The following is a 113,364-nucleotide window of genomic DNA, read 5'->3' on the forward strand; positions in this document are numbered from 1 at the left end:
CGCGCGGTATTGCCGCCGCCAATCCAGCCTTTCTCGAGGATCGCGATGTTGCGCACACCGTGTTCTTTGGCGAGGTAATACGCTGTGGCGAGACCATGACCGCCGCCGCCGACGATCACCACGTCGTATTCGCGCTTCGGCTCCGGGCTTCTCCACTGCCGCTCCCAGTTCTCGTGATACGACAACCCGTTGCGGAACAAACTGAATATCGAATAGCGGCTCATGTCGCAGACCCTTTGGTTAGCATTCGATGACGTTCACGGCGAGACCACCGCGCGACGTCTCCTTGTATTTCGTCTTCATATCGGCGCCGGTTTCGCGCATCGTCTTGATCACGTTGTCGAGCGACACGTAGTGCACGCCGTCGCCCTTCAAGGCCATGCGCGAGGCGTTCAGCGCCTTGATCGCGCCCATTGCATTGCGCTCGATGCACGGAATCTGCACGAGGCCGCCGACCGGATCGCAGGTCATGCCCAGGTTGTGCTCCATACCGATCTCAGCCGCGTTCTCGACCTGGGTGGGCGTGCCGCCCATCACCGCAGCGAGCGCCGCGGCGGCCATCGAGCAGGCCACGCCCACTTCGCCCTGGCAGCCCACTTCCGCGCCGGAGATCGAGGCGGTTTCCTTGTAGATGATGCCGATGGCCGCCGCGGTCAGCAGGAAGGTGACGATGCCGTCGTCGTTCGAACCCGGCACGAACTTCACGTAGTAGTGCAGCACCGCCGGAATCACACCGGCCGCGCCGTTGGTCGGCGCCGTCACGACCCGGCCACCGGCGGCGTTTTCTTCGTTGACGGCCATCGCGTACAGATTGACCCAGTCGAGCATCGACAGGGGATCGCGCAACGATTCTTCCGAGCGCAGGCGCAGGTTGCTCGACAGATCGGCGGCGCGGCGCTTCACGCGCATCGGGCCGGGCAACTCGCCGCGCACCTTGCAGCCGCGCTCGACGCAGGCGGCCATGGTGCGCCAGATCGCCAGCAGGCCGTCGCGGACTTCCTGACGCGAGCGCGATGCGCACTCGTTCGCCATCGCCACCTCGGCGATCGACAGTCCGCTGTCGCGGCACACGCGCATCAGATCGTCGCCGGTGCGAAACGGAAACGGCACCTCGCCGCCTGCGCGCACGCCGTTGACCCGATCGCCTTCGCGATTCACCACGAAGCCGCCGCCGACCGAGTAATACTCTTTCTCCACCAGCAACTGACCGTTCTCGTCGAAGGCCTGAAAGCGCATCCCGTTCGGATGAGCCACGCCGGTGCCCGCCATCAGCTTGCGGAAGAACGACAGGTGTTCCTTCTCCTCGTACTGCACGCGATGCTTGCCGAGCAGCAGCAGCACCTTCTCCTGACGAATCTGCGCGAGGCGCGGCTCGATCAGGTCCGGGTCGATCGTATCGGGCAGATGGCCTTCGAGGCCGAGCAGTACCGCCTTGTCCGTGCCGTGGCCCTTGCCGGTGGCGCCGAGCGAGCCGTACAGCTCGATCTTGACGCGCCGCACGAAGGCGAGCAGGTTGGCGTCCTCGATATGCGACGCGAAGCGGCACGCCGCGATCATCGGGCCGACCGTGTGCGAACTCGACGGGCCGATGCCGATCTTGAACAGATCGAAGACGCTGACGTTCATGTGGGCTGCCTGGTCGTAATGGGGCGAAGGGTTCGAAGGGTTCGATGCGCCGGATCGGAGATCGCCGCCTGGATGGCGCAGACCGTTCGCTCCGGAGCATTCCACGTACTTTTCTGCATGGCGCAAGTACACCAAAGCGTAAAATCGGCTGATAGAACAAAAACGCCATCGACCTGGGACGGCAACGCCAACGCGGCACAAGGCGCGGCGGCCGTTCGTTTCTGCGATGGTTGATGGCGGAAAAGCGCAAGTCGGGGCGGCGCGGATCGGCGACGCTAGGGTCGTCGCGCGCATGCGCCCGCGCGTGTTGGCGGGTTGTTTCGCCGTGGTTGGCCCCGGCCGGCCCCTTGGAATCCCATTTGCCCCTATGACGCACCCTGGCGCCGTTGCACCATGAAAACCGCAGATTCGTTACCGCTGACTTCCATCGACGGCGTCCCCAAGGAGCGCATCCGTTTCGGCATCGTGCTGCTGCCGAATTTCACGCTGACGGCGTTCTCCGGCTTCGTCGACATGCTGCGGCTGTCCGCCGACGAAGGCGATTACAGCAAGCCGGTGCGCTGCTCGTGGAGCGTGATCGGCGACACGCTGGCGCCCGTGCGAGCCAGTTGCGGCATCCAGATCACGCCATGGGAGACCTTCGAGAACGCCGAGCCGTTCGATTACGTGGTGGTGGTGGGCGGCCTGCTGCACTCCGGCCCGCAGGCGAACGACGAGACGCTGCAGTTCATCCGCCAGGCCGCGCGCGGCAGTACCACGCTGGTCGGCATCTGCACCGGCGTGTTTGCGCTGATGCGCGCCGGCGTGCTGGACGAGCATCGCATCTGCGTAAGCTGGTTTCACTACTGGGATTTTGTCGAGCGCTTTCCGTCCGTGAATTCGGACGCGCTGATTGCCGACCGCCTGTTCGTGATCGACCGGCGGCGCATCACCTGCTCCGGCGGGCGGGCCTCCATCGACGTGGCCGCCGCGATCCTGCTGAGACATTTCGAACACGCGACGGTGCAGAAGGCGCTGCGCATCCTGCTGGTCGGCGAGATGCAGAAGGGCAATGCGCCGCAGCCGCATCCACCGGGCTTGGAGCCCGCCACGCATCCCAAGGTCAAGCGCGCGATCCTGCTGATGGAACAGCACGTCGGGCGCTCGCTACCGCTCGAAGAACTGGCCTGCAAGCTCGATATGTCGCCGCGGCAACTGGAGCGGCTCTTCAAGGCGGAGACCAGCAAGAGCCCGCAGGCCTTCGCCAAGCAGGTGCGTCTGCGGACCGCCGCATGGCTGCTGACGAGTTCGGATCGCACGGTGGCCGATATCGCGTCGAGCTGCGGCTTCTCGGACGCCTCGCACCTGGGACGCGAATTCCGCAAGCAGTTCGGCGTGCCGCCGGTGATGTTCCGCGAGCAACGCGGCGCCGTGCCGGCTGAAGATGCGGCGGTGTTCGACGAAACGTTTCCGGGGCGCGTGGATGTTTATTGATCGATGCTCACGGCTCGCCACCCGAGGCGGCGGCCAGGGCTAGCGTCAATGACTGATCATCCACGGCCTGCCCGCGGGATTGGTTTTTAGGCCGCCGGCTGTCGTCGAGCCAGAGGTCGCCTTCGCCCCACAACCGCAACCGGGTCCATGACGGTGCTGGTACTGGCCCGAGCGCTGCGGCGCATGCGCCGCGCGCTCGTTGACCTGGTGAGCGGTGCGGGTAGTCGCCTGCATCAGCGACAAGGCCGGCAGGCTAAGGGTGCGCGGCGCCTCGCTGCCGCAGGTGGGGCACGTGCAGACCGTATCGCGGTCCGCAACGCGGCGCAGCGCCGCAAATGGGCCGCAGTGGTCGCAGCGGTAATCGTAAGTCGGCATGGTGTTGTCCTCTCAGGTGCGCTGAATCGATGTGCCGCGCCGGAGTCCGTTCGCGAGGCAAACGCACTCCGGCTGCTACGCCTCAGACCCTCTCAAACTCTCAAACCCTCAAACCCGATCCGGCGACAACGGCAAATCCACCCCGCCGGCCGCAATATGCCTGACCGGCCCGGCCGCCGTGGGCCGGATATCGAAGTCGAAGATCTGGGTTGGCAACCACAAGGTCGCGCAGGCATTCGGCACGTCCACCACACCGCTGATATGCCCTTGCACCGGCGCGGTCCCCAGAATCGAATAGGCCTGCGCCCGCGAGTAGCCGAACTTCGTCAGATATTCGATCGCGTTCAGACAGGCTTGCCGGTAGGCGATGTGCACGTCGAGATAGTGCTGCTTGCCCTGCTCGTCCACCGAGATGCCTTCGAAGATCAGGTAGTCGTTGTAGTTCGGCGTAATCGGACTCGGTTTGAAAATCGGGTTCCTGATGCCGTATTTGGCCATGCCGCCTTTGATCAGCTCGACCTTCATATGCACCCAGCCGGCCATCTCGATGGCGCCGCAGAAGGTGATTTCGCCGTCGCCCTGGCTGAAGTGCAGGTCACCCACCGACAACCCCGCGCCGTCGACGTACACCGGGAAATACACCTTCGAACCGCGCGACAGGTCCTTGATGTCGCAGTTGCCGCCGTGCTCGCGCGGCGGCACCGTGCGGGCGCCCTCGGCAGCGGCCCTGGCATGCGCGTCGCCGCTCAGCCGCCCCATATGCGCAGTCGAAGCGAACGGCGGATTGGCGAGGCCGGGCACGCGCTGCGGATCGGTGGCGATGAGGGCCGCTTCGCGCTCGTTCCACGTCGCGAGCATGGCCGGGTCAGGCAGGCAGCCGATCAGTCCCGGATGGATCAGGCCGGCAAAGTTGACGCCCGGAATGTGGCGCGAACTGGTGTACAGGCCATGAAAATCCCAGATCGATTTCTGCGCGAGCGGGAAATGATCGGTCAGGAAGCCGCCGCCGTTTTTCTTCGAGAAGAAGCCGTTGAAGCCCCACTGACTCTCCTGCTTCGCGCCGATGTCGAGCAGATCGACCACCAGCAGGTCGCCCGGCTCCGCGCCCTTCACGCCCACCGGGCCGCTCAGGAAGTGCACGATCGACAGGTCGATGTCGCGCACGTCGTCGGCACTGTCGTTGTTCTTGATGAAGCCGCCGGTCCAGTCGTAGGTCTCGAGGATGAAGTCGTCGCCCGGATTGACCCAGCAGGCCATCGGAATGTCCGGATGCCAGCGGTTGTGGATGTTCTCGTTTTCGTAGGCCGACTGGTTCAGGTCGACCTTGATCAGCGTTTCAGCCATTGCACACTCTCCTGTTGGAAATGACGGACGGTCGGCTTACACCGACAGGTACTCGCGGATCTTCGCGGTGTCGGCGGCGCTGCGCGGACTCTCGTGCACCAGACGGCCGCCTTCGATGACGAACAGCCGGTCGGCCACATCGAGCGCGAAACTCAGCACCTGCTCCGAGACGACGATCGTGATGTCGCGCAGCTTGCGGATCTCGTTCAGCGCTTTGGCGATGTCCTTGATGATCGATGGCTGGATGCCTTCGGTCGGCTCGTCGAGCAGCAGCACCTTCGGTTCGGTGACAAGCGCACGGGCAATCGCAAGCTGTTGCTGCTGGCCGCCGGACAGGTTGCCGCCCTTGCGGGCGCGCATTTCGTAGAGCACCGGAAAGAGCGCGTAGATCTCCTCGGGCACGCGCTTGTCGCGTGCGTTCTCGAGGCCGGTCTGGATGTTTTCCTCCACCGTGAGCGTGGCGAAAATCTGCCGGCCTTGCGGCACGTAGGCGATGCCTTTGGCAACGCGCCGGAAACTCTCGTCGCGCGACACATCCTCGCCGTCCACGCGCACCGCGCCGCCTTTGAGCGGCAAGATGCCGATCAGCGACTTGAACAGCGTGGTCTTGCCCATGCCGTTGCGCCCCATGATCGCCACGGTTTCGTTTCTGGCCGCCTGGAAGCTGATTCCATGCAGCGCCTCGCTCTGGCCATAACTGACGAATACGTCGTCGACATTCAACATGCTGGGCTCCTCGTTCGCGGGTTCCGCAACCCATTCAATGGCGGGTGAACTGGCCAACTCAGTGGCCCAGATAGACATCGATCACCCGCGGATCCGCTTGCACCTGCTCCATCGCCCCTTCGGCGAGAATCTTTCCCTGGTGCATCACGGTGACCTTGTGAGCGATCTGCTCGACGAACGCCATGTCGTGTTCGATCACGATCATCGAGCGGTTCCGGCAGATCCGTTTGAGCAACTCGGCGGTCACCTCGCGCTCGCGCACGCTCATGCCGGCAATCGGTTCGTCGAGCATCAACAGCTCCGGCTCCTGCATCAGCAACATGCCGATCTCGAGCCACTGCTTCTGCCCGTGCGAGAGCAGGCCGGCTTCGAGGTCGAGCTGGCCGGCGAGACCAATCTCGCCGGCCACGCTGCGCACGCGGTCGAGCACGTCGCTGGTGCGGCGAAACGCCAGGGCGCCGAACACACCGCGCCCGCGCGGAAACGACACCTCCAGGTTCTGGAACACGGAGAGGTTTTCGTAGATCGACGGCGTCTGAAACTTGCGGCCAATCCCTTTGCGCACGCGGCGAAATTCCGGCAGCCGCGTCATCTCCTCGTTGCGGAACTTGATGCTGCCTTCGCTCGCCCGCGTCTTGCCGCAGATCAGATCGAGCAGCGTCGTCTTGCCCGCGCCGTTCGGGCCGATCACCACGCGCAGTTCACCACGGTCCACATACAGGTTCAGCGAATCGATGGCCTTGAAGCCGTCGAACGAGACGCTCAGCCCTTCCACGGCCAGGACGAAATCGGTATTGCTCATGGTGTGCTCCTCGCGCCGCGGCGCAGCAGCCACGGTTTCACATGACTGTCGTAGAGACCGGCGAGGCCGTTCGGAAACGCCATCACGACGCCGATAAAGAGCGCGGCCATCAGAAACAGCCACAGGTTCGGGAAACTTTCGGAGAACCACGTCTTGCCCAGGTTGACGAGCACCGCGCCATAGACCGCGCCCACCAGCGACATGCGTCCGCCCACCGCCGCGTAGATCACCATCTCGATGGACGGCACGATCCCCACGAACGACGGCGACATGAAGCCGACCTGCAACGTGAACATCGCGCCGCCGATAGCGGCCAGCACGGCGGCGACGCAAAACGCGAAAACCTTGAACATGGCGACGTCGTAGCCCGAGAAGCGCACCCGGTCTTCCTTGTCGCGCATGGCGAGCAACAAGGTGCCAAGCTTGCTGCGCTGGATGCGCCGGCAGCAGAGGATCGCCACCAGCAGCAGGACCGCGTTGGCGAAGTACAGGACCAGCTTGGCGCCGTCGCCGCGAATGTCCCAGCCGAGCAGCGTGCGCAGGTCGGTGATGCCGTTCACGCCGCCGGTATAGCCTTGCTGGCCGATGATGAGCACCGACAGGATCAGCGCCACCGCCTGGGTGATGATCGCGAAGTAAACGCCGCCCACGCGCCGCTTGAACATCGCAAAGCTGACCACGAAGGCCAGCGCGCAGGGCACCACCACCACCGCGGCGAGCGCGAACGGCAGCGAATGAAACGGCTTCCACCAGAACGGCAGCGCAGTGAGCTGATTCCAGTCCATGAAGTCAGGAATGCCAGGCGTCGACTGGATCTTCGTGCTGATCGGGTCCGACGCTTCGAGCTTCAGGAACATCGCCATGCAGTAACCGCCGAGGCCGAAGAACACGCCCTGCCCCAGGCTCAGCACGCCGCCGTAGCCCCACGCCATCACGAGGCCGACGGCGACAAACGCATAGGTCAGATACTTGCCCATCAGGTTGAGGCGGAACGCATCGAGCGCGAGCGGAAACACCACCAGAATCAGCAGCGCCAGCACGACGATGCTGCCGTAGCCGTCGCTCGTCAGCCAGCGCAGCAGCGCGGGCCGCAGGCCGCCGCGAACGGCCTCGCCATCGGTCTTGGGTGGCGCAGCAGCCGCGCCGGCGGAAGGGTTCAGCGGATCCATACGCGTTTCTCCGGGCTGAATCGATTAAAAGGACGGCTTGACGGCGCCGTCGAAAGACGGGGCTGCCGGACGCGCAAGCGGCCGTTGTCTGGAGCGTCAGGCACGGCGCACCTTCGAAGCGAAGAGACCTTGCGGCCGCAGCATCAGCACGATGACGATGGTGAGCAGCGTCACCACGCGCGCCGACGATCCGGTCATGAAGAACTCGCTGATCGACTGCATCTGGGCAATGCCGAATGCCGAGGCCACCGTGCCGAGCAGGCTCGCCGCGCCGCCGAACGTCACCACCAGAAACGAATCGACGATATAGAGCGAACCGCTGGTCGGCCCCGTCGAGCCGATCGCGGTAAATGCCGCCCCGGCCACGCCCGCCATCCCGCAGCCGATGGCGAAAGTCAAGCGGTCGGTCTTGCGCGTGTCGATGCCGGCCGCGTTCGCCATCTGCCGGTTTGCGACGGTGGCGCGTACCCGCAGTCCCCAGCGCGAGCGGTACAGCGCCAGCAGCACGCCACCCGTCATCAACACCGCGAGGCTCATCACGAACAGGCCGTTGATCGGGATGTCGAGGCCCGGCTTCGGCGACCACGAACCCATCAGCCAGTCCGGCAGCGTCGGGCTGACCTCCTTCGGGCCGAACACCGAGCGGAACACCTGCTGCATGCCGAGGCTCAGGCCCCAGGTCGCGAGCAGCGTGTCGAGCGGACGCCGGTACAGATGGCGGATCAACGCCCACTCCGCCACCCAGCCCGCCGCAAAGGCCAGCGCGAAAGCGGCGCAGATTGCCAGCGGAAAGTAGATCGGCGCGAACCCGTGCCAGTAGTTGTCGGCCACTTGCGAGAACATGTAGATCGTGTACGCCCCGATCGTCATGAACTCGCCGTGGGCCATGTTGATGACGCCCATCTGGCCGAAAATCACCGCCAGCCCGAGCCCCATCAGCAGCAGCACGCTGAACAGGCTCAAGCCGGCGAAGCCCTGCATCAGCGTGATGTTAAGAATGTCCGAAGCCGACATGCGTCTCTCCTCGAAATGACCGGCGCGCCGCTGTGGCGCGCCACGGATACCCGGCTTACTGGTAACCCTTGGGGAACGGATTCGGCTCGATCAGATTCGGCGACTCGGCCACCACCTTGAACTGGCCGTCCGCCTGCGCCTCGCCGATGCGCGTGCGGCTCCACAAGTGGTGATTCGCATGGATCTTCACGTAGCCTTCGGGCGCGGTCTTCAATTCGATGCCCGGCGACGCCGCCACGACCTTGTCCACGTCGAAGCTGCCGGCCTTCTCCACCGCCGCTTTCCACAACCATGGCCCGAGATACGCCGCCTGCGTGACGTCGCCGATCACCGACCTGGGTCCGTACTTCGCCTTGAACGCCGCGACGAATTTCTTGTTGTTGTCGTTGTCGAGCGATTCGAAGTACTTCATGGCCGAGTAGAAGCCCGCCACGTTTTCGCCGCCGATGCCCAGCACCTCGTCCTCGGTCACCGAGATGGTCAGCAGGAACTGCTTGTCCGCTGTGATGCCGGCCGCCTTGAGCTGCTTGTAGAACGCCACATTCGAACCGCCGACGATGATCGCGTAGATGCAATCGGGTTTGGCGATCTTGATCTTGTTGATGAGCGAGTTGAAGTTGGTGGTGCCGAGCGGGTAATACTCTTCGCCGACCACCTTGCAACCGGTCAGATGCTGTTCGATATGCTTGCGCGCAATCTTGCTCGAGGTGCGCGGCCAGATGTAATCGGAGCCGATCAGGAAGAAGCTCTTGGCGTTCTTCGTCTGGTTGGCCCAGTTCAACCCCCACAGAATCTGCTGGGTCGCTTCCTGGCCGGTATAGAACACGTTCTTCGATTGCTCGAGTCCTTCGTAGAACGTCGGGTAGTACAACAGGCCGTTGTCGCGTTCGAAGATCGGCAGCACTGCCTTGCGCGAGGCCGAGGTCCAGCAGCCGAACACGGCGGCCACGTGATCGTTCTCGAGCAGCTTCTTCGACTTTTCGGCGAACGTCGGCCAGTCGGAAGCGCCGTCTTCCTGAATGATCTTGATCTGGCGGCCGAGAATCCCGCCTGCCGCATTGATCTGCTCGATCGCGAGGCGCTCCGCCTGAATCGAGCCGGTTTCGGAGATCGCCATCGTGCCGGTCGCCGAGTGCAACTGGCCGACCGTCACTTCGGTGTCGGTCACGGCAAGGTGCGTGGTGTTGACCTTCGCGGTCGGAAACTGCTGGGCCCGTGCGATGCCGGACATGGCCAGGGCGGGCGCGGCAGCGAGACCCATCAGGAGTTTGCGCCGGAGCGCCGAAGGCATGCCTTGCTCGTTCTGATCGTCGTGTGACATCGAATTCTCCTTGGTCGTGGTCGGGCGACCCGCGCCGGCATTCCAGGTAACCGGCTGGCGGGATCGACGCCACGAAAGGTAGGTAGCCAATTTGCGCAGCCAAATACGTCACTTGACGTAGGGCGCGGCGAAATTGCGCTTTTTATAATCGCGCCGACACAGCCCCCACAGCGCACCCACAGCGCCTCGACTCATGCCGCTGCGCGCTCGCCGGCCGCCCTTCGCACGTGAACGGCAAAGGCCGGGCAAAGGCCAGGCAAAGGCCGGGCCGCGAGTGGAATGCAATTTGCATGGCCGCACGGCTAGCCCCCGAACCGGTCGACGAAAGGCCCCGATGCACCAAACGGAACCACAGACCCCGCGCTCCACCGGCCCGGCCACCCAAGCTGGGGCATCGCGCCCACCGGCCGGCGGTACCCAGCGCATCGTCAAGATTCGCCGCGACTACAACGCGTGGGTGGGCGACGAAACGCTCGAGGACTACGCGCTGCGCTTCACGCCGCGCACGTTCCGGCGCTGGTCCGAATTCCGCGTCGCCAACACGGCGATGGGCGCGGTGTCGTTCCTCGTGCTGGAGGCGATCGGCGGCGCGCTGGTGGTCAACTACGGGTTCACCAATGCGGTCTACGCGATCCTCGCCGTCTCGGTCCTGATCTTTTTGACCGGCATCCCGATCAGCTACTACGCGGCACGCTTCGGCGTCGACATGGACCTGCTCACGCGCGGCGCGGGCTTCGGCTATATGGGCTCGACGCTGACCTCGCTGATCTACGCGATCTTCACCTTCGTGTTCTTCGCGCTCGAAGCGGCCATCATGTCGCTCGCGCTGGAGCTGTATCTGAAGATCCCGCTATCGGTCGCCTACATCATCAGCGCGCTGGTGATCATTCCCGTGGTCACTTTCGGCATCACCTTCATCAATCGCCTGCAGGGCTGGACCCAGCCGTTGTGGCTCGTGCTGCTAGTCGTGCCGTACGCCGTGGTGCTGTGGCGCGAGCCGCACGTGCTGGCTGAGTGGGTCACCTTCGGCGGCCTGTCGGGCGATGGCCACGAGTTCAACCTGGTCGCCTTCGGAGCCGGCTGCACGGTGGTGTTTTCGCTGATCGTGCAGATCGGCGAACAGGTCGACTACCTGCGTTTCCTGCCGCCGCGCACGCACGCCAACCGGATTCGCTGGTGGGTCGCGCTGATCTCGGCGGGCCCCGGCTGGATCGTGCCGGGTGCGATGAAGATGCTCGGCGGCGCGTTCCTCGCCTTCCTCGCGATCCAGCACGAGATCGATCCGGTCAAGGCCGTCGAGCCGACCCAGATGTATCTGGTGGCCTATCACTACGTATTCCGCTCGCCCGAAGGCGCGCTCGCCGCGATGACGCTGTTCGTGATCGTGTCGCAGTTGAAGATCAACGTCACCAACGCGTACGCCGGCTCGCTCGCGTGGTCGAATTTCTTCGCGCGGCTCACGCACAGCCACCCGGGCCGCGTGGTCTGGCTCGTGTTCAACGTGCTGATCGCACTGCTGCTGGTCGAAATGGGCGTGTTTGAGGCCATCAGCAAAGTGCTCGCGCTGTATGCGAATGTGGCGATTGCCTGGATCGGCGCGGTGGTCGGCGACCTCGTGATCAACAAGCCGCTCGGCTATAGCCCGCGCTATGTGGAATTCAAGCGGGCGCATCTTTACGATGTCAATCCCGTTGGCGTGGGCGCCATGCTGATCGCCTCGGCGATCGCCGGACTCTCCCATGCGGGTCTGTTCGGCGCGAGCGCCGAAGCGCTGTCGTCGTTTATCGCGCTGCTGGTGGCGTTTGTCTGTGCGCCCTTGCTCGCCATCGCCACGCGTGGGCGGTTCTATCTGGCCCGCGACGGTCACGACCTCGAACACGGCGCGGTGTTGCGCTGCGTGATCTGCGAAAACACCTTCGAGCGCGAAGACATGGCGCACTGTCCGGCCTACGCCGGTTCGATCTGCTCGCTGTGCTGCTCGCTCGACTCGCGCTGCAACGACTCCTGCAAGCCGCACGCGCGGCTGCCCGCCCAGTTCGGCCAGTCGATGCGTACGCTGTTTCCGCGCCTCAAACTGGGGCCGGCCGGTCTGCGGCTCGCGCAGTACGCCGGTCTGCTGATCGTCGTGCTGGCGCTGCTCGGCGGCGTGCTGGCCGCACAGTGGTACCAGAGCGTGCGGACCCTGCCCGAGCTCGACACCACGGTTCACGACGTGCTGCTGCAGGGCTATCTGAAGGCGTTTTTTGCGCTGGCGCTGGTGGGCTGCATCGCCGCCTGGTGGCTGGTGCTCGCCAATGAAAACCGCAAGGTCACCCAGGAAGAATCGCAGCGGCAGGCGGAGTTGCTGATGCAGGAAATCGAGGCCCACCGCAAGACCGACGCGGCACTCCAGGCCGCGAGCGCCGCCGCCGAATCCGCGAACCGTGCGAAGAGCCGCTATGTGACGGGCCTGAGCCATGAACTACGCACGCCGCTCAACAGTATCCTCGGCTACGCTCAACTACTGCTGCAGGGCACCGACGAACTGCCGCCGGCCCGGCGCAATGCCGTGGCGACCATCTATCGCAGCGGCGAACATCTGCTGGCGCTTGTCGACGGGCTGCTCGACGTGGCCCGCATCGAGGCGGGCAAACTGCAGTTGAACGTGACGGAGAATTCACTGCCGGAGTTCGTCGCGCAGTTGTCTGCGATGCTCGAACCGCAGGCCACGGACAAGGGACTGCAGTTCGATTTCCAGACCAGCGGCCGCATCCCGGACGTGGTGCGCATCGACGAAAAGCGGGTCCGGCAGATTCTCATCAACCTGATCGGCAACGCAATCCGCTTCACCTCGCGCGGCTCGGTCAAGGTGCGCGCCGGTTATGCCTGGGAGACCGTCACGTTTGAGATCGCCGACACCGGTCCCGGCATCCCGGCCGCGGAACTGGAGCGCCTGTTCCTGCCATTCGAGCGGGGCGCCGCCGCGCGCGAGCACGACCATGGCGCCGGACTCGGCCTGACGATCTGCCGTCTGCTGACGGAACTGATGGGCGGCAATCTGGAGGTGCAGAGCGAGGTCGGCAAAGGCACGCGCTTTATCGTCAAGCTGTTCGCTCCCGAGGTGCGTGCGCCGCAGGTGCTGGCGAGCAGCCCGCGTCATCTGAAGGGCTATAGCGGCGCGCGCCGCACCGTGCTGGTGGTGGACGATCTCGCGGAGCAGCGGCGCATCGTCACGCAGACGCTCGCTCCGCTTGGCTTCACGGTGATCGAAGCCGCCAGCGGACCGGAGGCGCTGCAATGGCTCGGCACCGCCGCGGCCGATCTCATCGTGATGGACGTTTCCATGCCGGCCATGGACGGCTTCGAGGCGAGCCGGCTGATTCGCGACAACCAGTTGTCGGGCGCGCCGATCCTGATCCTCTCGGCCAACGCCTTCGCCGACGATCGCGACAAAGGCGCTGCGGCCGGTTGCGACGACTATCTGGCCAAACCGCTGCATATCCCACTGCTGCTCGACAAAATGGCGGCCCTGTTGCAACTGCACTGGATTGCCGAGACTATCGACCCGGCGCCCCCCGCAACCGGCGCCCCCTTGAGCGACGTGCCCGCAAAGCTGCCCGCCAGCTTGAAAGAGAAATTGCACGCCCAACTGGAAATGGGCTACGTGCAAGGCTTCATCGAACAACTGGACGCCGCCGAACACGGCGCGCCCGAACTCGCTACGCTGCTCGAACCGCTGCGTAGCCTCGCGAGCCGTTTCCGGCTGACTGAACTCGCGCAATTGCTCGCGCCTACCCAGCAGGTCAATCCCGATGCATGACGAATCCCTGCTTCTGCCTCCCGAGACACAACCGGAGTTGCCCGACGGCAAGCCGGTGGTGCTGATCGTCGACGATACGCCGGATAATCTCGCGCTGCTGTCGGACACGCTGCAGGCGGCCGGCTACGCCGTGCTGGTTGCGCTCGACGGACAATCCGCGCTGCAGCGTCTCGCGCGCATCACGCCCGACGCCGTGCTGCTCGACGCGCTGATGCCGGGTATGGACGGCTTCGAAACCTGCCTGCATATCAAGGCCGATCCGCGCAATCGCCATCTGCCGGTCATCTTCATGACCGCGTTGACGGACAGCGAGCATGTCGTACAAGGCTTCCGGGTGGGCGGCATCGACTATGTGACGAAGCCGGTGAAACCGAACGAGGTCAGCGCGCGCATTGCCGCGCACGTGCAGCGTTCGCGCCTGCAGCGCCAGGCCGACATGGTGCTCGAGATCGGCATGCGCGCCGCCCTCATCGCCGCGGCGAGCGGCGAGATCCAATGGCAGAGCGACCTCGCCCGCCAACGGCTCGCGCGCTACGCGGCGGGCGATGCGCATGGCGTGGCGAACGCGGACCGTGCGGACCGTGCGGATGATATGGATGGTGTAGGCGGTGTGGACGGTGCGATTGGCGCGCGCGGCGTGACGGGCGACACCCCTTGCTTGCCGGGTCCGCCGAGCGATTCCGGCTCACGCCTGCCGGCCGTGCTGGCTCAGTGGCTCACGCGCTGGATCGAAGCCGGCTGCGATCTGCAAACCGCGTTCGAGACGGCTGCGGGCGGCGTGCGCCGGGTCGCGCGCGTGCTGGGCCGTGCCACGCGCGGCGACTGGGTGATCCTGCTGGAAGAGTTCGACGATGCCGCGCATACCACGGCGCTCGCGGCGCAATTCGGCCTGACGGCGCGCGAAGCGGAAGTCCTGCTGTGGCTATCGCGCGGCAAAACCAACCGCGATATCGGCGATATCCTGGGGATGGCGCCGCGCACCGTCAACAAGCACCTGGAACATGTGTTCGGCAAGCTGCATGTCGAGACGCGCGCGGCGGCCGCCGCCATCGCAGCAAAGGCGAGTACGCGGTACTGAAGGGACTCGCTCTCTGCAAGCCGCCTGGCTTACTGCGACTCTTCCGCCCACACGGCATTGTCACGCGCCATCAAGGCGGTGGCCGCTGCCGGACCGAAGGTGCCGGCGGAATAGCTGCGCGGCCGTTCGCCCGATTTCGCCCAGCCGTCCAGAATCGGCTCCGCCCACGCCCATGCCGCTTCGAGTTCGTCGCGGCGCATGAAGTGCGTGAGACGTCCGCGAACCACGTCGATCAACAGACGCTCATACGCTTCCGCACGGCGCTCGGTGAAGGCCTGCTGCAGGTCGAGGTTCAGGTTCACCGGCAGCATGTGCATGCCGCTGCCCGGTTCCTTGGCGAGCATCTGCAACTGGATCGATTCTTCCGGCTGCAACTGGATCACGAGGCGGTTGCCGTAGTGATGCGGGCCGCTCGGAATGATCGAGAACGGCAGTTCGGAGAATTCGATGACGATCTCCGACACCTTCTTCTGCATGCGCTTGCCGGTGCGCAGGTAGAACGGCACGTTGGCCCAGCGCCAGTTGTTGATCTGCGCACGCAGCGCAACGAAGGTTTCGGCACGGCTGTTGGCCGGCACATTGTCTTCCTCGAGGTAGCCCTTGACCGCCTCGCCGTCCACCGCGCCGGCGGTGTACTGGCCGCGCACCGTGTCGCGCGCGATGTCTTCGGGCGTCATCGGACGCAGCGAGCGCAGCACCTTGAGCTTTTCGTCGCGCACCGCATCCGGGTCGAGCGATACCGGCGGCTCCATCGCCACGATGCACAGCAATTGCAGCAGGTGGTTCTGCACCATGTCGCGCAACGCGCCGGTCTTATCGTAGAAGCCCGCGCGAGTGCCCACGCCGACCGTCTCGGCCACCGTGATCTGCACGCTCTTGATATACGGCGCCTGCCACAGCGGCCCGAAGATCGCATTGCCGAAGCGCAGCACCATCAGGTTTTGCACCGTTTCCTTGCCGAGGTAGTGGTCGATGCGGTAGATCTGCGCTTCGCTGAAGTGCTGGCCGACGGCCGTGTTGATCTCCTGCGCCGAAGCCAGATCGTGACCGAGCGGCTTTTCCAGCACCACGCGCGCATGCTCGTCGATCAGGCCCGCGGCCGAGAGGTTGTCGCAGATGTTGGTGAACAGATCGGGCGAGGTGGCGAGATAGAACACGCGCCGCGCGTCGGGGCGCGACACTTCCTTCAGACGCTGATAATCTTCCGCCGAATCGACGTCCATACGCACGTACTCGAACATCGCGAGGAATTTGTCCCAGGCGGCGGCATCGAACGCTTTCTTTTCGATGAAGGGCTTCGCCTTCAATTCCATGAATTCGTTAATGTATTCGTCACGCGACCACGGCTTGCGGCCGATCGTGAGAATGCGGGTCTCCGGCGGCAGATTGCAGTGCAGATGCGCCATGTAAAGCGCGGGCAGCAGCTTGCGGAACGAGAGATCGCCGGTGCCGCCGAAGATGATCATATCGAGCGGCAGGTCTGGGGTGGCAGATGCGTGTTGGGTAATCATAGCGCGATGTCACCGTCGTAAAAGGCGTCGCGAAAGGCAACGCGAAAGGGCAAAAATGCCGTTGCCGACATTTTCTGACAAACGCCTATGGTGCAACGTTTTCGGATTGTTTGCACGCCGCACGCGGCCGACGGTGTAGAAAAACTACAGGTTCAGGCGCGTTGCAATGCCGCACGCGCGACCCGGCACGCGCCCAGATCCCACGCCGCGCAACCGACGCTCTTGAATAGCACGGGCGTGCTGGCCGCAAGCAGTGGCGCACGTCCCTCCAGCACCGTGGCGATGCCGGTGACGCCCGTCCAGTCCACGCCCGCCTGGATGAAATCGCCGGCTTCGTGTTGCGCGCCGGCCAGATCGTCGACGTAGAGCGCGCTGCCGTGCACGGTGCGCGCGCCGATTTCCAGCATGGCCGGCGTGAACGCCCCGACGCCGATCACCAGCCGCTCCGCGCGCGGCGCTTCGTCGTAGACCGCCTGCTTGCTGGTGGTGAGGGCGATCACGACATCGACCGCATCCGGCACCTGGGCGCTAGCGAGCGGCCGCAGGTTGCGCGCCTTGTCGCGCTGCGCGGCGCAAAACGCTTCGGCCTTCGCCGGCGCGCTGCCCTTGACCCATACGACGGCATCAGGGAACAGTTCGCCGATCGCCTCGGCATGGTTCGCCGCCTGCGTGCCGGTGCCGATCAGCAGAAACTCGCGCGCGGCCGGCCGGCCGGACGCGCCGCCTTTGAAGGTCTGCACGCCGAGCATCGACATCGCGGCGGTGCGCCGGCCGGTGACGGTCGGGCCGTCGAGGATGAACAGCGTCTCGCCGGTGTCCGCGTCGAACGCCATGACCTTGCCGTGGATCGTGGGCAGGCCGCGCGGACCGTTGGACGGACAGACGTTGACCAGCTTGTGGATGCCGAGGTCCGGCGCGGTGGCCGGCATCGACAGCATGATGCCGCCTTCGTTGAGCGGCACGACGAGGCGCTCCGGGCTCAGGATGCGCTGCTGGGCGTAATCGACGGACGCCGTTTTCAGGGCCTCCACGAGCGCCGCATAGGGTGTGAGCCGCGCGCTGGCGGCGGCGTCGAACATCTGCGTGGCCGGGTGTGTCATAAGCGGGTTTTCTCCATCGGCGTGCGCCGCCTAGCGCACGAGAAAGCCATACGTTAGCGGATCGCGTTCGTCGACAATCCAGTTCGCGAAGCCGCAGATATGCGCATCGCCCGCGATTTCGGGAATCACCGCATCGAAGCGCTCGAGCTTCGTCTCGGACAGCACCCGGCCGCGAAAAATCGTGCCGATCACCGATTCGTTGACGAGCGTCTCGTCGCGTCCCAGCTCGCCGCGCAGATACAGTTGCGCGACCCGTCCCGCGGTGCCCGAGCCGGTCGGCGAACGGTCCACCTCGCGATCGGCGAACACGCAGCAATTGGCCTGCGTCGAGCCTGGGTGACGCGGCGCGTTATCGATGATCGTGCCGTAAATATGGTTGATTTCGGGGATGTGCGGATGGACCACCTTGAACGCTTCATTGGCCGCGCGCTTCACTTCGGCGCCGAACTGGATCAGGCGATCCACCTCCGCTTCGCGCACGTTCAGATCGAACGGCTTGCCGGACGTGTAGAAATAAAACGCGCCGCCGAAGACGATATCGCCCTTCACCTCGCCGAAGCTCGGCGTGCTCACCGTGACGTCGCGCTGCCAGATGAACGAAGGCACGTTGACGAAGCGCACGCTGCCTACGTGATCGCCGTCCCACTTGACGAAGGCTTCGATGAAGCCGCACGGCGCGTCGATACCCACGCGCGTCTCCGGCTCGGTGCGCTCGACCCAGCCCAGCGACACGGCAGCGGTGGCGAGCGCGATCACGCCGTGGCCGCAATGGTCGCTGTAGCCTTCGTTGTGCACGAAGATGATGCCGAAGTCGGCGCCTTCGCTGACCGGCTCGGTCAGGTAGCCGCCGTACATGTCCGCATGGCCGCGCGGTTCGAGCATCAGCGCGCGGCGCAGGTGATCCTGATGTTCCTTGAGCCACGTGCGGCGCTCGACGATGGTCTTGCCTTGAAACTTCGGCAGCCCGCTCGTGACGAGCCGGAACGACTCGCCGCCGGTGTGCACTTCAACCGTGCTGATGACGCGATTCAATTTCATGATGCGTGGCCACCCTCTTCCGCTTGCGGCCCGCCGGCCGAAAATACCTTCCTGCACCGCATTCCGAAGTCTCCATCCTGTTCTATACTGGATCAAAATGTAGACCAGCTTTGGTTTCACATCAACCAATTTCAAAATTATTGCGGCAATCTGGTTCGAATTTGGATCAGCCCGCCCTCGCTATGGAAAGCACCTTTCGCCCCAAGCAGATTTACGAGCAGGTCTCCGAACGCATCCGCACCGAGATCCGCAGCGGGCAGTTCGCAGCGGATTCGCGTCTGCCCTCGGAGCGTGAATTGGCCGCGCGTTTTGGCGTGGGCCGCCCGGCGGTGCGCGAGGCGATCGGCGCGCTGCAGAACGAAGGGCTCGTAATCACGCGCCGCAACTCGGGTACTTATGTCTGCGCGGATGCCTTGCAGCGTCTCGCGGCGGCGCCGCTGCAACCGGCGTCGTTGGCCGATCCCGACTTCAGCCCGACCTCGACGCTCGACGTGCGCCTGATCCTCGAACCGGCCATCGCCCGGCGCGCGGCGGCGCACGGCCAGCGCGACGAACTGGCGGAGCACTATCTCGCGCAGATGGATTCGATCGTCGACTTGACCGACCCCGAGCAGCGGGTGCTATGGAACAACAGCGACCGCCTGTTTCACCGGCAACTGGCGGTGATGAGCGGCGACGCGTTGCTGGTGAAGATCGCCGACGAAGTGGCGAAGACCATGGACCAGCCGCTCTGGAAGCGGCTCAAGGACGACGGCATTTACGATACCGGCCGGATTCGCCTCTACGTGTCCGAGCACCGGCTGATCTACGAGGCAATCGTAGGCGGCGACGCGGATGCGGCGGCGTTCTACGTCGAGCAGCACATCATGCGCGTGCGGCGCGACATCGCGCCGAAGTGAGGGGAACGCGCGGCGACCAGGATCCGCCGCCGCGTCCCGAGCCGCGGCGCGCCGGCCTACTGCGCCGAGCCCTTGTTCGCGTCCGGGGCGTTGCCGGAAGAATGGCCGCCGTGTTTGAACATCGCCTGGCAGCCGGGGCTCAGTTCGCTCACGTGCTGCTTCATGCAGGCCGTGATCTTGTCCTTGTTGGGAATTTCCGCGCTGCAAAAATGGATCGCATCGCCACGGCAGGCCTTCTTCTGTTCATCGGGAGTGGCCGCCTGCGCCTCACTGACCGTGAGCAGCGCCAACAGCAATGCAAGTGCGCTAGCGGCATTCAGGGCGGGGTATCGGTTCATACGGGCTCCGGGTTGGCAAGTGGATCGAAGGCCGATACAGGGCATGGCAACCATACCGCCGGACTACGCCGCGCCGACGTGAAAGAATTTTTGCTGCACCGCACACTGCGATTTTTGACACACCTACAATGGAAAACACTTAGGCATTTACCCTTATTCACCCATTGAGCAGGTGCCGCGATGTCCAGCCAATCCGTGTCGTCCCGCGTCGTTCCCGTCACCGCCGGCGTGAAGGGTTCATCGTTGCGCGCAACGATAAGCCGCCTCGCCCGCCTCGTGTGGCGTTCCTACGAGCGTCATAGCCTGTATCAGGTGATGCTGGCGGCCGGTCACGACGAAGCACTGCCGGACACCCTCGTCCACGATCCCCGTCAAACCGGCCAGCACTGATCAGCAGCGGATTGCCCCGCTGCCCATCTGCCGCTCAGCAGAATTCGGACCCGGCAGACCGGCGCGACCGTCGCAGCGTTCAGCCGGCCGGACGGCCGCCAGGACGAGTCAGCGTCAAACCGCGGCCGGCATAAAAGCGCGCGACGGTCGAGAAAGGCATGTAGACGTCGCTCTGGTACGGCGCGATACCGGACGGATTGTGAAACCAGACGCCGTCGGCATCGCGCCCGTGCAGCAGGATCAGATGACCGCCGCGCTGCGCGTTCGGCGCGTCCGGGCGGCGGATTTCCGGGCTCACCGAAATGATCGCCAGCGTCTCGCTATCGATGCGCGCGGCGATCTCCTCAAGCGTTGCCTCGGGCAACACCTCCACCTGCAGACCAAAGGCCTGCTCGGTCCAACTGGCGAACGGCCGGTAAATCAGGCCGTCGACGCCCCCGTCTTCGCGCATCCGGTACACCTCATGGCGTAGCGCTTCGTCGAGCAGCGCGGCGCGCGGCGCATGCGCGATGCCCCAGAAGTCCAACGCGGATTCGAGACAGGTCAACCCGCACAGACGTTGCGCCCAGAAACGGTAACGCGCCTGCTCGGTGAAGCCGCTGCGTTGCCAGGCCGGGTCGTCGCACGGGTCGGCGTCCTCTTCGACGATCGGCTGTACCCATTCGGGGCTGCCCCATTGCGAGTAGTACGGCACACCGGTATGGCGAATCGCGGTCTTGTCTTTCATGGATGAGATAGGAGTGGTTGGAGCGTCATGGCAGACGAAACTCTGCCAGATCAACCGGGGACTTGTCTCGTCGAATCGCGCAAGCGCGTTCACAGTTCAGGCCGCATCCAACGAAAGACCACAATGGATCACATTTCATTACATGTCGGCGGGGGTTTCCTCGGTAAAATACGCCACGCGCATCGGCCATAACCCGGGCGCGGCATCGGCCCGGGGTACACCGATCAGGCAGACCCGCGACATCCTCGCGGTGGCGCCACAAAAGCAGCAACACCAGGTTTTTTTGCTGTACATTTGCTCTCCCATGCGTGGCCGGTCGGCTCGCAAAGAAGGCGGTGCGACCCATCGCCAGCCAGTCTTTTCGCGTCCTTCACCCGATACCATTTAAAAAGACGGACCTCCACGCAGCATGGCCAACGAAGCAACCTCACCTGACTCCATCGCAGTCGCGGAACGCGTGCGCGAGTTGATGAGCCGTCACGGCATCGGTAAGCGGCAACAGACCACGGAGCTGTGCCGCATTCTCGATCTGAGTTTTTCTCAAGGGCACCGCAAGCTGCGCGGCAACAGCCCATGGACGCTGTCGCAGATCAAGCGTGTAGCCGAGGTGTTCGGCGAACCGGCCGCGCAACTGTTCGGCGCGCAATCGCTCGACCCCGGCATGGTCGGCGCCATCGCTCAGGAAGCGGTGTTCTCGGTCGGCGGCGTCGAACTCGCGTGCACCGCCTGGGTGGGCGCGGCGCTCGAACCCGGCAGCCGCCCCGAATTCGTGGCCTATTCGAAGCTGGGACAATGGCGCGTCACGCGTCACGATGGCGCGCTGTATCAAAGCGCATTCGAAGTTCACAAGATCGAAATCTATCCGCGCCGCTCGGAGGCCGACAAGCCGCTGATCGCGGTGGTCGACGACGACCAGGCCTCCGCCGACAACCTGCGCGACTATCTCGAGCGCAGCGGCTTTGCCTCAGTCGCGATCTACGGCCTCGGCGCATTCGTCGAACAGTTGCAGACGCAGGTGTTCGACGGCGTCGTAATCGACTGGCTGTTCGGCAATCAGACCTCCGCGGCGGCGATTCGCGCCGTGCGCGCATCGGAGAACCCCGAGGCGCCGGTGTTCGTGCTGACCGGCGAGCTGCTGACCGGCAAGGCGAGCGAGTCGGAGATCAGCGAGATCATTCGCAACTACAACGTGGCCTGCTATGAAAAGCCGGCGCGTATGGCGATTCTCGTTGCGGATCTGTCCAAGCGTCTGAATCGGGCCTGAGCGGGACTGATGCGGGGCTGATGCGCTTCAAACCAGACTGCGCGCCGCCAGTGCGCGCTGCAACGCTGCGCGCAAATGCTCGTAGTGCACCGGCTTCACCAGATACTCGAAGAAGGGTGCGGTGTCGGTCGGCGGCGCTTCCGGCGCATAGGCGCTGATTGCAATCACCGGTGCGCCTGCGGACGGTCCGCTGCGCGCGGTGAATTCGGCGAAGAAGGTGTAGCCGTCCTGATCCGGCATATGCAGGTCGAGCAACAGCACGTCGCAACGGCGCGCGTCGAGCCATGCAAGCGCATCCTTGGCATTGGCGACTGCGGTCGCCTCATAGCCCATATGCGTGATCATTTCCAGCAGCGACTCGCGAATCAGGCCGTTATCGTCGACGATCAGCACCTGCGAGCGGCCGCCTTCCTGGGCGCTCGCAGCCTTCGCATCCGGCAGCTTGACAGGCTCGACCGGTCCCACCGGAATCGTCACGTTGAAGATGGTGCCTTCGCCCACCTTGCTTTCCACCGCGACGCTGCCGCCGAACAGTTTCAACAGACCCTGAACGATCGCGAGGCCCATGCCCGCCCCCTCGAAACGCCGCGTGCGCGAGCCGTCGAGCTGGGTAAATTCCTTGAACATCAACGGCAGTTGCTTGGGCGGCACACCCGGCCCGGTGTCGCTGACCTCGATGGTCAGCACCGCCAGCCGCTGCACGAGGCGCACCCGCACCGAGCCCTTCTCGGTATAGCGGATCGCGTTCGTCACGAGGTTGCTGACGATCTGGCGGATACGGTGCGGATCGGAGTCCACCGGCCCGGTCAGCCCGCTCGCTTCGCTGGCGAGCGTCAGCCCGCGCGCGAGCGCGGCCGGCGTGTGTTCGTCGACGATCGAAGCCAGCAGTTCGCGCGGCTCGAATTGCTCGTAGCGCAACTCGAGCTTGCCGGCGCCGAGCCGCGCGTAATCGGTGAGGTCGCGCATCTGCGCTTCCAGATGCCGTGCCGCGCTTTCGAGCCGCTGGATCACCTTGCGGTCCGCTTCGGATTGGAAATTGAAGCCGAGCAGTTCGATCGACGAGACGATCGCATGCAGCGGCGTGCGCAACTCGTGGCTGATCATGCCGAGAAAGGCGTCCTTCGCCAGACTCGCCTCACGCGCGGCGCGGGTGGCCTGGTGCTCGGCTTCGAGCGCGGCGCGTTGCTGGCGGATCAGGCGGCTGCGGCGGCGGCCGTTCACCACCAGCAGCAGCGTGGCCGCGGCGGAGAGCAGCACCAGCATGATGCCGGCGGCGAACAGCATGCGCCGCTTGTCGATGAAGTCGCGGCTCAGCGCTTCGCGGTCGGCGACGTCGGCGAAGCGCCGGGTCAAGGCCAGATCGTTGACCTCCTGCCAGTGCGCGCGCAGCGCCGCGACGATGCGGTCGGCCTGACCGGGATCCTGCGGCAGCGCGGCGAGATTGGGTTCGAGCTGGTCCAGCGTGTCTTCGAGCGAGCGGATCTCGCTGTCCTGGCGCTGCAGCAAGGCGATCTGGCCAACCAGCATGCGCGTCGAGCCGGCCATCACATGCAGCTTTGACTGCAGCACTTCGTAGCGCAACTGCAGGCGCGGGTAATCGACGTCCGTGCCGCTGCGGTACAGCAGCAACTGGTTTTCGAGCCGCGCGTAGGCAATCTGCAATTGCGCGGCGTCCCAGTAGAAGCCGTCGTACGTGCCCGTCAACAACTGCGTGGAGCGCGGGTTGAGCAGGTTGGCATACATCAGGTAGCCGATCGCCCCGACCGGTGCGGCGAGCGCGGTGACCCACACCGCCGCCAGCAGCCAGCGGCGTAGCCGATGCGGCATTACTTGACGATCAGGTCCTTGATTTGCCATACAAATTTCGAGTCCGCGGCAGATCCGGAGAGTTCCGTTGGGAACGCGTCGCGCGGATAGATGAGAAACAGCGGTCCGAAGTCGCTGACCTTTAAACGCTTGCCGTTCATGCTATATGCAACGATCACGCCGTAGCGATCGCTGTCCGATAGCGGGATCGTTTCCGTGTAGTCGTCGAGCGTATGCACTTCAATCTGGCTGCCATGCGCGCCGACCAGCTTCAGGATATCCGCGAGCGATGGGCCTGTGAAGGTCGTACGCGGCGTCCACGTCGTCGACGTGGTGATGGAATGAACCGGCAGCGCAAGAAGCTGCGCTTCCGTCAGGTGATAAACCGTGTGGGAGGGATCGTTGGTTGCGGCAATCTTGCCCCCGACGTCGAGCGACAGCGCGGCAGCTTGCGCGAACCCGGCTCCTGCTGTTCCCAGCGCCCCTAGTGCGACGGCGAGACACAAGATCCGGCGCGCGCCTTTCCTGATGGTGTGCATGTAACTGGCCTTCTTTTCATCTGTTTTGTTGTTTAGCCGTGACCCGCTTGCCCGCAACCGACCCGTTTCCTCCAGACGACCCGCAGGTATCCGGAAGCATCGCAGACCCGATCCCGACGTGCTCTCCGCCATCCATGCCCTCGTGGGGCTGAACGGCCAAACCGGACGCATCATATCGCCAAACCGGGGTGCATCAAAAAGCGCCGCCGGTGTGGTTCTGGTGGCCGTGGCCGTGCAGCCGGCCACCGCTTACACCTTGCCGTCCGCTGCCCGAAGATGAAGCGCCGCGCGCTGCGAGGCCACCACGATCAGCTTCATCGTCGCGCGCGTGGCGCCGACGAACAGCTTGCGGGCGCTACGCTCGTCGAACGTGTCGAAGTCCACCTCCGACAGGATCACGCACGGCGCCGATTGCCCCTTGAAGCGGTAGATCGACTCCAGCAACACGTCGCCCTCGCGATACTCCGGATTGCCGAACAGGTCGTACTTGCCGGTGAAGCTGCGCAGACGGTGCGGTCCGAGTTGATCGAGCGCGCTCAGCACCGAACCTTCGCGGCCGCGAAACGACAGCACCGCAATGTCCTGCTTGCGAAACCCCAGCGACAGCGCCTGGGTGATCGCCCGCTTGGTGGCGTCGATGCAGCCCTCGGCCGCGTACGCCTCGTCGTAGGTGGACAGCGACAGATCGGAGCCGTCGAACGGACTGCCCGAAGAGAGCGCCGCGGCAAGCGGCACCTCGGCGCCCACCACGTCGCGCACGAAGTCGAGAATGTCGCGCGGGCTGCGATAGTTGGTGGTTTCCTTGAGCGTGGTCCAGCCCGGCAGATCGACCGGCGCGCGCATGTACAGATTCTGCAGCGGGTCTTCGAGCCACCACCACGCCGCGCCCGGCCGCAACAGGCGTTCAAGCGCGCCGACCCAGGGCTGCTGGAAGTCCTGGCCTTCGTCGACGATCAAGACGTCGAATTGCCAGCGCGCGTCGATTGGCGTGTCGGCAAAGATCTTTTCGAGCTGGTCGAAAATGTCCGCAGCCTGGAAATCTGGCGTGCGGCCGCCGTCGCGGGCAATCCAGTCGCATAGCTGGTGGTAGTTGGCCACTTTCGCTTCGGGCGGCGCGACCCGTGCGATATGGTCGGCGAGCGGCCGGTTGAAGCACACGTACAAGGGCCGCTGGCCGCGTGCGACCGCATCCTTCATGACCTGCACGGCGAGTTGCGTCTTGCCGGAGCCCGCGGTGCCGGCGACACGCAGGCGAAACGGCGTGAACTCGAGCCGCCGCGCCCACGTGGCCAGCCCGCCGGCGAGACGCGTGACGAGCGTGCCCGCCTGGCCGACCAACGCACTGGCGTCGGGCGACAGCGCCAGTTCGTCGGCGAGAAAGTGGTGAATCTTCGCGGCGCAGGCGAGCCGCGGCTCGTCGGCCGGCAAGGCCTCGCGGATGATCGCGGCGAGACGCTCCTTGCGCGTTGCGTCGACGATCCGCGCCGGGTTCACGCCGGCAATCGCCGCGTCCTTCACGACGTGGTCCGGGCAGTACAGCAGTTCCTCGATGAAATAGGTGCCCGCGCCGAAGGCGGCGGTAAAGCGCCGGTGCATGCCTTCGATGGTGCGCGCCAGCGCGATCGCCACATTGCGTTCGGTCTGCAGATAGACCTTGACGAGCCCTTTGGGGGTCTCGCGCAGGAAACCGGTTTTCTGTTCGACGATCATCACGCGCCCCGAGGGACTGACGATCACGAAATCGGCCTCGCCGAATACCGAGAAGCCCTGGTTGAGCCGCGTCCAGTGCACGCCGTGATACACGGTGTAGTCGCTGGACAAGCCCTCTTCCAGCAGCGCCAGGGTTTCGCGTTCGCGCGCGGCGGCGCCGGTGGCAGCGAGATTTTTCCAGTCGTCAGGGACAATGCGGGCCATGCGGTGCCTCGTCGTCTTCAGGTGCGCCCATTGTACGCAAGGCCGATGTCATGCCGGCATCGGCCATTCGGCCGAATAGGTAATGACAGCCGCATCGTGTATCGTTACCGGTTGAACGCCACACACACGTGCGGCTTGCCAACCAGCAAAGAGGACCTACCGGATGATTACGATCTGGGGACGCGCCAACTCGGTCAACGTCCAGAAAGTGTTGTGGTGTTGCGACGAACTCGTGCTGCCGTACGAGCGTATCGATGCGGGCCTGCAATTCGGCCGCAACAACGAGCCGGAATATCTGGCCATGAATCCGAACGCCCGCGTGCCGACGCTGGTCGACGGCGATTTCGTGCTATGGGAATCGAATTCGATCCTGCGCTACCTGGTCATGCAATACGGCCCGTCGAGCCCGCTCTATCCGCCCGAGCCGCAGCCGCGCTCGAGCATCGACCGTTGGCTGGACTGGTCGCTGTCCACGCTGCAACCCGCCGAGCGTCCGGTGTTCTGGGCCATCGTCCGCACGCCGGATGCCGAGCGCGATACCGTCAAGCTCGCCACGGATCTCGCCGCCGTCACCGTGTTGTGGAAGCTCGTCGACACGCATCTGCAGGGCCGCTTTTTCCTCGAAGGCGAAAAGTGCACGCTGGCTGACATCGTGATCGGCGCGTTTGCGAAGCGCTGGTTCGGGCTGGACGGCATCGAACGCCCGTCGCTGCCGAATCTCGAACGCTGGTACTCGCGCCTCACCACGCGTACCGGCTTCAGGAAGTACGTCGATTTCCCGCTGACCTGAACGCCACAACGAGCTGAACGATATGACGATTACGCTCTACGCCTGGGGCACGCCGAACGGCCGCAAGGTCAGCGTCGCCCTGGAAGAAATGGAACTGCCGTACACGGTGGTTCCGGTCAACATCGGCAAGGCAGAGCAGTTCCAGCCCGAGTTTCTGCGCATCAGCCCGAACAACAAGATTCCGGCCATCGTCGATCCGGACGGCCCCGCCGCTGCGGGCGGCTCGGGTGGCGGGCCGATCAGCGTGTTCGAATCGGGCGCGATCCTGCTCTATCTGGGCGAAAAGACCGGCAAGTTCCTGCCGGCCAGTCTGCGCGAGCGCGTGCCGGTACTCGAATGGCTCATGTGGCAGATGGGCGGCTTCGGGCCGATGCCCGGCCAGGTGCACCACTTCGCCGCGCTGGAAGCGGAAGCCGACCGCCGTTACGGCCTGAAGCGCTTCTCGGACGAAACCCACCGCCTCTATGGCGTACTCGACCGGCGGCTGGCGGAGGTGGAGTTTGTGGCGGGCGAACTGTCGGTGGCGGATTTTGCGATTCTCGGTTGGGCGTGGCGGCACGAACGCCATAAGGTCGACCTCGCCACCTATCCCAACGTGCGGCGCTGGTATGAAACGCTGTTCGCGCGGCCGGGCGTGCAACGCGGCTTTGCGGTGAAACTCGACAGCCTATGACGGAGCCACACCGCGCAGCATCGAACATGAATCAGGACATCGCAAGCACGCTCGCCACGGCGCAGCAGAAATTCAGCGCAGGACATCTGGCCGAAGCGGCGGACCTGCTGCACGGCATCCTTCTGCTGCAACCGGAGCACGGCGAAGCGCTCGAAGGGCTCGGCTATATCGCCGCCAAAGAGGGCGACCATCCGCGCGCCGCCGACTATGTGACGCGCGCGCTGCAACACATGGCGGCCTCGCCCGAGCAGATTTACTTCGCCGCCCACGTATGCCAACTGGCAGGACGTCACGCTGAAGCCGTCGCGCTGTACGAGCGCTGCCTCGAACGCAACCCGGATCACGTGCAGTCGTTACACGGTGCGGCGCTGTCGCTCACGAAACTCGGCGAAAACGACCGCGCGCTGCGGTATTTCGAGCGCCTCAGCACACGCCATCCGCAACTCGCCGAAGTGCATTACAACAAGGGCAGCCTGCTCGGTGCGATAGGCCGCTACGACGAAGAACTCGCGGCGTATCGCAAGGCGATCGCGCTCAAACCGAACTTTGGGGCGGCTTATGTCAACGTCGGCGTCGCGCTGCGCGATCTGCACCGCTTCGACGACGCCTTGCAGCAGTTCAAGAAAGCCCTCTCGATCGACCCGAACGACGCCGGCGCGCGCACCAATCGTGCGCAGACCAACCTCTTGCTCGGCGAATTCGAGCACGGCTGGCGCGAGTACGAGTGGCGCTGGCGCGTCGGCACCGCCAGCCACGGCTTCGATGCGGCGACACTGTGGACCGGCGCGCAAGCCATTGCCGGCAAAACGGTATTCGTCCATCACGAGCAGGGGTTCGGCGACACGCTGCAATTCGTGCGCTTCACCGACCGGCTGACTGCCGCCGGTGCGCGCGTGGTGTTGCGGGTACAGGATGCGCTGCTGCCGCTGCTGCGCGGCTATCCGGGGGTGGCCGAGGTGATCGGCGAAAACGCGCCGGTGCCGCCGTTCGACTATCACTGTCCGACCATGAGCCTCGCGTTCGCGCTCAAGATCCGCGCCGCCGACCTCGCCACAGCGGGTCCCTATCTGAATGTCGACGCAGCCAAAATCGCGCAATGGAACACGCTGTTCGAGAGCGAGCATGGCAATGAGCGTGGCGAAAGCCGAGGCCGCACCGGTCGGCCCCGCGTCGGCATTGTGTGGTCCGGCAACCCGGGGCATGTCAACGACCGCAATCGCTCGATCCCGCTGGCGCAACTCGCCGCACTGCTCGACGCCGACGCGACCTTCGTGTCGTTGCAAAAAGCGCTCCGCGAAGACGACCGCGCGAGCTACGACCCGCTCGTGCAACGCGGCGCGCTGCTGGACGTAGCGGAGCGCCTCGACACCTTCGCTGACACGGCCGGACTGATTGCGCAACTCGACCTGGTCATCAGCGTGGATACCGCGGTCGCGCATCTGGCGGGAGCGCTTGGCAAGCCCGTCTGGGTTGCGCTGCCGTTTACGCCCGACTGGCGCTGGCAACTCAAGCGCAGCGACAGTCCCTGGTACCCGGGCGCGCGCCTGTTCCGCCAGGCGGTGCGCCGCGACTGGTCGAAGGTAACGGAAGAAATCCGCACGGCGCTCGATGTCTGGATAAGAGGCTGACGAAGGATCCGGCGCGGCGGCAACCCTGCCGCATAAACGGGTCATGGCCCGCTGCCACGTCGAAACGCGATGGACCTTATAATCTGGCTATGAAGAACGCAAAGCCTTCCACGGTCGCCGCAAAAGCCGCCCAAGCGCCAGCCACGGCTCACGAAAGTGCGCACGACCATCCGCATGGTCATGCGGACGATCATGGGCAAGATCATGGGCATCTCCTCGCCGCTTCGCCGGAAGCCGCGCTGGTGCTGGCAGAAGAGTATTGCCGCGAACGCGGCGAGAAACTCACGCCGATCCGGCGCAAGGTGCTGGAGCTGCTGTTGACCTCGGGCCGCGCCACCAAGGCTTATTCGCTGCTCGACGACATGCGGCAGATTCACCCCGGCTCCGCGCCGCCCACGGTTTACCGTGCGCTCGACTTCCTGCTCTCGGCCGGGCTCGTGCATCGGATCGAATCGATCAACGCGTTCACGGTGTGCCATGACCTGACCCAGTGTCAGCATGGCATTCTGGTGGTGTGCCAGCAGTGCGGCAACGTGACCGAATTGCACCAGCCGAAGCTGCGGCAGGCGCTGGTGGCGCAAATCGAAGACGCTGGCTACCGTCTTGCCAGCGAGGAAATCGAGCTGAAGGGCTTGTGTTCCGCATGCCAGGCCGCCGAGGCCAGCGCAGCCAAGGCCACCGCGAACGGCGCCTGAAGCGGCACCCGGTCCTCCGCCTGAGCCCCGATAGAAAACGCGGAACCACCCCAAGGTTTCACGGAAACCCGGGGACCTGAAGGACCGCTGCAAGGCCAGCGCCTCGCAGCAGCGCCCTGCACACCGCGCTCAGCCGGCTGCGCGGGCGTCGATTGCGTCGTGCAACAAGGCAACCAGCTCATCCGGCCTGGCCGGTTTGGTCATGAAATGCTGGAAGCCCTCACCGATGCTGCGTAATCGGTAGGCGTCGTCGGTGTGGCCGGTGAGCGCCACGGCAATCGCCGGCGCATGATCGCCACGAATCTCGTGATCGCGCAGCCGCTGGATCAGGTAAAAGCCGTCCATGCAAGGCAGTTCCAGATCGCACACCACCGCATCGGGTAACAATCGCAGCGCCGCTTCGACGCCCTCTTCCGCATCCGCCACCGCGACGACATGCGCACCCTCCGATTCAAGCAACAGCGTCAACGATTCCCGGCTTTGCAGGTCATCTTCGACGAGCACGATCGTTGCCTGATCGAGTCTCAACACTCCGTTCATTTTTGGGTTGTTGCTAAAAAGCAGGTTAGGCCCGATAAGGCGGCCATTGTATCGCGCTCAACGTCGCAAGCCGGTTGAAGCCCTTGTTCGCCATGCGCCGCTCGCAAGGTCCGACTCGGTTTCGCGCGCTGAGTTGCAATCGTCCGGTAACAAAAACCTCTGATGAGTCGTTCCGCCGCTGCAGGTTTGCCGCGGTGACGCGCGGTGCATCCTCGTGCACCGATAAGTCACATGCATGAAACAGGCCGGTTTAACGCGCCGCCCTGTGCCCGCGTGCGGCATTCTGCTCGAGCGTATTCGGACCAGGCTCCTCGTGAAGCCACCCATCCTTAGCACGCGGCGTGCCTTGCCACCTTGTGCGCGAGCCGCCGCCCGGGCGGATCGTGAAGCGCCGCCGCGGCTGGCGGCAGGACAACGCGTGAAGGCGGCACAGCCCGCCGCATCGCATCGAAACACACCGGGCACGCACGCATTCCAGCCCCGCTGCCGCCCCACGGCACTGCGCAAAATCTGCCACGCCATGCGATTTTTTGCCTGTCCGACTTAGGTGTAAACGATGACTTCAAAGCGCGACTATTTTCCGGGCAGGGCGAGCGGCCAGTGCTAAATTTCGATCCGGGCGACGACCGTGGCGCGCATCTGGGACACGGTGTTTCATTGCACCCGCGACCCGCGCGGAGTCCGGCCGGGCGCCCATAAGACAACAAACAAGAAAGAGACAACACACCGATCGGGCAGACCGTCCGTGGAGGAGCATCCGGCATGAAGATCAAGAAGGCGATTGACCGTATTCCCGGCGGGCTGATGCTCGTCCCCCTGCTGCTCGGTGCATGCGTGCATACCTTCGCGCCGCACGCCGGCAAGTTCCTCGGCTCCTTCTCCAATGCGTTGATCACGGGCACGCTGCCGATCCTCGCGGTCTGGTTCTTCTGCATGGGCGCCAGCATCAGCCTGAAGGCCACGCCGGTCGTGCTGCGCAAAAGCGGCGTGCTGGTCGTCACGAAAGTGTTGACGGCGGCCGTGGCTGGGGTGATCGCCTCGCATTTCCTGCCGCCGGGCGGCATCACCTCCGGCTTTCTCACCGGGCTCTCGGTGCTCACCGTCATCTGCGTGATGAACGAGAGCAACGGCGGTTTGTACATGGCGCTGATGCAGCAATACGGCACCAAGGAAGAAGCCGGCGCGTTCTGCCTGATGTCGCTCGAGTCCGGTCCGTTCATGACGATGGTGACCCTCGGCATTGCCGGGCTCGCGAGCTTTCCGTATGCGACCCTGCTCGGCGCGTTGCTGCCGTTTCTGATCGGCTTTCTCCTCGGCAATCTGGATAGCGAGTTGCGGCAGTTCTTCGGCCAGGCCGTGGCCGTCATGGTGCCGTTCTTTGCATTCGCACTCGGCAACAACCTCGACTTTCGCGTCATCCTCGATACGGGTCTGCTCGGCGTGCTGATCGGCGTCTGCGTGATTCTCGTGACCGGCACCACGCTCGTGCTGGCCGATATTTTCCTCGCGCGCGGCAACGGCACGGCGGGCATCGGCGCCGCGTCGACGGCAGGCGCAGCGGTCGCCGTGCCGCAGATCATCGCCGGCATCGAACCGCGCTATGCGGCCATCGCACCGGCGGCGACCGCGCTGGTCGCCACCTCGGTGGTGGTGACCTCGCTGCTCACGCCGATTCTCACCGCTATCTGGGCGCGCCGCTGGGGCGTGCTGTCGGCAAGCTACCAGCGCCAGCACCCGGCCTCGGCCGACCCGCTACCCGAGAGCCACGAAAGCCGCCACAATCACGACAGTCACGGACTCGAGCCGACGCTCCGTCCTCCGTTGAAGTAGTCTCTCCTTTTCAACCCGACACCTCCTGATCTCACGATGCAAGAACTCGATCCCGCTACGCTCGAAGCCCTCCGTCATGTCAGCACGGCCACGCTCACCACGCAGTTGTTCAAGCGCGGCTTGCGCAACACGTTCATGCAGGGTGTCGCGCCGCTGGCGACGCCGACCGGCGAAAATCTGGTGGGGCCCGCGTTCACCTTGCGCAATATCCCGTCGCGCGAGGACATTGACGTCCTCGAACTGTTTGCGAATCCGGAGTACGCGCAGCGCAAATGCGTCGAAACGATTCCCGCCGGCCACGTGCTGGTGCAGGACTGCCGCGGCGAGCGCAATAGCGCCTCGTTCGGTTCGATCCTGACGCAGCGCCTGAAGGTGCGCGGCGTCGCCGGCATGGTCTCGGACGGCCCGGTGCGCGACAGCATCACGATCGCCGCGCTCGGCCTGCCGGTGTTCTGCGCCGGTGCGAGCGCGCCGCCGAACCTGCTGCGCCATCATGCGATCGATATCAACGTGCCGATCGGTTGCGGCGGCGTCGCCGTGTTTCCGGGCGACGTGATCGTCGGCGATGCGGACGGCGTCGTGGTCATCCCGCGCGAGATGGCCGCCGATGTCGCCCAGGCGGCCGCCGAACAGGAGCAACTGGAAGAGTTTCTGACCGAACGCATTCGCGAAGGCGCGGCCTTGCCGGGAACGTATCCGCCCAACGACGCGACGAAGGCCGCATACGAAGCGTGGAAGAAAACACGTAACCCGTAATCGCTGCGGGCGATGCTGCAGAAGCATTCTTCTGCAGCATCGCCCGCCTCAGACGAATCGTCAGCGCCACGCTGTCTTGCGTTCAGCTTTCGATTCGTTCTCCGATATGTCCTCCCGTGCAGCCATCCCGGCTCGCACCGTCCCTCCCGCTCATTTCCGCATCTTTCCTTGTGTTACCACGCGGTTACATTCGAGTCGCCTCGAAACAACAGTGCGCGGACCGCGCTGTAATGTCCGGCCACTCCACCACGCCCCTCTGACGCCATCACCTTACAGGTCCGGCGCAATCGCACGCCCAACCTCTTCCCAAATATTTACTGGCGTAACAGGATGGAATATCTGCGCGTTGTCGTGCGCGTTCCGGTGGGCTGTAATGAACCCGGCCCTGCATTCCCGGCGTCTGCAAGCGACATCGCGGCGCCGTGTTCAGCCCTCGCAAGCTGGCCCACGGCGGCATGCTGTCTCGTTCGCCCTGACTACCTTTCACGACTCCCGCTGGGCACGCTACATTGGCTGACACACATCATTCCCAGGACGCATCCGGCAGCGGCTTCCAGCCCGCTCAAGGCAGCGCCGATCTCGCTCAAGGCGCGGCCACTCCGGCGCCAGGCAGCACCAACCCGTCATGGGACGTCGCCGACCTCGAAGCCGCTGCCGTGGCGCAAGCCGCCCTGAAGACCCGGGTCGTCGACGTCAGCCGTCAGTCGCTCACGGAGAGCGGTAATGCCATTTTCCGCGTGCAACTGGCCGATGGCCGGGCCGTTGCGGTGCGCATCAACCCGCGCCGCGGCATGTTCGGCTTTACGCAGCACAATCTCGACGCGCTGCGCCAACTGGGCTTGCCGGTGCCGCACGTATTGGCCTTGGGCACGACGGCCGCGCAGGGTTCGTTCATCATTCTCGAGTGGGTGCCCGGCCAGGATCTGCAGTACGAACTGGCCGGCCTGTCCGCGCAGCAGATGACACGCATTGCCGAGACGGTGGGCGACTATCAGAAGCGTGTCGCGAGCCTGCCCGAAAGCACAGGGTTCGGCTGGGCGCCGATTCGCCGGCATGCGACGACCGCCCATTGGACCGAGATCTTCGGCCTGCCCTCCACCGACGAGCCGGCCGCCGACGCGCCTGCGCTCGAGCACATCAGGGCACGCTTGCGGGCGCTGCGCCGCTCGGTCGAACCGTACTTCGCGTCGTTACGGCCAATCTGCTTTCTGGACGACATGACGGTCAAAAATGTGCTCGTCGAGCATGGCGACCTGCAGGGCATCATCGACGTCGACTTCGTCTGCTACGGCGATCCCTTGATGGCGATCGGCACGACGCTCGCGCACATTGCGGCCGACGTCGGCGAGGCCGGCCGTTTCTACGGAGACGAGCTGATTCGCCACGCGGCGCCGTCACCGGACGCGCATCGGGCCATCTACTTCTACAGCTCGCTGTGGATCACGGGCTTTCTCGCCGCGGCGCAAACCGCCGGACAGGCACAGCGCGCCGCGCAACTATTGCAGGCTGCGGACGGCATGCTGCGTGTGGCCGAGACCGACCTTCACGTCTGAGCCGGCGCGAGCCCGTGCACCAGCAACGCCACCGCGTGGCGGGCGATGTCGTCGGGCGTCAAGCTGCGCCGCACCGGATCGTTGCGCCACATCTTCGACGTGGCCAGCGGCAGGATAGTCAAACCCAGCAGCGTAAGAAACACCAGCGACGGCTCCAGATCCGCGTTGACGCGCCCCTCTTTCTGCCACTGCTCGATCCGCGCCAGGGAAGCCTTGTGATGCGTATGGCCGAAACGCTCGTGCATGCGCTGGCGTAGCAGCCCGCCCTCGCTGATCACCTCGCGCACCCACAGCGGCGGAAACCACGGATTCTCGACCGCGACCGCCACCATCCCGCGCGCCATTTGCGTGATCGCCGCCACCGGATCGTCCGGATTGGCCTCGAACGCCCCACCGATCGCCGTGCGCAACGGCAGAAAACGCTCGTCGATCAACACGTCGAGTAACTGGTCGCGCGTCTTGAAGTAGTAATGCACCATCGCCGGCGTGAAGCCGGCCTCACGGGCAATCGCCCCGAGCGAGGTATCGACGATGCCCTGGCGCGCGAACAGCGCGAGCGCCGCATCGAGCAGCCGGGCGCGCTGCTCCGGCCCGCGCGCGCTGCCGGTGGGCCGGCCGGGGCGCCGCGCGGCGAGCGGCGCAGCAGCCGGATCCTGCGTTGCAGCGGTCGGCGCGGCGCGTGCGGCAGACGCCGCACCGGCTGCGCGCGGCGCTTTTTTCTTGCCCCCCGCTGCGGCCGCTTTGGATGGGCGCTCATCGGACGGTGGAGTCGTCATTTCGTTTCCATTTGACCAATTCTGAGATGTGACATATATTAATCGCTGAGTTAATTAATTTCAACCTGTTCCACACGCTGCAGACACCGTTCGATAGGTCCCCAATCCATGGATCAACGTACCACCACCCCAGCCGAACTCGCGACCGGCGCGGAGCATCCGCCGATTCGCCTGCTATTCACCGCCCTCCTGCTGGTGATGCTGCTTGCCGCGCTCGATCAGACCATCGTGTCGACGGCGCTGCCCACCATCGTCGGCGAGCTTGGCGGTCTGAACAACCTGTCGTGGGTCGTCACCGCCTACCTGCTGACGTCGACCATCGTCGTGCCGCTATACGGCAAGTTCGGCGACCTGTTCGGCCGCAAGGTCGTGCTGCAGGCGGCCATCGTGCTGTTCCTCGTCGGCTCCGCGCTGTGCGGGATCGCGCAAAACATGGCCCAACTGATCGTGCTGCGCGCCCTGCAGGGTCTCGGCGGCGGCGGCCTGCTGGTGGTCACCATGGCGGCCATCGCCGACGTGATCCCGCCTGCCGAGCGCGGCCGCTATCAGGGCGTATTCGGCGGCGTGTTCGGTCTCGCCACGGTGATCGGTCCGCTGCTCGGCGGCTTTCTCGTCGAGCATCTGTCGTGGCGCTGGATCTTCTACATCAACCTGCCGCTCGGCGTGCTCGCGCTCGCTGTGATCGGTGCGGTGTTCAAGCCGCACACCGCGCATATCAAGCACACCATCGACTACATGGGCGCCGCGTTTCTGGCGGGCGCGCTCACCTGCATCATCCTGTTCACGAGCCAGGGTGGGACGATCCTGCCGTGGTCGTCGCCGCAATTGTGGTTCACGCTGGTGATGGGCTTCGTCTGCATCGGCGGTTTCATTTATGAAGAGCAGCGTGCGGTCGAGCCCATCATGCCACTCGAACTCTTCAGGCAACGCACCTTTTTGCTGAGCAGCCTGATCGGCTTCATCATCGGCGTTTCGCTGTTCGGCTCGGTGACGTTCATCCCGCTGTATCTGCAAGTGGTCAAAGGTTCGACGCCTTCGGAAGCCGGCATGCAGATGCTGCCGATGATGGGCGGCTTGCTGGTGATGTCGGTCGTCACCGGGCGCGTGATCAGCAAGATCGGCAAATACCGCATGTTCCCGATTGGCGGCACATTCCTTGTGGCCGTGGCGATGACCTTGCTCGCGCGCTTGCAGATCTCCACGCCGATTCATGTGATGTATCTCTACATGGGTCTCCTCGGCCTCGGTCTCGGCATGGTGATGCAGGTGTTGATTCTCGCCGTGCAGAACACCGTTGAATTCAGGCATATGGGTGTCGCCACCTCGGGGGCCACGCTGTTCCGCTCGATTGGCGGCTCGGTGGGTGTCGCGGGCTTCGGCGCGGTGTTCTCTAACGGCCTCGCCGCCCGTTTGCAAACCTTGCTTCCGCCCGACGCCGAACTGCCGCACGCACTCGGCCCTGCGGCTATCCACCAGTTGCCCACCGCATTGCGCGACGACTATCTGCAGGCCTTTGCCGGTGCACTGCATACGGTGTATCTGTCCGCCTCGTGCGTGGTCGTGCTGGCGTTCGCGCTTGCCTGGCTGCTCAAGGATCATCCGCTGCGCAAGCACTGAATCCTGCAAGATGCGAGGCTGCGTGCAGCGTGACCGGCCTCGCCAAGCGTTTCATCCGATCAAACTCCGCGCCGCTCTCTCGCCGCCGGCAGCCTGTAAAAAATCTCCCTTTCGTTCGTTCTGCAGACATATGCGGTTTTTCGCCCGTCGCAATGTGTGTCGTCGCACACGCGGTAAGGGCGAACGTCGATTGACGTTCACTCGGAAAGCTCACATATTGTTCATGGCGACGCCGCCATTTTTTACTGTGGCAGCGCCGAACTCCAGCGCATGTGGATCGTGATTCACGCAGACATTGCATGCTGCCTCGACCACGATCTGGAGCATGCCGTAATCGGCATAGCCTATCGCAGATGGGTCACAGCATGTCCACCCAAAGTACGCCTGGCCAGAGTTTCCCCGCGCCGTGCAAGCGCTGCGGTGGTGCGTTGTATCAGCACGCCGATCTATGTCCTTACTGTGGCGCGGCTCATCCGCTCGCAACGCCGGCCCATGCGCGCTTTGGCGGCGCGGACGGCCCGCTGCATCGTCCGTTGCAGACGGGCGCCCAACCGGAGCCGGCCGTGCCGAAACTCGCTTCGCCCGACACACCGATTCCGCCGCTCAGTCACCTGCCGCTCGGTGCGCCGCTCGTGTCGCACTGGCTGCTTACGCGTGGACTGATCGCGCTTGGCGTCGTCGTACTAGCTTATGGCGGATACACGCTATTGAGCGATCGCCACACCAGTGCGCCCGCTTACGATGAGCAGGACACCAAATCAACGGCGGGTTCGATTGCACCGTATGCCGCGGATCAGACAAGCAACACGCGGGCTAGCACGGGCACCGTCAATACCTCCGCGCCACCGGCGCCGGCTGCCGTCCAGCCGGTCGTCGTCCCGCACTATCGCGACCTGCCCGACAGCCTGCGCGCGGCGCACCAGCATGCGGACGCTCATGACCTCTCCGGCGCACAGGCCGCGGTTAACGCAGCGCTCTCGATGGACCCCGACAACGCCGATGCACGAGCGATCCAGCGCGAACTGGCGCCGCTCGAGCAACGCCGCGACGCCGCGCTGCAAACAGCCAACGTATGCATCAAGGACCGCTTGTGGAACTGCGTGGAGCATAGCGCCAGCGATGCCCTCGCGATCGATAGCGGCAGCCCCGCAGCAAGATCGCTGCTGCAACGGGCGATCGTCGAAACCGGGTGGGCGCCGCTCGGCGGTCGCGCCGCGCCGCCCGCGAAAACCGCTCGCGTACCTCAGCCTCCGCAGCCCGCTCCGGCCACTCAGGTTGCGCCGCCAACGGCGGCTGCCCCTGCGCCTGCCGCCCCTGCAGCAGACAGCGTCGACGCGCAGGTACGCGCCATCACGCAGTCCGGCTGGCGAAACTCGCCGGCATCGGCGGCAGCGCCGGCTCAATGAGCCGTTCATTGAGCGGCGCATTCAGCCGATCACGAAGCGCGCAAGCCTTTAGGCATCTCGCAAGACGCAAGACCTGGAAGTTGCAGCACCGACTCACCGACGCTTCGTCGCGGCACGCCGCGTGAAGCCCGTTCAAAACAGACCGATAGGTGGAACGACCATGCTCAAGATCATTCTGGCGGGATGGCTCGGACTGATGCTGACGTCTTCAATCGCGCTCGCGGACAATGCGCACTACAAGATCGTCACCGGCCCCGAACGCGGCACCTATATCCAGATCGGCGCGGATCTGGCGAAATGGGTGGCCGAGCCGGTCGGCATCGACCTCGAAGTCATGCCCTCGAAGGGCTCGGCGGAGAACGTCCAGCGCATGCGTTTCGAACCGGGCGTGAAACTCGCGCTGGTGCAATCGGACGTGTATCAGGCCTATGTCGACATGGCCAACGCCGGCAATGCCGACGCCGGTCAGGCCATCCGTCCGTTGCGGCTCATCATGCCGCTCTACGACGAGGAGATCAATTTCGTCGTGCGGGCCGACTCGCCGATCAAGACTATCAACGAGATCAAGGACAAGAACATTAGCGTGGGCCTGCTCGGCAGCGGCACGGCGCAGTCCGCCAATACGATTTATCACCTGATGTTCGGCCAGCCGATCGCCGATCAGAACGCCCAGCACCTCAGCAACGAAGATGCGCTTGCCGCGCTGATCGTCAAGAAGATCGACGTGGCGGTGATCGTGGTCGGCCAGCCCGCCAAGCTCTTCACCGACATGAACCCGGAGTTGCTGCAGCAGCTTCGTCTGCTGCGGGTCGATCCCAACGCGCCCGAATCGGCGCGCGCGAAACAGACTTATTTTCCGGCGACGATTCACACGGCCAGCTATCCGAACTGGCTGAAGGAAGACGTGCCGACCTTCACTGTGAAGGCCTTCCTCGTCACCTACGATTACGGACTGCGCGATACGGTCGTCAATCTCGATCGCTTCGCCGAGTCGTTATGTACGAACTTCGATAACCTGCAGGAGCACGGTCATCCGAAGTGGAAGCAGGTAAAGATGGAATTGCCGAGTCTCGGCAAAGGCTGGCAATACTATGCGCCGGTGGAAAAGCATCTGCGCGCCTGCGTCGCCCGCCGCGAGGCCGGCATGACGACGGCAGCGCCCGCGCAAACCGCGGACAAGGCGCCCGTCAAGTCGAATTGCACGGATGAGGCGCGAGTGCTGATGCTCTGCAAATGAGGCGGAGCAGCTCAAACTCAAACGGCCACCTGAGCGAGATCCATCGCACGTTGCAGTGCTTCGTAGGCCTTCGGCCGGTTGCACTGCGACACGTTAAAGCGCAGGAACCCCGTCGCCGATTGCGCGGCGCTAAACACATTGCCGGGCGCCAGCACCACGTTTTCCGTCAGCGCATGCCGCGCGATCTCCGCCGCATCCAGTTCAGCGGGCAAACGCGCCCAGACGAAGAGACCGGCGCGCGGCCGGGTCCACACCTCGAGGCCCGCCTGCGTCAGACGCCGGATGGTCTCGCCCATCGCGTCGGCCAGTTTCGCGCGCAGGCCTTCGAGATGCCGCCGGTACGTGCCGTCCACCAGCAGCCGATGCACCACGCTCGCCGCCAGTTGACCGTTGCCGAACGACGTCGCGAGCTTCAGGTCGATCAGCGGTTCGATCCAGTCGGCGCGTGCCGCGATGAAGCCGCAGCGCACCGCCGCCGAGAGCGTCTTCGAAAAACTGCCGATCGACACCACCCGCGCGAGTCCGTCGAAAGCCGCCAGACGCGGCGCGGGTTCGTCTTCGAAGTCGGCGAAGATGTCGTCCTCGACGATCAGCAGGTTGTGCTCGCCGGCCAGCTTCAGCAGCCGATGCGCGACCGCCGGCGCCAGCGTCGCGCCGGTCGGGTTGTGAATCGCCGAGTTCGTCACATAGAGGCGCGGGCGGTGCTCCACCAGCGCCCGCTCGAAGCTCGCCAGATCCGGCCCGGACGGCGTGTAGGGCACACTGACGATGCGGGCTCGATGCGCGCGCAGCAACGCATGGAAGTTGAAGTAGCACGGATCGTCGATCAGCACGGTATCGCCCGGTTCGAGCAGGAAGCGGCAGACGAGATCGAGCGCATGGGTGCCGCCGTCGGTGAGGACGATCTGCTCGGGCGGCGCCTCGACGCCGTGCTGGGCGAGACGCCAGGCGAGTTGCTGGCGCAGCGCGGGCAAGCCGGGCGGCGTGGCGTAATCCGCCAGCGCCGCATGCGGGTCGCGCGCCACCGCGCGCAACGCGCGGCGCACGCCGTCTTCCGGTAACCACGACGCCGGCAGCCAGCCGCAACCGGGCTTCAGCACCTTCTGCCCGGCTTCGAGCGATTGCCGCGTGAGCCACAGCGGATCGACCTGGCGGTCCAGACGCGGACCCAGATCGGCCAGCGCGAGCGGCGGCGCATGGCCGGAGACGAAAAACCCCGAACCGCGCCGCGCGACGACGGCGCCTTCCGCGACCAGCCGGTCATAGGCCTCGACCACCGTCGATTTCGACACGCCGAGCGTCTCCGTCATCATCCTGATCGACGGGACGCGGGCGCCGGGCATCAGCGAGCGGCTGGCAATGCGCTCGCGCAACGCGTCCATCACGACTTCGACGCGGGTGCGCGACGAAGCGCTGCTCGCTGGATTGTCTTTGCTGTTTTCCGCCATCTGTACTGCTCCACGTTCGGTACAGTTTGCACGAATTGTACTGATCCGTAGCTTACACTTTTGGCCGGCAAGGAGGATGCTGGATGCTTTACCCCGCAGACGGAAACTCCGATGATTCAACATTCCAAAAACAGCCAGCCAGGCCATAGCCGCGCCTCGAGTGGCTGGGTAAGCGGCCTCGTCGGCGTGCTGATCTTCAGCGGCTCGCTGCCGGCCACGCGCATCGCCGTGCAGGGGCTCGATCCGATCTTCCTGACCGTGGCGCGCGCAACGATTGCCGGCACGCTCGGCCTCATCCTGCTGCTCGTATTTCGCGAGACCCGTCCGGTGCGGCGCGACCTGCTGCCCTTGCTGATTGTCGCGCTCGGCGTGGTGGTCGGCTTTCCGTTGCTGACCGCCCTCGCCTTGCGCCATATCACCTCCGCGCATGCGGTCGTCTTCATCGGCCTGTTACCGCTGTCCACGGCGATCTTCGGCGTGCTGCGCGGCGGCGAGCGCCCGCAAGCGGCGTTCTGGCTGTTTTCGGCGCTCGGCAGTTGCGCGGTCGTCGCGTTTGCCGTGCGCAACGGACTGCATGCCTCGCCGCTCGGCGACGCCCTGATGCTCGCCGCGATCGTGGCATGCGGGCTCGGCTATGCCGAAGGCGCCAGGCTGTCGCGTCATCTCGGCGGCTGGCAGGTGATCTCGTGGGCGCTGGTGCTGTCGCTGCCGGTGATGGTGCCGCTCACGTGGTGGGCATGGCCCGCTTCGTTCGCGGGCGTCAGTCAGGCCGCGTTGTGGGGGCTCGCGTATGTGTCGCTCTTCAGCATGCTGATCGGCTTCGTGTTCTGGTACCGGGGGCTCGCGCTGGGCGGCATCGCCAGCGTCGGACAACTGCAATTGCTGCAGCCGTTCTTCGGACTCCTGCTGGCCGGCGTGCTGCTGCATGAGCAGGTGCCGCCGGTGATGATCGTCGTGACGGTGATCGTGGTGGCCTGCGTGGCGGGCGCACGGCGGTTTGCGCGGGCCGTGCCGGTGCGGCAGGCTGGTTAGCGGCGTGTGGGTGGCGGGCGGTATGCCCCGCTCGCACGCCCGCCGCTCCTGCCCTGTGCGGCGTCAGCCTAGGCAGCCGTACTCGCCGCCGCCTGTGCGTCGCCACCCAGGTACGCATCGCGAATCCGCTCGTCGCCGAGCAACGCCTGCGCCTCGCCCTGCAGCACGACGCGGCCCGTTTGCAGCACATAACCGTAGTGCGCGATCTCCAGCGCCAAGCTCGCGTTCTGCTCGACCATGAAGAAGGTCACGCCTTGCTGGTTGATGGTGTGGATCAGCTCCAGCACCTTGTCGACGTACAGCGGCGACAGGCCCATGGTTGGCTCGTCCATGCAGATCAGCTTCGGACGGCTCATCAATGCGCGCGCCATCGCCAGCATCTGCTGCTCGCCGCCGGACAAAGTCCCGGCGCGCTGCGCGAGACGCTCCTTCACGCGCGGAAACAGGTCGAGCACCCGCTCATAGTCCTCGTTGATCGCAGGCCGGTCACGGCGCGTATACGCCCCCATCAGCAGGTTCTCGCGCACCGTCATGTCGCCGAACAGCCGCCGCGCTTCCGGCACCGAACCGACGCCGCGCCGCACGATCTGCGGCGTGGCGAGCGCGGTGATCGACTCGCCCTCGAACGTCACGTTGCCCGAGCGCGGCTTGTGCAGACCGAGGATGAGCTTCATCGTAGTCGACTTGCCGCTCGCATTGCCGCCGAGCAGGCTGACGATCTGCCCGCGCCGCACTTCGAAATTGACGTCGAAATGCACCTGGACCGGACCGTAAAACGTCTCGATGTGCTCCAGTTTCAGTAATGCTTCGCTCATGGCCGCTCTTCCTGCAATTCAGTGCGGCGTGCGCTGATGGACTCCGAAGAGGCGCCGCCTACATTACGGTGTCCCAGGTACGCCTCGATCACGCGCGGGTCGTTGCGCACGTCGCGCGGCAACCCTTCGGCGATCTTCTTGCCGTTATCGAGCACGATCACACGGTCCGACAGTTGCATCACCATGTCGAGCTTGTGTTCGATCAGCAGGATGGTCAGGCCGCGCTCCTTCAGTTGCTGGATCAGCACCAGCATCTCGGCGGTTTCGGATTCGTTCATGCCCGCGGTGGGCTCGTCGAGCAGCAGAAGGCGTGGATGCAAGGCCAGCGCCCGGGCGATTTCGACGCGTCGACGGTTCGCATACGACAGGCTGTGAGCCGGTTGCTCCAGACGCGGCAGCAACCGCTCGCCAAAACCGGCGATGATCTCGCGCACCTCGGCGCGCAAAGCTTCATCTTCACGGCGCAGCGACGCCGGGCCGATCAGCGCGCGCGCCAGTTCCGCGATTGCACCGATGACGGGCCACCCGGCACGCGTCGCGCGTAGCCGGGAGTGCGCACCCACCAGCACGTTATCCAGCACGCTCAGATTGCCGAACACGCGTCCGTGCTGAAACGTGCGCGCCAGTCCAAGCGCCGCGAGTGCGTCCGGCTGCACACCGGTGACATCGCGGCCGTCGAATTGCACGCTGCCGCCATCGGGCCTGTCGAGGCCGGTAATCAGGTTGAAGAGCGTCGACTTGCCCGCGCCGTTCGGGCCGATCACGCTCACGAGTTGCCCGGCGGCGATCGACAGGTCGATCTGGTCCACGGCGGTCAGGCCGTCGAAGCGCCGCGTCACGCCGCGCACGTCGAGAAGGTTCTGGGTCATGGCGTTCTCCGTCATACGGTGCCGAGCAGGCCTTGCGGCCGGAACCGCACCAGCAGCAACAGCACGACGCCATAGATCAGCATGCGGTAGTCCGCAGCCCAGCGGAAAATCTCGGGCAGCCCGATCAACGCCACCGCGCCGACAATCCCGCCCAGCACATTGCCGAGGCCGCCGAGAATCACCATGGTCAGCGCCAGAATGGAGACTTGCGAATCGAAGGTCGTGTTGTTGATATAGCTGTACAGATGCGCGGAGATGCCACCGCTGATGCCCGCCGCGAGACCGCCGAACGCGAACGCCATCGCCTTGTAGCGATTCGGCCGGATGCCGTACGAGCGCGCCGCCACTTCATCCTCGCGGATAGCGCGCAGCGTGCGGCCCAGGTGCGAACTGAGCAGACGGGTCTGCAGCAACGCGAGCACGATCAGCACCGCGAGCGCAAACCAGTACACGGCGCGCGCACTATCCGGCGCCCAGCCGAACAGCGAGAGCGGCGCAATACCGCTGATGCCGAGCGGGCCGCGCGTCAGGCTGTCCCAGTTGAGAATTACGAGGCTCACCACCTCGCCGATCCCAAGCGTCGCGATCGACACATAGTGACCGCGCAAGCGGAACGCCGGATAAACCAGCAAGGTGCCGAGCGCGGCGGTAATCAACCCGGCGCAGAGAATCGTCACCGCGGGCGACCAGCCAAGATGCAGCGACAGCAACGCCGAGGCATACGCGCCGATCAGCAGCAACGCCGCATGGCCCAGCGAAATCTGACCGACTGTCCCTGCCACCAGCGTCAAGCTCAGCGCCAGCATTCCGTACAACCAGGCATTGGTGAGCGTTTGCAGGAGATACGACGAAGGTGCGACGAACGGCAGCGCAATTGCCGCCAGCGCGAGCGCCGCAAGCAGCGGACGCGGCAAGCGCAGCGCTTTGCCTGCCGCGAGGAAGGTGCCGGTCAACGGCTCGGACGGCAAGCGGCGGCTACGGCTGAAGAGGCCGTTAGGACGCCACACCAGAAACACCAGCAGCAGGACGAACGCAAACAGGTCGCGATAGCTGGTGCCGAAGATCGCCACACCGTAGCTTTCCACGAGACCCAGCAACAGGCTGCCCACGATCGCGCCCGGCACGTTGCCAAGGCCGCCGATCAGCAACGCGACCACGCCCTTGAGGGTGGCCTGAAAACCCATCGCGGGGTCGATGCTGTTGTAGTACATGCCCACCAGCAGACCGCTCACGCCGCCCAACGCGCAGGCAATCGCAAACACCGCCTGATTCACGCCGTTGACGTTGACGCCCATCTGCTGCGCGGCGTCGCGATCCTGCGCGGTGGCGCGCACGGCCCAGCCGAGCCGCGTGAAGCGCAGGAAGACATACAGCACCGCCGCCGCACCAATGCCAATGCCGGCGATCAGCAGATCCAGCGAGCCGATCGTCGCGCCGCCAACGCTCACGTGCCAATCCGGCAGCGTACTCGGGACGGCGCGCGGATCGGCGCCGAAGATCAACTGCGCGGACTGGTCGAGCACGAAGCTGATGCCGATGGTCGCCAGCAACGGCGCGATACGCGCCGAGCCTTGCAACGGCCGCAGACCGATCCGCTCGATCACGATCCCCAGCAGCCCGCAACCCGCCGCCACTGCCAGCAGCGCAAGCGGCAAGGGCAAACCGAGGTGCGTGAGACACAGCCAGCCGATAAAGCCGCCGATCATATACACCGAGCCGTGTGCAAAATTGATCAGATGCGACACGCCGAAGATCAAGGCCAGCCCGACCGCCAGCAACGCATAGATGTTGCCGACGATCAGTCCGTTGATCGTATAGTCAAGCCAGGACGCCATAGCGATTCATCCAGTGCAATACGCCGTCACGCACGCGTTATTTCGATGCAAGGACCGGCTTCACACCGTCCCATTGCGTGAACTGATTGTCCTTGACGACCAGATAGACGCTCGTCGCTCCCGCCACGCGCCGGGTCTGCGGATCGAATTTCATCTGGCCGAAGATCAGGCTCGGCACGTCGTGGATCTGGCTCAGGCCGTCATGCACGGCCTGGCGCGTCACGCCGTAGCGGCGCAACAGTTCCGCGGAGAGAATCATGGCGTCATAGGCGCGTGCCGCGAAGGTGTCGGGATCGGCGTTGTACTTGGCGCGGTAGCGCTGCACGAAGTCCTGCACGGCAGGACGCTTGTCGCCGGGGAAGAAATTCGATTCGGTGTACACACCGTTCACGGCCGCGCCACCCAGTTCGAGAAATTTCGGCGAGTAGATCGAACCCACCGCGGCAATCGGCTGGGTCAAGCCGGACGAGCGCGCCTGGCGCACAATCTGCGCGCCGTCCGCGTAGTACGAAATCAGCACGATCGAATCGGGTTTCGCTTCGTTCACACGCACGAGCGTGGCGCGGAAGTCTTTCTCGTTCGGCTGATACCCTTCCGCGGCGACCACCTGGGCGCCGTTTTCGGCGGCGGCCTTGGCGAAGATGTCCTTGCTGGTGCGGCCCCAGTCCGTGTTCAGATACAGCACCGCAATGCGCTTGAAGCCGAGATCCTTCGCGGCATAGCGCGCCAGCAGCGGCTGCTCTTCGGCCTGGCTCAGCGCCGTGCTCCACATATAGTCGCCGCCCTTCGTGAAGTCAGGATGCGAGTTGGTGAAGCCGAACTGCACCAGTTTGCCGCGCTGATAGATCGGCGAGGCGGCCATCGAGGTCGTGCTCGACAGGTCGCCCAGTTCCAGCAGGATGCGCGAGTCGCCTACAAACTTCTGCGCAATCGAAACGGCCTGCCCCGGATCGCCGCGGCTGTCCTCGAAGTCATACGCAAGCGGGCGGCCCTTGATGCCGCCCTGGCTGTTGATCTGGTCCAGCGCGAGATCGAAGCCGCGCTTCCATTGCGTGCCGTATTGGCCGTCCTGCCCCGTCAGCGGACCGCTCACGCCGACCAGATAGGGTTCGCCGGTCGCCGCTGCGGCATGCGCCGCAGTGCCGGCGGCGAGACCGGCGATGCCCCATGCCGCAGCGATCAGCGGCAGTGCCTTGAGCGCACGCAGCCACGTGCGGCGCGCCTGTTTTTTTACGTCCTTCATGATGCCCTCGACGATCGTCTTCAAAGTGCGGCCATCAAACCATGCTGAATTCCGGCTATCCAACGAAGTTTTGGGAATATGGTTATGACGTTGGGGACCAAAGGGCCTCGCCTGTGGTACGGCCTGACCAACGCCGCCAAACAACAGGCACGGCACACACGAACGCAAGCACCTGATTAAATGGGACTTTTCCGCCACCCGAACAACCGCGGCGCGGAAAAGCGCGCCATGCTTTCACACCCCGCGCCCATTCGCTTCGCATTTTTTCCACTGTCGATATCGGAATTGATTATATAAATCCCGCATTCAGACGCCCCTACAATGCGCAAACAGAATGGCTTGGGCGACTCATGGAGCTACATCAACTCGAAGCGTTTTCGGCGGTCATGTCTGCCGGCAGCATCACCGGTGCGGGCCGCTTGCTGGAGCGTTCGCAACCGGCGGTCACGCGGCAGATCCAGGAACTCGAAGCCGATCTCGGCTATGCGCTGTTCAACCGCAATGGACCGCGTGTCACGCCGACTCATCGCGCCTTCCTGTTGTACGAGGAAGTGGAGCGCTCGCTGATCGGCCTGAAGACCATCGAACAACGCGCTCGCGCAATCGGCCTCGGCGAAGCGGAACCCGTGCGCATTGCCGCGACGTCTGCGCTGGCTGCCGCCATCGTGCCTTCCGCGATCGCCGCCGTGCCGCCCGACGAGAAGGTGGCGCAATTCCAGTTACGCAGCCTGTCGGCGGAGCATGTGGTGCATGAAGTGCTGACGCGCACGGCCGATATCGGCCTCGTGACGCTGCCCATCGGTCACGCGGGCCTCGAGGTGCATTGGATCGCCGAGGCGCCGTGCGTGGCGATCTTTCCCGCCGGCGATCCGCTTGCCGCACAGCCGCGCATCGCGCTGCGCGATCTCGCGCAGCGGCGCATCGTCACGGTGGCGAACCGCTACCGTCTGCGTCATCGGATCGACGCCGCGTTCGCCGCCGCGCGCATTCACGCCGACGTGTTTCTGGAAACCAATGCGTCGCTCAACGCCGTGATGGCCGCTCGCGCGGGCGCCGGCGTCGCCATCGTCGATCCGGCAACGGGACTCGGACTCGCCATCGAAGGGGTGATCGCCCGGCCGCTCGAAAGCGTGATTCCGTTCTATTTCGGCGCCGTCACGCCGGCCGGCAAACCGCGCCGCCCGGCTGTCGACGCCCTCTTGCAAGCCATTCAGGACGCGACGCTCGCATTGCTCGAAGGCGTCGTGCTGCACGACGCCAGCCAGCACGATGCGCTGTTGCAGCGCGAACTGCGCGTGTCGCGTGCCCGCCCGAAATCTTTGGAGATTCCCGCATGACGTCACTCGACGCCCTCGAACACCGTCTGCGCGAAGACCTGCGCTGGCTCGAACTGCCGCCCGCGTCATGGGTGCCGCCGCGTTTCGTGGATCAAGCGCGCGTGCTCGACGTCGCGATCGTCGGCGGTGGCATGGCGGGCCTGACCGCTTCGGCGGAACTGCGCTGGCTCGGCATCGACAATCAGCAGGTATTCGACCGCGCGCCGACCGGCGGCGAAGGTCCATGGGTCACCTATGCACGCATGGAAACGCTGCGCTCGCCGAAGACGCTGACCGGTCCGGCGCTGCGCCTGCCGGCGCTGACCTTCCGCGCCTGGTACGAAGCGCAGTTCGGGCGCCCGGCATGGGACGCGCTCTACAAGATTCCCCGGACGCAGTGGATGGATTATCTGCGCTGGTATCGCAAGGTGCTGGCGCTGCCGGTGCAAAACCACACGGCGTTGGTCGCGTTGCGCACGCGCGACGACGGCCTGCTCGCGCTCGATCTCAACACGCAGGGCACGCAGCGCACGGTGCTGGCGCGGCATGTGGTGCTCGCCACCGGCCGCGACGGCCTTGGCGGTCCTTACGTACCGGACTTCGCGCAGCGCGTCGCGTCGCGCCTGTGGGCCCATTCCGCCGATGCGATCGATTTCGAGGCGCTACGTGGCAAGCGCGTCGGCGTCGTGGGCGCGGGCGCATCCGCCTTCGACAATGCGGCGACTGCGCTGGAAACGGGCGCTGCCAGCGTCGATCTGTTCATTCGCCGCAGCGATATTCCGCGTATCAACAAACTGACCGGCATCGGCAGTCCGGGGCTCGTGCACGGCTTCGCCGATCTCGACGACGCTTCGAAATGGCGCTTCCTGCATTACTCGCTGGCTTCGCAGACCCCGCCGCCGCGCGACAGCGTGCTACGGGTTTCGCGCCACGAGAACGCGCGCTTTCATCTCGGCAGTCCCGTCATTGCGCTGGAAGAGCACGCGGATGGGCTCGAAGTGACCACGCCGAAGGGCCGCTATACGCTCGACTTCCTGATCTTCGCCACCGGCTTTCATTCGGATATCTCGACGCGTCCCGAGTTCGCGCAGTTCGCGCCCTACGTGCGCCGCTGGAAAGACCGCTATCGCGCCGACCCGGCCTTGCCGATGGAGGAACTCGCGGAGTCGCCGGATCTCGGTGCCGCGTATGTGTTCCAGGAGCGCGAACCGGGCACCTGCGCCGCGCTTGCGCAGATCCACTGCTTCAATCATGCGGCGAGCCTGAGTCACGGCAAGCTGTCGGGCGACATTCCGGCCATCAGCGAAGGCGCGCAGCGGCTCGCGCGCGGCATCGCCAGCCGTCTGTTCGATGCGGACCGCGAGCGGCATTACGACGCGCTGGTTGCCTTCGCCACCGCGGAACTGCAAGGCGACGAATGGACCGATGCCGATGCCGACACATCGCCCGCTGCCGAATCGCCCCCTGCTGTGCCGCTGCATCAACAGGACTGATCCGCTGCATTGAATCATCGTGAAGTATTTTGCATACCTGAATTCCCTTTGAAACGGAGCCTCCATGGCTGAGCTTTCTTCTTCCACCGGACCCACGCACGATACGATCGACGTGCTGGCCGGATTGCGCGCCGACAGCGCGATTGCCGCCATCCGGCACGCACGCGACAAGGTCGTGACCCACACCCAGCGCAGCGAAGAGGCGCTGTTCGACCCGGCGCTGCCGGATCTGCCGTTGCGCGAGCGCCTGTTCGCCGCCTGGTACGTGGCGCACCTGTCGCGTGCAGACGAACTGGCCGACACCTACGCCGGCCGGCTGATCGCTGCAGGAGCCGGCTCGAGCACCCGCAACGCGCCGCTCGCGGACACGCTGGCCGCCATCGAAGCGGGCACGCTCGACGTGACGTCCCACGCACGCCTGATCGCCATTCTCGCGCACGTGAAGCTGCTCACGCTGACGCCCGTCGACGCGCGCCCTCACCATCTGCAGGCTCTCGAACAGGCCGGCCTTTCGACGCGCGGCATCGTCGCACTGTCGCAACTGGTTGCGTTCGTCACCTATCAATTGCGGGTTATCGCGGGCCTCAAGGCGCTCCGCGACGCCCAGACCCCGCTCGCGCCGCAGGAGGCAGCATGAGTCAGTCGCACGGTTTTACCTTCGATACGCTGGGCTGGCGCGCATGGCTCGATACGGTAAAGCTTGACGAGGCCACGCCCGAGCAGGTCGCGGTCCTCGAAGAAAGCCACCCGCACGCCAAGACCTCCGACTACTACCTGTTGCTCGTGCAGCAGGCCGAGATCCTGCGGCAACGCTCCGGCGTCTTCAACGCCATCATGTATGCCTCCGGCGGCTTGCCGCGCGCGGAGCGCGAACTGGCGAGCACCGTGGTTTCGCGCGTCAATGGCTGCGTGTACTGCGCGTCGGTACACGCACAACGTTTCGGACAACTGGCGAAGCGCACGGACGCCATCGAGCAGGTTTTCGAGGATCCCGCCACTGCCGGCACCACCGGGCGTGAACGCGCCATCATCCGCTACGCGATCGAACTGACCGAGCATCCCGACGCCGTGGATGCCGAGGCCATCAAGCGGCTCGCCGCGCACGGGCTCACCGAGGCGGAGATTCTCGACCTGACGCATGCGATCGCGATCTTCGCGTGGGCGAACCGGCTGATGCTGACGCTGGGCGAACCGGTGTTTCCGGCGCAAAACGGCTGACGCCGCAAGCCGGGACGTAGCCGCCCAGCCACCCAGCCACGGCGCGTCTCGCTCAGGGAATCAGGATCACCGACCCCACGGTCTGCCCGGTCTCCATCCGCCGATGGGCTAGCGCGGCGTCGTCAAGCGGCAGACGCTCGCCCACCTCGACATGCAGACCGGCGCCGATCCGCTCGAATACCTGCTGCGCCGCCAGGCGATACGCGTCGACGTCCCGCATCATGCCCAGCACGCTGGGCCGTGCGAGGGCGATCGAGCGGGCGGGGCCGATTTCGTCCAGCGTGATGGGTTCGATCGCGCCCTCGGCCTCACCGATACTCGCCACCACCCCGAACGGCTTCACCGCGCCGAGCGTGCGCCGCAAGGTCGCGCCGCCAATGCCGTCCACCGCGAAGTCGACGCCCGCGCCGCCGCCGAATGCGCGCGCCGCTTCGACGAAATCTTCGTCCCGGTACAGCACGGCCTGATCGAGGCCATGCGCGAGCGCGAGCTCCGCCTTGGCGGGCGTGCCGACCGTACCGATCACGCGCGCGCCAAGAGCCTTCGCCCACTGCACGAGGATCAGACCGAGGCCGCCAGCCGCGGCATGCACCAGCACGGTGTCACCGGGTTTGATGTCCCTCACGCGATGCAGCAGCATGTAGCTGGTCGCGCCGCGCAACAGCGCGGCAGCCGCGGTTTCATCCGACACGGCCGCCGGCAGCCGCAGCAGCTTTTGCGCCGGCACATTGCGCAGATTCGTATAGCTGCCCACCGGCAGCCCTGCATACGCAACCCGCTCGCCGACCTGCCAGCCGTTCACGCCAGGGCCGAGCGCCGCCACCACGCCGGCCGCCTCGACACCCAGCGCGCCGGGCAACTGCGGCAGACGATGCAGCCCCGCGCGAAAGTAAATATCGACAAAGTTAACCCCCACCGCCGTCTGCCTGATTTGCACTTCCCCTGCTGCGGGCGGCGGCACCGTCTGCGAAAACCGGCGCAGCACCGACGCGTCGCCATAGGCTTCAATGCCGACCTGATAGGCACTCTGCTGTTCCATCGCTGCACTCCCTCGTTCCGTTACGTGATGACAAGCGAGTGTAGGTTTCGAGCATAATTGAATGGAATCCCCCATTCATCGTCAACTCCTGTGCAAAATTCGACCGATCTACCGACGCCCATCGCCGCGCTGCAGTGGGACGACATCCGCTATTTCCTCTCCGTGGCGCGCGGCGGCAGCCTGTCCGAAGCCGCGCGCACGCTCGGCGTCCAGCATTCGACGGTCGCCCGGCGCATCGACGCCATGGAGCAGGCGCTCGGCGTGCGCCTGTTCGACCGCCTGCCGCGTGGCTGGCCGCTGACCGAAGAAGGCCGCGAGCTGGTCGAGCGTGCCGGACGCATCGAAGAAGAAGCGCATGGCTTCGTACGGGCGGCGCGTGGCGCGGTCACGCTGCAGGGCACGGTGCGGCTGTCGGTGCCGCCGGTGTTCGGCAGTCATTTTCTGGTGCCGCGCCTCGCCGCCTTCCGGCGCGCCTATCCGGAGGTCTTGCTGGATGTGGTGGGCGAAACGCGCGCCGCCAATCTGTTTCGTCACGAAGCCGATCTTTCCGTGCGGCTGTCGCGGCCTCAGGAAGCCGGACTCGCGGCACGCCGGCTCGGGACGATGCGCTTCGCGCTGTACGGCACGCCCGAGTGGGCCGCGCGACGCTGCGAGCAATGGGAATTCATCGGCTACAACGAGACGCTCGCGGAGGCGCCGCAACAGCAGTGGCTCGTGCGCTTCGCGCAGGACCGGCCGTTCGCCCTCGTCACCAACGACCTCGTGTCGATTTACCGCGCCTGCCAGGCAGGCATGGGCATCGCGCTGCTGCCGCGCTTTATCGTCGATGGCGACGGCACCGTGCAGGAGATGAGCACACAACCGGCCTGCGACGTCGAGCGGGAAATCTGGCTCGCGGTGCATCCGGATGTGCGGCGCTCGCCGCGCGTGCAGGCGGTGGCCGACGCATTGGCTGAAGCCGTGCGCGAGGCGGATGGCGCGATGTAGCGCGCGTCTTGACTCGTGAGGGCTGCGTCCGTGTGAACGGATCGCCCTATGGGTGAACCTCGTGCCGACGTTATGCCGTGGATACGCCAGCGACATTTTTGACCGGCTTCAATTCCACGCCGACCACGGGCATAGTGAAGTGTTTCCGGAAAAGCTCCGGGCAACAACGGGAATCCGTATGAGCACCCTCACGCAAACCAACGCGAATCCATCAACCGGCCCGTCCGCCGCCCCCCTGCTGCGCGACGCCACCGAAGCCGATCTGCCCGCCATTCAGGCCATCTATGCAAACCACGTGCTGCACGGTGTCGCGTCGTTCGAAGAGACGCCGCCTTCCGTCGACGATCTGCGCGGCCGCCTGGCATCCGTGTTGAGCCACGGCCTGCCGTACATGGTGGCCGAGGTCGACGGCAAGATTGCGGGCTATTGCTACGCCACGCCGTACCGGCCGCGCGCCGCGTATCGCAACACCATCGAAGATTCGATTTATATGGACGATGCCTTTCGCGGGCGTGGCATTGGCCGTGTGCTGCTTGAAGCGCTGATTGCGCGCTGCGAAACCGGACCGTGGCGGCAGATGGTCGCCGTGATCGCGGACGGTGGCAGCGGCGGGTCGCTTTCGCTGCATCGCGCCCTCGGCTTCGAGCTGGTCGGCACGCTGAAGGCGGTGGGCTTCAAGCACGGGCGCTGGCTCGATACCACGCTGATGCAGCGCACCTTGGGCGTGGGCGACGGGGCGTCGCCGGATGAGCGGCCGGCTTAGTGTATCGGGCGTGGACGGTGGGCACGGGCGGCTAATCAAGCGCTGAAGCGGGCGCGGGCGGTGACGACACGACGCCGGAACAGCGCGGCATGAATTGCGAGTCGCGCCGCCATGCCCCGCCCCCGCGTTAAAATCCCCCCATGCCGAAAACGCCCCCCTCTCCGTCCCCAGCGCCCGCCGCGCCGCGCAACGAATACACCGTCGACGAACTCGCACGGGTGACGGACAGCACCGTGCGCAACGTGCGCGCCTATCAGGACCGCGGCCTGCTTGCGCCGCCCGAAAAGCGCGGCCGGGTCGGCGTGTACGACGATACCCACGTCTCGCGGCTGAAGCTCATCAATCACCTGCTGGCGCGCGGCTATACGCTCGCCAACATCCAGGACCTGATCAAGGCTGTCGACGAAGGCCACGACCTGCGCTCGATTCTCGGTCTCGAGACGGCCATCGGCAGCCGCTGGTCGCGCGAGCGGCCGAAGAAGTACTCGCTGCTCGAACTGCTGCAGATGTTCGGCGACAAGGCCTCTCCCAGCGCCTTGTCCAAAGCGGTCGAACTGGGCCTGCTCGAACGCAAGGGCCTGTCGTTCGTCGCCAATAGTCCTGCGGCGCTGTCAGCGGGCGCCACGATGGCGCACGAAGGCATCCCGCTCGCCGACCTGCTCGACGCCGTGCGGATCTCGCGTCCGCATTTCAACGCCGTCGCCAAGGCGATGGTCGATCTGGTCGTGCGCCAGCTCGACCGTTACGACGCCGGCGCACTGCCGCCGCCCGCCGATGTGCCGGCGCTGGTCGAGGCAATCTGGCGGGTCAGGCCGCTCGCGATGGTGCTGGTCGAAAGCGAGATGAACCGCGCGCTCGAAGAAGCCTCCGGCGACTATCTCGGCGACCGCGTCGCGGGCATCATGGAAAAGCTCGGCAGCACGCATGAGGAGCACACCCTGCCGCCCGCGTCGTCCGATGGCGAAGCCAAAGCGGCAGGCCACGCCGGCGCAGAAAAGGCCAAGGCCAAAAAGTCAGCACGGTAGACGTTCTACACGCTCGTTCACCGCGGTCTTTTCTATCGCGCGCGCCGCAGCCGCTCCTGCGTGCGCGTCATATCCAAATCTCCATTGCTTGGTTTGCGCGACGGCACGTCCATGCGACGATCCTTTTACCGCAGCAGCAACGTCATTACAGCAGCGCCGACATACGCCACGCCAGGACGTTCGAGCCTGGACGGGTGGCATGAACGAGCCCCGCTGCTGCATCGACCGCACGCATGGAGATTCCCGAATGACACGCAATCCGAACCCCCGCTCACGCCGCGACACACGAAGCAAGATGCGCGCGTTGACCGCGCTGGCCGCGCTCACCACCTTGACGCTGCTCGGCGCCGGCAACAGCTTCGCTCAGGATACCGGCGATGCATCGGGCAAGGTCCTGCGCATCGGCTATCAGAAAGCCGGCTTGCTCGCGATCCTCAAAGCGCAAGGCTCGCTCGAACAGAAGCTCAAGCCGCTCGGCTACAGCGTGAAATGGTTCGAGTTTCCGGCCGGCCCGCAACTGCTCGAAGCATTGAACGCCAACGGCATCGACTTCGGCTATACGGGTGCGCCACCGCCGGTGTTCGCGCAGGCGGGCGGCGTCAACTTCGTGTACGTGGGGGCGGAACCGGAGGGGCGTCATACCGAGGCGGTCATCGTCAAGCCCGGCTCGTCGCTGAATACGATCGCCGATCTGAAGGGCAAGCGCGTCGCGTTGCAAAAAGGCTCGAGTTCGAACTTTTTGCTGCTCGAGGTCCTGCAAAAGGCGGGCTTGCGTTATGAGGACATTCGTCCGGTCTACCTGGCGCCTGCGGACGCCCGCGCCGCATTCGAGAACGGCGACGTCGACGCCTGGGTGATCTGGGATCCTTACTATGCCGCCGCCCAGCAAACGCTGAAGGCGCGCACGCTGGCGGACTATTCGAACGTCAACACCGCGCACAGCTTCTATGAGGCCACCCGCGACTTCGCCCAGCAACATCCCGATGTGATCGGCGCGCTGCTCGGCCAGTTGCGCACCACGGGCCTGTGGGTCAACCAGCATCCGGACGAAACCGCGGCGTTGATCGCCCCGAAGGTGGGTCTCGATGTAAAACTGGTCGAGACCTGGGTACGCCGCTACCCGTACGGCACCACGGCCGTGACCGACGAGATCGTCCAGTCCCAGCAAAACGTCGCGGATGCTTTCTACGGCGCGCATCTGATTCCGCAAAAGATCACAGTCCGCGACAATGTCTGGCAAAACCGCGATGTCGCAGCGAGCCTCGCGGCGAAGTAAGCACGCCGTGGAGTACGAAACCGCGTACGACATGAAGTGAAAAACGGAGCGCGGATCGCAAGCCGACAGCGCCACGCCCGACCACGCACATCCCGTATGATGTGCGTCCCGCCGCTTACCTTCCGCTCAGTCAAACTGTCAAAAAGCGTGTACCGGTAGAACTTTCCCTTTTCGAACCGGTCCTTCTCCGCACGCTTCACAGCGTCGTTTCCCGGGTTGCCCCGCCGCTGCGGCATAGCGCTTGCCCTGTGCAGGCGCGCCGGCACCCATTGCCTCTTTTGAACCACCGCGCGGCGCGCTGCGCGCCGTCGCCAGAAAACAAGGACCGTCAAGGCCATGCAGAATCTTCTCGCCGAGATCCATCCGAACCAGTGGACTTTCCTCTGGGATGGACTCACCACCGTTACGATGCACCTGTGCGCCGCCGCGCTGATCCTCATGGTCGGCTGGTGGGTCGCGCGCCGCGTCTCGCGCTCGCTCAACCGTCTGCTCACCCGGCAGTCGCGCATGGACGCCACGCTGCGCCCTGTCCTATGCGACACCAGCCTGTGGGGCATTCGCGTGGTCGCCATCATCGGGGCGCTGTCGCAACTGGGCATTCAGACGGCGAGCATCGTCGCCGTGCTCGGCGCCGCCGGTCTCGCCATCGGTCTCGCGCTGCAAGGCACCATGCAGAACATCGCGGCCGGCATCATGCTGTTGCTGCTGCGGCCCTTCAAGGTGGGTGATTCGATCGAAGCCGGCACGGGTACCGTAGCGGGTACGGTCGAAGAAATCAGCCTGTTCACCACGCGTCTCACCAAATCCGACGGCATCTGCGAATACGTGCCGAACAGCGCGCTGTGGAGCAATTCGATCCGCAATTACAACCGCAATCCGACCCGCCGTCTGGATCTGGAAGTGGAAATCTCGGTGCGCGACGACGTCGATCGCGCGCTGGCCGCCCTGCGCAGCCTCGCCGCCGCCGACCCGCGCGCGCTGCCGAAGCCCGCACCGCAAGTGATGGTGAGCCGCTTCGACGACAGCACGGTGGTGCTCAACGTCCGCGTATGGGCGAATATCGACGTGTTCTGGGATATGCGCTGGGACCTCGCGCGCCAGGTGCGCCAGGCGCTCAACGAGGCGCAATGCGGCTTGCCGGTGCGCACGCGGGAGCTGCATATCGTGCAGAGCAGCGAAGCGAGCGAACTGGCGCCGGTTCGCACAACTGCGGCGCCACGCGCCATCACGCAGTAAAGGAAGCGGCCGGAGGCATCCGGCCGCTTTTGTCCGTCCCCTCCAGCCTCATCCCCGCGGCGCTCGCCGCCCGCCCCCATAGAGTCCGCAATCTAAACCGCCGCTTGCGCGATTCGATCTCAGCCTCTATTGTTACATCACTCAATGTCACAGTTAATAGTGAATAAAAGGAGACGGATCGGATGAACGCACGCACCATGCCTCCCGACGCGTTGGCGCCCCTCGAGACCGAGGTCGCGATTATCGGCTCGGGCTTTGCCGGGCTCGGCATGGCCATCCGGCTCCGCCAGGCCGGCATGACCGACTTCATGGTCGCCGAAAAGGCCGACTCGGTCGGCGGCACCTGGCGCGACAACCATTACCCAGGCTGCGCCTGCGACGTGCAATCGCACGTCTATTCGTTCTCCTTCGCGCCCAATCCGCGCTGGACCCGCATGTTCGCGCGCCAGCCGGAGATCCGCGCTTACCTGGAAGCGTGCACGCAGCGCTTCGGCGTCGCGCGCCATATCCGCTTCGGGCACGAACTGGTCAGCGCAACCTATGACGAGACGCGCCATCGCTGGCAGATGCTGTTCGCCAACGGCCAGCAGTGGTCCGCGCGCGTGCTGGTGTCGGGCATGGGCGGCTTGTCGCGGGCGGCGCTGCCGGACATTCCCGGTCTCGCCGGCTTCAAGGGCAAGACCTTCCACTCGCAGCAATGGGATCACAGCTATTCGCTCGAAGGCAAACGCGTCGCCGTGATCGGCACCGGTGCGAGCGCGATCCAGTTCGTGCCGCAGATCGCTCCGCGCGTCGCGCAACTGGATCTGTTCCAGCGCACCCCGCCGTGGATCATGCCGAAGGCCGACCGCGCGGTGAAGCCGCTCGAACAGTGGTTGTTCCGGCATCTGCCGTTCACCCAGAAGATCATGCGCGCGGGCCTCTATTGCATGCTGGAATCGCGAGCCTTCGGTTTTGCCGTGCATCCTTCGCTGATGAAGACCGCGCAAAAGATCGCGCTGCGTCATCTGCGCCGTCAGGTGGCCGACCCGCAATTGCGCGCCACGCTCACGCCCGACTACACGATGGGCTGCAAGCGCATCCTGATTTCGAACGACTACTTCCCTGCCCTGTCGCGCCGGAACGTCTCGGTCGTCACGAGCGGAATTGTGCGAATCGAAGAAGATGCCGTGGTCACGGCCGACGGCGTGCGCCATCCTGCCGACTGCGTGATCTTCGGCACCGGCTTCCAGGTGGCGGACCCGTTCCCACGCGGTGTGGTGCGCGGCAAAGGCGGCGTCGATATCGTCGATACCTGGCGCGACGGCGCGCACGCTTACCTCGGCACCGCGCTGCCTGGTTATCCGAACTTCTTCATGATCGTCGGCCCGAACACCGGTCTTGGCCACAACTCGATGGTGTACATGATCGAGTCGCAAGTGGAGTACATCCTGCGCGCCCTGCAGACCATGAAGACCGAACGCACCGCGGCGATCGAGGTGCGTCCGCAGGTTGAGCGCGCCTACAACGAGCAGATCCAGCAAAAGCTCGGCCGCGCGATCTGGTCCACCGGCGGTTGCAAGAGCTGGTATCTCGATCCGAAGACCGGCAAGAACACCACGTTGTGGCCCGGCTTTGCATTCCGTTTCCGCCAGGCCACCAGCACCTTCAGCATGGGTGACTACTTCGCCTATACGCCCGAGGCGCAGCCGAACAGCGCGCCGCACGTACATGCCGCGGCGGTCATGCAAAGCGGCGCGAGCGCACCGTCGTCCGCGGAAGCGACTTGAGAAGTAGCAGGCACGCTCATCAACATGCATTCGATCACACCGGCATCACCGTTTCACACACAGAAAAAACAACAAGGCACCGCTCAGAGAGGAATAGGAGGAACGCAATGAAGAGTTTCACAGACCGGGTTGCCGCGATTACCGGAGCAGGTTCGGGCATGGGCCGCTCGCTCGCCATCCAGTTGGCGCGCGAATGCTGCCACCTCGCGCTCGCGGACCGTAACGCCACGAGCCTCGCCGAAACGGCCAGGCTCGCACAGGCCGAAGCGCCGCAGATCGTCGGCGCGCCGCTGCGCGTGACGACGCGTGTGCTCGACGTGGCGGATCGCGCGGCCATGTTCGATTGGGCCGCCGAAACCGCGGCCCAGCACGATCGCGTCAACCTCGTGTTCAACAACGCGGGGGTGGCGCTGTCGAGCACGATCGAAGGCATGGACTACGCCGATCTCGAATGGATCGTCGGCATCAACTTCTGGGGTGTCGTGCATGGCACCAAGGCGTTCCTGCCGTACCTCAAGGCATCGGGCGCAGGGCACATCGTCAATACGTCGAGCGTGTTCGGTCTCTTCGCACAACCTGGCATGAGCGGCTACAACGCCACCAAGTACGCCGTGCGCGGTTTCACCGAGGCGCTGCGTCAGGAGCTCGACCTGATGAAATGCGGCGTGTCGGCCACCTGCGTGCATCCGGGCGGCATCCACACCGGCATCGCGCAATCGAGCCGGATCGCCTCGAACATGGTGGGCTTCATGATCGAGAGCGAACAGCAAGGCAAGGACGATTTCGAAAAGTTCTTCATCACCACGCCCGACGAAGCCGCCCGCGTGATTCTCGACGGCGTGCGCAAGAACCGCCGGCGCGTGCTGATCGGCCGCGATGCGCGGGCCGCCGACTGGCTCGCCCGCACGCTGCCGGCTGCCTACCAGGCGCTGGTGGTGATGCAGACGCGCCGCATGCATCGCATCGCGCACAAGCGCGCCCGCGCAGCCGAGGCTGCCGGACGGCGCGCGTAATCCCAAAGCACCATAAGGAGAAAGGCCATGATGCCTGTTCGCCGCGACCTTCGTTTCGCTTTACCCCCTGAGCGTGCCTGCGACTGGCATCAGCAGGGTTCACACGTGACGCACTTTTTCAACGCGCTCTCGCTGCTGTTTCCCGCCGGCGAGCGCTTTTTCATGGACAGCGTGCGCAACTATCGCGACCGCATCCACGATCCGGTGCTGAAAAAGCAGGTGCTCGGCTTCATCGGCCAGGAAGCGATGCACACCCGCGAGCACATCGAGTACAACGATCTGCTGCAGAACGCCGGACTGCCTGCGCACAAACTCGACCGGCGTCTCGCGATGTTCCTCAACCTCAATCGCAAGATGCCGAAGTCGTTTCAACTGGCGATGACCGTCGCGCTCGAACACTACACGGCCATGCTGGCCGGCCTTCTGCTGGAGGACGACACGCGCGTGGGCGGATCGGTGGAAGGCTACGCGCAGATGTGGACCTGGCATGCGCTCGAAGAGACCGAGCATAAAGCGGTCTCGTTCGATGTGTGGAACACCGTGGTCAAGCCCGGTCTCGGCCGCTACCTGCTGCGCACCGGCACCATGCTGACCGTCACGCTGGTGTTCTGGCTGATTGTGTTCGACTACCACGTACGCCTCCTGATCGCCGATCGCAAACGCGGCGGTCATCTGCGCGGCATGGGGCGGGTCGTCAAGTTCCTCTACGGACCGAGGCACGGCGTGTTTCCGGGCATCGCCATGGAATGGCTGCGTTTTTTCAAGCCGAGCTACCACCCGTGGGATCACGACAATCGTGCGCAACTGACGCGTATCGACGGTCTCGTCGCCGCGGTCGATTCGGCCAACGCCGCCAATCCGGCCGCGCTGAAAGCAAGCCGCCGCGGCGTGCGGGCGGTCGCGTGATACGCGACGCGCTGGTCGTCGACGCCGGCGACGTACGCCTCGCGGTGTACGTCAGCGGGCCGCGCGAAGCACCACCGCTGGTGCTGGTGCATGGCTATCCGGATTCGGCTGCGGTGTGGGAACCGTTGCGGGCGCAACTAGACCGGCGCTACCGCGTGATTACCTACGATGTACGTGGCGCCGGCGCCTCGGAGGCGCCGCCTCGCCGGGCCGGCTATCGTCTCGAGCGGCTCGCCGCCGATCTCGCCGCCGTCGCCGATGCGACCTGCGGTGGCGAAGCGTTTCATCTGGTCGGCCACGACTGGGGGTCGATCCAGAGCTGGGAGGCCGTCACGAGCGTGGCGTTCGAAGGCCGCATTGCGTCGTACACGTCGATCTCCGGCCCGTGTCTCGACCATGCCGCGCTCGGCCTGCGCGGCCACGGCGGAGCGTCCTCCGGGCAACCCGCCGCGCGGCGAATCGCGAACGGTCTAAGGCAAGCGCTGAAGTCCTGGTACATCTATCTGTTTCATCTGCCGCTCTTGCCGGAGCTCGCATGGCGTGGCGGCGTCGCGCGTGGCTGGCCCCTGTGGTTGCGCTTCTCCGAGCATGTTCGCGTTGAACGCGACCCCGCCCAGCTACGCAATGGCCTCAACGGTCTGAACCTGTACCGGGCCAACTTCATCGACCGCCTGTTTCATCCCCGTGCGCGCCGAGCCCATGCGCCGGTGCAATTCATCGTGCCCTTGCGCGATCATTACGTGGGGCCGGCGCTCTCGCTCGGGCTCGAACACTGGCTCGGCGACTATACGCGCGAGCCGATCGACGCCGGCCACTGGGTCGTGCTGCGCGATCCCGCGGGCATTGCCGCGCGGATCGACCGCTTCGCCGCTCAACATCCGCCGCTTGCGAGGGTGAACGGCGTCAGCGCGTTCGCGGCAAGCGCGTGAACAGCGTGGGGTAGTCGATCACCAGGCCGTCTTCGTCCACGGTCAGGTTGGCGCTGAAGTGGCGAAAGATCCCTTCATAACGATATTCGCGGTTCAAGGCGATGCACGAGTAGGCTTGCTCGACGCGTGTGACCTGCAGATCCGGTGTCGAGATGTACGCCACCTCGATCGGCCGGCGCTCGCCTTCGGCCAGTTGCAGACGGCGGATGGGCAGCGTGTTGGTAAACGGCGTCGCCGCGATATCGATGTCGATACAACCTTCTATGGCAGCGAGCGTGCCGCCCTGGCCATCGCGCCAATGACCCTCGCCGTCGCCGTGCAGCTCCAGTTCGCCGCCGCCCGTGATCTTGAGGAAGGCGTAGGTGACGTGCCAGCGCGGATCGCAGCGCACCCGGTAGTACAGGCCGTAAGCCTTCCCATAGCGCTGCCCGACCACGACGCTCTCCACGAAGAACCCTTCGTCGCGCGCATCGAACGCCAGGTGTTCGATGCCGTCGCCCTCTTCCGATGTCCAACGTACTTCACGCATGGTTTTGCCTCCTTGAGGATCGGCGCGGCGGGCACGGGTTCGCAAGCGTCTGCGCACGAGGCCGCGCGTGCCGGAGAACTATCGTAGCAAGACCGGGCGGTGTGCGCTGTCCACGCAACGCGCATCGCAAATAGCCACTATCATCGCGCCGGGATGACGGGCGCGACGCGGCTGCCCTATGCTCGCGGTTCGCAAAGCATCAACCGCAACGCCTTCGCGGCACGCGGCCCCTCCACTGAGCCACATCGCCACTCCGTCGCACTGCCTCGCCACCATGCACGCAGCATCCCATCCAGCAGAATCCGCCGCGCTGCGCACGCTGTTGCGCAGTCTCGGTCAGATCGTCCTGCAGCGCAACGCCTTCACCGGCGCATGCCTCGTCGCGGCATGGCTCGTCAGCGACCCGCGTCTCGCCTGCGCGGCGCTGAGCGGCGCCGTGGCGGCCAATATCGGCGCGGTGCTGGCCGGCCACTGCGAAGCCGATACGCGCGACGGACTGCACGGCTTCAATGGCGCCCTGGCAGGACTCGCCGCATTCACCTTTATTGCCGACGACGCCACCGCCGCCGCAGTGGCGATTCTCGCGGGCCTCGTCACGGGCTGGGGCATCGAGCCGTGGTCACGCTGGCTGCGCACGCGAGGCGCGCCAAGCGTCTATTCGAGCCCTTGCCTGATCGTCACCTGGCTGTGGCTGCCGTTGCTCAAACCCGGTGCAGCGCCACCTGGACCCGCCCACCTCGCCGCCTTTTCCCGCATCCCGGACGGCGTGCTTGCGGGACTCGCGCAGACAGGCTTTGCAGCGGGCGCGATAGCGGGCGTGCTGGTGCTGGCCGGCATCGCTGCGTCGTCGTACCGGCTGGCAGCGTGCGCGCTGGCAGGCGCAAGTATCACCAGCGCGGCGCATCTGCTGCTCGGCGCGAGCCCTGCCTCGTTTGACGCAGGCCTGCTAGGATTCAACGGCGCGCTGACGGCGCTCGCGCTCGCCGAAGCCGGCTGGATCGCGGCGCTCGGAGCAATCCTGCTGGTGATCGTTCTGCAACAGTTGGCGTCGCGCTACGGATTGCCGGCCATGACGGCGCCGTTCGTGGCCGCGACGTGGAGCGTGCAGGCACTGGTGCGCCGCTGGCAGCACGGCAAGCGCGCGCGCACCCTGCTCAAGCCAGCCCACTCGCGACGGCCGCCGCGCTCGGTCACGCGCACCGGTTAGCCGTCAGGTAACGGCCGTTTTACCCGCAACCCATGGATGGGATCGAAGACATCATGTCGTTCACTCACACGCCCGCCGGACGCATCGCCGCGGCGGGCCCATTGTCCGCCGCGGAACAGCAGACCCGCGTCGATCTGGCCGCCGCCTATCGGCTCGCCGCGTTAAACGGCTGGGACGACCTCGTCTATACGCACATCTCCGCGAGCGTCCCCGACGAGCCGGGCCACTTTCTGATCAATCCGTTCGGCCTCGCCTTCGACGAAGTCTGCGCCTCCAACCTGGTGAAGATCGATATTGCCGGCCACATCGTCGGGGCCAGCGAGCATCCGGTCAACGCCACCGGTTTCGCTTTGCATGCGGCCGTGCACGCGGCACGCGCCGACGCGTTCTGCGTCATGCATCTGCACAACACGGCCGGCATCGCGGTTTCGTTGCAGCCGGCCGGCTTGTTGCCGGCATCTCAGCACGCGCTGCGTTTTCATCGACAGCTCGCCTATCACGAGTACGAGGGGCTGGCGTTCAGCCCGGCAGAGGGCGAACGGCTTGTAGCCCATCTCGGCGACAAGTCCGCCATGCTGCTGCGCAATCACGGCACGCTGACTGCCGGCCGTACGGTCGCGGAAGCCTACGTGCTGATGGCGACGCTGATCAAGGCCTGTGAGATCCAGTTGCAGGCGCAAGCCGGCGGCATGGAGCTGGTGCTGCCGTGCGCCGCGGTGGCGGACCGCACGGCCGAGCAACTGTATGACGGCGGCGCCGTGGAAGGCACGCTGGAATGGCCTGCGCTGTTGCGCAAGCTGGATCGCATCGACGGCTCGTATCGCAACTGACGCGTGCGCGTGCGTGCGCCTGCATTCGTTCTCGACACCCCATTGACCATCAACTTCATTCACGGAGAATCCCCATGCCTACGTTTCATGTCGAACTGTTCGAAGGACGCACGCTCGAGCAGAAACGCAAATTTGTCGAAGCCATCACGAAAGCGACCTGCGACTCGCTCGGGGTCGAGCCGAACTCGGTCGAGATCATCCTGACCGACGTGAAGCGCGAAAACTGGGCAACGGGTGGCAAGCTTTGGAGCGACGCCTAGGCCGGCCATCGCTGCATGCGATTGCGCCTGGCGCGGACACGCGCTGGCGCTGCATGCAAAAAAAGACGGCGTCACCGCATTGAAGCGGGACGCCGCGAGACCACACTCGCGTGTCGGGGTCGATCACACGAGAGCCCCGACAATATCCGTTGCCTGAGCGCCCCTCAAGATGCAAAAACTGCGTTTGTAACGGCGCAGCAGGTAGTCCTTACGTCCGAGGAAAGCCTGCGTCAAGGCACACCCGCATCGCACGGGCCTGCGAGTGCCGACTCATATCGTCGGCACCAAATGTCAATTTACAGATTCAAACACTTCTTACCATCGCGTAGGACGCCATCCTGCGTCGTCCCCCACTCCGAGGCCGCCTGACGCCTCCCAAAGCTAGCCATTCGGCCGATGCCCGGAACGAATTCATTCCGTTATCCTGAGTTTCTCCTCCGGTAGCAAAGGCGCCTCGCCTTCCCCGCTCCTGATCCACGCTCACGATGCGGCTGGCATCTCCAGATTCCACGCAGATGCCGCCGCGAAAATGATTCGATCGGTCTGAAGAGGGGCTGAAGAGGGGCTTGCTTGACGGTAACATATTTGTTATGATGGATTCCAATGGCATTTGAGATCGACTTTTATAGTGAGAAGGTCAAAACCCAGGTGGCTTCGTTGCCCAAGACATTGCTGGCGCGCTTCATCACGCTGGCCGATCGAATGGAGCAATACGGTCCGAATCTCGGGGAACCGCACACCCAATCCATGGGCGGCGGCCTCTTCGAGATGCGGTTGAAAGGAGCAGAGGGAATTGCCAGAGTGTTCTATTGCTCGGTCGTGGACTGTCGTGTCGTCATGCTTCACGCCTTCGTGAAGAAGTCGCAAGACACGCCGCGAAACGAACTGGAAGTGGCTCGTACAAGATTGCTGGAGGTCAAACGTGGCAACGTATAAGGAATTGCGGAAGTTGGCCCTCGCGGACCCTGAAGTCCGCGCGGAAGTAGAACGGCTGAATCGCGAAGAATACGCCGTGCTCGACCAGATGCTCGCGGCACGTCACGCCGCCGGGTTGAGCCAGGCGCAGGTCGCCGAACGCATGGGCACCCACGCGCCGGCCGTGACGCGGCTCGAGCGCGCGCTGGAGTCGGGTCAGCATTCGCCGTCCATCGAAACCTTGCGTAAATACGCCGCCGCATGCGGCAAGAAGCTCGTCATTACCATCGCCTGATCTAAACCAACCGCGCCTGGCAGCGTCTGCTGCAGCGCGGTGTATTGACGCAGTTTCCATTTCGAGTGCCGCATCATCATGTGCGGCGCTCCGGCAAAAATTTGATACTGATCAACGATTTAGTATCTCTAAATCGTCACATCAGCAGTTTCTGCGCGGCTTTTCGACGCACGTCGCGATGCAGCAAAATACTGCGCATTCCCCTACTCTTGCGCGATCTGCACACACTGCAGTGCGCACCGACAACGGTCGACGCGCGTAGGCTGTTTTCCGGCATTAGCGCTATGAACCCCGCTTCGACAATTTCCGCATTTGACCTGGCGCGCATTCAGTTCGCGTTCACGGTCTCGTTTCATATCGTCTTTCCCGCCCTGAGCATCGGACTCGCCAGCTTCATCGCGGTGCTCGAATGGCGCTGGCTCAAAACCGGTAAGGCCTACTACAAAGATCTGTGTCTGTTCTGGTCGAAGATCTTTGCAGTGGCTTTCGGCATGGGCGTCGTTTCCGGCGTCGTGATGAGCTACGAGTTCGGCACCAACTGGTCGGGCTTCTCCCGTTTCGCCGGTCCGATCACCGGGCCGCTGCTGATGTACGAGGTCATGACCGCCTTCTTCCTCGAAGCGGGCTTTCTCGGCATCATGCTGTTCGGCTGGCAGCGCGTGGGTCCGCGCGCGCATTTCGGCGCCACGCTGATGGTCGCCGTCGGCACGCTGATCTCCACCTTCTGGATCCTCGCCTCCAATAGCTGGATGCAGACGCCGCAAGGCTTTGCTGTCGAAAACGGCCATGTCGTGCCGCTCGACTGGTTCAAGATCGTCTTCAACCCCTCGTTCCCGTACCGGCTCGCGCATATGGCGCTGGCTGCATTTATCGTCGCAGCGCTGGTGGTGGCCGCCGTGGGTGCGTGGCATCTGCTCAAGGGCCGCCGCGACCCGGCCGTGAAAAAGATGTTTTCCATGGCGCTGTGGCTGCTGTTGATCCTCACGCCGATCCAGGCCTTCGTCGGCGACCAGCACGGCCTGAACACCCGCAAGTACCAGCCGGCCAAGATCGCAGCCATCGAAGGCCTGTGGAACACCGAGAAAGGCGGCACGGCGCTCAACCTGTTCGGCATTCCCGACATGAAGGCCGAGACCACGCGCGATGCAATCTCGATCCCGCATCTGGGCAGCCTGATTCTCACGCACAGCTGGAACGGCGAGATTCGCGGCCTGAAGGAATTCCCGCCTGAGGACCGGCCGGATTCGACCATCGTGTTCTGGAGCTTCCGCGTGATGGCAGGGCTCGGCGTGCTGATGATCGTGATGTCGATCACCGCCTGGGTGCTGCGCCGGCGCGGCAAGCTGTATGACGCGAAGTGGTTTCAAAAGCTCGCGGTCGCGATGGGCCCGAGCGGTTTCATCACGCTGCTGGCCGGTTGGGTGACCACGGAAGCCGGTCGCCAGCCATGGGTCGTGTACGGCGTCATGCGCACCTCGCAGGCGGTGTCGCCGCTCACCACGCAGCAGGTGGGCATCTCGCTGATGGCCTTCGTGATCGTCTACTTCCTCGTGTTCGGCACCGGCATCTACTACATGCTCAAGCTGATGCGCTCGGGTCCGGCGTTGCCCGGCCAGACACCGCATGGCGTACCCGCTCACTCGCCTGGCACACCCGCACGCCGCCCCATGCCGGCCGCCGATCGACTGATCGACGCAGCCTGAATCACACCGTACCGAGGTTAGAAAATGGATGTCACCGTAGTGTGGGCCGCGATCATCGCGCTGGGCCTCTTCATGTATGTGGTGCTCGACGGCTTCGATCTGGGCATCGGCATCGTGTTTCCGTTCTTTCCCGATGAGAAAGAGCGCAATCTGATGATGAACACCGTCGCGCCCGTCTGGGACGGCAACGAGACCTGGCTGGTGCTCGGCGGCGCCGGGCTGTTCGCGGTGTTCCCAGTGGTCTACTCGACCGTGTTGTCGGCGCTGTATCTGCCGCTGATTTTCATGCTCGCCTGCCTGATCTTCCGGGGCGTGTCGTTCGAACTGCGCGCCAAGGCGAACCGCACCAAACATCTGTGGGATCTGGCGTTTATCGGCGGCTCGGCCGGTGCGGCGTTCTTCCAGGGCATCGTGCTGGGGTCGTTCCTGCAGGGCATTCCGGTCGTCGACGGCAGCTATGCGGGCAGCGCCTTCGACTGGCTCACGCCGTTCAGCCTATTGACAGGTCTTGGACTCGTCGTCACGTATGCGCTGCTCGGCTGCTGCTGGCTGGTCGCCAAAACCGAAGGCGATCTGCAGCGCCGCCTGCATCGGGTCGTGTGGCCGCTGACCGTCGTCCTGCTCGCCTTCATCGCCATGGTCAGCCTGTGGACGCCGCTGCAAGATCCCAATATCGCGCAGCGCTGGTTTGCGTCGGGTCTGTTCTACCGTCTGCTGCCCGTGCCGTTCCTCGTCGCGGTGTGCGCGTTCTTCATGCGCCGGGCGGTGCGCGAGCGGCATCACAAGACGCCTTTCGTGCTGGCGCTTGCGCTCGTGCTGATCGGCTATCTGGGCCTGCTGGTGAGCCTGTGGCCGTATGCGATTCCGTCCAGCATGACCCTCTGGCAAGCGGCCGCGCCGCGTTCGAGCCAGATGTTCACGCTGGCGGGCGCCGCGGTGATCATTCCCATCATCCTGACCTATACGACGCTGGGTTACTGGGTATTTCGCGGCAAGGTGAGCCATGACGACCAACATCACTATCACTAAGCCGCAGCAGCCGCCCGCCGCGCCCATGCGGCGCGCGCTGCCCGGCTGGGTCTGGTTTATCACGCTGTGGTGCGTCGGCGTGGGGGGCGCCATGTCGCTCGGCTTCGCCTTCAAGATCCTCATGAACCTGACGCTCTTCGCCGTGCGGTGACGGACGGCCGCCGGTCATGCCGTCACGTGGTCACGCGGCCATCCGGGGGACGGCAAGGCGGACGCAATTGTTAAACCTCACATCCGGTGCTTTAAAATCGGGCGAACATGCACGTCTATGTAGCAGGCCGCAGCCAATCCGGTCGTCAGGTGAAGGGATGCGAACCGGCGTGCCAGACAACGCACGACCGGGCCGTCCCGCCGGCAGCGCAGGAAACTTCCTCGCCGCCGGCACCGGCACCGTTTGCTGCTGCGCGGGGGATCCGTACAGGAGCCGAAGACGCCGCCCGAGCGCCCTGAGAGACACCCGTAGACGCCGATCAAGCATATGATCGCGACATCGGGTGGTGAAGCACCAGCAACGCAACGTTAGAACATAAGCCTTGCAGTCAGGAAGGCACGGGGTAGAGAAGGCCACGCTTGGCCAGGCGGCCTGACGGGACGGATGGCGCAGGACGGGGGACGCGCCATCCGCGTCCGGCATCGGCGGAATAACGGTGGAAAATATTAACGCGCAGTGCCGACACGCGGAGACATCATGAAGTTTCTAGTGGCCGACGACCATGAACTGATCCGCCAGGGCGTCAAGGGATTGCTACGCGGACTCGACCCGGACGCGCAGTTCGACGAGGCCGACACCTGGGAGTCGCTCGCCGCCGCCGCGCGGCCCGACGCCGATCACGATCTGGCGATCGTCGATCTGCACATGCCCGGCATGAGTGGCGCGGCATCCCTCGAAATTCTCCTCAAAGAACATCCGGCCTTGCCGGTGGTGGTGCTTTCCGCCGAAGAGTCGCCCGATGAAATGCGTGCGGTCCTCGCGGCCGGCGCGCTCGGCTTCGTGCCGAAACGCCAGCCCGCCAGCGTCATGCTGAAGGCGATCGAGCTCGTGCTGTCCGGCGGCGCGTATGTGCCGATGGAAGCATTGAGCCTGCTCGGCACGCGTGAAGCCGCGGCGCAAAACGCACCGGCCGGCACGGCCAGCGCCAGCGCAGCGACCGCGACCGCCGCCCCCTCATTGACCGAACCGCTTGTCCAGGTCACCGCGCTGCAGCCGCATCAGCAGCATCTGCTGGAGAATCTCTCGCCGCGGCAACAGGACATCATGCGGCTGGTGCACCGCGGCTGGACCAACAAGATGATTGCGCGCGAGCTGGGTGTCGCGGAGGGGACCGTCAAGGTGCATCTGTCGGTGATCTTTCGGGCGCTTGGCGTTCACAACCGCTCCACCGCGATTGCGGTCATCAACGGCTGGCTCGAAGCCGGGAAGACGCTTTAGGGCGGGCTACGCCGTCGCCCTGGCGCCGTCGCGTTGCGCCTGCTGCCACAGCGTCTCCAGCGTGCGCCGCAGGCGCGCCGGCGTGACCGGCTTGTGCAGCACCGGAATCCCCTGGGTCGCAAGCATAGCCAGTTCGCCCGAGGCCATATCGCCGGTAATCAGCAGCATCACGGCGCCTTCGTGTCCGTTGCGCTGCAGCGCGTCGCGCACCGCGCTTAGCGCCTGCGCGCCGGTGCGGTGGTTCGCCAACTGGTAGTCGCATAGCACCGCGTCCGGCACGAAGCCCTCGGCGAGCGCCCGCAGTGCCAGCGCTTCATCGCGCACGCCCTGCGCCACACAGCCCCAACGTCCAAGCAGACTCGTCAGTCCTTCGAGAATCGAGGGGTCATCGTCGATGCACAGTACGTGCCGTCCCTGCGCCGACGGCCCGCCCACCACCGCGTCGCTCAGGCTCGCCACAATCCCGTCCGGGTCGCCGGCCTGAACCGAAAAGCGGAACACCGAGCCGCGCCCCGGCGCCGAGCGCAAAGCCAATTCGCCGCCCAGCAGGCCAACCAGCCGCTTGACGGTCGGCAGGCCGAGGCCATGCCCCTGACGCGCGTCGCGCTGCGGATTGGCGACCTGATAGAACTCCTCGAAGATGCGCTCCTGCTCGGCCGCGGGAATGCCGATGCCGGAATCGCGTACCTCGATATAGCCGCCGCCGCGCCGGCCGGCGCGCCGCAGGCCCAGCCAGATCGCGCCGTCCTCGGTATAGCGCACCGCATTCGAGAGCAGGTTGCTCAGCACCCGTTCGAGCAGCACCGGATCGTCGTGCACAACCATCGTGGTGGGCGCGATGCGCAGCGCCAGCCCCTTCGCCGCCGCCTGCGGCCGGTACTGGCTGCCGACCCGCTCGAACAGTTCATCGAGCCGGAAATGCAGCCGGATCACCTGGGTGACGCCGCTTTCGAGCCGCGCCAGATCGAGCACCTGATTGAACAACTGGTTGAGCGCTTCGACGTTGTTGACGATGTGCGCCGCGGTCTTGCCGTGCTGCGCGGGGGTCACGGAGGCGTCGTTGAGCGAGGCCGCGAGCAGGCCGATGGCATGCAGCGGCTGACGCAGATCGTGGCTCGCCGCGGCAAAAAAGCGGGTCTTGGCGAGACTCGCCTCTTCGGCGACCTGCTTTTGCTCGGCCAGCGATTCCGCCAGTTGCTGCTGATCGACGCGCGCCTGCACGACCCGCTGGAACAGCTTGCGATAGCTCACCGAATAGATGTTGATGGCGCAAAAGAAGAACGCGAGGACGATCGCGAGAATGGTGCGGTCGAAGTTATGGCTGCCGAACAGCAGCACGATAGCCGGCAGCAGGACGAAGATGATGCCGGTCGAGAAGTTGAGCACGTCGAAACCGTTCGACATGAACACGCCTGCCGCCAGCGTCACCAGCATGACGGTGTGCAGCACCGGCAGATCGGCCTGGTGGCTATGAAACGCGAACCAGATCGCGAGGCCCGGTGCGCTGTACAGCAGCACGCCGCGCAACGCGTGCAGCCTGATCCAGTTGCGCGCGGTGAGCGCGTCCGGCCGGCGGCGGCGCCACAGCCACAGCCCTAGCGAGGCGCAGTTCGCTACCGCATAGAACGCAAAGCAGGCGAAGAAGCGCTGCGGATACGGCATGTCGTCCCAGTAGATGGACACGAGCACCGCGATCGCAAACCAATGCGTGAAGAACGCCATGGCGTCTTGTGCATACAGCACACGCACCAGGTCTTCGTCGATCGCTCGCTGGATGGGATCGCCCCGCATCGTGCTGTCTCCATGCGCGTTTGGTTTACCCGGCAGTTTACCTGTCAGCTATCACTTAATCCATATAGGCGAAAGCGCGCGCAAAAACCATACTGAAGTCACTTTCCAGCGCGGCCGAAAGTCTTCCCAGACGGCCTTCGCCGCCCCCTTTGCGGGGTCCGCCGCGCGCCTTGCCCCATCCTTCGACGGAGGCTTTCATGGGCGCTGTACCGAGCCGCGAGTTCGTCCGCAACCTGGACAATGCGATCCTGCCCGACCTGTGGCGTCGTCGTACCCACCTGTCCGGCGACGAAATGGTGTCGATGGTCGATCTGGTCAAGCGGGCGCTGCGCACCTACCATCCGCTCGAATTGCAGGCGCTCGGCGAGGATAAGGAAGAACTGGTCGCGCAGTTCATCTTCTCCCGGGTGCTGCGCCTCACCCCCGGCCATTCCGATACCCACGCCTGCCCCGAAAGCGCGCCGTCCAACGGCTATGCCCTCTGTGCGTATTTCCGCCGCTATCTGATCGACTGCCTGCGCAGCGCCTGCCATCAGCGCAACGTGTCGATGGAAAACGAAGGCATGGAACAGGAAATCGACCTGCACGCCCATGCGCTCGAAGACCCCGTCGAAAGCGTCCTGCTGCAGTACGGCCTCGACGAAGCGCGCGTGCGCCTTGCCGCGCGCACCTTTATCGGCGGCCTCGACGAGCCGGAGCGGATCGTGCTGGCCGGCAGCCTCGGCTGGTGCTCGGAATGCAAAGGTGGACTGTCGGCGGTGGCTGCACAGCATCGCGTGCCCTCGTATCACTATCGCGCCGTCAAACTCGGCGTCACCATGAAAAAGACGGGCGACGCCGGCGATTTTTCCAATACGAAGATCGGCCGCTGGCTGATCGACGTGCTCGGCATCGAGATCGAAGCCGAAAACCGCGCAGCCATTCTGATCGCGCTGAACCTGCTCGCCGCCGAATCGAGCGACAGCGAACTGAATGAAGTGGCCGCCTAATAGCACGGCGCCACGCTCGCAGGGCGGCGTACCGGTATCGAACCGCCGCCGCGTGCCGCGCGATGTTGCTTTGTTTGCAGCCGGTCACCGCCTACGATAAGAAAGCCGCGCAGCGCTCAGGCATCCTCACCAGTCAGGGCTCCCCCACCCTGAATCACCGTTGTGTCACGAGGTGGTCATGATGAACCGCTTATCCAGCGCCATCGAAGCGCTGCAGCCGCACTACGAAATCGTGATTGTCGGGTCGGGCTACGGGGGCGCCATTGTGGCGAGCCGGATGGCACGCGCGGGGCGCAACGTGTGCCTGCTGGAGCGCGGCCGCGAATTCATGGCGGGCGAGTTTCCTGCCACGCCGCTCGAGGGCGCCGGCCAGGTGCAGTACAACACCGGGCTCGCGCAGATCGGCTCGCCGCTCGCGCTGCTGGAAGTGCACGTCAATCCCGACGTCAACGCGGTGGTCGGCTGCGGCCTGGGCGGCACCTCGCTGATCAATGCCAACGTGGCGCTGCGGCCCGATCCGCGCCTGTGGCAAGACCCGCGCTGGCCTGCCGCCGTGCGCGCCGACCAGGCGGGACTCGCCGCCGGCTATGCGCGCGCCGAGGCCATGCTGCAGCCCTCGCCCGTGCCGGCCGACTTCCCTTCCCTGCCCAAGCTCAATGCGCTCGCCCGTTCGGCGCAGGTGCTCGGCATGGAGGACCGTTTCTCGCGGCCGCCCATTACGGTCACCTTCCAGGACGGCAAGAACGCGGCGGGGGTCGAGCAGAAGCGCTGTGTCGGCTGCGGGGATTGCAACGCCGGCTGCAACCATGAGGCGAAGAATTCCACCCACATGAACTATCTGCCCGACGCCGTCGCGCACGGCGCGCAGATTTTCACGGGCGTGGCGGTACATTCCGTCGTACGCGACGAGGCCACCCGACAATGGCGCGTGCGCTATCAACTGGTGGGCCTTGGGCGCGAAATCTATGACGCGCCGGAGCTTGCCATCAGCGCGGACATCGTGATCCTGTCCGCGGGCACGCTCGGCTCGACCGCCATCCTGTTGCGCTCACGCGAGGCGGGACTGCCGGTGTCCAGCCAGCTCGGCCAGCACTTCACCGGCAACGGCGACGTGCTCTCATTCGCGTACAACACCGAAGTGCCGATCAACGGCATCGGCTGGGGCGCGCACAAGGAGGGAGAAATTCCGCCGGTGGGGCCGACGATCACCGGCCTGATCGATCACCGCAACACACCCAACGTGACGGACGGCTTCGTGATCGAGGAAGGCTCGCTCGCCGGACCGGTTGGGCTCGCGATGATGGGCGTGCTGGGCCTCGCCGCACCGGCCGAGGGCGTGAAGGTGCCCGAGCTGGCGTCGCGGAGCGGCTCGCTGGACGCCGGCGCTCGTATCGTCGAAAGCCTGCTGCGCGGCCCCTATCACGGCGCCATGAATCACACGCAGACCTACCTCGTGATGGCGCACGACGACGACAGCGGGCAGATTGTCGTCGAACAGGGCCGGCCGCGCATCCGCTGGCCCAACGCCGGCAAGCAGCCCATCTACGCCACCATCGAAAAGACTCTCGAAGCGGCCACCGTGGCGTTAGGCGGCGAGTACGTGCGCGATCCGATTTCCGCGAGGCTGCTCGGCGACGGCCTGGTGACGGTCCATCCGCTAGGCGGTTGCGGAATGGCGGAGGCGGCGGAAAACGGCGTCGTCGATCAGGCGGGCCGCGTGTTTTCCGCCGCGACGGGCACCGACGTACACCCCGGCCTGTACGTGATGGACGGCGCGGTGGTGCCGCTCTCGCTAGGCGTGAATCCGCTCCTGACCATCTCGGCGCTGGCCGAGCGCAACTGCGCGCAACTCGCCGCGGCGCACGGCTGGCCGATCGACTACACGTCGCCAGGCGACGTCGCCCCGCCGCCGCCGCAGAAGATCGGCCTGCGCTTCACCGAAACCATGGTCGGCAGCTATGCGCCCGGCGCGCCGGCAGACGGCCCGGCCGACGCGCCTGCGCCCGACGCCAGCCCGATGAGCTTCACGCTCACCGTCGAATCCGACGATCTCGCCGAGATGCTCAGCAGTCCGCAGCACGCCGCGCACACCGTGGGCACACTGACGTGTCCGGCCTTGTCGGCACAGCCGATGACGATTGCCGACGGCCTCTTCAATCTGTTCGTCGTCGACGAAACCGAGGTCGACCGGCGCGACATGAATTACCACATGACGCTCGAATCGGTGGAAGGCACGCGCTATTACCTGTTCGGCCAGAAGATCATCACCCGCTCGTCGCTGCTCGAACTGTGGCCGCAGACCAATACGCTATACGCGCAGATCCGCACCTCCGAGGCGGCGGATGCGCCCGTGATCGGCAAGGCGACGCTCATCATCACGCCCGAGAACTTCCTCAGGCAGATGCGCACCATCGAAGTGACGAACACGCCGGATCTCGAGACGCGGCTCGACTGGACGCTGAAGTTCGGCAAGTTCTTCGGCGGGGTGCTGTTCACGGAATATGGCGGCGTCGCGGCGCCGTTGCAGTTCCTCAGCACCGACGCCGCGGCGCCGCGTCTGAAGCGTGCATTGCGCGCACCCGCGCCGGAGCTGACGTGGTTCAACACGTCTGAGCCGCCCAGCAAGACACTGAAACTGACGCGCTACCACGCGGGCGATAAAGGACCTGTGCTGCTGATTCACGGTTCCGGCGTGTCGAGCCGGATCTTTGCGACGGACCTGGTCGAGACCAACCTCGTCGAATTCATGTGCGCGACCGGCTACGACGTGTGGCTCGTCGACCTGCGCGTGAGCATCGAACTGCCGAGCGCGCTCGAGCCCACCACCGCGGATGCGATTGCCCGCGAGGACATTCCGGCCGCAGTGGCGAAGGTCAGGCAGCTAACGGGCGCAGCGCAGATTCAGGTGGTGGCGCACTGCTTCGGCGCCGTGGCTTTCTCGATGTCCCTGCTGTCGGGACTCACTGGCGTGCGCTCGGCGCTGCTGTCGCAGGTGTCCGCGCATCCGATTCCCGGCGCAATGCAACGCATCAAGGCGGGCCTGCATATGCCGGAGATTCTCGAGCATCTCGGCGTACGCGATCTCACGGTCCTGACACGCGCCGGCAACTGGCCGGACAATCTGCTCGACGAGGCGCTGCGGGTGTATCCGGTCGGGCACGATGAAGGCTGCGGCAACGCGCTGTGTCATCGCGCGACCTTCCTCTACGGTCTGGTCTACGAGCATGCGCAGCTCGGCGAACAACTGCATGCCAATCTGCAGGAATTGTTCGGCGTGCACAACGTCGAGCTATTCGTTCAACTCGCGGCGATGGTGCGCGCGGGACACGTGGTGGACGCGGACGGCATGGACGTCTATCTGCGCAACCTCGAGGGCATGAACTTGCCCATATGTTTCATTCACGGCACCGAGAACCGCTGCTACCTGCCGATCAGCACGGCGAAGACCTATGACTTGCTGGTGAGTCGCTTCGGCGCACAGCAATACGAGCGGCATCTGATCCCGGGCTATGGGCATCTCGACTGCATCTTCGGCAAGAATGCGGCGGTGGATGTTTTTCCGCTGATCGTGCGGTATCTGGATGCGCAATGAAGCGTGTGCCGTCAGGTTGAGTCGTTCGTGGATGAGGCGGAGGGATTGCAGACCGCGCGGGCAAATTGTTTTATGATCCGAACCATTCGGCGCACCGGGGCGCGCAAGTGCGGATGTATCTAATCCGCATCAATCCAATACACCAATAAAGCCACGCCAATCACCCAATGGAACAATTGACCTTCGGTACCTGCGTCAGGAATAGCTGGATCAGCACGTGGCAAGCGATCGTTCAGATGCCGGGATGGTTCCTCGGGGTGTTTGCCGTGATTGCCTGTCTGACGCTGCTTTCCGGTTCCTTTCAGTACGTTCCGTCCGGCGGCGCCGAACTCGACGCCGCGGCAAGAGCCAGTCATGCGCTCGGCAGCATGGTTTTCTCGATCCTGCAACTCGTCATCTACTGCTGCCTGACCATCAAGGTCCACCGTTTCGTGCTGCTCGGCGAAGGCACCCAGCCTCTGCTGCCATTGGGCGGCAAACCCCTTGGGCGCTTTGCGTTGATCTCGGTGGGTCTGACGCTGGGTATCGTCGTGCTCTCCATCGCGCTGGTCCTGCTGGTACGCGAAATACGTTCGGGCGGTATCGTGCTGGTCGGCGCCGTCGTCATGCTGGCGTACATGTTCGCGATGGTCCGCCTCAGTCTGCTCTATCCCGCCGTCTCGCTCGGTGGCGCGCTGACGCTGCGCGCGGCGTGGAAGGACAGCCGGGGGCATTTCTGGAGCATCTTCGGCGTCGTATTCGTTTCGTATTTGCCGCTGCTGATCGTCTGGATCATCCTGCTCGAGGTACTCGGCCCGAGGATGCTGCTGACCAGTTTGCAGGGCGCGTCCACCGTGTTTGCGATCGGGCTGGCGTTCGTCAATACCGGGTTTATCGTACTCGCGGCCTCGGCGCTGTCGTGGCTTTATCGGCGCTATGCGAATGAGTTGCTGGAGCATGCCGCGTATTGAGACGCTGTCGGGCGGGACAGCGTTCCGCCCGCGCTGCGGACGCTGGGCGCCCCGTTTGGCCCAGTCGCCCTCATAACACTTTCCCCGGATTCAAAATCCCACGCGGATCCAGCGCGTGCTTGATCGCCGCCATCGCGGCCAGTTCCTCACGCGAGCGCGAGACCGGCAAGAACTCGCGCTTCAGCGAGCCGATCCCATGCTCCGCCGACACCGACCCATGCAACGGCCCAAGCATGTCATAAACAAACGCATACACCGCATGATGTGCAACCCCAGGCACCGAATGCCCATCCACGGTGAGATGCAAGTTAGAGTCGCCAATGTGCCCGAAGAAGTACGACCGATTCCCCGGCCACTGACGATCCAGCGCCGCACGGCAGCGATCGACAAAAACACCGATCTCGCCGATCGGCAGACTGATGTCGAAGTTGATCGGATCCATCTTCACCGGAAACTCCGCCGTGCATTCCCGCACTGCCCATAAGGCGCGCGCGTCGGCCATCGATTGCGCAATCACGGCATCGCGAATGGCATGCGCGTCCAGTGCCTCATTCAGCGCCGCGGCAAAGCGCTCGCCATCATCGGCCGCATCGAAGCTCGCATGTTCAATCAGCGCATACAGCGGATGCGCTTCGCCAAACGGCGAGCGCATACTGGTCAAGGCAACGCCGAAATCGTAGAAGTCCGGCCACATGATTTCGAACGCACCGATGTCGTTGCCAAACCGCGTCGACAAGCGCCGCAGCAGCCTCACCGCCGCATCGTAATCATCCAGCGCGACCAGCACCGTATGCCGCGCCGCGCGCCGCGGATGCAGGCGCAATACCGCGCGGGTAATCACGCCGAGCGTGCCCTCCGACCCGATGAACCAGTGCTTCAGGTCATAGCCGGTATTGTTCTTCACCATCTTGCCGAGCGAACTCAGGACTGCGCCGCTCGCCAGCACCACCTCCAGCCCGAGCACCTGATCGCGTGCGGTGCCGGACTGGATCACACGATTGCCGCCCGCATTGGTGGCGAGATTGCCGCCAATCTGGCACGACCCGCGCGCACCGAGGTCGAGCGCAAGTTCGAAACCCGCTTGCGTTGCCGCCTCCTGCGCCGCCTGCAAGGTGGTGCCCGCCCGCACGGTCATGGTTGCCGAAGCCGGATCGATTTCTTCGATGCCCGCGAGCCGCTCGAGCGACAACGCGATATCCACGGCGCGCGGAATCGCACCGCCGGCGAGGCCCGTCATGCCTCCCTGCGGCACTACCGTTTGATGCGCCGCGTGGCAAATCGCCAGCGCCTGCGCCACCTGTTCTGTCGTACGCGGCAACAGCAACGCCGCAGCACGCGTCGGCTCGTGACGCGTCCAGTCGGTCATCGAGCGTTCGCCGATCTGCGCGCCGACGCGTACCGCGTCATCCCCCAACGCCTCGCGCAGCGAGGCGAGCGTGGTGGAAAGCGCGGCGCTGTCCTCATTCGTCATGCTGTCGTCCCCTGTGTGGCCTGCTTCTTTCGATAACCCATCGAGTCGTTGATGCGCCCGAGAATATAGTCGCCTGCCGCAACCGGTTGATATTTGAGGTCGGCTTCGCTGGTGCCGAGCTCGCGCGGATCGACCGAGGCGCCGTAAGTCGGATCGTAAAACGTGGCGATCGAATAGCGCTCGCGTCCGGACGCGTTGATCACACGATGCAGCGTCGAGCGAAAGCGGTCGTTGGTCCAGCGCGCGAGCAGATCGCCGACGTTGACGACGAAGCTGCCTGGAATGGGCGGCGCATCGACCCAGGTATTGTTGGCAATCTCGCGCACCTGCAAGCCGCCTACCTGGTCCTGCCACAGCAAGGTGATGCAACCGTAGTCGGTATGCGGCGCCACGCCGAACTGGTCGGCATCCGATTGCGGCGGCTGCGGCGGGTAGTACACCATCTGCGTGCGCTGCATGCGCTTGGTATAGCGCGGCGCAAAAAACTGCTCGTCGACGCCGAGGCTCACCGCCACCGCGCGCAACAGGCCGGCGCCGCACTGCGCCACCGCTTCGTAATAGCCGTAGAGCGCCGGGCGCAACTCGGGCATGAAGTCAGGCCAGTTGTTCGGCCCGCGCAGCGCCTGGCCTGCGAGCACATCGGGATCGTCTTCCGGCAACTCCAGCCCGATGCTAAAAAACTCCTTGTAGTCCGGGCGTTTGGCCTGATACATCGTCGCATCGCCGAGCGCGTTGAAGCCGCGATGCCGCTGATTCACCGCGGCACGGCGTTTGGTTTCCACCGGAAACGCGAAGAACGTGCGCGCCGCGTGTTCGGCCGCATCGATGGCCGACTGCGGCACACCGTGATTGACGATGTAGAAAAACCCGATCGTCGTGCACGCGTCGTGAATCTCACGACCGACACGCTGCATGGCGCCGGGCTCGCCGGCGCGCACGCCGGCAAGGTCGATGATCGGAATGCGGGTGACAGGCGGCATCGCAAAGCTCCCGAAAGACGAGGCGGATCTGAATGGCCTTTGAGCCGCCGAATAAGCTGACAAATCAAGCTGACCAAGCTGACCAAGCTGACCAACAAGCGCGTCGTCGATACTTCGAACCCCTTGCCAATCGACGCCGTCGCCCACGTTGTCCCAGTTGTATATACCGCCAAAAGCGCCTTCGCAAGCAGCGTCTTCACTTTGCTGCAAGCGTCGTACGTGCCTCTTCGCAGCGCACAACAGGATTATTTATTTCGCGCGAAAACTGCGGTATATACTGCCCCGCATACCGCGCGCCGCCACACCGCATCTGGCGCGACACCGCTTTGCCAACCGGAGATTCTCATGAGCATCCTTGCAGGCTGGAAGTGTCGTTTCATGGTGTTAGCGTTGTGCGCCGCGAGTGCCGCCGCGCACGCGGATCAACTGGCCAAGGTCAAGGCGGCGGGCGAACTCGTCGTCGGTACGGAAATGCAGTTCGCGCCTTTCGACTTCCTCGAGAACGGTCAGCAAGCCGGTTTCAACAAGGACCTGTTTGCCGAGGTCGGCAAGGAACTAGGCGTGAAGGTCCGCTTTATCGACCTGCCCTGGCCCAGCGTGCTGCCCGGTCTCGAAGCCGGCAAGTTCGACATGGTCGGCGGTCCGCTGACGGTGACGAAGGCGCGCATGGAACGCTACGCGTACACGCTGCCGATCGCGGACGCCACCGACGCGCTGCTCAAACGCGCAAGCGATACGTCGCTCAAGCAATCCTCGGATATCTCCGGCAAGACGGTCGGTGCGGGCAAGGGATCGGCACAGCTCGACCAGTTGAAGACCTACATCGCGACGCTGCCGAAGCCGCCTGAAGTCCGCGAATATGTCGACAACAATCAGGCCTACGCCGACCTCGCCGCCGGCCGGATTGCCGCCGTCGCCAACTCGATGACGAACATCGCCTATGTGGCGAAACAGCGCCCCGAGACCTTTGCCGTGGTGCAGCCGCCGTTCGGCGCCAAGGTGTACTTCGCCTACTGCATGCGCAAGGACCCGGACAGCAAGTCGCTCGACGACGCGTTCAACGCCGCGCTCGTCAAGATGCACGACGACGGGCGGCTCGCGGCCTTGCAGAAGAAGTGGTTCGGCGTCGCGATGGACTCGCCGATCACCATGCCCACGCCGAACTACTGATCTACTGATGCCTTGAAGCGGACGCTGCCGGCTGTATGGTCTTAGGCAGGCAGCGCCTGCTGGTCTGCTCTAGCGGGTGCCCGACACATGTTCAGCATGCCTGTCTTTCTTCAGGGTCTGCCGCTGCTGCTGCACGCGGCCATCGCCACGGTCGGCATTTCGCTCACCGGGCTCGTGATCGGCTTCTTCGTCGCGATCGGCGTCTGTTCGGCGCGGCTGTCGGCGCATCGCGCGGCGCGCATGTTCGGCGGCGCGTATGTGTTCTTCTTTCGCGGCGTGCCGATGCTCGTGCAATTGCTGCTGGTGTACTACCTGCTGCCCTTCGTCGGCATCAACGTGTCGCCGCTCGTTGCGGCGATCAGCGCCGTGTCGCTCTGCTCCGCTTCGTACATCGCCGAAATTTTGCGGGGCGGCTTCCTGAGCATTCCGCCGGGGCAGATCGAAGCCGCGCGCATGCTCGGCATGTCGCCGCTCGACATGCTGCGGCGCATTCAGGTGCCGCAGGCCTTCCGACTGACCTTGCCGTCGCTCGTCAACGAGATGGTGTTGCTGATCAAGGCCTCGTCGCTGATTTCGGTGGTCGGCGTAGCCGAGTTGACCCGCACCGCGCAGAACATCGCCGCCAGCACCTATCGTCCGCTTGAGGCATATCTCGCCGCGGGGCTGATCTATTTCGTCATCTGCGGGACGCTCGCGCTGGTCGCGCATGGCGCCGAACACCGCTTGCAGCAAGCCTGAGAGCCAAGCCATGCAGCAATTCGACCCTACCGTCATCACGCACAACCTGCAGCCGATCGCAGCGGGCCTCGCGACGACCGTCGGCACGTGGGCCGCGGGCGTCGCCATCGGCATCCTGATCGGCTTTCTGATTGCCGTGCTGCAACTCTTCTGCGGACGCTGGGTGCGCGGGTTCTTGCGCTTCTATATCGAACTGTTCCGCGGCACGCCGTTTCTGGTGCAACTCTTTCTGCTCTACTACGGCGGTCCGTCCATCGGCCTCACACTCGAACCGATGACCGCCGGTGTCCTCGGTCTCGGCCTGTACGGCAGCGCATATTTTGCCGAGGCGTTCCGCTCGGGCTTCCAGTCGGTGCCGCCCGGCCATCTCGAAGCGGCGTCGTGCCTCGGCCTGTCGCGCTGGCAAGCGGTGCTGCGTATTCAGGTGCCGCAGATGCTGGTGCTGATCGTCCCGGCGCTCACCAATCTGATCATCGTGCTCAGCAAGGAGACTGCCGTGCTGTCGATCGTCACCGTGCCTGAACTGACCTTCGTTCTGACCGGCATCGGCTCGGCCACCTTCGCTTTCGTCGAAACCTTGCTCGCGCTCTGCGTGTGTTACCTCGCGCTCGTCGAACTCACCTCGCGTGCCGGCATGTGGGCGGAAGCCCGCATTGCGCGGTTCATGGCATGAACGAACTCCGGATTGATCGATGAATGCCCTTGCCGATATGCCCACCTCCGAACCCACCGCCACCACGACCGCCGCACAAGCCAGCTGCGCGCCGCTGATCGAAGTACGCGACCTGCGCAAGCGCTTCGGCGAAGTCGACGTGCTGCGCGGCATCGATCTGGAGATCGCCAGATCCGAAGTGGTTTGCATCATCGGCCCGTCGGGGTCCGGCAAGAGCACCTTGCTGCGCTGTCTCGCCGCGCTCGAAACCTACGATCAGGGCGATGTGCGGATCGAAGGCGAACTGCTCGGCTACACCGAGCGCAACGGCAAACGCATGCGGGCCTCGCAAGGCGAGATCAACCGCGTGCGGCGCAACGTCGGCATGGTGTTCCAGCAGTTCAACCTGTGGCCGCATATGACGGCGCTCGGCAATGTGATGGAAGCGCTTCTGCGCGTGCGCCATCTGCCGCGCGACGACGCACGGCGCCGTGCCCATGCGATGCTGGAGACCGTGGGGCTCGCGCACAAGGCGGACGCGTATCCGGCCAAGCTCTCCGGCGGCCAGCAGCAACGCGTGGCGATTGCGCGAGCGCTGGCCATGGAACCGCACATCATGCTGTTCGACGAACCCACCTCGGCGCTCGATCCCGAACTGGTCGGCGAGGTGCTGCAGGTGATGAAGCAACTCGCCCGCGACGGCATGACCATGGCGGTCGTCACGCACGAAATGGGCTTCGCCGCGCAGGTCGCCGACAAGGTGGTGTTTATCGATCAAGGCCGCATTGCAGTGGCAGGCAAGCCGCGCGAAGTCTTTCACGATGCCGGGCAGCCGCGCCTGCGCCAGTTCCTGCAGAATTACTTCGACCGCAACGCCTTCTGGACGCAAGGCGCCGATGAGCCGGGTTCGCCATGAACACCGCGCGCTACGAACAGGTCAAGAGCCACATCCGCCGCACCATCGACTCGGGCGCGCGGCAGCCCGGCGACCGCATCCCGTCGGAACTGGACCTTGTCGCAGCGTTAGGCGTGTCGCGCATGACCGTCAACCGTGCCTTGCGCGAACTCGCCGAGGAAGGGCTCGTCACGCGCGTCTCGGGTGTGGGCACCTTCGTAGCGGAGGCGAAACCGCAATCCACCTTGCTGATGATCGCCCACATCGGCGACGAGATCCGCTCGCGCGGTCATGAGTACAGCTACGCAACGCTGCTCAAGCAACGGGAGACCGCACCGGTTCTGGTGTCGAACGCATTGGGCCTGGCGCCGGGCACCTCGGTGTTTCACGTGATCTGTGTCCACCGCGAAAACGGCCTGCCCGTGCAGCTCGAAGACCGTTACGTCAATCCAGCCACGGCGCCGGAATTCTTGCTGCAGGACTTCGCGGCGATCCGGCCGTCCGAGTATCTCTACAACGTCGTGCCCGTGCACGACGTCGAACATGTCGTCGACGCGGGCCTGCCTACTCGTGACGAAGCCGGGTTACTCGAAATCCGCGCAGAGGAGCCGTGCCTGACGCTGGTGCGGCGCACATGGACGAGCGGCGTGGCGGTGACGTTCGCCCGCTTCGTGCATCCGGGTTCGCGCTACCGGCTGGGCTGCCGGTTCGCGCCGGACCTCTCGCAGCGCCAGGGCTGAGCAGAGCCGCTGGCGCGGCGCCCGTATCAGACGTTGCCCGCCAGATGAAAGCGCGAGGCCGGATGCCACAGTTGCACCGACGTCGCCACCGCTTCGCCGACCCACGTGCGGCGCCACAACAGCAGGCACGGCTCGCCAATCTCCATCAGCAGGTGCCGGCGCACATGCGCGTCGGGCTTTTGCGCGTAGATGCGAAACTCGGCGCGCTGGATCGGCGCGAGCCGCACCATGTAGTGATTCGGCGTTTCGAGCGTGAAGTCCTGCCGCAGATACTCGGGGAACACCTTGGGATTGACGTAGCGGTCTTCGTACTGGATCGGCTCGCCCTCTTCGCTATGCACGATGCGCGAATGAAACGCGGGGCCGGCGGACAGGCCGAGCGCATCGAGCGCCTGTGCATCGTCGCTCGGTTCGAGCGCCAGCACGTGCGCCATGTGCCGATGGCCGCGCGCGGCGATCTCGTCGGCGATGTTGCGAATCTCGAGAACCGTCGATTCATAGCGCTGCGGCGCGACGAAAGTGCCCGAGCCCTGCACGCGCGTCAACACGCGTTCGGCGGTCAGCTCGCGCAGCGCGCGCGACACCGTCATGCGCGCCACGCCGAATTCCTTGACCAGTTCGGTCTCCGATGGAATCAGGCCGCCCGGCTTCCAGTCGCCTTCCGAGATCCGCTTCACGACATAGCGCTTGATCTGCTCGTAGGCCGGCGTGGCTTTGACAGGCGCCTCGCTGGCATTGCCCGGGCGGAGCTGGGTGGTGTCGGATGGCGCGTTATTTAGAGTCATATTCACGTCGACCTCGTGGGTGGTACGCAATACGCCAATGCGCCGGCAGGTAGGCCGGCCGCACCGGCTCGTGGGGCGCTCGCCCCGTTCATGCCGCCGATTGCAGATCTCGCCCGGCGGCGTCAGGCAAATGGGCAGCCGTTGGGTTCGCTTCGCCGGCCGTTGCATAACCGGTGTGCCCGACTACGCCGGCGGCGGCTGGCCGCATCTTACCCGGGTTCGGCAGCGGCGGCGGCTCGGTGTCCGCAATCATACGGAACGCGAGCGCCATGTCCTCGGCGAGCGGCCGGTCGTCGCGATACGTCGGCACGAGACTGCGCACGCCGCGCCAGAGCGAATCGGTGTACGGTGCGCGCGCTGCATCGAGCGTCTGCAGATCATAGGCCTGGGATGCCGCGAGCAATTCGACTGCCACGATGCGTCCGGCGTTGTCGACGATTTCCAGCGCCTTGAGCGCCGCCGGCGTCGCGTGACACAGATGGTCTTCCTGCAGGCCGGAGGTGATACCGCCGTCCAGACTCGCGGGCATCGCGAGGCGGCGGTTTTGCGCGACGAGCGAGGCCGCGGTGTACTGCGCAATCATGAAGCCCGAACAGGTGCCGCCCGGCTCGGCGAGAAACGCCGGCAGGCCGCTGACCAGTGGATTGACGAGGCGGTCGAGGCGGCGCTCGGCCATCGCCGCCACCTGGGCAATCGCCGTGGCGAGGCTGTCCATCGCCAGCGCGATCGAGGCGCCCACCGCATGCGCCTGCGAATAGACGCGCGGCGCTTCGGGCGTACCGGCGACGATCGGATTGTCGGTGATCGACGCCAGTTCGCGATTGACGACTTCCGCCGTCGCGCTCAGCACGTCGCGCGCCGCGCCGTGCACGTGCGGGATGGTCCGCATGCTCAGCGGGTCTTGCGTACGACGGCCCACCGCCGCGGCCAGGATGCCGCTCTCGGCAAGCGCGCCGCGCATTCTTTCGCCCACCACGTTCAGTCCCGGCGAGATCCGCAACGCCAGCGATTCGGCGTCGAACGCCGCCAGTTGGCCGCGCAGGTTCTCGAAGCTCATGGCCGCCACCGCGTCGGTCCAGTCGAGCAGCCGCGCGGCGCGCGCCAGCGCCAGCGCCGCGAGTCCCGTCACGCACGGCGTGCCGTTGACGAGGCTAAGGCCCTCCTTGGCATCGAGCACCAGCGGCTCGAGCCCGAGCCGCTGCAGGGCCTCGCGGCCGCTCAAGCGCTCGCCGCGATAGCGCGCATGGCCCTCGCCGATGCACACCAGCGCGATATGCGCCATATGGCTCAGATAGCCGACCGAGCCGAACGCCGGCACTTCGGGCAGACAATCGGCATCGAGCAGCGCCACCAGCTGCTCGGCGACCGCGAGCCGGATGCCCGAATGCCCGTGGGCGAAATTGTTGAGCGCCGCGGCCATGATGGCGCGCGTTTCGGCGACGCCGAGCGGCGTGCCGACGCCCACCGCATGGCTCATCAGGATATTGCGCGACAGCGTGCGCTGCTCGGACGGCGACACGATCACATCGCACAAGGCGCCCACGCCGGTATTCACGCCATAAGCGCGAATCCCACGCTCGACGATCTGTTCGACGAGGACATGCGCCGCCGCAATGCGCGCCCGCGCATCGGCGGAAAGCTCGAGCGGCTCGCCTGCGGCCACGGCCGCAACCTGACGCCAGTCGAGAGGACGATCGGAACGAATGACAGCCATGATGACGATACTCAGTTCGCAGTACGGTGGTGGTGGCTCGAGACGAATTGCTTGAAACGCTCGGACTTGAGTTCGCCGAACACCTCGTCGGGCGTACCGTCCGCTTCGACCTCGCCTTGATGCAGGAACATCACGCGGTTCGACACATGGCGCGCAAAGCCCATTTCGTGCGTGACGACCAGCATGGTGCGGCCTTCTTCCGCCAGCGAGCGCATCACGCGCAAGACTTCGCCGACCAGTTCCGGGTCGAGCGCCGAAGTCGGCTCGTCGAACAGCATGACCTTCGGATGCATCGCCAGCGCCCGCGCAATCGCCACGCGCTGCTGCTGGCCACCCGACAGATGCGCCGGATAATGGCCGCGCTTTTCCGCGAGACCGACCTTGGCGAGCAGCGCTTCGGCTTCTTCGACGGCCTCGGCGCGGCTGCGTTTTTGCACGCGCATCGGACCTTCGATCAGGTTCTCGAGCACCGTCATATGCGACCACAGGTTGAAGTTCTGAAACACCATGCCGAGTTGCGAGCGGATGCGGTCCACCTGGCGGCGGTCGCTCGGCTGCATCTTGCCGTCGCCGCGGCGCTTCATCTTGAGTTCTTCGCCGGCCAGCGCGACCGAACCGTCATCGGGCGTTTCCAGCAGGTTCAGGCAGCGCAGGAAAGTGCTCTTGCCCGAACCGCTCGCGCCGAGGATCGAGATCACGTCGCCCTGGTGCGCGTCGAGCGAGATGCCCTTGAGGACGTGGTGGTCGCCGAACGACTTGTGAATGTTCTTGACCGACAATGCAACGGGTGCCGTAGCGTTCATGTGATTCTCCGGAATGAGCGGCCGTTCAGTGCGCGGCACGACGTGCTTCGGTGGTGGCGGAAACCGGGCGCGAGGCGACCTGGACCGGCACCGCGCGCAGATGACGCGACAGGCGCACTTCGAGCAGGCCCAACAGGCGCACGATCACGAAATTGAGGAACAGGTAGATCAACGCGGCGCAGATAAAAACTTCAGTTGTCCGATAGGTTTGCTGGATGATCTGCTGCGCGACGCCGGTCACTTCCCACACGGTGACGAGACTCGCGAGCGCCGTCGACTTCACCAGCAACACCGCTTCAGTGGAATACGCGGGCAGGCACTGGCGCAGCGCAATCGGTCCGATCACGCGGCGCAGCAACGCGAAGCCGGACAGGCCGATGGCATAGCCCGCTTCGATCTGTCCAACCGGCACGGCCATCAGGCCGCCGCGGATGATCTCGGCGGTATAGCCGGCCGTACACAAGGCGAGCGAGAGCACCGCGCACATATACGGTTCGCGCAGCACCGGCCACAGGAAACTCTCGCGTATCACGCCGAACTGGCCGAGTCCGTAGTAGACGAGAAACATCTGGATCAGCAGCGGCGAGCCGCGAAACACGAGGATATAGGCGCGTGCGAAGCGGTTCGGCAGCCAGTGCGGCGAGACCCGCATCGTGACGATCACGAGCGACAGCAGACCGCCCAGGATCAGCGACGAGAAGAACAGGCCGAGTGTGGTCGGCACGGCGCCGAGCAACTGGCGCAGCGTGTCGAACAGGAAATCGAAGTCGATATGCATGATGGCGCGGCCTCGTCAGTTGCGGGCGAAATTGCGGCGGAAGGACCGGCCTACGCGGGCTTCCGCGTGGTTGAAGACCCGGTTCGAGATGCTCGTCATCACCAGGTACAGGCCGCCGCCCACGACGAAGAACGTGAAATATTGATGAGTCGAACCCGCGGCAACCTGGCTCACGCGCAGCAGTTCGGCGAGGCCCGTGACCGAGATCAGCGCGGAATCCTTGAGGCTCAATTGCCAGACATTGCCGATGCCCGGCAACGCGAAGCGCAGCACCTGCGGGATCAGGATGCGGCGCGCCATGGTCAGCGTGGGCATGCCGATGGAACGGGCCGCTTCCAGTTCGCCGCGCGACACCGCCAGCACCGCCGCGCGGTACACCTCGGCCTGGTACGCGCCGGAGATCATCCCCACCGCGAGCGCGCCGATCACGAAGGGCGGCACGCCGACGAAGCCGTCGGCGCCGAACCACTGGCCGATCGTCGTCACCAGCGTCGAACCGCCGAAATAGAAAAGATAGATGACGAGCAGTTCGGGCACGCCGCGAAACACGGTCGTGTAGAAGTCGCCGACGATGCGCAGCGTGCGAAAGCGCGACAGCTTCGCCGCCGCCACCAGTGCGCCGAACACCGCGCCGACGGCGAGCGCCGCGAGCGTCAGCGCGACGGTCATCAAGGCCGCCAGCAGCACGACGCCGCCCCAGCCATCCGGCCCGAAGCCGAGCATCCCGATCAGAGCCATACCCTACCCCTCGTCCAATCCGTTGAATCGATCAGGCGGCACGCGCGAGCGTTGCCGCGCGTGCTGGACCACCTGCTGGTACCGCTTGACTCAGTTACCGCTCAGGGCGTGACGTCCGTCTTGAACCACTTCACGGAGAGCTTCTTCACCGTGCCGTCTGCAAGCGCCGCGGCAATCGCGGTGTCGAACTTCGCCCTCAGGTCGGCGTCCTGCTGGCGGAACGCGAGGCCTTCACCCGGACCCCAGATCGGGCCACCGATCTTCGGTCCGGCCATCACGATCGAAGCGGTCTCTTTCTTGTCCGTGTTGGCGGCGTAGTAGGTCACGTCGTCGAAGGAAGCGTCGATACGGCCGTTCGCCAGATCGAGGTCACGCTCCGGCGAGGTCTTGTAGACGCGGATCGTGGCGACGTCCTTGAAGCCGTCGTTGATGAACTTGGTATAGACCGTGCCCGACTGGATACCGATGGTCTTGCCCTTCAACTCCTTACGCAACGAGTCGACGGTCGGTTGGTCGGTCTTCGGGTCGCCGGTCAGCTTGAGGACGGCGCTGGTCGGACCGGCCTTCGGCAGGATCTTGGTGTCGGTCACGGCGAAGGTGGCCGGCGTAGCCGCATAAGGACGCGAGAAGGCGATGATCTTTTCGCGCTCCGGCGTGATCGAAATGGCGTCCATCAGCACGTCGAACTTGCCGGCTTGCAGACCCGGGATCATGCCGTCCCAATCCTGGGCGACGAGGTTGCACTGCAACTGGATGCGCGCACACAGGTTCGCCACCAGTTCCGGTTCGAAGCCGCCCAGCTTGCCGCCCGGCAGCGTCAGATTCCACGGTGCATAGCCGCCTTCCAGCGCGATGGTCACCGTTTTCCATTCTTTCGCCTGCACAGGGGCCGCGAGAATAGTCGCTGCGCCGAGGACGGCGCCAATCAATGCTTTAGCCAACGTAGTGCGCTTTACCTTCACGTCGAAACTCCTTTGATTGAGGGAACACCATCCAGCTAGTCGAGCGACTGATTCACTCGCCTAAATTGACTAGACAAGTCTGCATGAGTAAAAAAATCGTCGCAAGCACAATTGTGAGATTTCACCGAAATCCTCGGGTAAGCCCTATAAATAAAGGCCCATGGCGCGATTTCGAGGCGAAAGGAGATTGAAAAATACTGTGCCACGCACGCTGCTTTGGTGCATTTTGTCTAGACAGGTTCACTCAACGACGCACGATGCATCGCCCTGGTGCAAGGGTGCACAGGGGTGGATCGAGACGCCCGGCCTGGGTCTGGGGACGTGAGGATTGAGAACTTTAAGACGTTCGAGAGATGACGCCCGCCACCCGCCCGCTACCAGATATACGGCACGAACCGATAGCGCACGCGAGCGGCATACGCGGCATAGCCTTCGAGTTGCTCGGCGAGCATGCGCTCCTCCCGCACCGCGCGATAGCCGATGCCGGCCACCAGCAACGGCACACAGGCGAGCCCCCACCAGGAACCCAGCAGCAACGGCGTGCCGACGAGAAACGGCAGTGCGGACGCGTACATGGGATGCCTGACGTAGGCGTACGGTCCTGTGTCGCTGACCGTGTGGCCGCGTTCGGACTGGATCTTGACGACCGGCGCCGCGAAGCTATTGGCGCGGAACACCGAGCGGCACGCGTAGATGCACACGAACATGCCGAGCGCGCCGAGCCCATTCAGCCAGCCCGGCATGGACGACCAATGAAAGCGGCCGGCGTCGAGTCCCATCAGGATCAACCAGCCAATCCAGACGACGCCCACATAAGCCATGAAGATCTGGTCCCAGCGGCTCTGTTGCGGCTGCACGATGGGTTTCAGCCGTTCGGTGAGCAGCGCCGGATCATGCCGCGCGAGCCACAGGCCTAACCACAGGCCAAGCACCGCCCATTCGAGCAGAAACCACCAGGCCGCGACCCAGTGCAGCGTGCCGGCGGCACCGAACAGCAGGGCCGCCATGAAGGCAAACCAGAGCGCCAATTGAAGCAGCAGGTTCTTGACCATCGCATCAGGCTCCGCAGTTTGGGTTCTTCATTGGCCCTTCTGATTGCCCCGGGGTTGCCCCTTCATTGGCCTTCATCGGTCTTCGTCGAGTCTTCGTGGCCGCGTCAGTGCGACTCCCGGATGCGCTCGAACAGACGCGGCACGTCGAACTCGCCGACCGGCAAGCCGAACCGTTCGCCGAGGCATGCCGCGAGGTCGGCGGCCGTTCCGATCACCTGTTCACTGACCACCTGGCCGTCAGCGGCGCGCTCCGTCAAACGGTCGTTGCGCAGCGCGAGGCGCCCATGCGGCAAGACCCGGCAGACAATCAGGTTGCTCACGAAGAGCGACGCCGGCCAGGTGGAGGTGTACCAGTTCGACACCTCATAGTCGATCCACTCGGCGCGCTGCTGCTCGAAGCGGTAGGCCTTCATCCAGCCGTCGCCCGACTGCACTTCCAGGTCGAGCGCGCCATGCGACGCATCCGCGAGGCGAAACGCCTCGAGCGGCGTGGCTTGCGGCATGCCCGCCTCGAGACGCAAGGGCGCGGTCAGCGTCGCGCTGCCGAACCCGACGTCTGCGAGCCAGGGCGTGTCGTCGATATCGACGCGCAGCAGCATATGGGTGCGAGCCGTGACGGCGTCCGCCTCACGCCCCCACAACACCCGCGCGATCAGAGGCGTCACGCGAAAGCCCAGTTGCATCAGCGCATGGGCGAACACCCGGTTCTGCTCGAAGCAATAACCGCCCCGCCGGCGCTCGAGCAGCTTGTTGACGACGGCCGGCAATTCCAGCGAGACCGTGCGGCCGCTCAGCGGGTCGAGATTTTCGAAGGGGATCGCGAGCGGATGCAGGCGGTGCAGTTCGCGCAGCACGGCGAGCGTCGCCGTGCGCGGACCCTCGTAGCCGATGCGGGAAAAATACAGGTCGAGGTCGAGTGCATTTGACATGAGTGTGGGTCCTGGGAACGACGGTAGCGACTATATCAAGCGCACCTGCGCCGGCGACCAACGAAAGCAAACGAATGTGTCGATTCATGGACAGATCTCCTGACAACAAGCTTTCGTTGCATTCGGGCACTTCAACAGCGCATCCCGGCGCCGCTTCGATGCATCTGTCACACGAGCTTTCGCGCGAAGGACCAGCGCGCCGTCCACCCTCCCGGACAAGCTCACCGCTCGCGCATCAGCACCGACAGGCGTCGCAAAACAGCCCTTCAATTTCATACTATTTAATTACGCTTAAATTACTTTTAAATAACAAAAAGTCAAATAAAAGACAGAAAACGTAAAAATATCAATTACACCCCAGTAATATTGTTGCGAATCGTTCTCATTTGTATTGACGCACCTATTGGGCATGCGTACGATCTCGACATTGCTGCCTGAGGCGTCGCGAACCGCAGCAGCAATGCGCGGGATGCCGGCTATCGTCACCCAAAGCAGATAGCCGGAACAGTCGATACAACACAATAAGGATTTCGATGAAGTTCGCCCAGTCCAAACGACGCGCGTCAGACGCGCGTCCATCCAGGAATGCTACACCGCGCGGTCGCGCCGCACGCAAGCCAGGTCTGCCCTCGATTCGCAGCGTGGCGCTTTACACAGCATTCGCCTGGGCCTCGCTGACGGCGGCCGCCGCGATGGCCGAGACCAATCCCGACGCCGCGCCGAACGACGCGCCCGAGGCCGACCTGAGCATTCAGGCGCAGCCCACCAGCCAATGGACCGGCGTGTGGAACCGCGGCAACCTGCTCGGCGACATCGGCGGCCTGCGTCCGTGGCTCGGCAAGTACGGCGTGACGTTCGGCCTGACCGAGACCAGCGAATATCTTTACAACGCGCGCGGCGGCCTGAACACGGGCGGCACCTATGACGGCCTGACGACGGCCACGGTCCAGGTGGATACGAAGAAGGCATTCGGCCTGCCGGGCGGTCTCTTCAACGTCAGCGCGCTGAACATCCACGGCCAGAATCTGAGCGCCGACAATCTCGGCACGCTGAATACCGCGAGCGGGATCGAGGCGCAGGATACGACCCGTCTGTGGGAGCTGTGGTACCAGCAGTCCTTCCTGAACAACAAGATGGACGTCAAGGTCGGTCAGCAGAGTATCGATCAGGAGTTCATCGGCAGCCAGAGCGCCGGCCTGTTCGTCAATACGATGTTCGGCTGGCCCGCGCTGCCGTCGTACGACATGCCGTCGGGCGGCCCGGCCTACCCGCTCGCCGACCTCGGCGTGCGCGTGCGCGGCCAGATCACGCCGACCTTGACCGCCCTCGCAGGCGTGTTCGACGGCGACCCGCTCGGCAACAATCCGAACAATATCAGCGGCACGAATTTCAACCTGCACACCAGCGCGCTGTATATCGGCGAACTGCAGTACGCGTTGAACCAGCCGGGCGACGGCGAGATGGTCGGCGCCGGCAACACCGGCCTGCCCGGCAGCTACAAGCTCGGCTTCTGGTACAACACCGGCAGCTTCGCCGACGAGTACTACGACAACACCGGCGTGTCGCTGGCGAACCCGAATTCGACGGGCGTCGCTGCGCAGCATCGCGGCGACTACAGTTTCTATGCCGTGGCAGACCAGATGGTGTGGCGTCCGGATCCGGACGAGCCGCGCAGCATCAACGTGTTCGCCCGGGTGATGGGCGCACCGGGCGACCGCAACCTCGTCGACTTCTCCGCCAACCTCGGCGTAGTGATGAAGGCGCCGTTCGCCGGACGCGACAACGACACCGTGGGCCTCGCACTGACCTACATCAAGGTCAGCAATAGCGTGGAGAACCTCGATCTCGACAATCGGGCCTTCCTGAACAGTCCGTACGGCGTGCGCACGCAGGAAACCACCCTGGAAGCGACCTATCAGTTTCAGGTCAATCCGTGGTGGCAGATCCAGGCCGACGCGCAATACACGTTCAATGCCGGCGCCGGACAGAACCCGAGCGACCCGACTCAGGCGCTGCGCAACACTCTTGTTGTCGGCGTGCGAACCAACATCACGTTCTGACCGCTTTCATAACCTGGACACCATGCTTTCGATCATGACCGCATTCAACGCTTTGTGCGCAGGCACGGAGGCTCAATCATGAATTACCCCAAGCGCAAGTCTTTGCCGCGCGCTACGCGGGCACTGATGGCAGCAGCGGCGGGCGCCGCCGCGCTGCTCGCGGCCGGCACCGCGTACGCCGATCCGCAAGGCTTCCTCGAGACGGTGCACAAGCACACCACGCTCATCAATACGGTGCCCGACAACGGCGACCAGAACCCGTATGCGCTGGTCGTCGCACCGGTTTCAGCCGGCACCGTGAAGAAAGACGACGTGCTCGTCGACAACTTCAACAACTCGACCAACCTGCAAGGCACCGGCTCCACGATCGTGGATTACCACCCGGATACCAAGCAGATGTCGGTGTTCGCCGTGATTCCGCGCGATCTGAAGGAATGCCCGGGCGGCGTCGGTCTGTCGACCGCCATGACCATGCTGAAGTCGGGCTGGGTGATCGTCGGCAGCACGCCGAGCAACGACGGCACCACCGGCACCAAGGGCGCCGGCTGCCTGATCGTGCTGGATCCGCAAGGCAAGGTGGTCTCGACCATCAACAGCCCGAACATCAACGACCCGTGGGGCAACATGGCGGTCGTCGACAACGGCAATAGCGCCACGCTGTTCGTCAGCAACGCCGGCTTCGGCGTCGGTTCGGCGGCGGGCGATCCGCCGGTGTTCAAGCAAGCCACCGTGCTGCGCCTCGATCTCGACATTCCGGACGGCAAGCCGCCGGTCGTGAAGCAGGAAATGGTCGTGGGCAGCGGCTTTGGCGCGCAGGCCGACAAGGGCGTGTTCCTCGTCGGGCCGACCGGCCTCGCCCTGTCGCCGGATCAGAAACTCCTGTATGTTTCGGACGCAATCGGCAACCGCGTCAACGTGATCGAAGATCCGATGACGCGCGACACCAGCGCCGGTGTGGGCCGCCAGCTCACCGCCGACGGCCTGCTGCACCGGCCGCTGGCGATGGTCACGGCGCCCAACGGCCATCTGCTGGTGACCAACGCGCTGAATGGCCAGGTCGTCGAGATCGACCCGGCGAGCGGCAAGCAGATCTACGCACGCTGGATCGATACCGACAAGGCGCAGTCGCCTCCGGGTAACGGCGACCTGTTCGGCATCGTCATGACGCCGGCGGGCGACGGTTTTTACTACGTGCAGGACGACGTGAACACTTTGGTACTCGCGAAGTAATCATGGCAAACGATACACATCCCCCCAAGCGGCCTGCCCGGCGCGGCTTTCTGAAGGCGGGAGGGGCGGCGGTCGCAGCAGGCGCGAGCCTGTCCGCGACCAGCGTCGCCCACGCCGCACTCGGCAAGCCGCAAGCGCACACCGACGATCCCTACCTCGCCGTCGAACCGTTCTTCGGCGAGCATCAGGGCGGCATCGTCACGCCGCAGCAAGCGCATATCTACGTGGCCGCGCTCGATCTCACGACGACCAAGCGCGACGACGTGATCGCCCTGCTGCGCACCTGGACCGACGCCGCCGCGCGCATGACCCAGGGCCTGCCCGCAGGCGCGCTGCCCGGCGCCGACGGCAAAGCCGCGCCGGATTCCGGCGACGTGCTGGGCCTCGGCGCGGCCGGCCTGACGGTGACCTTCGGCTTCGGCCCAGGTCTGTTCACCTCGGACGGCAAGGACCGCTACGGCATCGCCAGCAAGCGCCCGGCGGCGCTCGTCGATCTGCCGCGCTTTAACGGCGACCAGTTGCTGCCGGAAAAAACCGGCGGCGACCTGTTCATCCAGGCGTGTGCGAACGACGCGCAAGTGGCTTTCCATGCGGTGCGCCAACTGGCGCGCCAGAGCTACGGCATTGCGACGATGCGCTGGGGCCAGGCCGGCTTCGTGTCGGGTCCGCGCGGGCAAACGCCGCGTAACCTGATGGGCTTCAAGGACGGCACCAACAACCCGTCGACGAAAAAGCCCGAGCTGATGAACCAGTTCGTCTGGGCGAACGGCGCGGACGCACCGTGGATGCAGGGCGGCTCGTACGGCGTCGTGCGCCGCATCCGCATCACGCTCGAACACTGGGACATGACGGAAGAGGATTTCCAGGAACAGGTGTTCGGCCGTCACAAGTACAGCGGTGCGCCGATCGGCAAGAAGAACGAATTCGACCCGCTCGATCTCGACGCGCAGGACAAGGACGGCAATCCGGTGATTCCGGAAAACTCGCATGTCCGGCTGTCGAACCAGGCGACCAATAACGGCGCGCAGATTCTGCGCCGCTCGTATTCGTACAACGACAGCTCGAATTTCTACATCGAGCGCTGGCCGCCATGGCGCCAGGAAACCGAGTACGACACGGGGCTGATTTTCATTGCCTACCAGGGCGACCCGCGTACCGGCTTTATCCCCATCAACGAGAAGCTCTCGAAGTTCGACATGATGAACCAGTTCACGACGCACGTCGGCAGCGCGGTGTTTGCCTGCCCGCCGGGCGCCAAACCGGGTTCGTACATCGGCGCGGGGCTGTTCGAAACGTAAGGCGCGAACGCCGCCCACGCGGCTCGCCGCGCGTGAAACAGATCGATACCATCACAAAAGGAATTTTGAATCATGACTCATTCCTGGCTTGGCAACCGTGTTCGCGCAATCAGCGGCGCGGCGGCCCTTCTGCTGGCGACGCTGGGTGCTGCACCGCTCGCCGCCCATGCTGCATCGATCACGCTGTATAGCGCGCAGCACGAGCAGGTCGTCAACATGCTCGCGAAGGACTTCCAGAGCCAAACCGGCATTTCGGTGAAGATCCGCACCGGCGAAGGCCCGGCACTGGCCGCGCAGCTCGTCGCGGAAGGCGCCGCCTCCCCCGCCGACGTCTACTTCACGGAAAACTCGCCGGAACTGATGCTGCTCGAAGAAAAGGGTCTGCTCGGCAAGGTGGATGCCGCGACGCTGTCGGCCGTCCCGACGCGTTTCGATTCGCCGACCGGCGCATGGGTCGGCGTCACCGCACGTGAAAACGTGCTGGCCTACAACACGGCCAAGGTCAAGCCGGACCAGTTGCCGCAATCGCTGTTCGATCTGGCCAAGCCGCAATGGAAAGGCAAGGTCGGCATTGCGCCGAGCGACGGCGACTTCCTGCCGCTCGTGAGCGCCGTGATCGCCCTGAAGGGCGAAGCGCAAACGCTCGAGTGGCTGAAGGGCCTGAAGGCCAACTCGCAGATCTTCGACGACGACGAAGGCGTGGTGGCCGCAGTGAACCGCGGTGCAGTCGCAACCGGCATCATCAACAACTACTACTGGGCGCGTCTGAATGCCGAAATCGGCGACAAGGCCACCCGTAGCGCGCTCTATCACTTCAGCAACGGCGATGCCGGCGCACTCGTGAACGTGTCGGGCGCGGCGGTGCTGAAGTCGGCGCACAACGAAGACGGCGCGCAGAAATTCCTCGCCTATCTGGTCAGCGAACGTGCCCAGACGCTGCTGGCGAAGAGCCACGTCGACTTCGAGTACCCGCTGCACAGCGGCGTCGCACCGGACCCGATCCTCAAGCCGTTCACCGAACTGAGCCCGCCGACGCTGACGGTGCAGCAACTCGGTGACGACAGCCAGGCCGGCAAACTCCTGCGCCAGGCCGGACTGCTGTAAATGAGCGATGCCGTGTCAGCCGCCCCGCCGGCTGTTGCCTCTGAACCGGCGCGCGGCCGCAAGCGCGCGCCGCGTGGTTTGTTCGTAGCTGCCGCGCTGAGCGCGTTGCTGGTGTTGCTGCCGCTCGCCTTTACCGTCTGGCGGGCGGCCAGTTTTGGTTTTGCCGAAGCGGCCGAACTGGTGTTCCGGCCGCTGGTCGGCGAACTGCTGGTCAATACGCTGATGATCACGGTGTCGGCCACGCTCGCCGCGGCCGTGCTGGGTACGGCCGCCGCGTGGTTCGTCGAACGCACCCGCCTGCCCGGGCGCCGCTTCTGGGCTGTGGCGATGGCTGCGCCGCTCGCCATGCCGCCGTTCATCACGAGCTATGCGTGGGTGTCGTTCAGTCTGGACCTGCAGGACTTCAACGGCGCCTTGCTGGTCATTACCTCCGCCTATTTTCCGCTGGTCTATTTGCCGGTCGCGGCCGCGCTGCGCAGCATGGACCCGGCGCTGGAAGAAAGCGCCCGCTCGCTTGGCTGCGGCCGCTGGAGCACTTTTTCCCGCGTGATCCTGCCGCAACTGCGCCCCGCTTTGCTGGGCGGCATGCTGCTGGTGGCGCTCGGCGTGATGTCCGAATTCGGCGCGTTCACCCTGCTGCGTTTTCGCACCTTCACGACCGAAATCTACGCCGAATACCGCACCAGCTTCGACGGCCCGGGCGCCTCGCTGCTGGCTTGCCTATTGATCGTGATGTGCCTCGCGGTGCTCGCGTTCGAATTCCGCGTGCGCGGCGCGGCGCGTTATGAACGTGTGGATCGCGGCGCGCGCCGCGCCGTGCTGCGCTATGACCTGGGCGTGTGGCGCTGGCTGGTGGTCGCGGGCTTCGCCGCGCTGACCCTCGCCACGCTCGGCGTGCCGCTCGGCATGATCGGCTACTGGCTGACGCAGCCGGGCGCGGCCGCCGTCACGCCGGCCGACGTCTCGCCCGAACTGCTGTTCAATGCGACGCTTTCCTCGCTCGGTTTCGGACTCGGCGCCGCCGTCCTGACCACGCTGCTGATCGTGCCGCTGGCGTTTCTGCTGGTGCGTTATCCGGGGCGCCTCGCCACCCTGTTCGAACGCACCGTGTTTCTCGCGCAAGGTATCCCCGGCCTCGTGATTGCGCTCGCCGTCGTCTCGCTCGCGGTGCATTCGCTGCAGCCGCTTTACCAGAGCACCACGCTGCTGATCATCACGTACGCGATCCTGTTCCTGCCGCTTGCGCTGGTAAGCGTGCGCGCCGCGCTGATGCAGGCGCAGCCGCGTCTTGAAGAAACCGCGCGTGCGCTTGGGCTGGGCTGGCGGCAGACTTTGGTGCGCGTGCTGTTGCCGCTCGCTGGGCCAGGCCTGGGCGCGGCGGCGTCGATGGTGTTCATCTCCGTGGTCACCGAACTCAACGCGACGCTCCTGCTCTCGCCCATCGGCACCCAGACGCTCGCCACGCAGGTCTGGTCCGACACCTCGACCATGGCGTTTGCCGCCGCCGCGCCCTACGCGGCGCTGCTCACGGGCATTTCGCTGTGCGCCTCCGGCCTGCTGTTCGCGCTGCTCGGCCGCTCGGCGCTGCTCGGCGAACGCGGCTAAGACTGCGTCGCACTCCCCGCTATCCCCATCGGATTCTCATGAGCGAACTTCGTATCTGCGGCCTGCAAAAATCGTTCGACGGCAACCCGGTGCTGCACGGCATCGATCTGTCCGTCGAGCGCGGCACGCTGCTCGCCCTGCTCGGTCCGTCCGGCAGCGGCAAAACCACGCTGCTGCGCGTGCTGTGCGGTTTCGAACGCGCGGACCGCGGCACGGTGGAAATCGACGGCCGGCGCGTCGCCGGCGATGCGCTGCACGTGCCGTCGGAACAACGCCGCATTGGTTATGTGCCGCAGGAAGGCGCGCTGTTTCCGCATCTGTCGGTAGCGGACAACATCGTCTTCGGTCTGCCGCGCGCGCAACGGCGGGCGCGCCATCGCGTCGCCGAACTGCTCGAACTGGTCGGCTTGCCGGCTTCGTTTGCCGAGCGCGCGCCGCAGCAGCTTTCCGGCGGCCAGCAGCAACGGGTAGCGTTGGCACGCGCGCTGGCGCCCTCGCCCACGTTGGTGATGCTCGACGAGCCGTTCTCCTCGCTCGACGCCGCGCTGCGCCTCGAAACCCGTCAGGCCGTGGCCAGCGCGCTGGCCGCAGCCGGCGCCACCGCCGTGCTGGTGACGCACGATCAATCGGAAGCGCTTTCGCTCGGTCATGAGGTCGCGGTGTTGTGGCACGGCAAGCTGATCCAGACCGCGACGCCGGAAATCATCTACCGGCGCCCGGTGACGCGCGAGCTTGCGTCGTTCATCGGCGAGGCGGTGTTGCTGCAAGGCGTCGCCGCACGCGACCGGGTGACCTGCGAACTCGGCGAACTGACGCTGGCGGCGCCGGCGAAAGACGGCGCCGTCGACGTGATGGTGCGCCCCGAGCAGATCCGCCTGTGGCGCGCCGACGAAACTACGCCGGACGGCACGGCTTCGTTCGATGCCATTGTTCAGGACGTGATCTTCCAGGGACAGGACGCGGCTGTCGGCCTGCAGTTGCAGTCGGCGGCGCGCACGGTGGTACGCGCCCGCGTGCCCGGCTACCGGACGCCGCAGCCGGGTGAGCGCGTGCGGCTCGCCATCGACGGCGACGTCACGGCCTACGCGCGCGCCTGAACGTCGGACGCGCGTTCGTCGCGCGGCGCCGCGGACGCGGCAGCCGCCGAAGCGCGCGGCTGCGCCCGCACCGACAAATCCTGAATCATCTGGGCTGCCAGGTAATCGCAGGTCGGCCGGTCCGATTTGGCGCTGCGCGCCACCACGATCTCCAGCGACTCGATCTTCGGCAAACCCTGCGCGGCACCGAGGATGGCGAGACGCGACGGCACGCTGCAACGGGTCAGCGCGATCACCGCCAAACCCGCATCGACGGTCGCCACGAGCCCGAGCAGACTGGCGCTGCTATAGGCGGCACGATAGCGGATCCGCGCCGAGTCCAGCGCCGCAAGCGTGTGGGTGCGGGCCACGCAGCCCGGCTCGTATAAGCCCACCGGCAACGGCGACGCCGCCAGCACCGGCGTATCCTCCGACGCCCCCACCCACACCATCGGCTCGCTGCGCACATATTCGCCGCGCAGCTTGCGGTCGCGGGTAACGAACGCGAGGTCGATCTTGTTGTCCGCCAGCATCGGCGCGAGCGCCGTGCTTTGTGCGCAGACAATCTCGATCTCGACGTGCGGGTACAGGTTCGAAAAACGCCGGAGCACCGGCGACAGCAACGACGACACGTAGTCGTCCGGCGCGCCCAGCACGACCCTCCCCGTGACCTCGGGCCGCACGATTGCCGACCACGCTTCCTCATGCAGATCGATCACGCGCCGCGCGTACTCGAGCAGCGTGCTGCCAGGCCGCGTCAGCGCCAGATTGCGGGTATCGCGGGCAAACAACGTGGTGCCGAGCATGCCTTCGAGCCGCTTGATCTGCATGCTGACCGCCGCCTGCGAGCGGTGCACCGTCGCCGCGGCTTTCGTGAAACTGCCCGCCTCGACCACGGCGACGAAGGTGCGCAGCAGATCGACGTCGAATTCAGGGTGCATGATTTATAAGCCCAGCTTATCGAATTTCTCAATTTTATTCGTTTGTTGCGTGACGGCAAGTCCCCGATACTCGACCTGGTTACCGTCACGGAGCGTTTTGCATGTCATTCACCTCACGTCAACAGGGCGCCATCACCCTTGCCAGCGGCGGTTTGCTGATGGGGACGATCGGCATCTTCGTCGAGGAAGCGCGGCTCGATGCCATGACGATGGTGTTCTTTCGCTGCCTGTTCGGCTTTCTGGCGCTGGCCGGTTATTGCGCGTGGAAGGGCTTCTTCCGGGCGCAGCGCTTCACCCTGCGCATGGTGTTGCTCGCGGTACTGTCGGGCCTGCTGATGGTGACCCAGTGGGTGTGGTTTTTCGACGCGATTCATCGCACCAGCATCGCGGTCGCGACCGTGGTGTTTCACGTGCAGCCCTTCTGGGTGGTGCTGATGGGCGCGGCGCTGTTCAATGAACGCCTTGGCGGCGACCGGCTCGGCTGGATCGCGACGGCGTTTGTCGGACTCGTGCTCGCCTCAGGCGTGGCCACGAGCGAAAACCTGCAGGGACACGCCAGTTATCTGTTTGGCGTAGGCGAGGCGCTGGCAGGCTCGGTGCTCTATGCGAGCGTGACGCTGATCGCCAAGAGTCTCGGCCAGTTGCGCCCGCATCTGCTGACGCTCGCGCAGTGCCTCGTCGGCGTGGTTTGTCTGGCGTTTATCGCGCCGCTGCATTCGGTGGCGCATATTGGGCCGGCGCAGTGGTTCTGGCTGGTCGGCATGGGGGTGCTGCATACGGGGCTTTCGTATGTGCTGATCTACGGCGCGCTGCCCAAGCTGACTACGCCGATCATCGCGGTGCTGCTGTTTGTTTATCCGCTGACGGCGATCGTTGTGGATGCGCTTGTTTATGGACGGGCGTTGTCCGCGCCGCAACTGGCCGGTATGGCGTTGATCGTGACGGCGAGTCTCGGTGTCAATCTTGGGTGGCCGCTGGTGTCCATTCTGCGGCGCGGTGCGCGGGTCAGGCATCCGGTGGATTGAGCATCGCCAGGGCGATGCCGGGCGTGATGGCGCCCGGCGTCGCTTCAGTCGTCGTAGTGAAACCGGCAAGCGGCGACGTAGATCAGTCCGTCCTGCGGGAGATAGACAAGACGATCGGCATGCGTCACTCGACGCGACCAGAAACCCGTCAGGTTGCCTACCAGGGGTTCCGGTTTACCGGACCCCTTGAAAGGGTCACGCCGGCATTCTTCCAGCAATTCGTTGACCTTCCGCAAAACCTTGGCGTCGATCCTTTGCCAATGCAAATAGTCATCCCAAGCTTCATCCGTGAAGACAAAAACGCTATCGGACCTCACGGTCTCCTTGTTGCGGGCTTTCTGTTTGCTCATCTGTCAGCAGTTTGCGCGGCGTACCCTTGCGTGCATTGATCTGGGCAACAGAACGTACAAGCCGTTCGGCATTCTTCGGAGAACTCAACAGATACAGCGTTTCCTGCATGGCGCTGAAGTCCTCGAGCGAAACCATCACCACATGTTCGCCGCCTTGCCGGGTAATCAGCATAGGCGTGTGGTCGCGGCATACGTCGTCCATTGCTTGCTTAAAGCTTGCACGGGCCTCGCTGTAAGTAAGGGTGTTCATGGCTTATCCGGCCCGGAGGCTTACCTTCGGCCGCTCCTGATAAAAAAGTTAGCGGTATTTAGCGTAGCGAACCAAGCCGCCCCCGGAAGGGGGCAAGTCCACCGACCCAACATGAGTTGGACGTTCACGGCTCTGAAATTAATTGTACAGAAACCGGTACAAGATCTCAAGTGTGCGATCAGGATGCCAAACACCGCCTAACCAGAACGAAGCATGCCGCGTATCGCGCCCAGATACCACCTGGCCAATCGGCCAACCCGCGGCGCACAAGGATGTGCGCCGCGCCCCCCTCTTCACTGCGGCAACACCTCCCCCTTCGTCTCCGGCGCAAATGGAATGATGAAGAGCCCGACGACGAACGCGAGCGCAGTCAACGCGACCGGGATGCCGAGCGTATGCATATGCAGCACCGCCGCGCCCAGCAGGAAGTTGACGCCCGCCCCCACAAAGCGCCCGAACGAGGTGCAGAACGCAAACGCCGTCGCCCGCACGCGGGTTTCGAACTGCTCCGGCAGCCAGAGGCTGAACAGCGCAAAATTGCCGCCGAAGAACCCCAGCACGCACAGCCACGCGATGAACGGCACCAGCCCGTTCGGCATATAAAACGACCAGCCGAAGCTGCCGGCAATCGCCACCGCCATGCCCGCGAAATAGATCGCCAGGGTCTTCTTACGTCCGATCCGTTCGGCTAGCGGCGGCAGGGCGAGACAGCCCAGAACCGTCGAAATGGATAGCAAGCCGGTGGCGATCGACGCCGTGCGAATCGCGTCCGCCTTGCCCATCCCGGCGCGCGTCGCAAGCTGGATCACCGCCGACGGCTCATACACCGCCCCCGCCCACAGCCCGATAATCGCAATCGTCAGCAAGGCGCACGCAACCCAGGTGCGACGCCGGTACACAGGCCCGAGAATCTCGCGCAACGGCCGGCTGCGCACGGCGTTCGGCTCCGCCTTCTGCCACTTTTCCGGCTCCTTCACGCGCAGCAGGATCAGAATCGCGACAAACACCGGCACGGCGCCGGTCAGGAACATCGCCCGCCAGCCGTAGTGAACCCCGATCGTGTAATTGAGCGCGGCGGCCAGAAAGAAGCCGGCGTAGTAGCCGGTTTGCAGATAGCCCGCCCCCATCTTGCGACGATCCTCCGGCCAGGCCTCCGCCACATAGGTGCCCGCCAGCGCCCATTCGCCGCCAATCCCCACGCCCGCGATAAAACGGAAGATAGCCAGCTCCCAGACATTCTGCGAGAGCGCCGAAAGCCCCGTAAAAATTGCAAAAGTGAAGATCGTGCCGGCCAGCACCTTGGTGCGGCCAAAGCGGTCCGCGAGCGGCCCCCAGATGAACGACAGCCCCCAGCCGACCAGAAACAGCGCAAACAGGATCGACCCGGCGAGCCCGACGTTGGCAGGTGTCGCCGCGTAACCCGAACGCGGCAGCAGTTCAGTAAGCGCGGGCGTGAGAACCAGTGCGTAGATGAACGAATCCATCCCGTCCAGCGTCCAGCCCGCCCATGCGCCCCAGAAACCGGCTATCTGCGAGCGGTTAAGTGGCGTGCGATGCCGCGCGACACGCGCGCGGTCCGAGATTGTATTCATCGTGCTCCTCCGGCCCTACGGTTGGATTGCCTATTGCCTATTCTTAACAGCGGGTTAGCGTGCGTGCGGCTGGTACAGCAGGCCTTCCTCAGAAGGCCCAAAGCCGCTACTGACCTCGGTGCCCAGGCTCCACTTGCCGCCTGAGTCCCGGATCTCCCCCTTGCAAACGCGCCATTTCATATATAATATTTGAAATTATGAACGACGCAACCGATGGTTTTCCCCTGGACAGCGCGCCGCGTGTCCCTTTTCTGCCTGTAACGGTCACGCCGCGGGCCAGCACCTCACGTGTGATTGCGGACGCACTGCGCACGGCGATCGTCGAAGGCACGCTGGCGCCCGGCGCCCCGCTGCGGCAGGACGCTATTGCCCGTCACTTCTCGGTCAGCGCAATTCCCGTGCGCGAGGCGTTGCGGCAACTGGAAAGCGAAGGCTGGGCGAAGGTCGCCGTGCACAAGGGTGCGACGGTCGCGCCGCTGTCGGCGGAGGAAGCCCGCGAGATCTACGAAATTCGCTCGGCGCTGGAGAGTCTTGCCATTGGCCTCGCCATTCCCCGGCACACCGCCGCGACGCTGCGCGAGGCGGAAACGCTGTGTCGCGCCGCCGAGGCCGAGCTGGACCCGGCGCTCTACGTCGCGCGCAACGAGGCGTTTCATATGAGCCTGTATGCGCCTGCCGCCCGGTCTCAGCTCGAAGAGATGATCACCACGCTGCATCGCCGCGGCGAACGCTATTTGCGCCTCAAATTCGGACTGCCCGTGTACAAGGACGAGTCCGATCGCGAACACACGGCCATTCTCGACGCGGTGCGCCGCGGCGACATCGAAGCCGCCCGCTCGCTGGTCGCCGCGCATCTGCTCGGCACCGGCGAGCTGCTTTATCGTTTTCTGACCGAACGCGCGCAGGCCGAAGCCGCGCAAGCCAACGGCCGCAAGCCGCGCGCGAAACGCGCGCGCCCCGCCCCTACCGAGAGCTGAATCCGCCGATGAATCCACGAGCCGAACCCACTTCCCACTCCGCCACCGCACCCGCGGCCCGGTCCTGGACCACCCTGCGCGACGAGAAGGCCCGGCGGCTTGCCGCCATCGCGCCGTGGCTCGAAGACGGCGTGCTGCCCGCCGCGCGCATGGTCGATGCGCTGGAGATCCTGATCCGCCCCGGCGACCGCGTCGCCCTTGAAGGCGACAACCAGAAGCAGGCGGACTTTCTGTCGCGTTCTTTCGCCAAAGTCGATCCGCAAAAGATTCACGACGTGCATCTGCTGATTTCCAGCATCAGCCGTCCCGAGCATCTGACGCTGTTCGAGCGCGGCATCACGCACAAGGTCGACTTCGCTTTCGCCGGACCGCAAAGCCTGCGCGTCGCGCAACTGCTGGAGGACGGCCAGCTCGAAATCGGCGCGATCTACACTTATGTCGAGCTGTACGCGCGGATGTTCGTGGACCTGACGCCGAACGTCGCGCTGCTGTGCGCCGAAAAAGCGGACCGTCACGGCAATCTCTACACCGGCCCGAATACCGAAGACACACCCACCATCGCGGAGGCCGCGGCGTTCCGGCATGGCATCGTGATCGTTCAGGTGAACGAAATTGTCGACGAATTGCCGCGCGTCGATATTCCCGGCTCGTGGGTGGACGTGGTCGTGGAAGCCGACCGGCCGTTTGCGGTCGAGCCGTTGTTCACGCGCGATCCGCGCCACATTGGCGATCTGCAGGTGCTGACCGCGATGATGGTGATCCGCGGCATCTACGAAGCGTATGGCGTGACCTCGCTCAATCACGGTATCGGCTTCGATACCGCGGCGATCGAACTGCTGCTGCCGACCTACGGCGAAGCACTCGGGCTGAAGGGCAAGATTTGCCGCAACTGGACGCTCAATCCGCATCCCACACTGATTCCGGCCATCGAATCGGGCTGGGTCGAAAGCGTGCATTGCTTCGGCAGCGAAGTGGGCATGGAACAGTACATCGAGGCGCGTCCCGACGTCTTCTTCACCGGCCGCGACGGCAGCCTGCGCTCGAACCGCGTGCTGTGCCAGTTGGCGGGCCAATACGGTGTGGATCTGTTCATCGGCTCGACGCTGCAGATCGACGCGGATGCGAACTCGTCGACGGTCACACGCGGGCGGCTCGCCGGCTTCGGCGGTGCGCCGAACATGGGCCACGATCCGCGCGGGCGCCGTCATTCGAGCGAAGCTTGGCTCAAGCTGCTGAAGGACCAGGGCCCGGTTTCGCGTGGACAGAAGCTGGTGGTCCAGCTCGCCGAGACGTACAAGAAAGGCGGCGAGCCGACCTTCGTCGACGAACTCGACGCGGTTGCGGTCGGCGCGAAGAGCGGCATGCCGATCGCACCGGTGATGATCTATGGCGACGACGTCAGCCATGTCGTCACCGAAGAAGGCATCGCGCATCTGCACAAGGCTGAAGGCATCGACGAACGGCGCGCCGCGATCGCAGCGGTGGCGGGCGTCACGCCGATCGGTTTGCGCGCGAAGCCGGAGAAAACGGCTGAGCTGCGCCGGCGCGGCATCGTCGCTTATCCGGAAGATCTCGGCATCCGGCGCGGCGAAGCGAAACGCTCGCTGCTGGCCGCGCGCAGCATCGACGATCTGGTCACCTGGTCGGGCGGTCTGTATGTGCCGCCGGCGCGTTTCCGGAGCTGGTAAGCATGGCTACGCCCACACTGATGCCGGTATCCGCCGCGCGGGTTTCTGTCGGCGCCAGGCCGCCTGCGGGTGAGAGGCTGCCGGTCGGAACGTACGCCGCGCCGTTTGCGGCGGGCCTCGCCGTAGGCGGTCGCCAGAGCGGCCTCGAGGCCCGCCGCGAAGCCAGCGCCGCCGACGCGTGGCTGGCCCGGCTTGCCACCACCGCGTTGATCGAAGAAGCACAACTCACGCCGAAGCCCGCCCTGGTGGACCGGCGCGGCAGCGGCGCGCACCGCGATCTCAATCTGGACATCATGTTGCGTTCCGCGCAGGCGCTGGAACCGACCTTCGCCGCGCTCGCCTCGGCCGCACGCTACAACGCACCGTCCGCGACCCTGCGCGCGGAACTGGCGCAGATCGGCCGCGCCGGCGAACACGCCATGATGCAGGCCACCGACGGCAGCAATGCGCACCGTGGGGCGATCTGGATTGTCGGCTTGCTGGTGGCAGGAGCCGCGCTGGTGGATGGCCGGCCGCCGGCGTACGCCGCAGCAGCCACGTCTGCGAACGCCGCCTCGAACGTCTGCGCGCTGGCCGCCCAGATCGCCTGCTTCCCCGACCGCGTCGCCGCGCCCCCGGACAGTCACGGCGAACGCGTACGCCAGCGCTATCAGGTCGGCGGCGCGCGGCGCGAAGCGCAGGACGGCTTTCCGCACGTCGTCGCCGTCGGCCTGCCGGCGCTGCTCGCAGCCCGGGCTCACGGCGCACCGGAAGACGCCGCGCGTATCGACGCGCTGCTCGCCATCATGGCCTCGCTCGACGACACCTGCCTGTTGCATCGCGCCGGCTTGCCGGGCCTGCAAGCCGGTCAGCAAGGCGCACGGCGGGTGCTGGATCTCGGCGGCAGCAATACCATCGCCGGCCGCGCCGCGCTCGCCGAACTCGACCGCACGCTGCTGTCCCTTAACGCATCCCCCGGCGGCGCAGCCGATCTGCTCGCCGCTACCCTCTTCATCGACATGCTGGTGCGTCACGGCACCGGCGGGAGCCAAGTCTCATGGAAAATCTGACCTTCGATTACCCGGCGCAGCGCGCCGTCACGACCCGCGCCCATGTCGGCGTGGTCGGCTCGGGCGACCTCGAAGTGCTGCTGTCGCCGGCCGCTTCGATGACGGCGCACGTGGTCGTGCGCACCAGCGTCGACGGCTACGGCCATATCTGGAAGAGCGTGCTCGACCGCTTCTTCACGCGCTACGATGGCGCCGCGCAGATCGAGATCAACGACTTCGGCGCGACCCCCGGCGTAGTGGCGCTGCGTCTCGCGGAAGCGGTGGAGGAAGCGGAACAGGGAGACGAGGCATGAGCACCGTCGCTACCCCTGTGATTACCCCTCAACCCGCGCCCGTGCTGCACGACAGTTTCATCGAACTGTCGGCGCGCGAACGCGCCCGCGCCCTGCTCGATGCCGGCACGTTTCGCGAACTGCTCGGACCGTTCGACCGGATCGAGTCGCCGTGGCTGCCGTTGCAAGGCATCGTCTGCCAGGCGGACGACGGTTGCGTGATCGCGCGCGGCACGATCGACGGCGAACCTGCGGTGGTCGCCGCGATCGAATCGGCGTTCCAGGGCGGCAGCATCGGCGAGGTCTCCGGCAGCAAGATCGCGGCGGCGCTCGAACTCGCCTTACGCGACTGCGAACGCGGCAAGCCGGTTCGTCCGGTGGTGCTGTTCGAAACCGGCGGCGTGCGTCTGCAGGAAGCCAATCTGGGCCTCGCCGTGATCGCCGAAATCCAGGCCGCGATCGTTGCGCTGCGCCGGCATGTGCCGGTGGTCGGCGTGATCTCGGGGATGGTGGGCTGCTTCGGCGGCATGTCGCTCGCGGCCGCGCTGTGCTCGTATCTGGTCGTCACGAAGCAGGGCCGGCTCGGCATGAACGGGCCCGAAGTGATCGAACAGGAAGCCGGTATCGACGAACTCGACGCCAGCGACCGCCGTCATGTGTGGCAACTGATCGGTGGCGAACAGCGGGCCTTGACGGGCTTTGCGGATGCCCTCGTCGAAGACGATCCCAATGCGCTGCGCAGCGCCGTGCAGCGTGCTTTCACCCAGGGCGTCCCGGCGGCGCACCGGACCGAGCAGGTCGACAGCTATCTGGACGGACTCGCGCGGATCGATCCGGCGAACGTCACCCCTGAAACCATGCGGACCGTGTTTCATGCGAACGCCGCGCTCTCGTCCTCCAAGGAGCAAGCATGACCGAAGCCTCCCTTACCCGCGGCGCACGCTGGTTTCGCGCCCTCGCCGGCGAGCCGGTCAGCGCGGCGCCGGTGTGGAGCGGCGACGCTCCGCTTGGCAACGACACCGCCCACTTCTTCGCCGTCGTGCCCGATCCGCAGAACCGCTTTCCGCGCGCCACCGATAACGTCGTCGGCCTCGAACAGGGCTGGCTGCTCGCGCGTGCGGTACGCAAGGCCATCGCCGAGGATGCACAAAGCGGCGCGCGGCGCCCGATCGTTGCGATCGTCGATGTGAAAAGCCAGGCCTATGGCTACCGTGAAGAGACGCTCGGCATTCACCTCGCCTGCGCCGCGGCGGTCGACGCGTATGCAACCGCACGCGACGCCGGCCATCCTGTCATTGCACTGATTGTCGGGCCGGCGATGTCCGGCGCATTTCTCGCGCATGGCTACCAGGCCAACCGGATCCTCGCACTCGATGCGCCCGGCACCATGGTGCACGCCATGGGCAAGGAAGCTGCGGCCCGCGTCACGCGCCGCACGGTCGAAGACCTCGAAGCGCTTGGTGAAACCATTGTGCCGATGTCGTATTCGATGGCCTCGTTCGCCAAACTTGGCCTGCTCGACGAGCTGATCAAAGGCGTCGATGCCGATGCGCCCAGCGACGCGCAGATCGGACACGTGCGTGAGGTGCTGAGCGCGGCGATTCGCAGCGCGCGTGACGACCAGCCGGGTCTCTCGCACCGGCTGCAATCCGATACCGCCAGGAAGTCCCGGGCGGCCTCGGTCGAAGTGCGGCGGCGCCTGGCCGAACAGTGGGACGCTGCGTAATGCGCACTTGTGCGGCGCCGCCGTTTGCGACCGACAGCGCGCATCAATGCGACGCGCGTTGGCGGCCGCATGACCTGCTGCGTCTGCGTCGTCTGCCCGCATTCGACGGCGAGCCGGAGTGGGTTCGCGCCGCCTTCGCAGGCGCGCCGTTCGCGGTGGTCAGGCGCGCGCAGGCGGCGCCCGGCTTCATCGCCATCGGCGTGCGCGGCAACGGCCGAGCACAACGTTACGGCACGTGGGTTGAAAGCGGCGATATCGAAGCCGCGATCGCCCCCGAAGACCTCGCAGTCAGTTTGCCTGCCGACGCCGAACGTTGTGCCCTGCCGGCGTTCGCCTTGTATGCCGCCTTGCGCCGCGAAGCGCGTTACCTCGACGCGTTGTCGTGGGGGCCCACCGGCAGCGCAGGTTTCGAACTGGTGAGCGGCATACCCACCGTCACCGTGACGAGCGATCTCGATCTGCTGGTCCGCACGCCGCGAGCACTCTCGCGCGAGCGTGCCAAGCAGATGTTGAACGAACTCGAGTTGCATGCACAACGCGCAGGAATTCGCGTCGACGTGCAACTCGAAACACCTGCAGGCGGCATTGCGCTTGCGGAATGGGCTGCCGGCAAGCCGCGCGTCATGGCGCGTGATGCGCAAGGTCCGCGGCTGATTGCCGATCCGTGGGGCGCCGACGCCACACAAGCCGCGCACGCCGCGCAACCCACACTCAATGCGCACGCATAATGCTCGCTTACCAGTTTCCCGGCCAGGGCGCGCAATCTGCGGACTTCCTGCATCGATTGCCGCAGCACGCGGTGGTCGCCGCCACGCTCGACGAAGCCTCCGAGGCACTCGGTACCGACGTGCTGACGCTCGACACCCCCGACGCACTGCGCTCGACGGTTGCGGTTCAGATCGGGCTGGTGGTGGCCGGCGTCGCCACGGTTCGGTTGTTGGCCGACGCGCAAGTCGTGCCTGACATCAGCGCCGGCCTGTCCGTAGGCGCCTATGCGGCTGCGGTCAGTTGCGGCGCGCTCGAGTTCGCCGACGCGCTGCGCATGGTGCGCAAGCGGGCCGAGTTGATGGAGACCGCGTATCCGTCCGGGTACGGATTGGCCGCTATTTCCGGCCTGACTGAACGGCAGTTGGAGACGCTCGCTGCGCAACAGGCGCAGGAAGGTTTACCGCCCGTCTATATCGGCAACGTCAACGCACCCAGGCAGATCGTCACGGCCGGCGCCGACGCCGCGCTCGAAGCATTGATAGAACGCGCGCTAGCGGCTGGTGCACGCAAAGCCACGCGCCTCGCCGTGAGCGTGCCGTCTCATTGCGAGCTGCTTGCGGATGCCGCCGACGCATTGATCGACTACGCACGCGGCGTGCCGTTTCACGCGCCGCACAGTCTCTATGTAGGCAATCGCGGCGGCCGGCCGTTGCATACGGCGGAGGCCATCCGCGACGACCTCGCGACGAACATGGGTCATACGGTTCGCTGGTTCGACGCGCTCACCGTGATGCTTGAAATGGGTGCTCAGGTGGTGGTGGAAGCGCCGCCGGGTCAGGTGTTGACCGACATTGTCCGCGAGCAGTGGCCGCAGACCACGGCACTCGCCTTAAGCAGCATCGCACCGGACCGATGGGTGGCGACTGTGCGTCGCCGCCTCGCCGCGGGCGAAGGTTGAACGACATGGCTGCGATGCGCTATCGCAGCGTGTAGCCTCACTCGACAAAGATCTCCTGCAGCGTCGACAACGCGTTCGATAAAGCCAGATCCGACACCGCCCCCGCTTTCTTCACCAGCCGCGTCTTGTCGACCGTGCAGATCTGGTCGAGCAGGATCAAACCCTTCTTGCGCAAGAACGTAAGCGGCACGCGAAACGGCGCGGCCTTGCCGGCCGTGGTCATGGGCGCCACGATCACCGTGCGCAGATGATCGTGCAACTCGGATGGTGACACCACCACGCACGGCCGGGTCTTTTGAATCTCGCTGCCAATGGTGGGATCCAGCGCAACCAGCCAGACGTCGCCGCGCGCTACCACGTGAACCCCGCGTCATCCGCGTTGGGAAACTCGCCCATCACAAGGTCGTCGTCACCCGACGCCGCCAACGAGCGGCTCGCGTCCGCCCAGCCCGTGCGGGCCCTCTTCTGCGGGCGACGCAAGACCAATGCGTTCCCCTCTACTTGCATATCCACTTCGTCCTCCAGTCCCAGTTGGGTCAAGATGGGTTTCGGAATCAGTACGCCATGGGAATTGCCCATTCTGCGGATCGTTGTCTTCATGGCGTCACCTGAACAGGAATGCTAAAGGGTTAGCGAACATAAGTAAGCACAATGTTATTACACGATAGCACGGCAAACGGCATAAGACGAATCGCATTGCGATACGTTGCAATCCGCCGCGAGTCGATGCGGTACGTTGCCAAAGCCCCCGCCCGCTAGCGTCGCTGGATCAACTGTCGGCCCATGGTCTGCGCATAGGCGTCGCAAGCGTCGTGCGCCACTCGCGCTGCCGCGAGCACGCCCACAGCGGCGTCATCGCGATAACACATGGCCACGACGATAGGCGGCGGCAACGGCCGCACCTGCAACTCGCCGAGTTCTCCGCTCTGTAGCAACGGCTCGACGAACAGCGCCGGCACCGCCGCCACGCCGTAGCCGTCGCGCAGCAACTGCACGATCACCGCGACCGACGGCATGCAGGTGACGTTGGTCTGTTCGAGCGGCACACCCGCCCGTCTCGCGAGCTCGCTGACAATGCCCTCCACCGCCATCTGCGGCGCAGTCCCGCGTCCGAACGTCAGCACCGGTTTGTGCAGCACCGTCTGCACATGCTTCGCGCGGCTCGCGGGAATCAGGTCGCGGCGCGCGATCCAGCGCACCGGGTAGCTCGCCAGCGCGGTAGACACCACCGTGGGGTCGCCGTCGCTCTCCACCTGCAACACCAGGTCCAGTTCGCCCGCGCGCAGTCGCGGCGCGAGCACGGCACTCACGTCGACGGTCAGGTCCACCACGATGCGGCTGTATTCTGTGTTGAGCATGCGGACATAGTCGGGCAGCCAGCTATGCACAACCGTTTCGATGACGCCGAGCCGCAGCCGCGTGGCGATTTGCGCGTCGTCCTGGGCGGCGAGTTGCAGCGAGCGCGTCGCCTGCACGACCGAGCGCGCATGCGTGAGCAGACGCTCGCCGTGCGGCGTCAGTTGAAACTCCGCCGCGCTGCGCTCGATCAACTCGACGCCCAAT

106 protein-coding genes and 1 pseudogene (2 of these 107 only partly in view) are annotated in these 113,364 nt (G+C 65.0%); 62 read left to right on the plus strand and 45 right to left on the minus strand.

Translation table 11 applies throughout. From position 1 onward, the window contains the following. Both BUS12_RS10950 and BUS12_RS10955 read right to left on the minus strand, forming a co-directional pair. Positions 1-224: the 5' end (the start) of a sarcosine oxidase subunit beta family protein gene (locus BUS12_RS10950; protein WP_074295715.1), read on the minus strand. 1,021 nt of this gene lie to the left of the window's left edge; only the first 224 of its 1,245 coding nucleotides appear in the window; it begins with the start codon at positions 222-224; its stop codon lies beyond the left edge, outside the window. 16 nt (positions 225-240) lie between these two features. Further along, complete coding sequence (locus BUS12_RS10955) at positions 241-1,626, minus strand: L-serine ammonia-lyase (RefSeq protein ID WP_074295716.1); 1,386 nt, start codon at positions 1,624-1,626, stop codon at positions 241-243. Positions 1,627-2,019: 393 nt separating this feature from the next. On the opposite strand from BUS12_RS10955, the gene BUS12_RS10960 reads away from it, so the two are divergent. Then, positions 2,020-3,099 (plus strand): GlxA family transcriptional regulator, encoded by a 1,080-nt coding sequence (locus BUS12_RS10960; RefSeq protein WP_074295717.1) that lies wholly within the window; start codon positions 2,020-2,022, stop codon positions 3,097-3,099. A gap of 45 nt (positions 3,100-3,144) precedes the next feature. Here the strand turns inward: BUS12_RS10960 and BUS12_RS10965 are convergent, their stop codons facing one another. The 7 genes from BUS12_RS10965 to urtA form a co-directional block, all read right to left on the minus strand. Further along, complete coding sequence (locus BUS12_RS10965; RefSeq protein WP_074295718.1) at positions 3,145-3,474, minus strand: zinc ribbon domain-containing protein; 330 nt, start codon at positions 3,472-3,474, stop codon at positions 3,145-3,147. A 108-nt stretch (positions 3,475-3,582) separates the two neighbouring features. Continuing rightward, the gene (fmdA, locus tag BUS12_RS10970; RefSeq protein ID WP_074295719.1) at positions 3,583-4,818 is read right to left on the minus strand and encodes a formamidase; all 1,236 of its coding nucleotides are present in this window, start codon (positions 4,816-4,818) and stop codon (positions 3,583-3,585) included. Positions 4,819-4,854: 36 nt separating this feature from the next. Then, positions 4,855-5,544, minus strand: a complete 690-nt coding sequence (gene urtE / locus BUS12_RS10975) for an urea ABC transporter ATP-binding subunit UrtE (protein ID WP_074295720.1) — start codon at positions 5,542-5,544, stop codon at positions 4,855-4,857. 58 nt (positions 5,545-5,602) lie between these two features. Next, positions 5,603-6,346 carry an urea ABC transporter ATP-binding protein UrtD gene (urtD, locus tag BUS12_RS10980; RefSeq protein ID WP_074295721.1) on the minus strand — a complete coding sequence of 248 codons (744 nt, stop codon included), beginning with the start codon at positions 6,344-6,346 and terminating at the stop codon, positions 5,603-5,605. Beyond that, positions 6,343-7,515 (minus strand): urea ABC transporter permease subunit UrtC, encoded by a 1,173-nt coding sequence (gene urtC / locus BUS12_RS10985; RefSeq protein ID WP_074295722.1) that lies wholly within the window; start codon positions 7,513-7,515, stop codon positions 6,343-6,345. Before urtC ends, urtD begins: the two co-directional genes overlap by 4 nt. Positions 7,516-7,611: 96 nt before the next feature. Then, positions 7,612-8,529, minus strand: a complete 918-nt coding sequence (gene urtB / locus BUS12_RS10990; RefSeq protein WP_074295723.1) for an urea ABC transporter permease subunit UrtB — start codon at positions 8,527-8,529, stop codon at positions 7,612-7,614. A gap of 55 nt (positions 8,530-8,584) precedes the next feature. Continuing rightward, positions 8,585-9,850 carry an urea ABC transporter substrate-binding protein gene (urtA, locus tag BUS12_RS10995; RefSeq protein WP_074295724.1) on the minus strand — a complete coding sequence of 422 codons (1,266 nt, stop codon included), beginning with the start codon at positions 9,848-9,850 and terminating at the stop codon, positions 8,585-8,587. Positions 9,851-10,184: 334 nt separating this feature from the next. On the opposite strand from urtA, the gene BUS12_RS11000 reads away from it, so the two are divergent. Together BUS12_RS11000 and BUS12_RS11005 are read left to right on the plus strand one after the other, a co-directional pair. Next, the gene (locus BUS12_RS11000) at positions 10,185-13,649 is read left to right on the plus strand and encodes an ATP-binding protein (protein ID WP_253190053.1); all 3,465 of its coding nucleotides are present in this window, start codon (positions 10,185-10,187) and stop codon (positions 13,647-13,649) included. Then, complete coding sequence (locus tag BUS12_RS11005) at positions 13,642-14,727, plus strand: response regulator transcription factor (RefSeq protein WP_083640341.1); 1,086 nt, start codon at positions 13,642-13,644, stop codon at positions 14,725-14,727. Before BUS12_RS11000 ends, BUS12_RS11005 begins: the two co-directional genes overlap by 8 nt. 29 nt (positions 14,728-14,756) lie before the next feature. Here the strand turns inward: BUS12_RS11005 and zwf are convergent, their stop codons facing one another. From zwf to lhpH, 3 genes are all read right to left on the minus strand, one after another. Then, positions 14,757-16,238 carry a glucose-6-phosphate dehydrogenase gene (gene zwf / locus BUS12_RS11010; RefSeq protein ID WP_074295725.1) on the minus strand — a complete coding sequence of 494 codons (1,482 nt, stop codon included), beginning with the start codon at positions 16,236-16,238 and terminating at the stop codon, positions 14,757-14,759. Between the two features lie 152 nt (positions 16,239-16,390). After that, positions 16,391-17,338 carry a bifunctional Delta(1)-pyrroline-2-carboxylate/Delta(1)-piperideine-2-carboxylate reductase gene (gene lhpI / locus BUS12_RS11015; RefSeq protein ID WP_074295726.1) on the minus strand — a complete coding sequence of 316 codons (948 nt, stop codon included), beginning with the start codon at positions 17,336-17,338 and terminating at the stop codon, positions 16,391-16,393. A 30-nt stretch (positions 17,339-17,368) separates the two neighbouring features. Continuing rightward, positions 17,369-18,376 carry a trans-3-hydroxy-L-proline dehydratase gene (gene lhpH, locus BUS12_RS11020; RefSeq protein ID WP_074295727.1) on the minus strand — a complete coding sequence of 336 codons (1,008 nt, stop codon included), beginning with the start codon at positions 18,374-18,376 and terminating at the stop codon, positions 17,369-17,371. 182 nt (positions 18,377-18,558) lie between these two features. Between lhpH and BUS12_RS11025 the strand changes: the two genes are divergently transcribed. Continuing rightward, a complete protein-coding gene (locus BUS12_RS11025; protein ID WP_074295728.1) occupies positions 18,559-19,275 on the plus strand; it encodes a FadR/GntR family transcriptional regulator in 717 nt (238 codons plus the stop codon). A gap of 56 nt (positions 19,276-19,331) precedes the next feature. Here BUS12_RS11025 and BUS12_RS11030 read toward each other — a convergent pair whose 3' ends face one another. Beyond that, on the minus strand, positions 19,332-19,613 hold the full coding sequence (locus BUS12_RS11030; protein WP_074295729.1) for a hypothetical protein: 282 nt from the start codon (positions 19,611-19,613) through the stop codon (positions 19,332-19,334). Positions 19,614-19,793: 180 nt separating this feature from the next. Between BUS12_RS11030 and BUS12_RS11035 the strand changes: the two genes are divergently transcribed. Further along, positions 19,794-20,003, plus strand: coding sequence for a hypothetical protein (locus BUS12_RS11035; RefSeq protein WP_074295730.1), 210 nt, complete (start codon positions 19,794-19,796; stop codon positions 20,001-20,003). A gap of 79 nt (positions 20,004-20,082) precedes the next feature. Here BUS12_RS11035 and BUS12_RS11040 read toward each other — a convergent pair whose 3' ends face one another. After that, entirely contained in the window at positions 20,083-20,730 is a 648-nt protein-coding gene (locus tag BUS12_RS11040) for a C39 family peptidase (protein WP_074295731.1), read from the minus strand. A 409-nt stretch (positions 20,731-21,139) separates the two neighbouring features. On the opposite strand from BUS12_RS11040, the gene BUS12_RS11045 reads away from it, so the two are divergent. Beyond that, entirely contained in the window at positions 21,140-21,994 is an 855-nt protein-coding gene (locus tag BUS12_RS11045) for a helix-turn-helix domain-containing protein (RefSeq protein ID WP_074295732.1), read from the plus strand. A 27-nt stretch (positions 21,995-22,021) separates the two neighbouring features. Here BUS12_RS11045 and BUS12_RS11050 read toward each other — a convergent pair whose 3' ends face one another. The 3 genes from BUS12_RS11050 to BUS12_RS11060 form a co-directional block, all read right to left on the minus strand. After that, on the minus strand, positions 22,022-23,851 hold the full coding sequence (locus BUS12_RS11050) for an ATP-binding response regulator (protein ID WP_074295733.1): 1,830 nt from the start codon (positions 23,849-23,851) through the stop codon (positions 22,022-22,024). After that, positions 23,821-24,339 carry a putative pterin-binding protein gene (locus tag BUS12_RS11055; RefSeq protein ID WP_074295734.1) on the minus strand — a complete coding sequence of 173 codons (519 nt, stop codon included), beginning with the start codon at positions 24,337-24,339 and terminating at the stop codon, positions 23,821-23,823. The genes BUS12_RS11050 and BUS12_RS11055 overlap by 31 nt, the downstream gene beginning before the upstream one ends. Positions 24,340-24,588: 249 nt before the next feature. Next, the gene (locus BUS12_RS11060; protein WP_074295735.1) at positions 24,589-26,253 is read right to left on the minus strand and encodes an ATP-binding domain-containing protein; all 1,665 of its coding nucleotides are present in this window, start codon (positions 26,251-26,253) and stop codon (positions 24,589-24,591) included. A 163-nt stretch (positions 26,254-26,416) separates the two neighbouring features. Here BUS12_RS11060 and BUS12_RS11065 point away from each other — a divergent pair, with 163 nt between their 5' ends. The 4 genes from BUS12_RS11065 (at position 26,417) to BUS12_RS11080 (ending at position 30,039) form a co-directional block, all read left to right on the plus strand. After that, positions 26,417-27,043: a glutathione S-transferase family protein gene (locus BUS12_RS11065; protein ID WP_074295736.1), complete on the plus strand. Its 627-nt coding sequence runs from the start codon at positions 26,417-26,419 to the stop codon at positions 27,041-27,043. 22 nt (positions 27,044-27,065) lie between these two features. Continuing rightward, a complete protein-coding gene (locus BUS12_RS11070) occupies positions 27,066-27,716 on the plus strand; it encodes a glutathione S-transferase family protein (protein ID WP_074295737.1) in 651 nt (216 codons plus the stop codon). Between the two features lie 26 nt (positions 27,717-27,742). Further along, on the plus strand, positions 27,743-29,344 hold the full coding sequence (locus BUS12_RS11075; protein ID WP_074295738.1) for a tetratricopeptide repeat protein: 1,602 nt from the start codon (positions 27,743-27,745) through the stop codon (positions 29,342-29,344). 89 nt (positions 29,345-29,433) lie between these two features. Then, complete coding sequence (locus tag BUS12_RS11080; protein ID WP_074295739.1) at positions 29,434-30,039, plus strand: Fur family transcriptional regulator; 606 nt, start codon at positions 29,434-29,436, stop codon at positions 30,037-30,039. Positions 30,040-30,168: 129 nt separating this feature from the next. Here the strand turns inward: BUS12_RS11080 and BUS12_RS11085 are convergent. Next, positions 30,169-30,626: pseudogene (locus BUS12_RS11085) on the minus strand (response regulator). Between the two features lie 715 nt (positions 30,627-31,341). On the opposite strand from BUS12_RS11085, the gene kdgT reads away from it, so the two are divergent. The 3 genes from kdgT (at position 31,342) to BUS12_RS11100 (ending at position 34,718) form a co-directional block, all read left to right on the plus strand. Then, the gene (gene kdgT, locus BUS12_RS11090; RefSeq protein WP_083640342.1) at positions 31,342-32,409 is read left to right on the plus strand and encodes a 2-keto-3-deoxygluconate transporter; all 1,068 of its coding nucleotides are present in this window, start codon (positions 31,342-31,344) and stop codon (positions 32,407-32,409) included. 36 nt (positions 32,410-32,445) lie between these two features. Then, on the plus strand, positions 32,446-33,165 hold the full coding sequence (locus BUS12_RS11095; protein WP_074295741.1) for a ribonuclease activity regulator RraA: 720 nt from the start codon (positions 32,446-32,448) through the stop codon (positions 33,163-33,165). Positions 33,166-33,674: 509 nt separating this feature from the next. Next, complete coding sequence (locus BUS12_RS11100; RefSeq protein WP_074295742.1) at positions 33,675-34,718, plus strand: phosphotransferase family protein; 1,044 nt, start codon at positions 33,675-33,677, stop codon at positions 34,716-34,718. Here the strand turns inward: BUS12_RS11100 and BUS12_RS11105 are convergent. Further along, positions 34,709-35,494 carry a TetR/AcrR family transcriptional regulator gene (locus BUS12_RS11105; protein WP_074295743.1) on the minus strand — a complete coding sequence of 262 codons (786 nt, stop codon included), beginning with the start codon at positions 35,492-35,494 and terminating at the stop codon, positions 34,709-34,711. The two genes, BUS12_RS11100 and BUS12_RS11105, sit on opposite strands and share 10 nt — an antisense overlap. 108 nt (positions 35,495-35,602) lie before the next feature. Here BUS12_RS11105 and BUS12_RS11110 point away from each other — a divergent pair, with 108 nt between their 5' ends. The 3 genes from BUS12_RS11110 (at position 35,603) to BUS12_RS11120 (ending at position 39,754) form a co-directional block, all read left to right on the plus strand. Further along, positions 35,603-37,111 (plus strand): MDR family MFS transporter, encoded by a 1,509-nt coding sequence (locus BUS12_RS11110; protein WP_074295744.1) that lies wholly within the window; start codon positions 35,603-35,605, stop codon positions 37,109-37,111. Positions 37,112-37,476: 365 nt separating this feature from the next. Then, positions 37,477-38,517, plus strand: coding sequence for a hypothetical protein (locus tag BUS12_RS11115; RefSeq protein ID WP_074297363.1), 1,041 nt, complete (start codon positions 37,477-37,479; stop codon positions 38,515-38,517). A gap of 160 nt (positions 38,518-38,677) precedes the next feature. Continuing rightward, entirely contained in the window at positions 38,678-39,754 is a 1,077-nt protein-coding gene (locus tag BUS12_RS11120) for a TAXI family TRAP transporter solute-binding subunit (protein WP_074295745.1), read from the plus strand. 17 nt (positions 39,755-39,771) lie between these two features. Here the strand turns inward: BUS12_RS11120 and BUS12_RS11125 are convergent, their stop codons facing one another. Continuing rightward, positions 39,772-41,202, minus strand: a complete 1,431-nt coding sequence (locus BUS12_RS11125) for an aminotransferase-like domain-containing protein (protein ID WP_074295746.1) — start codon at positions 41,200-41,202, stop codon at positions 39,772-39,774. 111 nt (positions 41,203-41,313) lie between these two features. Between BUS12_RS11125 and BUS12_RS11130 the strand changes: the two genes are divergently transcribed. Next, on the plus strand, positions 41,314-42,234 hold the full coding sequence (locus BUS12_RS11130; RefSeq protein WP_074295747.1) for a DMT family transporter: 921 nt from the start codon (positions 41,314-41,316) through the stop codon (positions 42,232-42,234). A 68-nt stretch (positions 42,235-42,302) separates the two neighbouring features. On the opposite strand, the gene BUS12_RS11135 is transcribed toward BUS12_RS11130, so the two are convergent. The 4 genes from BUS12_RS11135 to BUS12_RS11150 are packed head-to-tail and all read right to left on the minus strand — an operon-like array spanning position 42,303 to position 46,996. Then, the gene (locus BUS12_RS11135; protein ID WP_074295748.1) at positions 42,303-43,049 is read right to left on the minus strand and encodes an ABC transporter ATP-binding protein; all 747 of its coding nucleotides are present in this window, start codon (positions 43,047-43,049) and stop codon (positions 42,303-42,305) included. Further along, a complete protein-coding gene (locus BUS12_RS11140) occupies positions 43,046-43,918 on the minus strand; it encodes an ABC transporter ATP-binding protein (RefSeq protein WP_074295749.1) in 873 nt (290 codons plus the stop codon). The genes BUS12_RS11135 and BUS12_RS11140 overlap by 4 nt, the downstream gene beginning before the upstream one ends. A gap of 11 nt (positions 43,919-43,929) precedes the next feature. Then, the gene (locus BUS12_RS11145; protein ID WP_074295750.1) at positions 43,930-45,753 is read right to left on the minus strand and encodes an ABC transporter permease; all 1,824 of its coding nucleotides are present in this window, start codon (positions 45,751-45,753) and stop codon (positions 43,930-43,932) included. Between the two features lie 37 nt (positions 45,754-45,790). Continuing rightward, positions 45,791-46,996, minus strand: a complete 1,206-nt coding sequence (locus BUS12_RS11150; RefSeq protein WP_074297365.1) for an ABC transporter substrate-binding protein — start codon at positions 46,994-46,996, stop codon at positions 45,791-45,793. 350 nt (positions 46,997-47,346) lie between these two features. Between BUS12_RS11150 and BUS12_RS11155 the strand changes: the two genes are divergently transcribed. The 4 genes from BUS12_RS11155 (at position 47,347) to BUS12_RS11170 (ending at position 51,023) form a co-directional block, all read left to right on the plus strand. After that, on the plus strand, positions 47,347-48,333 hold the full coding sequence (locus BUS12_RS11155; RefSeq protein ID WP_074295751.1) for a LysR family transcriptional regulator: 987 nt from the start codon (positions 47,347-47,349) through the stop codon (positions 48,331-48,333). Next, positions 48,330-49,805, plus strand: coding sequence for an NAD(P)-binding domain-containing protein (locus BUS12_RS11160; protein WP_074295752.1), 1,476 nt, complete (start codon positions 48,330-48,332; stop codon positions 49,803-49,805). The genes BUS12_RS11155 and BUS12_RS11160 overlap by 4 nt, the downstream gene beginning before the upstream one ends. A 64-nt stretch (positions 49,806-49,869) precedes the next feature. Beyond that, positions 49,870-50,442 carry a CMD domain protein gene (locus tag BUS12_RS11165; RefSeq protein ID WP_074295753.1) on the plus strand — a complete coding sequence of 191 codons (573 nt, stop codon included), beginning with the start codon at positions 49,870-49,872 and terminating at the stop codon, positions 50,440-50,442. Continuing rightward, positions 50,439-51,023 carry a peroxidase-related enzyme gene (locus BUS12_RS11170; RefSeq protein WP_074295754.1) on the plus strand — a complete coding sequence of 195 codons (585 nt, stop codon included), beginning with the start codon at positions 50,439-50,441 and terminating at the stop codon, positions 51,021-51,023. The genes BUS12_RS11165 and BUS12_RS11170 overlap by 4 nt, the downstream gene beginning before the upstream one ends. 52 nt (positions 51,024-51,075) lie before the next feature. On the opposite strand, the gene BUS12_RS11175 is transcribed toward BUS12_RS11170, so the two are convergent. Next, positions 51,076-52,062: a quinone oxidoreductase family protein gene (locus BUS12_RS11175; RefSeq protein WP_074295755.1), complete on the minus strand. Its 987-nt coding sequence runs from the start codon at positions 52,060-52,062 to the stop codon at positions 51,076-51,078. Positions 52,063-52,191: 129 nt separating this feature from the next. On the opposite strand from BUS12_RS11175, the gene BUS12_RS11180 reads away from it, so the two are divergent. The 9 genes from BUS12_RS11180 to BUS12_RS11220 all read left to right on the plus strand — a co-directional run bounded on the left by BUS12_RS11180 (position 52,192) and on the right by BUS12_RS11220 (position 61,966). Then, a complete protein-coding gene (locus tag BUS12_RS11180; RefSeq protein WP_083640462.1) occupies positions 52,192-53,049 on the plus strand; it encodes a LysR family transcriptional regulator in 858 nt (285 codons plus the stop codon). A 178-nt stretch (positions 53,050-53,227) separates the two neighbouring features. Next, positions 53,228-53,812 carry a GNAT family N-acetyltransferase gene (locus BUS12_RS11185; protein WP_074295757.1) on the plus strand — a complete coding sequence of 195 codons (585 nt, stop codon included), beginning with the start codon at positions 53,228-53,230 and terminating at the stop codon, positions 53,810-53,812. A gap of 140 nt (positions 53,813-53,952) precedes the next feature. Next, complete coding sequence (locus BUS12_RS11190) at positions 53,953-54,837, plus strand: MerR family transcriptional regulator (RefSeq protein WP_074295758.1); 885 nt, start codon at positions 53,953-53,955, stop codon at positions 54,835-54,837. Between the two features lie 295 nt (positions 54,838-55,132). Next, positions 55,133-56,113: a sulfonate ABC transporter substrate-binding protein gene (locus tag BUS12_RS11195; RefSeq protein WP_143788372.1), complete on the plus strand. Its 981-nt coding sequence runs from the start codon at positions 55,133-55,135 to the stop codon at positions 56,111-56,113. 336 nt (positions 56,114-56,449) lie between these two features. Then, a complete protein-coding gene (locus BUS12_RS11200; protein ID WP_074295760.1) occupies positions 56,450-57,349 on the plus strand; it encodes a mechanosensitive ion channel family protein in 900 nt (299 codons plus the stop codon). Positions 57,350-57,531: 182 nt separating this feature from the next. Beyond that, positions 57,532-59,118 carry a flavin-containing monooxygenase gene (locus tag BUS12_RS11205; RefSeq protein WP_074295761.1) on the plus strand — a complete coding sequence of 529 codons (1,587 nt, stop codon included), beginning with the start codon at positions 57,532-57,534 and terminating at the stop codon, positions 59,116-59,118. 107 nt (positions 59,119-59,225) lie between these two features. Beyond that, a complete protein-coding gene (locus tag BUS12_RS11210) occupies positions 59,226-60,131 on the plus strand; it encodes an SDR family NAD(P)-dependent oxidoreductase (protein ID WP_074295762.1) in 906 nt (301 codons plus the stop codon). Between the two features lie 27 nt (positions 60,132-60,158). After that, positions 60,159-61,037 (plus strand): metal-dependent hydrolase, encoded by an 879-nt coding sequence (locus tag BUS12_RS11215; RefSeq protein ID WP_074295763.1) that lies wholly within the window; start codon positions 60,159-60,161, stop codon positions 61,035-61,037. Next, positions 61,034-61,966 (plus strand): alpha/beta fold hydrolase, encoded by a 933-nt coding sequence (locus tag BUS12_RS11220; protein ID WP_074295764.1) that lies wholly within the window; start codon positions 61,034-61,036, stop codon positions 61,964-61,966. Before BUS12_RS11215 ends, BUS12_RS11220 begins: the two co-directional genes overlap by 4 nt. On the opposite strand, the gene BUS12_RS11225 is transcribed toward BUS12_RS11220, so the two are convergent. Continuing rightward, the gene (locus BUS12_RS11225; RefSeq protein ID WP_074295765.1) at positions 61,941-62,495 is read right to left on the minus strand and encodes a putative glycolipid-binding domain-containing protein; all 555 of its coding nucleotides are present in this window, start codon (positions 62,493-62,495) and stop codon (positions 61,941-61,943) included. The genes BUS12_RS11220 and BUS12_RS11225 overlap by 26 nt on opposite strands. 274 nt (positions 62,496-62,769) lie before the next feature. On the opposite strand from BUS12_RS11225, the gene BUS12_RS11230 reads away from it, so the two are divergent. The 9 genes from BUS12_RS11230 to BUS12_RS11265 all read left to right on the plus strand — a co-directional run bounded on the left by BUS12_RS11230 (position 62,770) and on the right by BUS12_RS11265 (position 70,163). Continuing rightward, the gene (locus BUS12_RS11230; RefSeq protein ID WP_074295766.1) at positions 62,770-63,702 is read left to right on the plus strand and encodes an urea transporter; all 933 of its coding nucleotides are present in this window, start codon (positions 62,770-62,772) and stop codon (positions 63,700-63,702) included. 50 nt (positions 63,703-63,752) lie between these two features. After that, on the plus strand, positions 63,753-64,532 hold the full coding sequence (locus BUS12_RS11235; protein ID WP_074297367.1) for a class II aldolase/adducin family protein: 780 nt from the start codon (positions 63,753-63,755) through the stop codon (positions 64,530-64,532). Positions 64,533-64,606: 74 nt separating this feature from the next. Further along, complete coding sequence (locus tag BUS12_RS11240) at positions 64,607-64,792, plus strand: 4-oxalocrotonate tautomerase (RefSeq protein WP_074295767.1); 186 nt, start codon at positions 64,607-64,609, stop codon at positions 64,790-64,792. A 603-nt stretch (positions 64,793-65,395) separates the two neighbouring features. Beyond that, the gene (locus BUS12_RS11245) at positions 65,396-65,728 is read left to right on the plus strand and encodes a type II toxin-antitoxin system RelE/ParE family toxin (RefSeq protein WP_074295768.1); all 333 of its coding nucleotides are present in this window, start codon (positions 65,396-65,398) and stop codon (positions 65,726-65,728) included. Beyond that, on the plus strand, positions 65,715-66,002 hold the full coding sequence (locus BUS12_RS11250; protein WP_074295769.1) for a helix-turn-helix domain-containing protein: 288 nt from the start codon (positions 65,715-65,717) through the stop codon (positions 66,000-66,002). Before BUS12_RS11245 ends, BUS12_RS11250 begins: the two co-directional genes overlap by 14 nt. 284 nt (positions 66,003-66,286) lie before the next feature. Next, complete coding sequence (locus BUS12_RS11255) at positions 66,287-67,705, plus strand: cytochrome ubiquinol oxidase subunit I (protein ID WP_074295770.1); 1,419 nt, start codon at positions 66,287-66,289, stop codon at positions 67,703-67,705. Positions 67,706-67,729: 24 nt separating this feature from the next. Next, positions 67,730-68,734, plus strand: coding sequence for a cytochrome d ubiquinol oxidase subunit II (gene cydB, locus BUS12_RS11260; protein ID WP_074295771.1), 1,005 nt, complete (start codon positions 67,730-67,732; stop codon positions 68,732-68,734). Beyond that, positions 68,709-68,885 (plus strand): hypothetical protein, encoded by a 177-nt coding sequence (locus BUS12_RS38765; RefSeq protein ID WP_171991627.1) that lies wholly within the window; start codon positions 68,709-68,711, stop codon positions 68,883-68,885. Before cydB ends, BUS12_RS38765 begins: the two co-directional genes overlap by 26 nt. Before the next feature lie 537 nt (positions 68,886-69,422). Beyond that, positions 69,423-70,163 carry a response regulator transcription factor gene (locus BUS12_RS11265; RefSeq protein WP_074295772.1) on the plus strand — a complete coding sequence of 247 codons (741 nt, stop codon included), beginning with the start codon at positions 69,423-69,425 and terminating at the stop codon, positions 70,161-70,163. Positions 70,164-70,169: 6 nt separating this feature from the next. Here BUS12_RS11265 and BUS12_RS11270 read toward each other — a convergent pair whose 3' ends face one another. Further along, a complete protein-coding gene (locus BUS12_RS11270) occupies positions 70,170-71,954 on the minus strand; it encodes a hybrid sensor histidine kinase/response regulator (RefSeq protein WP_074295773.1) in 1,785 nt (594 codons plus the stop codon). A gap of 55 nt (positions 71,955-72,009) precedes the next feature. Then, positions 72,010-72,153, minus strand: a complete 144-nt coding sequence (locus tag BUS12_RS38770; RefSeq protein WP_171991628.1) for a hypothetical protein — start codon at positions 72,151-72,153, stop codon at positions 72,010-72,012. Between BUS12_RS38770 and BUS12_RS11275 the strand changes: the two genes are divergently transcribed. The 3 genes from BUS12_RS11275 (at position 72,152) to BUS12_RS11285 (ending at position 77,485) form a co-directional block, all read left to right on the plus strand. Next, positions 72,152-72,943 carry a hypothetical protein gene (locus BUS12_RS11275; protein WP_074295774.1) on the plus strand — a complete coding sequence of 264 codons (792 nt, stop codon included), beginning with the start codon at positions 72,152-72,154 and terminating at the stop codon, positions 72,941-72,943. The genes BUS12_RS38770 and BUS12_RS11275 overlap by 2 nt on opposite strands. A 181-nt stretch (positions 72,944-73,124) precedes the next feature. Next, a complete protein-coding gene (locus tag BUS12_RS11280; RefSeq protein WP_074297369.1) occupies positions 73,125-76,535 on the plus strand; it encodes a GMC family oxidoreductase N-terminal domain-containing protein in 3,411 nt (1,136 codons plus the stop codon). Between the two features lie 167 nt (positions 76,536-76,702). Then, entirely contained in the window at positions 76,703-77,485 is a 783-nt protein-coding gene (locus tag BUS12_RS11285) for a hypothetical protein (RefSeq protein WP_074295775.1), read from the plus strand. A gap of 70 nt (positions 77,486-77,555) precedes the next feature. Here the strand turns inward: BUS12_RS11285 and BUS12_RS11290 are convergent, their stop codons facing one another. Beyond that, entirely contained in the window at positions 77,556-78,956 is a 1,401-nt protein-coding gene (locus BUS12_RS11290) for an FAD-binding oxidoreductase (RefSeq protein ID WP_074295776.1), read from the minus strand. After that, positions 78,953-79,936, minus strand: coding sequence for an isopenicillin N synthase family dioxygenase (locus BUS12_RS11295; protein ID WP_074295777.1), 984 nt, complete (start codon positions 79,934-79,936; stop codon positions 78,953-78,955). The genes BUS12_RS11290 and BUS12_RS11295 overlap by 4 nt, the downstream gene beginning before the upstream one ends. A gap of 345 nt (positions 79,937-80,281) precedes the next feature. Here BUS12_RS11295 and BUS12_RS11300 point away from each other — a divergent pair, with 345 nt between their 5' ends. The 5 genes from BUS12_RS11300 (at position 80,282) to hutC (BUS12_RS11320) (ending at position 84,131) form a co-directional block, all read left to right on the plus strand. Further along, complete coding sequence (locus tag BUS12_RS11300; protein ID WP_074295778.1) at positions 80,282-81,106, plus strand: transporter substrate-binding domain-containing protein; 825 nt, start codon at positions 80,282-80,284, stop codon at positions 81,104-81,106. An 87-nt stretch (positions 81,107-81,193) separates the two neighbouring features. Beyond that, positions 81,194-81,844 (plus strand): amino acid ABC transporter permease, encoded by a 651-nt coding sequence (locus BUS12_RS11305; RefSeq protein ID WP_074295779.1) that lies wholly within the window; start codon positions 81,194-81,196, stop codon positions 81,842-81,844. A gap of 10 nt (positions 81,845-81,854) precedes the next feature. Continuing rightward, entirely contained in the window at positions 81,855-82,517 is a 663-nt protein-coding gene (locus BUS12_RS11310) for an amino acid ABC transporter permease (RefSeq protein WP_074295780.1), read from the plus strand. 19 nt (positions 82,518-82,536) lie between these two features. Beyond that, on the plus strand, positions 82,537-83,412 hold the full coding sequence (locus tag BUS12_RS11315; RefSeq protein WP_074295781.1) for an amino acid ABC transporter ATP-binding protein: 876 nt from the start codon (positions 82,537-82,539) through the stop codon (positions 83,410-83,412). Further along, a complete protein-coding gene (gene hutC, locus BUS12_RS11320; RefSeq protein WP_074295782.1) occupies positions 83,409-84,131 on the plus strand; it encodes a histidine utilization repressor in 723 nt (240 codons plus the stop codon). The genes BUS12_RS11315 and hutC (BUS12_RS11320) overlap by 4 nt, the downstream gene beginning before the upstream one ends. A gap of 26 nt (positions 84,132-84,157) precedes the next feature. Here hutC (BUS12_RS11320) and hutC (BUS12_RS11325) read toward each other — a convergent pair whose 3' ends face one another. The 8 genes from hutC (BUS12_RS11325) to BUS12_RS11360 form a co-directional block, all read right to left on the minus strand. Then, positions 84,158-84,916 carry a histidine utilization repressor gene (gene hutC / locus BUS12_RS11325; protein WP_074295783.1) on the minus strand — a complete coding sequence of 253 codons (759 nt, stop codon included), beginning with the start codon at positions 84,914-84,916 and terminating at the stop codon, positions 84,158-84,160. An 88-nt stretch (positions 84,917-85,004) separates the two neighbouring features. Then, a complete protein-coding gene (locus BUS12_RS11330; protein ID WP_074295784.1) occupies positions 85,005-86,630 on the minus strand; it encodes an aromatic amino acid ammonia-lyase in 1,626 nt (541 codons plus the stop codon). Between the two features lie 11 nt (positions 86,631-86,641). Beyond that, a complete protein-coding gene (locus tag BUS12_RS11335) occupies positions 86,642-87,433 on the minus strand; it encodes an ABC transporter ATP-binding protein (RefSeq protein ID WP_074297371.1) in 792 nt (263 codons plus the stop codon). A gap of 25 nt (positions 87,434-87,458) precedes the next feature. Beyond that, complete coding sequence (locus BUS12_RS11340; protein WP_074295785.1) at positions 87,459-88,211, minus strand: ABC transporter permease; 753 nt, start codon at positions 88,209-88,211, stop codon at positions 87,459-87,461. Positions 88,212-88,226: 15 nt separating this feature from the next. Beyond that, the gene (locus BUS12_RS11345) at positions 88,227-88,949 is read right to left on the minus strand and encodes an ABC transporter permease (RefSeq protein WP_074295786.1); all 723 of its coding nucleotides are present in this window, start codon (positions 88,947-88,949) and stop codon (positions 88,227-88,229) included. A 101-nt stretch (positions 88,950-89,050) separates the two neighbouring features. Next, entirely contained in the window at positions 89,051-89,911 is an 861-nt protein-coding gene (locus tag BUS12_RS11350) for a transporter substrate-binding domain-containing protein (protein WP_074295787.1), read from the minus strand. 374 nt (positions 89,912-90,285) lie between these two features. After that, positions 90,286-90,963: a methyltransferase family protein gene (locus BUS12_RS11355; protein ID WP_074295788.1), complete on the minus strand. Its 678-nt coding sequence runs from the start codon at positions 90,961-90,963 to the stop codon at positions 90,286-90,288. A gap of 104 nt (positions 90,964-91,067) precedes the next feature. After that, complete coding sequence (locus BUS12_RS11360; protein WP_074295789.1) at positions 91,068-91,892, minus strand: arylamine N-acetyltransferase family protein; 825 nt, start codon at positions 91,890-91,892, stop codon at positions 91,068-91,070. A 533-nt stretch (positions 91,893-92,425) separates the two neighbouring features. Here BUS12_RS11360 and BUS12_RS11365 point away from each other — a divergent pair. The 6 genes from BUS12_RS11365 (at position 92,426) to BUS12_RS11390 (ending at position 100,286) form a co-directional block, all read left to right on the plus strand. After that, entirely contained in the window at positions 92,426-93,952 is a 1,527-nt protein-coding gene (locus BUS12_RS11365; protein WP_074295790.1) for a carbohydrate porin, read from the plus strand. A 78-nt stretch (positions 93,953-94,030) separates the two neighbouring features. Beyond that, entirely contained in the window at positions 94,031-95,182 is a 1,152-nt protein-coding gene (locus BUS12_RS11370) for an NHL repeat-containing protein (protein WP_074295791.1), read from the plus strand. Positions 95,183-95,184: 2 nt separating this feature from the next. Beyond that, the gene (gene efeB, locus BUS12_RS11375) at positions 95,185-96,480 is read left to right on the plus strand and encodes an iron uptake transporter deferrochelatase/peroxidase subunit (protein ID WP_074295792.1); all 1,296 of its coding nucleotides are present in this window, start codon (positions 95,185-95,187) and stop codon (positions 96,478-96,480) included. Positions 96,481-96,552: 72 nt separating this feature from the next. Continuing rightward, complete coding sequence (locus tag BUS12_RS11380; RefSeq protein ID WP_074295793.1) at positions 96,553-97,584, plus strand: iron ABC transporter substrate-binding protein; 1,032 nt, start codon at positions 96,553-96,555, stop codon at positions 97,582-97,584. Further along, positions 97,585-99,189, plus strand: a complete 1,605-nt coding sequence (locus BUS12_RS11385) for an ABC transporter permease (RefSeq protein ID WP_074295794.1) — start codon at positions 97,585-97,587, stop codon at positions 99,187-99,189. It begins immediately after the preceding gene. Positions 99,190-99,227: 38 nt separating this feature from the next. Further along, entirely contained in the window at positions 99,228-100,286 is a 1,059-nt protein-coding gene (locus BUS12_RS11390) for an ABC transporter ATP-binding protein (protein ID WP_074295795.1), read from the plus strand. Here BUS12_RS11390 and BUS12_RS11395 read toward each other — a convergent pair. Next, positions 100,271-101,206, minus strand: a complete 936-nt coding sequence (locus tag BUS12_RS11395; RefSeq protein WP_074295796.1) for a LysR substrate-binding domain-containing protein — start codon at positions 101,204-101,206, stop codon at positions 100,271-100,273. The genes BUS12_RS11390 and BUS12_RS11395 overlap by 16 nt on opposite strands. A 101-nt stretch (positions 101,207-101,307) precedes the next feature. Here BUS12_RS11395 and BUS12_RS11400 point away from each other — a divergent pair, with 101 nt between their 5' ends. After that, entirely contained in the window at positions 101,308-102,231 is a 924-nt protein-coding gene (locus BUS12_RS11400) for a DMT family transporter (RefSeq protein ID WP_074295797.1), read from the plus strand. 44 nt (positions 102,232-102,275) lie between these two features. Here the strand turns inward: BUS12_RS11400 and BUS12_RS11405 are convergent, their stop codons facing one another. The 3 genes from BUS12_RS11405 to BUS12_RS11415 form a co-directional block, all read right to left on the minus strand. Then, complete coding sequence (locus BUS12_RS11405) at positions 102,276-102,581, minus strand: Txe/YoeB family addiction module toxin (protein WP_083640345.1); 306 nt, start codon at positions 102,579-102,581, stop codon at positions 102,276-102,278. After that, positions 102,535-102,831, minus strand: a complete 297-nt coding sequence (locus BUS12_RS11410) for a type II toxin-antitoxin system Phd/YefM family antitoxin (RefSeq protein ID WP_074295799.1) — start codon at positions 102,829-102,831, stop codon at positions 102,535-102,537. The genes BUS12_RS11405 and BUS12_RS11410 overlap by 47 nt, the downstream gene beginning before the upstream one ends. A gap of 293 nt (positions 102,832-103,124) precedes the next feature. Continuing rightward, on the minus strand, positions 103,125-104,423 hold the full coding sequence (locus BUS12_RS11415) for an MFS transporter (protein WP_074295800.1): 1,299 nt from the start codon (positions 104,421-104,423) through the stop codon (positions 103,125-103,127). Positions 104,424-104,620: 197 nt separating this feature from the next. On the opposite strand from BUS12_RS11415, the gene BUS12_RS11420 reads away from it, so the two are divergent. From BUS12_RS11420 to mdcH, 8 genes are read left to right on the plus strand one after another with little or no spacing between them, the layout of a single operon-like run. Next, positions 104,621-105,400: a GntR family transcriptional regulator gene (locus BUS12_RS11420; RefSeq protein WP_074295801.1), complete on the plus strand. Its 780-nt coding sequence runs from the start codon at positions 104,621-104,623 to the stop codon at positions 105,398-105,400. An 8-nt stretch (positions 105,401-105,408) separates the two neighbouring features. Continuing rightward, positions 105,409-107,088, plus strand: coding sequence for a malonate decarboxylase subunit alpha (gene mdcA / locus BUS12_RS11425; protein ID WP_074295802.1), 1,680 nt, complete (start codon positions 105,409-105,411; stop codon positions 107,086-107,088). 2 nt (positions 107,089-107,090) lie between these two features. Continuing rightward, positions 107,091-108,137 (plus strand): triphosphoribosyl-dephospho-CoA synthase, encoded by a 1,047-nt coding sequence (locus BUS12_RS11430; protein WP_083640346.1) that lies wholly within the window; start codon positions 107,091-107,093, stop codon positions 108,135-108,137. Then, on the plus strand, positions 108,125-108,430 hold the full coding sequence (locus tag BUS12_RS11435) for a malonate decarboxylase subunit delta (protein ID WP_074295804.1): 306 nt from the start codon (positions 108,125-108,127) through the stop codon (positions 108,428-108,430). The genes BUS12_RS11430 and BUS12_RS11435 overlap by 13 nt, the downstream gene beginning before the upstream one ends. After that, positions 108,427-109,323 (plus strand): biotin-independent malonate decarboxylase subunit beta, encoded by an 897-nt coding sequence (locus tag BUS12_RS11440; protein WP_074295805.1) that lies wholly within the window; start codon positions 108,427-108,429, stop codon positions 109,321-109,323. Before BUS12_RS11435 ends, BUS12_RS11440 begins: the two co-directional genes overlap by 4 nt. Next, a complete protein-coding gene (mdcE, locus tag BUS12_RS11445) occupies positions 109,320-110,135 on the plus strand; it encodes a biotin-independent malonate decarboxylase subunit gamma (protein ID WP_074295806.1) in 816 nt (271 codons plus the stop codon). The genes BUS12_RS11440 and mdcE overlap by 4 nt, the downstream gene beginning before the upstream one ends. Beyond that, positions 110,135-110,863 carry a malonate decarboxylase holo-ACP synthase gene (locus tag BUS12_RS11450; RefSeq protein WP_074295807.1) on the plus strand — a complete coding sequence of 243 codons (729 nt, stop codon included), beginning with the start codon at positions 110,135-110,137 and terminating at the stop codon, positions 110,861-110,863. Before mdcE ends, BUS12_RS11450 begins: the two co-directional genes overlap by 1 nt. After that, on the plus strand, positions 110,863-111,801 hold the full coding sequence (mdcH, locus tag BUS12_RS11455; protein ID WP_074295808.1) for a malonate decarboxylase subunit epsilon: 939 nt from the start codon (positions 110,863-110,865) through the stop codon (positions 111,799-111,801). Before BUS12_RS11450 ends, mdcH begins: the two co-directional genes overlap by 1 nt. Positions 111,802-111,838: 37 nt before the next feature. On the opposite strand, the gene BUS12_RS11460 is transcribed toward mdcH, so the two are convergent. The 3 genes from BUS12_RS11460 to BUS12_RS11470 all read right to left on the minus strand — a co-directional run. Next, positions 111,839-112,159 carry a type II toxin-antitoxin system PemK/MazF family toxin gene (locus BUS12_RS11460; protein WP_074295809.1) on the minus strand — a complete coding sequence of 107 codons (321 nt, stop codon included), beginning with the start codon at positions 112,157-112,159 and terminating at the stop codon, positions 111,839-111,841. Then, positions 112,153-112,401 (minus strand): AbrB/MazE/SpoVT family DNA-binding domain-containing protein, encoded by a 249-nt coding sequence (locus BUS12_RS11465; protein ID WP_074295810.1) that lies wholly within the window; start codon positions 112,399-112,401, stop codon positions 112,153-112,155. Before BUS12_RS11465 ends, BUS12_RS11460 begins: the two co-directional genes overlap by 7 nt. Positions 112,402-112,556: 155 nt before the next feature. Then, positions 112,557-113,364 carry the 3' portion of a LysR family transcriptional regulator gene (locus tag BUS12_RS11470; protein WP_074295811.1) on the minus strand. 125 nt of this gene lie beyond the right edge of the window, so 808 of the gene's 933 nt are visible here — the last part of the coding sequence; its start codon lies off the right edge, out of view; the stop codon is at positions 112,557-112,559.

The organism is Paraburkholderia phenazinium (assembly GCF_900142845.1).
Classification (GTDB): Bacteria; Pseudomonadota; Gammaproteobacteria; order Burkholderiales; family Burkholderiaceae; genus Paraburkholderia; species Paraburkholderia phenazinium_A.

Bases quoted from the DNA above. Each gene is read 5' to 3' on its own strand.
- BUS12_RS10960 (WP_074295717.1), top strand. From the start codon at position 2,020: ATGAAAACCGCAGATTCGTTACCGCTGACTTCCATCGACGGCGTCCCC.
- BUS12_RS11330 (WP_074295784.1), bottom strand. From the start codon at position 86,630: ATGGCTGTCATTCGTTCCGATCGTCCTCTCGACTGGCGTCAGGTTGCG.
- BUS12_RS11365 (WP_074295790.1), top strand. From the start codon at position 92,426: ATGAAGTTCGCCCAGTCCAAACGACGCGCGTCAGACGCGCGTCCATCC.
- BUS12_RS11270 (WP_074295773.1), bottom strand. From the start codon at position 71,954: ATGCGGGGCGATCCCATCCAGCGAGCGATCGACGAAGACCTGGTGCGT.
- BUS12_RS11155 (WP_074295751.1), top strand. From the start codon at position 47,347: ATGGAGCTACATCAACTCGAAGCGTTTTCGGCGGTCATGTCTGCCGGC.
- BUS12_RS11370 (WP_074295791.1), top strand. From the start codon at position 94,031: ATGAATTACCCCAAGCGCAAGTCTTTGCCGCGCGCTACGCGGGCACTG.
- BUS12_RS11415 (WP_074295800.1), bottom strand. From the start codon at position 104,423: ATGAATACAATCTCGGACCGCGCGCGTGTCGCGCGGCATCGCACGCCA.
- BUS12_RS11000 (WP_253190053.1), top strand. From the start codon at position 10,185: ATGCACCAAACGGAACCACAGACCCCGCGCTCCACCGGCCCGGCCACC.
- BUS12_RS11215 (WP_074295763.1), top strand. From the start codon at position 60,159: ATGATGCCTGTTCGCCGCGACCTTCGTTTCGCTTTACCCCCTGAGCGT.
- urtC (WP_074295722.1), bottom strand. From the start codon at position 7,515: ATGGATCCGCTGAACCCTTCCGCCGGCGCGGCTGCTGCGCCACCCAAG.
- efeB (WP_074295792.1), top strand. From the start codon at position 95,185: ATGGCAAACGATACACATCCCCCCAAGCGGCCTGCCCGGCGCGGCTTT.
- BUS12_RS11045 (WP_074295732.1), top strand. From the start codon at position 21,140: ATGGCCAACGAAGCAACCTCACCTGACTCCATCGCAGTCGCGGAACGC.
- BUS12_RS11410 (WP_074295799.1), bottom strand. From the start codon at position 102,831: ATGAACACCCTTACTTACAGCGAGGCCCGTGCAAGCTTTAAGCAAGCA.
- BUS12_RS11175 (WP_074295755.1), bottom strand. From the start codon at position 52,062: ATGGAACAGCAGAGTGCCTATCAGGTCGGCATTGAAGCCTATGGCGAC.
- BUS12_RS11205 (WP_074295761.1), top strand. From the start codon at position 57,532: ATGAACGCACGCACCATGCCTCCCGACGCGTTGGCGCCCCTCGAGACC.
- BUS12_RS11340 (WP_074295785.1), bottom strand. From the start codon at position 88,211: ATGCATATCGACTTCGATTTCCTGTTCGACACGCTGCGCCAGTTGCTC.
- mdcA (WP_074295802.1), top strand. From the start codon at position 105,409: ATGAATCCACGAGCCGAACCCACTTCCCACTCCGCCACCGCACCCGCG.
- BUS12_RS11450 (WP_074295807.1), top strand. From the start codon at position 110,135: ATGCGCACTTGTGCGGCGCCGCCGTTTGCGACCGACAGCGCGCATCAA.
- BUS12_RS11335 (WP_074297371.1), bottom strand. From the start codon at position 87,433: ATGAACGCTACGGCACCCGTTGCATTGTCGGTCAAGAACATTCACAAG.
- BUS12_RS11105 (WP_074295743.1), bottom strand. From the start codon at position 35,494: ATGACGACTCCACCGTCCGATGAGCGCCCATCCAAAGCGGCCGCAGCG.
- BUS12_RS11185 (WP_074295757.1), top strand. From the start codon at position 53,228: ATGAGCACCCTCACGCAAACCAACGCGAATCCATCAACCGGCCCGTCC.
- BUS12_RS11145 (WP_074295750.1), bottom strand. From the start codon at position 45,753: ATGGCGTCCTGGCTTGACTATACGATCAACGGACTGATCGTCGGCAAC.
- BUS12_RS11165 (WP_074295753.1), top strand. From the start codon at position 49,870: ATGGCTGAGCTTTCTTCTTCCACCGGACCCACGCACGATACGATCGAC.
- BUS12_RS11035 (WP_074295730.1), top strand. From the start codon at position 19,794: ATGTCCAGCCAATCCGTGTCGTCCCGCGTCGTTCCCGTCACCGCCGGC.
- BUS12_RS11275 (WP_074295774.1), top strand. From the start codon at position 72,152: ATGGGCGCTGTACCGAGCCGCGAGTTCGTCCGCAACCTGGACAATGCG.
- BUS12_RS11120 (WP_074295745.1), top strand. From the start codon at position 38,678: ATGCTCAAGATCATTCTGGCGGGATGGCTCGGACTGATGCTGACGTCT.
- BUS12_RS11305 (WP_074295779.1), top strand. From the start codon at position 81,194: ATGTTCAGCATGCCTGTCTTTCTTCAGGGTCTGCCGCTGCTGCTGCAC.
- BUS12_RS11140 (WP_074295749.1), bottom strand. From the start codon at position 43,918: ATGACCCAGAACCTTCTCGACGTGCGCGGCGTGACGCGGCGCTTCGAC.
- BUS12_RS11065 (WP_074295736.1), top strand. From the start codon at position 26,417: ATGATTACGATCTGGGGACGCGCCAACTCGGTCAACGTCCAGAAAGTG.
- BUS12_RS11245 (WP_074295768.1), top strand. From the start codon at position 65,396: ATGGCATTTGAGATCGACTTTTATAGTGAGAAGGTCAAAACCCAGGTG.
- BUS12_RS11240 (WP_074295767.1), top strand. From the start codon at position 64,607: ATGCCTACGTTTCATGTCGAACTGTTCGAAGGACGCACGCTCGAGCAG.
- BUS12_RS11345 (WP_074295786.1), bottom strand. From the start codon at position 88,949: ATGGCTCTGATCGGGATGCTCGGCTTCGGGCCGGATGGCTGGGGCGGC.
- BUS12_RS11110 (WP_074295744.1), top strand. From the start codon at position 35,603: ATGGATCAACGTACCACCACCCCAGCCGAACTCGCGACCGGCGCGGAG.
- BUS12_RS11170 (WP_074295754.1), top strand. From the start codon at position 50,439: ATGAGTCAGTCGCACGGTTTTACCTTCGATACGCTGGGCTGGCGCGCA.
- BUS12_RS11200 (WP_074295760.1), top strand. From the start codon at position 56,450: ATGCAGAATCTTCTCGCCGAGATCCATCCGAACCAGTGGACTTTCCTC.
- BUS12_RS10955 (WP_074295716.1), bottom strand. From the start codon at position 1,626: ATGAACGTCAGCGTCTTCGATCTGTTCAAGATCGGCATCGGCCCGTCG.
- kdgT (WP_083640342.1), top strand. From the start codon at position 31,342: ATGAAGATCAAGAAGGCGATTGACCGTATTCCCGGCGGGCTGATGCTC.
- BUS12_RS11195 (WP_143788372.1), top strand. From the start codon at position 55,133: ATGCGCGCGTTGACCGCGCTGGCCGCGCTCACCACCTTGACGCTGCTC.
- BUS12_RS11025 (WP_074295728.1), top strand. From the start codon at position 18,559: ATGGAAAGCACCTTTCGCCCCAAGCAGATTTACGAGCAGGTCTCCGAA.
- BUS12_RS11030 (WP_074295729.1), bottom strand. From the start codon at position 19,613: ATGAACCGATACCCCGCCCTGAATGCCGCTAGCGCACTTGCATTGCTG.
- BUS12_RS11075 (WP_074295738.1), top strand. From the start codon at position 27,743: ATGAATCAGGACATCGCAAGCACGCTCGCCACGGCGCAGCAGAAATTC.
- hutC (WP_074295783.1), bottom strand. From the start codon at position 84,916: ATGACTCTAAATAACGCGCCATCCGACACCACCCAGCTCCGCCCGGGC.
- urtD (WP_074295721.1), bottom strand. From the start codon at position 6,346: ATGAGCAATACCGATTTCGTCCTGGCCGTGGAAGGGCTGAGCGTCTCG.
- BUS12_RS11050 (WP_074295733.1), bottom strand. From the start codon at position 23,851: ATGGCAAATCAAGGACCTGATCGTCAAGTAATGCCGCATCGGCTACGC.
- BUS12_RS11310 (WP_074295780.1), top strand. From the start codon at position 81,855: ATGCAGCAATTCGACCCTACCGTCATCACGCACAACCTGCAGCCGATC.
- BUS12_RS11060 (WP_074295735.1), bottom strand. From the start codon at position 26,253: ATGGCCCGCATTGTCCCTGACGACTGGAAAAATCTCGCTGCCACCGGC.
- mdcH (WP_074295808.1), top strand. From the start codon at position 110,863: ATGCTCGCTTACCAGTTTCCCGGCCAGGGCGCGCAATCTGCGGACTTC.
- BUS12_RS11040 (WP_074295731.1), bottom strand. From the start codon at position 20,730: ATGAAAGACAAGACCGCGATTCGCCATACCGGTGTGCCGTACTACTCG.
- zwf (WP_074295725.1), bottom strand. From the start codon at position 16,238: ATGATTACCCAACACGCATCTGCCACCCCAGACCTGCCGCTCGATATG.
- urtA (WP_074295724.1), bottom strand. From the start codon at position 9,850: ATGTCACACGACGATCAGAACGAGCAAGGCATGCCTTCGGCGCTCCGG.
- BUS12_RS11285 (WP_074295775.1), top strand. From the start codon at position 76,703: ATGGAACAATTGACCTTCGGTACCTGCGTCAGGAATAGCTGGATCAGC.
- BUS12_RS11420 (WP_074295801.1), top strand. From the start codon at position 104,621: ATGAACGACGCAACCGATGGTTTTCCCCTGGACAGCGCGCCGCGTGTC.
- BUS12_RS11005 (WP_083640341.1), top strand. From the start codon at position 13,642: ATGCATGACGAATCCCTGCTTCTGCCTCCCGAGACACAACCGGAGTTG.
- BUS12_RS11290 (WP_074295776.1), bottom strand. From the start codon at position 78,956: ATGACGAATGAGGACAGCGCCGCGCTTTCCACCACGCTCGCCTCGCTG.
- BUS12_RS11190 (WP_074295758.1), top strand. From the start codon at position 53,953: ATGCCGAAAACGCCCCCCTCTCCGTCCCCAGCGCCCGCCGCGCCGCGC.
- BUS12_RS11160 (WP_074295752.1), top strand. From the start codon at position 48,330: ATGACGTCACTCGACGCCCTCGAACACCGTCTGCGCGAAGACCTGCGC.
- BUS12_RS11230 (WP_074295766.1), top strand. From the start codon at position 62,770: ATGCACGCAGCATCCCATCCAGCAGAATCCGCCGCGCTGCGCACGCTG.
- lhpH (WP_074295727.1), bottom strand. From the start codon at position 18,376: ATGAAATTGAATCGCGTCATCAGCACGGTTGAAGTGCACACCGGCGGC.
- BUS12_RS11095 (WP_074295741.1), top strand. From the start codon at position 32,446: ATGCAAGAACTCGATCCCGCTACGCTCGAAGCCCTCCGTCATGTCAGC.
- BUS12_RS11300 (WP_074295778.1), top strand. From the start codon at position 80,282: ATGAGCATCCTTGCAGGCTGGAAGTGTCGTTTCATGGTGTTAGCGTTG.
- BUS12_RS11435 (WP_074295804.1), top strand. From the start codon at position 108,125: ATGGAAAATCTGACCTTCGATTACCCGGCGCAGCGCGCCGTCACGACC.
- BUS12_RS38765 (WP_171991627.1), top strand. From the start codon at position 68,709: ATGACGACCAACATCACTATCACTAAGCCGCAGCAGCCGCCCGCCGCG.
- BUS12_RS11400 (WP_074295797.1), top strand. From the start codon at position 101,308: ATGTCATTCACCTCACGTCAACAGGGCGCCATCACCCTTGCCAGCGGC.
- BUS12_RS11080 (WP_074295739.1), top strand. From the start codon at position 29,434: ATGAAGAACGCAAAGCCTTCCACGGTCGCCGCAAAAGCCGCCCAAGCG.
- BUS12_RS11210 (WP_074295762.1), top strand. From the start codon at position 59,226: ATGAAGAGTTTCACAGACCGGGTTGCCGCGATTACCGGAGCAGGTTCG.
- BUS12_RS11390 (WP_074295795.1), top strand. From the start codon at position 99,228: ATGAGCGAACTTCGTATCTGCGGCCTGCAAAAATCGTTCGACGGCAAC.
- BUS12_RS11070 (WP_074295737.1), top strand. From the start codon at position 27,066: ATGACGATTACGCTCTACGCCTGGGGCACGCCGAACGGCCGCAAGGTC.
- BUS12_RS11150 (WP_074297365.1), bottom strand. From the start codon at position 46,996: ATGAAGGACGTAAAAAAACAGGCGCGCCGCACGTGGCTGCGTGCGCTC.
- BUS12_RS10965 (WP_074295718.1), bottom strand. From the start codon at position 3,474: ATGCCGACTTACGATTACCGCTGCGACCACTGCGGCCCATTTGCGGCG.
- cydB (WP_074295771.1), top strand. From the start codon at position 67,730: ATGGATGTCACCGTAGTGTGGGCCGCGATCATCGCGCTGGGCCTCTTC.
- hutC (WP_074295782.1), top strand. From the start codon at position 83,409: ATGAACACCGCGCGCTACGAACAGGTCAAGAGCCACATCCGCCGCACC.
- BUS12_RS11295 (WP_074295777.1), bottom strand. From the start codon at position 79,936: ATGCCGCCTGTCACCCGCATTCCGATCATCGACCTTGCCGGCGTGCGC.
- mdcE (WP_074295806.1), top strand. From the start codon at position 109,320: ATGACCGAAGCCTCCCTTACCCGCGGCGCACGCTGGTTTCGCGCCCTC.
- urtE (WP_074295720.1), bottom strand. From the start codon at position 5,544: ATGTTGAATGTCGACGACGTATTCGTCAGTTATGGCCAGAGCGAGGCG.
- BUS12_RS11125 (WP_074295746.1), bottom strand. From the start codon at position 41,202: ATGGCGGAAAACAGCAAAGACAATCCAGCGAGCAGCGCTTCGTCGCGC.
- BUS12_RS11385 (WP_074295794.1), top strand. From the start codon at position 97,585: ATGAGCGATGCCGTGTCAGCCGCCCCGCCGGCTGTTGCCTCTGAACCG.
- BUS12_RS11430 (WP_083640346.1), top strand. From the start codon at position 107,091: ATGGCTACGCCCACACTGATGCCGGTATCCGCCGCGCGGGTTTCTGTC.
- BUS12_RS11360 (WP_074295789.1), bottom strand. From the start codon at position 91,892: ATGTCAAATGCACTCGACCTCGACCTGTATTTTTCCCGCATCGGCTAC.
- BUS12_RS11225 (WP_074295765.1), bottom strand. From the start codon at position 62,495: ATGCGTGAAGTACGTTGGACATCGGAAGAGGGCGACGGCATCGAACAC.
- BUS12_RS11395 (WP_074295796.1), bottom strand. From the start codon at position 101,206: ATGCACCCTGAATTCGACGTCGATCTGCTGCGCACCTTCGTCGCCGTG.
- BUS12_RS38770 (WP_171991628.1), bottom strand. From the start codon at position 72,153: ATGAAAGCCTCCGTCGAAGGATGGGGCAAGGCGCGCGGCGGACCCCGC.
- BUS12_RS11265 (WP_074295772.1), top strand. From the start codon at position 69,423: ATGAAGTTTCTAGTGGCCGACGACCATGAACTGATCCGCCAGGGCGTC.
- BUS12_RS11380 (WP_074295793.1), top strand. From the start codon at position 96,553: ATGACTCATTCCTGGCTTGGCAACCGTGTTCGCGCAATCAGCGGCGCG.
- urtB (WP_074295723.1), bottom strand. From the start codon at position 8,529: ATGTCGGCTTCGGACATTCTTAACATCACGCTGATGCAGGGCTTCGCC.
- BUS12_RS11355 (WP_074295788.1), bottom strand. From the start codon at position 90,963: ATGGTCAAGAACCTGCTGCTTCAATTGGCGCTCTGGTTTGCCTTCATG.
- BUS12_RS11115 (WP_074297363.1), top strand. From the start codon at position 37,477: ATGTCCACCCAAAGTACGCCTGGCCAGAGTTTCCCCGCGCCGTGCAAG.
- BUS12_RS11055 (WP_074295734.1), bottom strand. From the start codon at position 24,339: ATGCACACCATCAGGAAAGGCGCGCGCCGGATCTTGTGTCTCGCCGTC.
- BUS12_RS11440 (WP_074295805.1), top strand. From the start codon at position 108,427: ATGAGCACCGTCGCTACCCCTGTGATTACCCCTCAACCCGCGCCCGTG.
- BUS12_RS11405 (WP_083640345.1), bottom strand. From the start codon at position 102,581: ATGAGCAAACAGAAAGCCCGCAACAAGGAGACCGTGAGGTCCGATAGC.
- BUS12_RS11130 (WP_074295747.1), top strand. From the start codon at position 41,314: ATGATTCAACATTCCAAAAACAGCCAGCCAGGCCATAGCCGCGCCTCG.
- BUS12_RS11465 (WP_074295810.1), bottom strand. From the start codon at position 112,401: ATGAAGACAACGATCCGCAGAATGGGCAATTCCCATGGCGTACTGATT.
- fmdA (WP_074295719.1), bottom strand. From the start codon at position 4,818: ATGGCTGAAACGCTGATCAAGGTCGACCTGAACCAGTCGGCCTACGAA.
- BUS12_RS11280 (WP_074297369.1), top strand. From the start codon at position 73,125: ATGAACCGCTTATCCAGCGCCATCGAAGCGCTGCAGCCGCACTACGAA.
- BUS12_RS11315 (WP_074295781.1), top strand. From the start codon at position 82,537: ATGAATGCCCTTGCCGATATGCCCACCTCCGAACCCACCGCCACCACG.
- BUS12_RS11135 (WP_074295748.1), bottom strand. From the start codon at position 43,049: ATGAGCGAAGCATTACTGAAACTGGAGCACATCGAGACGTTTTACGGT.
- BUS12_RS11255 (WP_074295770.1), top strand. From the start codon at position 66,287: ATGAACCCCGCTTCGACAATTTCCGCATTTGACCTGGCGCGCATTCAG.
- lhpI (WP_074295726.1), bottom strand. From the start codon at position 17,338: ATGACACACCCGGCCACGCAGATGTTCGACGCCGCCGCCAGCGCGCGG.